Annotated in this window: 115 protein-coding genes and 1 pseudogene (1 of these 116 running past the window's edge); 73 read left to right on the top strand and 43 right to left on the bottom strand. The window is 70.7% G+C overall.

The window, feature by feature from the left end; all coding sequences use genetic code 11:
- Positions 1–664 carry the 5' portion of a leucyl aminopeptidase gene (locus GGQ83_RS09435; protein ID WP_184383512.1) on the bottom strand. Its footprint begins 809 nt before the window's first position, so only the first 664 of its 1,473 coding nucleotides appear in the window; its start codon is at positions 662–664; its stop codon lies off the left edge, out of view.
- Between the two features lie 87 nt (positions 665–751).
- On the opposite strand from GGQ83_RS09435, the gene GGQ83_RS09430 reads away from it, so the two are divergent.
- The 4 genes from GGQ83_RS09430 (at position 752) to GGQ83_RS09415 (ending at position 5,012) form a co-directional block, all read left to right on the top strand.
- Entirely contained in the window at positions 752–1,516 is a 765-nt protein-coding gene (locus tag GGQ83_RS09430) for a 3'(2'),5'-bisphosphate nucleotidase CysQ family protein (RefSeq protein WP_184383511.1), read from the top strand.
- 4 nt (positions 1,517–1,520) lie between these two features.
- Positions 1,521–2,486, top strand: a complete 966-nt coding sequence (locus GGQ83_RS09425) for an L-threonylcarbamoyladenylate synthase (protein ID WP_311727732.1) — start codon at positions 1,521–1,523, stop codon at positions 2,484–2,486.
- Between the two features lie 163 nt (positions 2,487–2,649).
- Positions 2,650–3,783: a bifunctional 2-methylcitrate synthase/citrate synthase gene (locus tag GGQ83_RS09420; RefSeq protein ID WP_184383509.1), complete on the top strand. Its 1,134-nt coding sequence runs from the start codon at positions 2,650–2,652 to the stop codon at positions 3,781–3,783.
- 539 nt (positions 3,784–4,322) lie between these two features.
- Positions 4,323–5,012 (top strand): hypothetical protein, encoded by a 690-nt coding sequence (locus GGQ83_RS09415; RefSeq protein WP_207017941.1) that lies wholly within the window; start codon positions 4,323–4,325, stop codon positions 5,010–5,012.
- 141 nt (positions 5,013–5,153) lie between these two features.
- On the opposite strand, the gene GGQ83_RS20310 is transcribed toward GGQ83_RS09415, so the two are convergent.
- Entirely contained in the window at positions 5,154–6,260 is a 1,107-nt protein-coding gene (locus GGQ83_RS20310; RefSeq protein WP_184383508.1) for a glycosyltransferase family 4 protein, read from the bottom strand.
- Between the two features lie 120 nt (positions 6,261–6,380).
- Between GGQ83_RS20310 and GGQ83_RS09405 the strand changes: the two genes are divergently transcribed.
- Together GGQ83_RS09405 and GGQ83_RS09400 are read left to right on the top strand one after the other, a co-directional pair.
- The gene (locus GGQ83_RS09405; RefSeq protein ID WP_184383507.1) at positions 6,381–6,791 is read left to right on the top strand and encodes an MCP four helix bundle domain-containing protein; all 411 of its coding nucleotides are present in this window, start codon (positions 6,381–6,383) and stop codon (positions 6,789–6,791) included.
- An 18-nt stretch (positions 6,792–6,809) separates the two neighbouring features.
- Positions 6,810–8,375 (top strand): methyl-accepting chemotaxis protein, encoded by a 1,566-nt coding sequence (locus tag GGQ83_RS09400; protein WP_184383506.1) that lies wholly within the window; start codon positions 6,810–6,812, stop codon positions 8,373–8,375.
- A 4-nt stretch (positions 8,376–8,379) separates the two neighbouring features.
- Here the strand turns inward: GGQ83_RS09400 and GGQ83_RS09395 are convergent, their stop codons facing one another.
- Positions 8,380–8,844, bottom strand: coding sequence for a nucleoside deaminase (locus GGQ83_RS09395; protein WP_242534908.1), 465 nt, complete (start codon positions 8,842–8,844; stop codon positions 8,380–8,382).
- Positions 8,845–8,874: 30 nt separating this feature from the next.
- On the opposite strand from GGQ83_RS09395, the gene GGQ83_RS09390 reads away from it, so the two are divergent.
- From GGQ83_RS09390 to radC, 4 genes are all read left to right on the top strand, one after another.
- Positions 8,875–9,903 carry an LLM class flavin-dependent oxidoreductase gene (locus GGQ83_RS09390; RefSeq protein ID WP_184383505.1) on the top strand — a complete coding sequence of 343 codons (1,029 nt, stop codon included), beginning with the start codon at positions 8,875–8,877 and terminating at the stop codon, positions 9,901–9,903.
- A gap of 80 nt (positions 9,904–9,983) precedes the next feature.
- Complete coding sequence (locus GGQ83_RS09385; RefSeq protein WP_184383504.1) at positions 9,984–11,012, top strand: YeiH family protein; 1,029 nt, start codon at positions 9,984–9,986, stop codon at positions 11,010–11,012.
- A 126-nt stretch (positions 11,013–11,138) separates the two neighbouring features.
- On the top strand, positions 11,139–11,948 hold the full coding sequence (map, locus tag GGQ83_RS09380) for a type I methionyl aminopeptidase (RefSeq protein WP_184383503.1): 810 nt from the start codon (positions 11,139–11,141) through the stop codon (positions 11,946–11,948).
- Entirely contained in the window at positions 11,948–12,700 is a 753-nt protein-coding gene (gene radC, locus GGQ83_RS09375; RefSeq protein WP_184383502.1) for a RadC family protein, read from the top strand. The genes map and radC overlap by 1 nt, the downstream gene beginning before the upstream one ends.
- A 59-nt stretch (positions 12,701–12,759) precedes the next feature.
- Here radC and GGQ83_RS09370 read toward each other — a convergent pair whose 3' ends face one another.
- Complete coding sequence (locus GGQ83_RS09370; protein WP_184383501.1) at positions 12,760–12,966, bottom strand: hypothetical protein; 207 nt, start codon at positions 12,964–12,966, stop codon at positions 12,760–12,762.
- A gap of 336 nt (positions 12,967–13,302) precedes the next feature.
- On the opposite strand from GGQ83_RS09370, the gene GGQ83_RS09365 reads away from it, so the two are divergent.
- Positions 13,303–13,617, top strand: a complete 315-nt coding sequence (locus tag GGQ83_RS09365) for a hypothetical protein (RefSeq protein WP_184383500.1) — start codon at positions 13,303–13,305, stop codon at positions 13,615–13,617.
- A gap of 23 nt (positions 13,618–13,640) precedes the next feature.
- Here the strand turns inward: GGQ83_RS09365 and GGQ83_RS09360 are convergent, their stop codons facing one another.
- The 3 genes and pseudogenes from GGQ83_RS09360 to GGQ83_RS09350 form a co-directional block, all read right to left on the bottom strand.
- Positions 13,641–15,044, bottom strand: a complete 1,404-nt coding sequence (locus GGQ83_RS09360) for an amidase (protein ID WP_184383499.1) — start codon at positions 15,042–15,044, stop codon at positions 13,641–13,643.
- 85 nt (positions 15,045–15,129) lie between these two features.
- Complete coding sequence (locus tag GGQ83_RS09355) at positions 15,130–15,744, bottom strand: hypothetical protein (protein ID WP_184383498.1); 615 nt, start codon at positions 15,742–15,744, stop codon at positions 15,130–15,132.
- A 262-nt stretch (positions 15,745–16,006) separates the two neighbouring features.
- Positions 16,007–16,597, bottom strand: a pseudogene (locus GGQ83_RS09350) (TerC family protein); the annotation flags it as partial.
- Positions 16,598–16,801: 204 nt separating this feature from the next.
- Here GGQ83_RS09350 and purB point away from each other — a divergent pair.
- The 17 genes from purB to GGQ83_RS09265 all read left to right on the top strand — a co-directional run bounded on the left by purB (position 16,802) and on the right by GGQ83_RS09265 (position 28,449).
- A complete protein-coding gene (gene purB, locus GGQ83_RS09345) occupies positions 16,802–18,139 on the top strand; it encodes an adenylosuccinate lyase (RefSeq protein WP_184383496.1) in 1,338 nt (445 codons plus the stop codon).
- A gap of 115 nt (positions 18,140–18,254) precedes the next feature.
- Positions 18,255–18,578 carry a hypothetical protein gene (locus GGQ83_RS09340; RefSeq protein WP_184383495.1) on the top strand — a complete coding sequence of 108 codons (324 nt, stop codon included), beginning with the start codon at positions 18,255–18,257 and terminating at the stop codon, positions 18,576–18,578.
- A gap of 94 nt (positions 18,579–18,672) precedes the next feature.
- Positions 18,673–19,485, top strand: a complete 813-nt coding sequence (locus GGQ83_RS09335) for an ABC transporter substrate-binding protein (protein WP_184383494.1) — start codon at positions 18,673–18,675, stop codon at positions 19,483–19,485.
- Between the two features lie 227 nt (positions 19,486–19,712).
- Positions 19,713–19,907, top strand: a complete 195-nt coding sequence (locus GGQ83_RS09330) for a hypothetical protein (RefSeq protein WP_184383493.1) — start codon at positions 19,713–19,715, stop codon at positions 19,905–19,907.
- 25 nt (positions 19,908–19,932) lie between these two features.
- Complete coding sequence (locus GGQ83_RS09325) at positions 19,933–20,226, top strand: hypothetical protein (protein WP_184383492.1); 294 nt, start codon at positions 19,933–19,935, stop codon at positions 20,224–20,226.
- A gap of 59 nt (positions 20,227–20,285) precedes the next feature.
- On the top strand, positions 20,286–21,026 hold the full coding sequence (locus tag GGQ83_RS09320) for an NRDE family protein (RefSeq protein ID WP_184383491.1): 741 nt from the start codon (positions 20,286–20,288) through the stop codon (positions 21,024–21,026).
- A gap of 47 nt (positions 21,027–21,073) precedes the next feature.
- Positions 21,074–21,838 carry a phosphoribosylaminoimidazolesuccinocarboxamide synthase gene (gene purC, locus GGQ83_RS09315; RefSeq protein ID WP_184383490.1) on the top strand — a complete coding sequence of 255 codons (765 nt, stop codon included), beginning with the start codon at positions 21,074–21,076 and terminating at the stop codon, positions 21,836–21,838.
- 158 nt (positions 21,839–21,996) lie between these two features.
- Positions 21,997–22,239: a phosphoribosylformylglycinamidine synthase subunit PurS gene (gene purS, locus GGQ83_RS09310; protein WP_184383489.1), complete on the top strand. Its 243-nt coding sequence runs from the start codon at positions 21,997–21,999 to the stop codon at positions 22,237–22,239.
- The gene (locus tag GGQ83_RS09305; RefSeq protein ID WP_184383488.1) at positions 22,236–22,493 is read left to right on the top strand and encodes a hypothetical protein; all 258 of its coding nucleotides are present in this window, start codon (positions 22,236–22,238) and stop codon (positions 22,491–22,493) included. Before purS ends, GGQ83_RS09305 begins: the two co-directional genes overlap by 4 nt.
- On the top strand, positions 22,487–22,714 hold the full coding sequence (locus tag GGQ83_RS09300) for a hypothetical protein (protein ID WP_184383487.1): 228 nt from the start codon (positions 22,487–22,489) through the stop codon (positions 22,712–22,714). Before GGQ83_RS09305 ends, GGQ83_RS09300 begins: the two co-directional genes overlap by 7 nt.
- Positions 22,715–22,721: 7 nt before the next feature.
- Entirely contained in the window at positions 22,722–23,393 is a 672-nt protein-coding gene (gene purQ / locus GGQ83_RS09295; protein ID WP_184383486.1) for a phosphoribosylformylglycinamidine synthase subunit PurQ, read from the top strand.
- Positions 23,394–23,525: 132 nt separating this feature from the next.
- Entirely contained in the window at positions 23,526–23,876 is a 351-nt protein-coding gene (locus GGQ83_RS09290) for a hypothetical protein (RefSeq protein WP_184383485.1), read from the top strand.
- A 180-nt stretch (positions 23,877–24,056) separates the two neighbouring features.
- Complete coding sequence (locus GGQ83_RS09285; protein WP_184383484.1) at positions 24,057–24,608, top strand: transposase; 552 nt, start codon at positions 24,057–24,059, stop codon at positions 24,606–24,608.
- Positions 24,609–24,700: 92 nt separating this feature from the next.
- Positions 24,701–26,893, top strand: a complete 2,193-nt coding sequence (gene purL / locus GGQ83_RS09280) for a phosphoribosylformylglycinamidine synthase subunit PurL (protein WP_184383483.1) — start codon at positions 24,701–24,703, stop codon at positions 26,891–26,893.
- A gap of 4 nt (positions 26,894–26,897) precedes the next feature.
- A complete protein-coding gene (locus GGQ83_RS09275; protein ID WP_184383482.1) occupies positions 26,898–27,131 on the top strand; it encodes a BolA family protein in 234 nt (77 codons plus the stop codon).
- Between the two features lie 28 nt (positions 27,132–27,159).
- Positions 27,160–27,495 (top strand): Grx4 family monothiol glutaredoxin, encoded by a 336-nt coding sequence (gene grxD, locus GGQ83_RS09270; RefSeq protein ID WP_184383481.1) that lies wholly within the window; start codon positions 27,160–27,162, stop codon positions 27,493–27,495.
- A 147-nt stretch (positions 27,496–27,642) separates the two neighbouring features.
- Positions 27,643–28,449: a sulfotransferase family 2 domain-containing protein gene (locus GGQ83_RS09265; protein ID WP_184383480.1), complete on the top strand. Its 807-nt coding sequence runs from the start codon at positions 27,643–27,645 to the stop codon at positions 28,447–28,449.
- Positions 28,450–28,501: 52 nt separating this feature from the next.
- Here the strand turns inward: GGQ83_RS09265 and GGQ83_RS09260 are convergent, their stop codons facing one another.
- Both GGQ83_RS09260 and rpsD read right to left on the bottom strand, forming a co-directional pair.
- Positions 28,502–29,416, bottom strand: coding sequence for a DUF1796 family putative cysteine peptidase (locus GGQ83_RS09260; protein ID WP_184383479.1), 915 nt, complete (start codon positions 29,414–29,416; stop codon positions 28,502–28,504).
- A gap of 87 nt (positions 29,417–29,503) precedes the next feature.
- A complete protein-coding gene (rpsD, locus tag GGQ83_RS09255) occupies positions 29,504–30,145 on the bottom strand; it encodes a 30S ribosomal protein S4 (RefSeq protein WP_184383668.1) in 642 nt (213 codons plus the stop codon).
- Between the two features lie 211 nt (positions 30,146–30,356).
- Between rpsD and GGQ83_RS09250 the strand changes: the two genes are divergently transcribed.
- The 3 genes from GGQ83_RS09250 to GGQ83_RS09240 all read left to right on the top strand — a co-directional run bounded on the left by GGQ83_RS09250 (position 30,357) and on the right by GGQ83_RS09240 (position 31,451).
- Complete coding sequence (locus GGQ83_RS09250; RefSeq protein WP_184383478.1) at positions 30,357–30,587, top strand: hypothetical protein; 231 nt, start codon at positions 30,357–30,359, stop codon at positions 30,585–30,587.
- A gap of 33 nt (positions 30,588–30,620) precedes the next feature.
- A complete protein-coding gene (grxC, locus tag GGQ83_RS09245) occupies positions 30,621–30,878 on the top strand; it encodes a glutaredoxin 3 (protein ID WP_184383477.1) in 258 nt (85 codons plus the stop codon).
- Positions 30,879–30,947: 69 nt separating this feature from the next.
- A complete protein-coding gene (locus GGQ83_RS09240; protein ID WP_184383476.1) occupies positions 30,948–31,451 on the top strand; it encodes a DUF1178 family protein in 504 nt (167 codons plus the stop codon).
- Positions 31,452–31,620: 169 nt separating this feature from the next.
- Here GGQ83_RS09240 and ubiG read toward each other — a convergent pair whose 3' ends face one another.
- Positions 31,621–32,364 carry a bifunctional 2-polyprenyl-6-hydroxyphenol methylase/3-demethylubiquinol 3-O-methyltransferase UbiG gene (gene ubiG, locus GGQ83_RS09235; RefSeq protein WP_184383475.1) on the bottom strand — a complete coding sequence of 248 codons (744 nt, stop codon included), beginning with the start codon at positions 32,362–32,364 and terminating at the stop codon, positions 31,621–31,623.
- A 69-nt stretch (positions 32,365–32,433) separates the two neighbouring features.
- On the opposite strand from ubiG, the gene GGQ83_RS09230 reads away from it, so the two are divergent.
- The 6 genes from GGQ83_RS09230 (at position 32,434) to hisS (ending at position 39,070) form a co-directional block, all read left to right on the top strand.
- Positions 32,434–33,651, top strand: coding sequence for an aspartate kinase (locus tag GGQ83_RS09230; protein WP_184383474.1), 1,218 nt, complete (start codon positions 32,434–32,436; stop codon positions 33,649–33,651).
- Between the two features lie 84 nt (positions 33,652–33,735).
- Positions 33,736–34,776, top strand: coding sequence for an NAD(P)H-dependent flavin oxidoreductase (locus GGQ83_RS09225; protein ID WP_242534909.1), 1,041 nt, complete (start codon positions 33,736–33,738; stop codon positions 34,774–34,776).
- A gap of 75 nt (positions 34,777–34,851) precedes the next feature.
- The gene (locus GGQ83_RS09220) at positions 34,852–35,802 is read left to right on the top strand and encodes a helix-turn-helix domain-containing protein (protein WP_184383473.1); all 951 of its coding nucleotides are present in this window, start codon (positions 34,852–34,854) and stop codon (positions 35,800–35,802) included.
- 131 nt (positions 35,803–35,933) lie between these two features.
- Positions 35,934–37,073 carry a flavodoxin-dependent (E)-4-hydroxy-3-methylbut-2-enyl-diphosphate synthase gene (ispG, locus tag GGQ83_RS09215; protein ID WP_184383472.1) on the top strand — a complete coding sequence of 380 codons (1,140 nt, stop codon included), beginning with the start codon at positions 35,934–35,936 and terminating at the stop codon, positions 37,071–37,073.
- Positions 37,074–37,077: 4 nt separating this feature from the next.
- Positions 37,078–37,734, top strand: coding sequence for a molybdate ABC transporter substrate-binding protein (locus tag GGQ83_RS09210; protein WP_184383471.1), 657 nt, complete (start codon positions 37,078–37,080; stop codon positions 37,732–37,734).
- Positions 37,735–37,819: 85 nt separating this feature from the next.
- Positions 37,820–39,070: a histidine--tRNA ligase gene (gene hisS / locus GGQ83_RS09205; RefSeq protein ID WP_184383470.1), complete on the top strand. Its 1,251-nt coding sequence runs from the start codon at positions 37,820–37,822 to the stop codon at positions 39,068–39,070.
- 70 nt (positions 39,071–39,140) lie between these two features.
- Here the strand turns inward: hisS and GGQ83_RS09200 are convergent, their stop codons facing one another.
- The 4 genes from GGQ83_RS09200 to hpnA form a co-directional block, all read right to left on the bottom strand.
- Positions 39,141–40,049 (bottom strand): DUF808 domain-containing protein, encoded by a 909-nt coding sequence (locus tag GGQ83_RS09200; RefSeq protein WP_184383469.1) that lies wholly within the window; start codon positions 40,047–40,049, stop codon positions 39,141–39,143.
- Between the two features lie 69 nt (positions 40,050–40,118).
- A complete protein-coding gene (gene shc / locus GGQ83_RS09195; RefSeq protein ID WP_375781514.1) occupies positions 40,119–42,149 on the bottom strand; it encodes a squalene--hopene cyclase in 2,031 nt (676 codons plus the stop codon).
- A 97-nt stretch (positions 42,150–42,246) separates the two neighbouring features.
- On the bottom strand, positions 42,247–43,368 hold the full coding sequence (locus GGQ83_RS09190) for a glycosyltransferase (protein ID WP_207017943.1): 1,122 nt from the start codon (positions 43,366–43,368) through the stop codon (positions 42,247–42,249).
- Positions 43,365–44,354, bottom strand: a complete 990-nt coding sequence (gene hpnA / locus GGQ83_RS09185; protein ID WP_184383468.1) for a hopanoid-associated sugar epimerase — start codon at positions 44,352–44,354, stop codon at positions 43,365–43,367. The genes GGQ83_RS09190 and hpnA overlap by 4 nt, the downstream gene beginning before the upstream one ends.
- A 62-nt stretch (positions 44,355–44,416) precedes the next feature.
- Here hpnA and GGQ83_RS09180 point away from each other — a divergent pair, with 62 nt between their 5' ends.
- Positions 44,417–45,010, top strand: a complete 594-nt coding sequence (locus GGQ83_RS09180; protein WP_184383467.1) for an ABC transporter substrate-binding protein — start codon at positions 44,417–44,419, stop codon at positions 45,008–45,010.
- 45 nt (positions 45,011–45,055) lie between these two features.
- Here the strand turns inward: GGQ83_RS09180 and GGQ83_RS09175 are convergent, their stop codons facing one another.
- Together GGQ83_RS09175 and GGQ83_RS09170 are read right to left on the bottom strand one after the other, a co-directional pair.
- Positions 45,056–46,036: a Bug family tripartite tricarboxylate transporter substrate binding protein gene (locus GGQ83_RS09175; protein WP_184383466.1), complete on the bottom strand. Its 981-nt coding sequence runs from the start codon at positions 46,034–46,036 to the stop codon at positions 45,056–45,058.
- Between the two features lie 327 nt (positions 46,037–46,363).
- The gene (locus GGQ83_RS09170) at positions 46,364–47,089 is read right to left on the bottom strand and encodes an MlaA family lipoprotein (RefSeq protein ID WP_184383465.1); all 726 of its coding nucleotides are present in this window, start codon (positions 47,087–47,089) and stop codon (positions 46,364–46,366) included.
- A gap of 51 nt (positions 47,090–47,140) precedes the next feature.
- On the opposite strand from GGQ83_RS09170, the gene hpnI reads away from it, so the two are divergent.
- From hpnI to GGQ83_RS09100, 14 genes are all read left to right on the top strand, one after another.
- Positions 47,141–48,295, top strand: coding sequence for a bacteriohopanetetrol glucosamine biosynthesis glycosyltransferase HpnI (hpnI, locus tag GGQ83_RS09165; protein ID WP_184383464.1), 1,155 nt, complete (start codon positions 47,141–47,143; stop codon positions 48,293–48,295).
- A 1-nt stretch (position 48,296) separates the two neighbouring features.
- On the top strand, positions 48,297–49,730 hold the full coding sequence (gene hpnJ / locus GGQ83_RS09160; RefSeq protein WP_207017951.1) for a hopanoid biosynthesis associated radical SAM protein HpnJ: 1,434 nt from the start codon (positions 48,297–48,299) through the stop codon (positions 49,728–49,730).
- 570 nt (positions 49,731–50,300) lie between these two features.
- Positions 50,301–50,633 carry a monooxygenase gene (locus GGQ83_RS09155; RefSeq protein WP_184383463.1) on the top strand — a complete coding sequence of 111 codons (333 nt, stop codon included), beginning with the start codon at positions 50,301–50,303 and terminating at the stop codon, positions 50,631–50,633.
- A 13-nt stretch (positions 50,634–50,646) separates the two neighbouring features.
- Entirely contained in the window at positions 50,647–51,504 is an 858-nt protein-coding gene (hpnK, locus tag GGQ83_RS09150; RefSeq protein WP_184383462.1) for a hopanoid biosynthesis-associated protein HpnK, read from the top strand.
- Entirely contained in the window at positions 51,501–52,469 is a 969-nt protein-coding gene (locus tag GGQ83_RS09145) for a lysylphosphatidylglycerol synthase domain-containing protein (RefSeq protein WP_184383461.1), read from the top strand. The genes hpnK and GGQ83_RS09145 overlap by 4 nt, the downstream gene beginning before the upstream one ends.
- 66 nt (positions 52,470–52,535) lie before the next feature.
- Positions 52,536–53,294 carry an SDR family oxidoreductase gene (locus tag GGQ83_RS09140; RefSeq protein ID WP_184383663.1) on the top strand — a complete coding sequence of 253 codons (759 nt, stop codon included), beginning with the start codon at positions 52,536–52,538 and terminating at the stop codon, positions 53,292–53,294.
- Positions 53,295–53,325: 31 nt separating this feature from the next.
- Positions 53,326–53,709 (top strand): dihydroneopterin aldolase, encoded by a 384-nt coding sequence (folB, locus tag GGQ83_RS09135; RefSeq protein ID WP_184383460.1) that lies wholly within the window; start codon positions 53,326–53,328, stop codon positions 53,707–53,709.
- 416 nt (positions 53,710–54,125) lie between these two features.
- Positions 54,126–56,012, top strand: coding sequence for an excinuclease ABC subunit UvrC (uvrC, locus tag GGQ83_RS09130; RefSeq protein ID WP_184383459.1), 1,887 nt, complete (start codon positions 54,126–54,128; stop codon positions 56,010–56,012).
- A gap of 121 nt (positions 56,013–56,133) precedes the next feature.
- On the top strand, positions 56,134–58,239 hold the full coding sequence (locus GGQ83_RS19940; protein ID WP_207017953.1) for a tetratricopeptide repeat protein: 2,106 nt from the start codon (positions 56,134–56,136) through the stop codon (positions 58,237–58,239).
- A 46-nt stretch (positions 58,240–58,285) separates the two neighbouring features.
- Entirely contained in the window at positions 58,286–58,888 is a 603-nt protein-coding gene (gene pgsA, locus GGQ83_RS09120) for a CDP-diacylglycerol--glycerol-3-phosphate 3-phosphatidyltransferase (RefSeq protein ID WP_184383458.1), read from the top strand.
- Complete coding sequence (locus GGQ83_RS09115) at positions 58,885–59,514, top strand: hypothetical protein (protein WP_184383457.1); 630 nt, start codon at positions 58,885–58,887, stop codon at positions 59,512–59,514. The genes pgsA and GGQ83_RS09115 overlap by 4 nt, the downstream gene beginning before the upstream one ends.
- Before the next feature lie 5 nt (positions 59,515–59,519).
- On the top strand, positions 59,520–59,771 hold the full coding sequence (gene moaD / locus GGQ83_RS09110) for a molybdopterin converting factor subunit 1 (RefSeq protein WP_184383456.1): 252 nt from the start codon (positions 59,520–59,522) through the stop codon (positions 59,769–59,771).
- Positions 59,734–60,219, top strand: a complete 486-nt coding sequence (locus tag GGQ83_RS09105; RefSeq protein ID WP_184383455.1) for a molybdenum cofactor biosynthesis protein MoaE — start codon at positions 59,734–59,736, stop codon at positions 60,217–60,219. The genes moaD and GGQ83_RS09105 overlap by 38 nt, the downstream gene beginning before the upstream one ends.
- Positions 60,213–61,631, top strand: a complete 1,419-nt coding sequence (locus tag GGQ83_RS09100; RefSeq protein ID WP_184383454.1) for a hypothetical protein — start codon at positions 60,213–60,215, stop codon at positions 61,629–61,631. The genes GGQ83_RS09105 and GGQ83_RS09100 overlap by 7 nt, the downstream gene beginning before the upstream one ends.
- Here the strand turns inward: GGQ83_RS09100 and GGQ83_RS09095 are convergent.
- Positions 61,576–62,361, bottom strand: a complete 786-nt coding sequence (locus GGQ83_RS09095) for a M23 family metallopeptidase (protein ID WP_184383453.1) — start codon at positions 62,359–62,361, stop codon at positions 61,576–61,578. The two genes, GGQ83_RS09100 and GGQ83_RS09095, sit on opposite strands and share 56 nt — an antisense overlap.
- Positions 62,358–63,791: an exodeoxyribonuclease VII large subunit gene (xseA, locus tag GGQ83_RS09090; RefSeq protein WP_184383452.1), complete on the bottom strand. Its 1,434-nt coding sequence runs from the start codon at positions 63,789–63,791 to the stop codon at positions 62,358–62,360. Before xseA ends, GGQ83_RS09095 begins: the two co-directional genes overlap by 4 nt.
- Before the next feature lie 44 nt (positions 63,792–63,835).
- Between xseA and purD the strand changes: the two genes are divergently transcribed.
- Complete coding sequence (gene purD, locus GGQ83_RS09085) at positions 63,836–65,104, top strand: phosphoribosylamine--glycine ligase (RefSeq protein ID WP_184383451.1); 1,269 nt, start codon at positions 63,836–63,838, stop codon at positions 65,102–65,104.
- Positions 65,105–65,310: 206 nt separating this feature from the next.
- Here the strand turns inward: purD and GGQ83_RS09080 are convergent, their stop codons facing one another.
- On the bottom strand, positions 65,311–66,102 hold the full coding sequence (locus GGQ83_RS09080; protein WP_184383450.1) for a carbon-nitrogen hydrolase family protein: 792 nt from the start codon (positions 66,100–66,102) through the stop codon (positions 65,311–65,313).
- A gap of 63 nt (positions 66,103–66,165) precedes the next feature.
- Positions 66,166–67,017 carry an NUDIX hydrolase gene (locus GGQ83_RS09075; RefSeq protein WP_184383449.1) on the bottom strand — a complete coding sequence of 284 codons (852 nt, stop codon included), beginning with the start codon at positions 67,015–67,017 and terminating at the stop codon, positions 66,166–66,168.
- A 62-nt stretch (positions 67,018–67,079) separates the two neighbouring features.
- On the opposite strand from GGQ83_RS09075, the gene GGQ83_RS09070 reads away from it, so the two are divergent.
- From GGQ83_RS09070 to GGQ83_RS09055, 4 genes are all read left to right on the top strand, one after another.
- On the top strand, positions 67,080–68,954 hold the full coding sequence (locus GGQ83_RS09070) for an ABCB family ABC transporter ATP-binding protein/permease (protein ID WP_184383448.1): 1,875 nt from the start codon (positions 67,080–67,082) through the stop codon (positions 68,952–68,954).
- A gap of 115 nt (positions 68,955–69,069) precedes the next feature.
- Entirely contained in the window at positions 69,070–69,312 is a 243-nt protein-coding gene (locus GGQ83_RS09065) for a hypothetical protein (RefSeq protein ID WP_184383447.1), read from the top strand.
- A gap of 149 nt (positions 69,313–69,461) precedes the next feature.
- Positions 69,462–69,758 (top strand): 50S ribosomal protein L28, encoded by a 297-nt coding sequence (gene rpmB / locus GGQ83_RS09060; protein ID WP_184383446.1) that lies wholly within the window; start codon positions 69,462–69,464, stop codon positions 69,756–69,758.
- 130 nt (positions 69,759–69,888) lie between these two features.
- A complete protein-coding gene (locus GGQ83_RS09055; protein WP_184383445.1) occupies positions 69,889–70,659 on the top strand; it encodes a sensor histidine kinase in 771 nt (256 codons plus the stop codon).
- 55 nt (positions 70,660–70,714) lie between these two features.
- Here the strand turns inward: GGQ83_RS09055 and GGQ83_RS09050 are convergent, their stop codons facing one another.
- From GGQ83_RS09050 to GGQ83_RS09025, 6 genes are all read right to left on the bottom strand, one after another.
- Positions 70,715–71,524, bottom strand: a complete 810-nt coding sequence (locus GGQ83_RS09050) for an esterase-like activity of phytase family protein (protein WP_184383444.1) — start codon at positions 71,522–71,524, stop codon at positions 70,715–70,717.
- Positions 71,525–71,684: 160 nt separating this feature from the next.
- Complete coding sequence (gene cobT, locus GGQ83_RS09045) at positions 71,685–73,550, bottom strand: cobaltochelatase subunit CobT (protein WP_184383443.1); 1,866 nt, start codon at positions 73,548–73,550, stop codon at positions 71,685–71,687.
- A 1-nt stretch (position 73,551) separates the two neighbouring features.
- The gene (locus GGQ83_RS09040) at positions 73,552–73,734 is read right to left on the bottom strand and encodes a hypothetical protein (RefSeq protein WP_184383442.1); all 183 of its coding nucleotides are present in this window, start codon (positions 73,732–73,734) and stop codon (positions 73,552–73,554) included.
- Positions 73,735–73,891: 157 nt separating this feature from the next.
- Positions 73,892–74,893: a cobaltochelatase subunit CobS gene (gene cobS, locus GGQ83_RS09035; RefSeq protein ID WP_184383441.1), complete on the bottom strand. Its 1,002-nt coding sequence runs from the start codon at positions 74,891–74,893 to the stop codon at positions 73,892–73,894.
- A gap of 164 nt (positions 74,894–75,057) precedes the next feature.
- A complete protein-coding gene (locus GGQ83_RS09030; RefSeq protein ID WP_184383440.1) occupies positions 75,058–75,738 on the bottom strand; it encodes a DUF2459 domain-containing protein in 681 nt (226 codons plus the stop codon).
- A complete protein-coding gene (locus tag GGQ83_RS09025; protein WP_184383439.1) occupies positions 75,738–76,322 on the bottom strand; it encodes a J domain-containing protein in 585 nt (194 codons plus the stop codon). Before GGQ83_RS09025 ends, GGQ83_RS09030 begins: the two co-directional genes overlap by 1 nt.
- Before the next feature lie 64 nt (positions 76,323–76,386).
- Between GGQ83_RS09025 and GGQ83_RS09020 the strand changes: the two genes are divergently transcribed.
- Positions 76,387–76,662, top strand: a complete 276-nt coding sequence (locus GGQ83_RS09020) for a BolA family protein (RefSeq protein ID WP_184383438.1) — start codon at positions 76,387–76,389, stop codon at positions 76,660–76,662.
- A gap of 108 nt (positions 76,663–76,770) precedes the next feature.
- Here GGQ83_RS09020 and GGQ83_RS09015 read toward each other — a convergent pair whose 3' ends face one another.
- Positions 76,771–77,361 (bottom strand): DUF2889 domain-containing protein, encoded by a 591-nt coding sequence (locus GGQ83_RS09015; protein WP_184383437.1) that lies wholly within the window; start codon positions 77,359–77,361, stop codon positions 76,771–76,773.
- A 244-nt stretch (positions 77,362–77,605) separates the two neighbouring features.
- Between GGQ83_RS09015 and secB the strand changes: the two genes are divergently transcribed.
- The 10 genes from secB (at position 77,606) to GGQ83_RS08965 (ending at position 89,508) form a co-directional block, all read left to right on the top strand.
- Positions 77,606–78,106, top strand: a complete 501-nt coding sequence (secB, locus tag GGQ83_RS09010; RefSeq protein ID WP_184383436.1) for a protein-export chaperone SecB — start codon at positions 77,606–77,608, stop codon at positions 78,104–78,106.
- A gap of 425 nt (positions 78,107–78,531) precedes the next feature.
- Positions 78,532–79,701 (top strand): DegT/DnrJ/EryC1/StrS family aminotransferase, encoded by a 1,170-nt coding sequence (locus GGQ83_RS09005; protein ID WP_184383435.1) that lies wholly within the window; start codon positions 78,532–78,534, stop codon positions 79,699–79,701.
- 6 nt (positions 79,702–79,707) lie between these two features.
- Complete coding sequence (locus tag GGQ83_RS09000) at positions 79,708–80,928, top strand: glycosyltransferase family 4 protein (protein WP_184383434.1); 1,221 nt, start codon at positions 79,708–79,710, stop codon at positions 80,926–80,928.
- Positions 80,925–82,031, top strand: a complete 1,107-nt coding sequence (locus GGQ83_RS08995; protein ID WP_184383433.1) for a glycosyltransferase — start codon at positions 80,925–80,927, stop codon at positions 82,029–82,031. Before GGQ83_RS09000 ends, GGQ83_RS08995 begins: the two co-directional genes overlap by 4 nt.
- A 23-nt stretch (positions 82,032–82,054) precedes the next feature.
- Positions 82,055–83,992: a polysaccharide biosynthesis protein gene (locus GGQ83_RS08990; protein WP_184383432.1), complete on the top strand. Its 1,938-nt coding sequence runs from the start codon at positions 82,055–82,057 to the stop codon at positions 83,990–83,992.
- Between the two features lie 101 nt (positions 83,993–84,093).
- The gene (locus GGQ83_RS08985) at positions 84,094–85,251 is read left to right on the top strand and encodes a DegT/DnrJ/EryC1/StrS family aminotransferase (protein ID WP_184383431.1); all 1,158 of its coding nucleotides are present in this window, start codon (positions 84,094–84,096) and stop codon (positions 85,249–85,251) included.
- A 138-nt stretch (positions 85,252–85,389) separates the two neighbouring features.
- Positions 85,390–85,965, top strand: coding sequence for a peroxiredoxin (locus tag GGQ83_RS08980; RefSeq protein ID WP_184383430.1), 576 nt, complete (start codon positions 85,390–85,392; stop codon positions 85,963–85,965).
- 157 nt (positions 85,966–86,122) lie between these two features.
- Positions 86,123–86,653, top strand: coding sequence for a carboxymuconolactone decarboxylase family protein (locus GGQ83_RS08975; RefSeq protein WP_184383429.1), 531 nt, complete (start codon positions 86,123–86,125; stop codon positions 86,651–86,653).
- A 46-nt stretch (positions 86,654–86,699) separates the two neighbouring features.
- Positions 86,700–88,355 carry an EAL domain-containing protein gene (locus GGQ83_RS08970; RefSeq protein ID WP_184383428.1) on the top strand — a complete coding sequence of 552 codons (1,656 nt, stop codon included), beginning with the start codon at positions 86,700–86,702 and terminating at the stop codon, positions 88,353–88,355.
- A 67-nt stretch (positions 88,356–88,422) separates the two neighbouring features.
- Positions 88,423–89,508 carry a methylated-DNA--[protein]-cysteine S-methyltransferase gene (locus GGQ83_RS08965; protein ID WP_184383427.1) on the top strand — a complete coding sequence of 362 codons (1,086 nt, stop codon included), beginning with the start codon at positions 88,423–88,425 and terminating at the stop codon, positions 89,506–89,508.
- A gap of 76 nt (positions 89,509–89,584) precedes the next feature.
- Here GGQ83_RS08965 and GGQ83_RS08960 read toward each other — a convergent pair whose 3' ends face one another.
- The 11 genes from GGQ83_RS08960 to GGQ83_RS08910 all read right to left on the bottom strand — a co-directional run bounded on the left by GGQ83_RS08960 (position 89,585) and on the right by GGQ83_RS08910 (position 98,940).
- Positions 89,585–90,751, bottom strand: coding sequence for an MFS transporter (locus GGQ83_RS08960; protein ID WP_184383426.1), 1,167 nt, complete (start codon positions 90,749–90,751; stop codon positions 89,585–89,587).
- Between the two features lie 35 nt (positions 90,752–90,786).
- Positions 90,787–91,728 (bottom strand): thiamine-phosphate kinase, encoded by a 942-nt coding sequence (gene thiL, locus GGQ83_RS08955; RefSeq protein WP_184383425.1) that lies wholly within the window; start codon positions 91,726–91,728, stop codon positions 90,787–90,789.
- Positions 91,725–92,231, bottom strand: a complete 507-nt coding sequence (gene nusB / locus GGQ83_RS08950; RefSeq protein ID WP_184383424.1) for a transcription antitermination factor NusB — start codon at positions 92,229–92,231, stop codon at positions 91,725–91,727. The genes thiL and nusB overlap by 4 nt, the downstream gene beginning before the upstream one ends.
- Positions 92,228–92,722 (bottom strand): 6,7-dimethyl-8-ribityllumazine synthase, encoded by a 495-nt coding sequence (gene ribH / locus GGQ83_RS08945; protein ID WP_184383423.1) that lies wholly within the window; start codon positions 92,720–92,722, stop codon positions 92,228–92,230. Before ribH ends, nusB begins: the two co-directional genes overlap by 4 nt.
- A gap of 28 nt (positions 92,723–92,750) precedes the next feature.
- Positions 92,751–93,878, bottom strand: coding sequence for a 3,4-dihydroxy-2-butanone-4-phosphate synthase (gene ribB / locus GGQ83_RS08940; protein ID WP_184383422.1), 1,128 nt, complete (start codon positions 93,876–93,878; stop codon positions 92,751–92,753).
- Positions 93,875–94,477: a riboflavin synthase gene (locus GGQ83_RS08935; protein WP_184383421.1), complete on the bottom strand. Its 603-nt coding sequence runs from the start codon at positions 94,475–94,477 to the stop codon at positions 93,875–93,877. The genes ribB and GGQ83_RS08935 overlap by 4 nt, the downstream gene beginning before the upstream one ends.
- A gap of 1 nt (position 94,478) precedes the next feature.
- Positions 94,479–95,585, bottom strand: coding sequence for a bifunctional diaminohydroxyphosphoribosylaminopyrimidine deaminase/5-amino-6-(5-phosphoribosylamino)uracil reductase RibD (gene ribD / locus GGQ83_RS08930; protein WP_311727686.1), 1,107 nt, complete (start codon positions 95,583–95,585; stop codon positions 94,479–94,481).
- A gap of 1 nt (position 95,586) precedes the next feature.
- Positions 95,587–96,039, bottom strand: a complete 453-nt coding sequence (gene nrdR, locus GGQ83_RS08925; protein ID WP_184383420.1) for a transcriptional regulator NrdR — start codon at positions 96,037–96,039, stop codon at positions 95,587–95,589.
- 154 nt (positions 96,040–96,193) lie between these two features.
- Positions 96,194–97,492, bottom strand: coding sequence for a serine hydroxymethyltransferase (glyA, locus tag GGQ83_RS08920; RefSeq protein WP_184383419.1), 1,299 nt, complete (start codon positions 97,490–97,492; stop codon positions 96,194–96,196).
- 77 nt (positions 97,493–97,569) lie between these two features.
- On the bottom strand, positions 97,570–98,019 hold the full coding sequence (gene rpiB / locus GGQ83_RS08915) for a ribose 5-phosphate isomerase B (protein WP_184383418.1): 450 nt from the start codon (positions 98,017–98,019) through the stop codon (positions 97,570–97,572).
- Between the two features lie 126 nt (positions 98,020–98,145).
- Positions 98,146–98,940, bottom strand: a complete 795-nt coding sequence (locus GGQ83_RS08910; RefSeq protein WP_184383417.1) for a dienelactone hydrolase family protein — start codon at positions 98,938–98,940, stop codon at positions 98,146–98,148.
- A 70-nt stretch (positions 98,941–99,010) separates the two neighbouring features.
- On the opposite strand from GGQ83_RS08910, the gene GGQ83_RS08905 reads away from it, so the two are divergent.
- Together GGQ83_RS08905 and GGQ83_RS08900 are read left to right on the top strand one after the other, a co-directional pair.
- A complete protein-coding gene (locus tag GGQ83_RS08905) occupies positions 99,011–100,012 on the top strand; it encodes an Acg family FMN-binding oxidoreductase (protein WP_184383416.1) in 1,002 nt (333 codons plus the stop codon).
- Positions 100,013–100,337: 325 nt separating this feature from the next.
- The gene (locus GGQ83_RS08900; protein ID WP_184383415.1) at positions 100,338–100,925 is read left to right on the top strand and encodes a 3'-5' exonuclease family protein; all 588 of its coding nucleotides are present in this window, start codon (positions 100,338–100,340) and stop codon (positions 100,923–100,925) included.
- Positions 100,926–101,153: 228 nt separating this feature from the next.
- Here the strand turns inward: GGQ83_RS08900 and GGQ83_RS08895 are convergent, their stop codons facing one another.
- The gene (locus GGQ83_RS08895) at positions 101,154–102,041 is read right to left on the bottom strand and encodes a 50S ribosomal protein L11 methyltransferase (protein ID WP_184383414.1); all 888 of its coding nucleotides are present in this window, start codon (positions 102,039–102,041) and stop codon (positions 101,154–101,156) included.
- Positions 102,038–104,236 (bottom strand): ATP-dependent helicase, encoded by a 2,199-nt coding sequence (locus GGQ83_RS08890; protein WP_311727684.1) that lies wholly within the window; start codon positions 104,234–104,236, stop codon positions 102,038–102,040. Before GGQ83_RS08890 ends, GGQ83_RS08895 begins: the two co-directional genes overlap by 4 nt.
- Before the next feature lie 83 nt (positions 104,237–104,319).
- On the opposite strand from GGQ83_RS08890, the gene GGQ83_RS08885 reads away from it, so the two are divergent.
- The 3 genes from GGQ83_RS08885 (at position 104,320) to GGQ83_RS08875 (ending at position 106,679) form a co-directional block, all read left to right on the top strand.
- Positions 104,320–105,234 carry a hypothetical protein gene (locus GGQ83_RS08885; protein ID WP_184383412.1) on the top strand — a complete coding sequence of 305 codons (915 nt, stop codon included), beginning with the start codon at positions 104,320–104,322 and terminating at the stop codon, positions 105,232–105,234.
- Positions 105,235–105,435: 201 nt separating this feature from the next.
- Positions 105,436–106,275, top strand: coding sequence for a Bug family tripartite tricarboxylate transporter substrate binding protein (locus GGQ83_RS08880; protein WP_184383411.1), 840 nt, complete (start codon positions 105,436–105,438; stop codon positions 106,273–106,275).
- A gap of 14 nt (positions 106,276–106,289) precedes the next feature.
- Positions 106,290–106,679, top strand: coding sequence for a RidA family protein (locus GGQ83_RS08875; protein WP_184383410.1), 390 nt, complete (start codon positions 106,290–106,292; stop codon positions 106,677–106,679).
- A 12-nt stretch (positions 106,680–106,691) separates the two neighbouring features.
- Here GGQ83_RS08875 and GGQ83_RS08870 read toward each other — a convergent pair whose 3' ends face one another.
- The 3 genes from GGQ83_RS08870 to metF form a co-directional block, all read right to left on the bottom strand.
- Complete coding sequence (locus GGQ83_RS08870; protein WP_184383409.1) at positions 106,692–107,579, bottom strand: ABC transporter substrate-binding protein; 888 nt, start codon at positions 107,577–107,579, stop codon at positions 106,692–106,694.
- Between the two features lie 3 nt (positions 107,580–107,582).
- The gene (locus tag GGQ83_RS08865) at positions 107,583–108,530 is read right to left on the bottom strand and encodes a tripartite tricarboxylate transporter substrate binding protein (RefSeq protein WP_184383408.1); all 948 of its coding nucleotides are present in this window, start codon (positions 108,528–108,530) and stop codon (positions 107,583–107,585) included.
- A gap of 129 nt (positions 108,531–108,659) precedes the next feature.
- Positions 108,660–109,604 (bottom strand): methylenetetrahydrofolate reductase [NAD(P)H], encoded by a 945-nt coding sequence (metF, locus tag GGQ83_RS08860; RefSeq protein WP_184383407.1) that lies wholly within the window; start codon positions 109,602–109,604, stop codon positions 108,660–108,662.
- Positions 109,605–109,665: the final 61 nt, after the last annotated feature.

Raw genomic sequence — 109,665 nt, 5'->3', positions numbered from 1 at the left:
CGCCCAGCAGCGCGCCCATGCCGAGCTTCCTCATCTCCTTCACGCCCAGCACGTCCACCTCCAGGCCGAGGGAGGACAGCGCCTCGCAGCGCTTCGCGAATTCGACCGGGTTCAGCACATTGGGCGGCTCGGAGACCAGGTCGCGCGCCAGGAACACGCCCTCCACCACGGCCTTCATCGGCGCCCAGGCCGCCTTGGCCGCCGTGCCTTCACCGGTGGCCACGGTCAGCTTGGACAGCTTCGGCTTGTCCTCGGCCTTCTCCGTGGTGCGGTAGCGGTCGAAGCGGTAGTGGCGCAGCGCGGCCCCCATCGCCACCGAAGCCGCCTCGGCCGCCGGCAGCCCGTCGGCGGCGATCATCGCCGTCACCTCGCCCGCCATGGCGGCGGCGGCGGACCCGCCCAGCTTCTCGGCCGCGGCGGCACCCCCTTCCTTGCCCATGCCCAGCACCAGCAGCTTGCCGATGCCCGGGGCGGGCGCCCAGAGGGTCGCGCTCTGCCCCTTGCGGCCCTTGAAGCCCGCGGCCTCCAGCGCGCGGACGAGGCCCCCTTCCATCGCGGCATCCAGCTGGGCCGCGAGGCCGGTGGGCGCGGCCTCCTCGGCCAGCAGCAGGACGAGGCCGCCCGCCTTGGGCAGCGCGGGCTTGGCGAAGGCGATGTCGAGCATGGGGGCTCCTGGCAAGGACATGAAGGCTGGAAGATAGGCCCTGGCGCCGATTGCGTCAGCCCATGGCGCGGGGATACACGGAAGGACATGGATCATTCCGCCCTCCTCGAACTCGCCGCCCGCCTCGCGCATGACGCGGGTCAGGCCATCGAAGCCATCCGCCGCGCCGGATTTGAAGTCGAGCGGAAGGGCGATGCCAGCCCCGTCACCGCGGCCGACCGCATCAGCGAGGGCATCATCACCGAGGGCCTGCGCGCGGCCGCGCCGGACATCCCCATCATCGCCGAGGAGGCGATGTCGGACGGCGTGATCCCGCCCGTGGCCCCGCGCTTCTGGCTGGTGGACCCGCTGGACGGCACCAAGGAATTCGCCGCCGGCATCCCCGAATACTGCACCTGCATCGCGCTGATCGAGAATGGCCGCGCCGTGCTGGGCGTGCTGGGCGCGCCGGCCGAGCCCGCCATCTATGCCGGCATCCTGGGCCAGGGTGCCTGGGTGGAGCGGGGCGGCGTGCGCAGGCCCATGAAGGCACGCCCCACACCCGCCACGGGCCTGGTGCTGATGGCCAGCCGCAGCCACCGCAAGGACACGGGCGAGGCGGGCTTCAGGCCCCCGGTGCCGGTGATCGAGACCATCCCCATGGGCTCCGCTCTCAAATACGCCCGCATCGCGGAGGGCGTGGCCGATGTGTGCCCGCGCCTCGATGGCCGCACCATGGAATGGGACACGGCGGCGGCGCAGGCGGTGCTGGAGGCGGCGGGCGGGCGCATGTTCGACCCGCACGGCCACACGCTGCGCTATGGCAAGGCCCAGTACCGCAACGAAGGCTTCATCGCCTGGGGCGCCGAATAACGCCGTGACCGCCCTGCTGGACGACCCGCTGGACGCGGCCGCGCTGCTGCGCGCCGGCGCCCTCGTCGCCTTGCCCACCGAGACGGTCTATGGCCTCGGCGCCGATGCGCGCAACGGCGCGGCGGTGGCGGCCATCTTCGAGGCGAAGGGCCGCCCGCACTTCAACCCGCTGATCTGCCACTTCCCCGATGCTGAGGCCGCCTTCGCGGAAGTGCGCGCCGACGGTCGCGCGCGCGCGCTGGCCGCCGCCTTCTGGCCGGGCCCGCTGACGCTGGTGCTGCCGCGCCGCGCCGATTGCCGCGTGGACCTGCTGGCGGGCGCGGGGCTCGACACGCTGGCGGTGCGCGTGCCCGACCATCCGCTGGCGCTGGCCGTGCTGCGCGCGGTGGGCACGCCTGTCGCGGCACCTTCGGCCAACCGCTCCGGCCGCGTCAGCCCCACCACGCCCGCGCATGTGCGCGAGGAGCTGGAAGGCCGCATCGCCGCCATCCTGGATGGCGGGGAATGCGCGGTGGGCGTGGAATCCACCGTGCTGGACCTCAGCGCGGGTGGCGCGGCGCTGCTGCGCCCGGGTGGCGTGCCGGTGGAGGCGATCGAGGCCGTGATCGGCCCCGTGGGCCGGCCCATCCCGCATGGCGCGGGCCCCGCGCCCACGCTGCGCAGCCCGGGCCTGCTGCTGTCGCATTACGCGCCCACGCTGCCGCTGCGCCTGGACGCCACCGATGTCGGCGCGGATGAGGCGCTGCTGGCCTATGGAACGCCGCTGGCGGGGGCCGCGCTGGTCGCGCAACTCTCAGAGGCGCGCGATGCGACGGAAGCCGCGCGCCACCTCTTCGGCGCGCTGCGCCATCTGGATGCCGAGGGGCAGCGCCTCAGCCTTCGTGGCATCGCCGCCATGCCCGTGCCGGGCGAGGGCCTGGCGCCCGCCATCCGCGACCGGCTGGCGCGCGCCGCGGCACCGAAAGCTTAACGCGGCCGATTCACGCCGCGGCCTTCGCCCGCGCCGATCGGACGCTGGGCCGCGCGGCCGATTCACGTCGCGGGCCGCGCCCGCGCCGATCGGACGCCCCCCCGCTTGTTTCGCCGCCATGCGCGCTTAAGCTGCGGTGCAACAAGAGAGAGGAAGTCACGCCATGTCCGAAGCCATTGATGTCCGCAAGGGACTGGTCGGCGTCTATGCCGATGAGTCCAGCGTCTCCAAGGTGATGCCGGAGACCAACAGCCTCACCTATCGCGGCTATGCCGTGCAGGATCTGTGCGAGGAGGCGAGCTTCGACGAGGTCGCCTACCTGCTGTGGAACGGCGAACTGCCCAACCCCCAGCAGCTCCGTGAATTCCAGGCCGCCGAGAAGGCCGAACGCGCCCTCAGCCCCGCCCTGCTGCGCGTGCTGCGCGACTTCCCGCGCGACGCGCACCCGATGGACGCCATCCGCACCGCGGTTTCCTTCATGGGCATGGAAGACCCGGAATGCGCCGACATCAGCGACGCCGCGCAGCGCCGCAAGGCCGTGCGCCTGCTGGCGCGCATCCCGACGGCGGTGGCGGCCACCAACCGCCTCAGCAAGGGGCTCGACCCCATCGCGCCCGATGCCTCGCTGCCCTTCTGCGAGAACTTCTTCCACATGGTCTTCGGGAAGGTGCCGGCGAAGGAGGTCATCAAGGCCTTTGACGTCTCGATGATCCTCTACGCCGAGCACACCTTCAACGCCTCCACCTTCGCCGCCCGTGTCGTCACCTCCACCATGGCCGACATCCATGGCGCCATCACGGCGGGCATCGCCGCACTCAAGGGCCCGCTGCACGGCGGCGCCAACGAGGCGGTGATGCACATGCTGAAGGAGATCCCCTCGCCCGAGGCCGCGGAAGCCTGGCTGCGCGAGCGTTTCGACCACAAGGCGCTGGTGATGGGCTTCGGCCACCGCGTCTACAAGAACGGCGACAGCCGCGTGCCCACCATGAAGAAATACGCCGAGATCATGGCGGAGGTGGTGGGCGACAAGCGCTGGATGAACACGTCCGCCGTGCTCGCGAAGGTGATGCTGGAGGAGAAGCGCATCCACCCCAACCTCGATTTCCCGGCCGGCCCCGCCTACTACCTGATGGGTTTCGACATCCCGATGTTCACGCCCATCTTCGTGTGCAGCCGCATCACCGGCTGGGCCGCGCATGTGCTGGAACAGGCGGCCGACAACCGCCTCATCCGCCCGCTGTCGCTCTACAACGGGCTTGAGCAGCGGCCGGTCGTGCCGCTCGCGCAGCGCGGTTAGCGCTGCGCGGGACGCGGCGCGCCAGGGACGCTTCGCCCATCGCGCAGCGCGGCTGACGGCATCGCGGCGCGACGGTCACGTCGCGCCGCGCATCATCTTCGCGCTGGGTTGCACGCGCGCGGCGAAGGATTTTGCGCGCGAAAAAGCAGATAGTGTTTGACACGCATCATGCGCGTTCCGATAGCGTTCCACACGCACGCATTGACGCGCGATTCGTCCCTTCCAACGCTCATCCGCGCGTGGCGCGAGAGCAAGGATCGGATGCCTGGAATCGCTGGACAGCGCGGGCGTCGTGCAGAGGAATCATTCGTGATTCGTGGTTCGGACTCCCCCGCGGGACATCTCCCGAAGGAAGAGGCGCAAGGGCAGGCGGCATGGCGCCGCTTCTCTCCGCGCGGCGCATCCGTGGCGCCGTCTCCGCATCGCCCTGCCTGCGTGCCGGGCCTGGCCTCTCGCGGCGTGCGCCGCGCGGGCCATGCCCACCCCGGTTGATTTGCCCTCAAAGGAAAACGCGCGCCCCGCGCGAAGGAGATGCCACAGTGACTGACAGCAACGAGACCAGCGACAGCAACCCACGCGCCATGGCGATGGCCGTGGCGCCCGGCGGCCGCCGCAGCGCCAAGCCCGCCAGCGCGCGCGCGCGCGTCGCGGCCAAGAAGCCGGCCGCGAAGAAGCCCGCGGCGAAGAAGGCCGCGCCCGCCAAGAAGGCCGCGCCTGCGAAGAAGGCCGCCGCCAAGAAGGCCGCGCCCGCGAAGAAGGCTGCCGCCAAGCCCGCCGCGAGGAAGGCCGCCCCCGTGAAGAAGGCCGCCGCGAAGAAGGCCGCGCCCGCGAAGAAGGCGGCGCCCGCGAAGAAGGCCGCGGCCAAGAAGGCGGCGCCCGCCAAGAAGGCCGCCGCCAAGCCCGCCGCGAAGAAGGCGGCGCCCGCCAAGAAGGCCGCTGCCAAGCCCGCCGCGAAGAAGGCGGCGCCCGCCAAGAAGGCCGCCGCCAAGCCCGCCGCGAAGAAGGCGGCCCCTGTGAAGAAGGCCGCCGCGAAGAAGGCGGCACCCGCGAAGAAGGCGGCTGCCAAGCCCGCTCCGAAGAAGGCCGCGAAGCCCGCCGCCGGGCCTGACCCGAAGCGCGTCGAGGCCGCCCGCAAGGCCGCCGCCACGCGCGCCGCGCGCAAGGCCGCCCAGACCGAGGCCCCCGCCGCACCCGCGCCGGAAGCCACCGGCGACACGCCGGCGAGCTGAGGCCGCGTGAACTCTCCGCCCCGGTGCCGCGCGCGCCGGGGCGGAACCTGCCAGAGCGGGCCGCGCTCACGCACCCTGCTCCAGCCATTGTTGACAGCGGGATTCAGCGTTTTCGGTGATTTCACCTCAACGCATCCCGCTCTACTGCGCGCGGGCCGCGCGCCACTCCTCGATTTCGGCCAGGATATGTTCGGCGACCCGCCGGCGATCCCCTTGCGCGCTGGCCTGGCGCTGCGCCGCCGCCGCCATGTCCCGCGCCGCCTCGGGCGCCTCCATCACCGCTCGGATCGCCGCCGCCAGCGCCCCCGCATCGCCGCGCGGCACCAACAGGCCCGTCTCGTTCGGTGTGATCTGCGCGCGAAACCCCGCCGCGTCGGACGCCACCACCGGCACGCCCAGCAGCATGGCCTGCGCCGCCACCAGGCCGAAGGGTTCGTCGCGCGAGGGGCAGGCGAAGATGTCCACGCCTGCGAAGAAGGCGGCGCGGTCCTCCACCCAGCCCAGGAACTCCACGCGATCCATGATGCCGCGGCGCGCGGCCTCGGCCTCCATCGCCGCGCGCGCCTCGCCCGTGCCGCCGATGCGCAGGCGCAGCTTCACGCCCTCGGCGACCAGCGAAGCCGCCGCCTCCACCAGCAGGTCCAGCCCCTTGACCGCGCGCAACTGACCGAGGAAGCCCACCACCACCTCGCCCCGCGCCGTGGCGCCCATGAGCCGCGAGGCCGGCGCGGGAAGGGGGTCCATGTCCGGCAGCACCGAGGGGTTGGGCAGCACCAGGATGCGCTTGCCCGCCGCGCGGGGGCCTAGGGCCGCGCGCACCCGCGCCTCCTGTTCCGCGTTCAGGCAGAGGATGATGTCCGCCCCCAGGCGCAGCCCGAAATTGGGCCCGTGGCAGACCGAGATCAGCGGCACGCCGCGCGGCGCGGCGAGCCGCAGCAGCGGATAGGCCTTGCCCGTGTGGATCAGCACGCCCCGCACCGCCTCGCGCCGCATCCGCCAGGCCAGGCGCAGCACGAGCCAGGGGTTCGCGGCCGAGAGCGTGGTGTCGAGCATCCCCACATGCACGACCGTGGCGCCGCTGTCGCGGTGCGCTTCCATGCGCGGCGCCGGCAGCTTGGCGAGCGTGGTGACGCGCGCGCCCATCTCGACCAGGCCGCGCGCGTGGAACAGCGCCACCTCCTCGATCGCGTCGCGGGTGCCGCCGCAGGCCACGGCCTGGAGCACATGTGGGGCGGGGGGCTTCGTCACGGGCGGACCTGCGCGGCTGATGCCCTGGTTTCTACAGGCGGAGGCGCCGCTTGCTAACCCGATCTTCATTATGACGGCGACATGAGGCGCGCCCGGCATTCTGCCCTGAGCTGCTCCCGCATGGCCTTGACCGTTACCGCACCCTCCACCGGTGCCGATGCCGCACGCCCGCGCGTCGGCATCGGCCGTCGTCTGATGCTGGGCTTCGGTGCGGTGCTGGCGCTGCTCGTGGCGCTGGCCGCCATCGCGGCGCACCAGGTGAACTCCATCAGCGAAAGCCTCGCGGTGGTGAACGACGTGAACGGGGTGAAGCAGCGCTTCGCCATCAATTTCCGCGGCAGCGTGCATGACCGCGCCATCAGCCTGCGCGACGTGGTGCTGGTCACGAATGAGAACGAGCGCGCCGAGGCCCTGCGCGAGATCACGCGGCTGGAGGAATTCTATGCCCGCAGCGCCACCTCGCTGGACGCGATGATGGCGACGGGTGCCGGTGTCACGCCGGACGAGCGCCGCATCCTCGCCTCCATCTAGGAGACCGAGGCGCGCACCATGCCCATGGTCCGCGCCGTCATCGCCGCGCGCGCGGCGGGTGAGGCGGCGCAGGCGCATTCTCTGCTGATGGAGCAGGCCCGCCCCGCCTTCGTCGAATGGCTGGCGCGCATCAACCAGTTCATTGACCTGCAGGAGGAGAAGAACCGCGTCGTGGCGCGCGAGACGCGCGCGGTGGCCGAGGGTTTCCAGACCCTCATGCTGGTCATGCTGGGGCTTGGGCTCGCGCTGGGCCTGGGCATCGCGCTCTGGGCCACCGCCGCGGCGCGGCCGCTGCGCGCGCTTTCCCAGACCATGCTGCGGATGGCGGAGGGTGACCTCTCGGTGGAGATCCCCGGCCAGGGCAGGCGTGACGAGGTGGGGCAGATGGCCGCCGCCGTCGCCGTCTTCCGCACCCAGGGCGAGGAGGCCCGCGCCGCCCGTGCCCGCCAGGAGGAGGATCGCGCCGCCGCCCAGGCCGCGCAAATCCAGGCGCTGCGCCACATGGCCGACCGCGTGGAAGGCGAGACCCTAGCGGCCATGACCCGCATCGCCGACCAGGCGCGGACGCTGGCCACCGGGGCGGAGGAGATGGCCGCGACCGCCGGCCGCGTCAGCGGCAATGCCGGCGCGGCGGGCGAGGCGGCGCGCGAATCGCTCGCCATGTCGGAGACGGTGGCCACGGCGGCCGAACAGCTCTCCGCCGCCATCCGCGCCATCACCCAGGAGGTGCGCGAGGCCGCCAATGTCAGCCGCGAGACCGCGGCCGACAGCAGCCGGACGGAGGAGGCGATCGTCTCCCTCTCCGGCGCGGTGGGGCAGATCGGCGATGTGACGCGCCTCATCAGCGAGATCGCGGGCAAGACCAATCTGCTGGCGCTGAACGCGACCATCGAGGCCGCGCGCGCCGGCGATGCCGGCAAGGGCTTCGCCGTGGTGGCGGGCGAGGTGAAGGAACTCGCCTCCCAGACGGCCCGCGCCACGCAGGAGATCAGCCAGCACATTGACGCCGTCAGCCGCCGCACCGAGGCCGCGGTGGAGACGGTGCGGCGCATCGCCCGTTCCGTCACGCGCATCGACCAGCTCGCGGCCAGCCTGGCCGAGGCGGTGGACCGGCAGGATGGCGCCACGCGCGAGATCGCGCGCAGCATCAGCGAGGCGACCCAGGCCACGCGCGCCGGTGCCGCGCGGATTTCGGACGTGCGCGACGACGCGGAGGAAAACGGCACCCGCACCGAACGCATGCAGGCCGACACCGCCGACCTCGCCGCCCGCGCCGCGGAGCTGACGCATCAGGTGGTGAGCATCGTCCGCGGCGCGGTGCCCGAGGTGGATCGCCGGCGCGAGGCGCGCCAGCCCGCCCATGGCCAGGCGCGGCTGATGCTGGACGGGCAGTCCTTCGAGGTGCGGTTGCTGGACACCTCGGCGGGCGGTGTGGGCGTGGCGGGCGTGCCGGAAGGGCTGCGGCCCGGGCAGCGCGGCACCCTGCACATGCCGCAGAAGGGCGCCGTCGAGGTCGAGCTGCGCCATGCGCGGGGCGACCGCGCGGGCCTCGCCTACCTGGCCCAGGGCGTCCGCGCGGCGTGAGGCGTCAGTAGGGCACCCGGTCGGGCTTCTCCGACCACAGGCGGAAGGCCTCGCGCGCCTCGGCCGCCATCAGGCGGCGGAGCGGCAGGGCGCGGTCCGTGATGGGCCGCGCCACCTCCTGATACAGCGCGTCATCGTCGAAGCCGATCGCGGCCGCATCCACCCGGTCATTGCCATAGACGATGGCGCCGATGCGCGACCACCAGATGGCGCCGAGGCACATTGGGCAGGGCTCGCAGCTCGTGTAGATGGTGGCGCCGGAGAGGTCATGGCTGCCCACGGCCTCGCAGGCGGCGCGGATGGCCACCACCTCGGCGTGCTGCGTGGGGTCGCGGCCGGGAACCACGTTGTTGCGGCCTTCGCCGATGATGCGGCCGTCGCGCACCACCACCGCGCCGAAGGGGCCGCCGCCCGCCGCCACACCCTCGGCGGCGAGGTCGAGGGCGCGGCGCATGAAGCTCTCTTCCATGGTGGGTCCCTGGGTCTGTAAGCTCGGGGAATGTTGCCCGCGCTCTCCATCCTCGACCAGTCCACCATCGTCTCCGGCCGCGACGCCGCCGACGCGATCCAGGAAACGCTGGCGGTGGCCCGCCTCGCGGACCGCCTCGGCTATGCGCGCTACTGGCTGGCCGAGCACCACAACAGCCAGAGCCATGCCGGCAGCGCGCCCGAAATCCTGATCAGCGCCATCGCCGCCACCACCAGGCGCATCCGCGTGGGCAGCGCGGGCGTCATGCTGCCGCATTATTCCGCGCTGAAGGTGGCCGAGCAGTTCCGCGCGCTGGAGGCCATCGCCCCCGGCCGCATTGACCTCGGCGTCGGCCGCGCGCCGGGCAGCGACGGGCGCACCGCCTTCGCGCTCAACCCCAACGCCGCCCAGGCCGCCGACAACTTCCCCGCGCAAATCCGTGACCTGCTGGGCTGGCTGGGCGAGGGCCTGCCGGAGAACCACCCCTTCCGCATGGTCCGCGCCTCGCCCGAGGTGGGGACCGTGCCGGAGGTCTGGGTGCTGGGCAGCAGCGACTACGGCGCGCAGGTGGCCGGCTTCTTCGGCCTGCCCTATTGCTTCGCGAGCTTCATCACGGACGGGCAGGGGGCCGAACAGGCGCTCTCCCTCTACCGCGAGACCTTCCAGGCCACCCGCGGCACCACGCCCAACGCCGCCGTCGCCGTCTATGCGCTGGCCGCCGACAGCCGCGCCGAGGCCGAGCGCCTCTTCGCGCCGCGCGCCCTGTGGCGCCTCTTCCGCGACCGCGGCAACTTCCCACCCTTCCCGACCGCCGAGGAAGCCGAAGCCCACCCCTACACCGAGGCCGAGCGCGCGCGCGTGGACCGCATGCGCGAACGTGCCATCATCGGCACCGGGGCGGAGGTGCGTGACCGGCTGGCCGCCATGGCCGCCGAACTGGGCGTGCAGGAGGTGGCGGTGCTGACCCCCTGCCACGACAAATTCGCCCGCGCCCACAGCATCACCCTGCTGGCCGAGGCCTTCGGGCTGCAACCCAGCCTCCCGCTTGCCGCGGAATAACGCCCGGCGGCCCGGGTTGACGCCCCCGCCGCGCGGGTGGACCGTGCCGCGCATCTCACGTTCCAGGCGAATTCAGACTGATGGCAGCCCCCACCACCGCGTCCCCCACCGGGCAATCCTTCCCGGACAAGCTTCGCAGCCTCGCCCCCGGCCTCGCCCTCTGCTTCGGCATCGCCATCATCGCCATCACCTTGCGGAACATGACGGGGGTGGCGGCACTCAATGCCGTGGTCGTGGCGCTGATCCTGGGCGTGGGGCTCGGCGCCGTCATCGGCCGCCCGGCCAGCCTCAAGCCTGGCATCGGCTATGCGGTGCGGCCCATCCTGCGCGCGGCCATCGTGCTGCTGGGGCTGCAGCTCACGCTCGGCATGCTCTGGGCGCTGGGGCCGGGGGCGCTGGTGCTGGCGCTGGTCGTGGTGGCCGCGACCCTGCCCTTCACCATCTGGCTCGGCCGCGTCATGGGCGTGGACCCGGGTCTGTCCATGCTGATCGGCACGGGCACGGCCATCTGCGGGGCGTCGGCCATCGTCGCCGCCAACCAGGTGGTGCGCGGGCGCGAGGAGGACGTGACCTATTCGCTGGCCGTCATCACCCTCTGCGGGACCGTGGCGCTGGTGGTGTTTCCCTATCTGGGCGAGCTGCTGGGGCTTTCCGCGCGCGTCTATGGCCTCTGGGCCGGGGCGGCCATCCATGAGGTGGTCCAGGCCGTGGGCGCAGCCGCGGCGGGCGGCGAGGAGGCTTCGCAAAGCGGCACCGTGATGAAGCTGGCCCGCGTCTTCCTGCTGGCGCCGGCCATCCTGGCACTCGGCTGGTGGGTGGCCCGCCGCCAGCACGCGGACGCGGCCAAGGTGAAGGCGCCGGTGCCCTGGTTCGCCTTCGGCTTCCTGGCGCTGGTGGCGCTGGGCAGCACGGGCCTCGTGCCGCAGTTCGCGGTGGATGCCAGCCGCTTCCTCGTGCCGCTGATGCTCGCCGCGAGCGTCGCGGCCCTTGGCCTGCAGACCGACCTGCGGGCGCTGCATGCGCGCGGCGCCGCCCCCCTGCTGCTGGGCATCGCCAGCACGCTCTTCATCACCACGCTGGCCCTGCTGGGGGTGCTGCTGATCGGGTAGCGCCGGTTTCCATCACGCCCCATGTTCCCAGCGGCGCCCAGGGCTTCGACGAATTCGGGTTGAAGCCGTGGCCCCGCGCGCGCATCTTGGCGGCTGGATTGGGAATGCGTTTGGTCGGAACCAGGTATGGACAAGCAGCGCGGCGAGGCTCGCCGGATCACTCTACACGCCCCGCAGGATTTCGACGGCGCGCGTCGGGCCGGGCGGCTGGCGGCGGAGTGCCTCGACATGATCGGCGCGCATGTGCGGCCGGGGGTGACGACGGGCGAACTGGACCGCCTGTGTCATGATTTCCTGGTGGAGCGCGGCGCCGTGCCGGCCACGCTGGGCTACCGCGGCTATGCGCATTCCTCCTGCATCTCGATCAACCATGTGGTCTGCCACGGCATTCCGGGCGAGCGGGTGCTGGCCGAGGGCGACATCCTCAACATCGACGTGACGGCGCTGCTCGATGGCTGGCATGGCGACAGCAGCCGCATGTATGCGGTGGGCCAGGTCAGCACCAAGGCGCGGCTGCTGATGGAGGTGACGCACGAGGCCATGATGCGCGGCATCGCCGCCGCGCGGCCCGGCAACACCTTCGGCGATATCGGCCACGCCATCCAGGCCTATGCCGAGAAGCACCGTTTCTCGATCGTGCGGGATTTCTGCGGCCATGGCATCGGCCGGCAGTTCCATGAACCGCCGAACGTGCTGCATTTCGGCCGCCCCGGCGAGGGCGCGCGGCTGGCGCCGGGCATGTTCTTCACCATCGAGCCCATGGTGAATGCCGGCCGGCCCGAGGTGAAGATCCTGGATGATGGCTGGACCGCCGTGACGCGCGACCGCAGCCTGTCGGCGCAGTTCGAGCACATGGTGGGCATCACCGAGACGGGCTGCGAGATCTTCACCCTTTCGCCCGCCGGGCTGCACAAGCCCGTCTTCCAGGCGGGCTGATGGCGCGCCGCCGGGGCATGGAGGAGGCGGGCGGGATGTTCCCGTCGCTTCCGCCCGCCCCGGTCCAGGCCAGCGTGGCCGTGCCCGGCGCGGAGGGCCACCGCGCGCGCATGCGCCAGAAGCTGATCGAGGCGGGGCCCACGGCGCTGCTGGACCATGAACTGATCGAGATGATCCTGTTCCTGGCCCTGCCGCGGCGGGACACCAAGCCCATCGCCCGCGCCCTGCTGGCGCGTTTCGGCAGCTTCGCCAATGCCGTGACGGCCCCGGTGGTGGAGTTGCGCCAGGTGGAGGGCCTGGGCGAGGCGGGCATCGCGGCGCTGCGCGTCGTGCAGGCGGGTGCCACGCGCCTGGCCGCGGCCGAAGTGCGGGACTTGCCGCTGCTGAACAACTGGTCGCGGCTGGAGGAATATCTCACCATCGTGCTGGCGCGCGAGCCGATCGAGCAGTTCCGCATCCTGTTTCTCGACAGCAAGAACCGCCTGATCGCCGACGAGGCCCAGGCGCGCGGCACGGTGAACCACACGCCCGTCTATCCGCGCGAGGTTGTGAAGCGCGCGCTGGAGCTGCACGCGACCGCGCTGATCCTGGTGCACAACCACCCGAGCGGCGATCCCACCCCCTCGCGCGCCGACATCGAGATGACGGCGGAGGTGAAGGGGGCCGCGGCCGCGCTGGGCATCACGGTGCATGATCATTTGATCGTGGGGCGGGGGGTGATCCTGTCCTTCCGGCGGGAGGGGCTGCTGTAGATGGGGGGCAGCGCCGTCCCGCAAGCCCTCTAAAACTTCAAGGACAATGCGGTCGGTCTCTATGGCCGCAGCCGAGCGCGTTCTTCTTCCACAACCTCCCGGATCATCTCGATCAGTTTCCGCCGGGAAAGCGCCGGTGGCTGCTGATCCGCCCATTGGCGCAGCTCCTGCTCCGCTCTGTCGAGAACCGCTGCTGGAACAGACGCGTCGGCCAGCTTTCGCCGCAAGGCTTCCCGCAGCGCGGCCATGAGATCTGGGTCGGACATCGTCTCGCCCCTTGTTGATGAGAGACAGGAACATTCATCTTCTAAAAATGCGCAGAACCTAGTCACAAAAAATTATCGTTTAAAAAAAGCCTTCTAGCCAAACGCTAAACATGTTTAGGAATGAAATTGAACGTAATAATAAAATTTCGTACAAAAAGATAATTTTTTGGATCCGCTATTTACTTTCTACGAAAATTTTGTCAGAGATCTATCACCGGTAGCGTACATAGCCTCTGGCAGGACGCGCGAGGTTACCGGGCCATATGTTGGTATCGAAACGTCGAGGTATCAGCGTTGGTTTCTCGTTACGGCGTTAAAATTTCGTGATGGCAAATAATGATCTCGGTGGAAGTGCAGAAAAGGGCACAAAAAATGGTCAAGCAGTCGCAAGGTAAGGATCAGCCACTGACGGACTGGGCCCCTTTCGCTGTGCCGGATGCGGAAGCCTGGCGTGAACTTCAGCGCCGGCGGCATCTCATTCGCCAAGTGGACAGTCTATCCCAGATTGCACGTGACGAAGGCTATTTTAGCTGCTATGATATCTTGTCGGGTGCGGCGGACAGGCTGCGCCAGCTTCTGATCCTGACGGCGCGCTTTGAGGAACCGATGCCGGCGCCACCCCGGGTCCGAAAGAGCCGTCGCGCCGCATGAGGGCCGCACCTGTTCCCCTCGCCTCACACGGCCACGGGCGTCAGCTTGCCCATCAGCCACCGCGCCACCCCCACCGCATCCGCGTCGCGCTGCTGGGCCCCCATCACCTGCAGCCCCACCGGCAGCCCGCCCACCGCCATCAGCGGCAGCGTCACCGCCGGGCAGAAGATGGCGCTGGCCGGCGCGTTGAAGGCGATGTCGCCGGTCGGGCGGGGGTTCAGCGGCTGACCGGGCACATCGCCCGACCACACCGGCGCGGGCCCGACCGAGGTGAGCGTCACCACCGCATCGGCCATGGTCATCACCGCGGCATAGGCGGCCTGGGCCTCGGCGCGTTCGCGCAGCGCGGCCTGGTAGTCGGCCACACGCATGGCCTCGGCCCCCGCCAGGACCTTCTTCAGCCGCTCGCTGACGCCATCGGGGTTCTTCTCCACCAGCGCCCGGTGCGCCATGCGGTTCTCCCATCGGGTGATGGCGTTGCCATAGGCCGAGGCGCCGTCCACCCGCCGCTCCAGCGTCTCGATCCAGGCGTGGTCGCGCCGGCGCAGCAGGGTGATGCCGGCGGCGGCCATCTGCTCCAGCAGCATCTCGAAGGCGGTGCGGCTCGCGTCATCCAGCCGCGCCCAGCCCTCGGTCTCCAGCACCACCAGGCGGCCGGGGCGGCGCGCCTCGGGGCAGGTGTCGGGGCCCATCAGGCCGGGGTGGCCGGGGTCGCCGCCCGCGCGCTTCGTGATCTCGATGGCGACCTGCCAGCAATCCTCCAGGGTCGCGGCATGCGGGCCGCTGGTGCTCTGGCTGGTGGCCTGGCGCTCGCCGCGGGTGATGGCGCCCTGGGTGGGCTTCAGGGCGAAATTCCCGCAGAAGCTGGCGGGCCGGAGAATGGAGCCGCCCACCTGCGTGCCGATGGCCGCCGGCACCATCCGCGCCCCCACCGCCGCCGCCGAGCCCGAGGAGGACCCGCCCGGCGTCCGCCCCGCGTCGAAGGGGTTGGTGGTGGGGCCGGGATGGGCCCCGCCCAGTTCCGCCGTGACCGTCTTGCCCAGGATGACGGCCCCCGCCTCGCGCAACGCCCAGACGGCGGCGTTGTCGCGCCCGGTGTGGTTCCCGCGATAGGCCTCGCAGCCCATCTCGGTCGGCATGTCGCGGGTTTCCAGCAGGTCTTTGATGCCGATGGGCATGCCATCGAGCGGCGAGAGCGCCTGGCCCGCCTTCCAGCGCGCCGTGCTGGCATCCGCCGCCGCACGCGCCCCCGCCTCGTTCACGGTGACGAAGGCGCGCACCACGGGTTCGCGCGCCGCCATCACCTCCAGGCAGCGTTCGAGATAGGCGCGGGGCGTGTCGCTGCCATTGGCGAAGCCGGGCAGGGCATCCAGCCAGCTCAGGCCGCGGAAATGGGCGGGGTGGTAGGTGTGGGCCTGCTGGTCCATGGCGCGCTCTCCCTCTGTTGTAAGGGGGAGCGTAACGCCGCTTCACGGGGCAGGGGAACCTCACCCCCTCTCAGGGCGTGCGCGTTCAGCGCGCGGGCAGGGACCGCGCCACCTGCAGCAGGAAGGCCCGCGCATCGGCCACGGGGGCGGCGTCGCGCATCATGGTCACGCGCAGGCGCAACACATGCCCGCCCGCCGTGCCCACGCAGAAGGTGCTCTGCACCGGCTGGCGGCCATAGCTGCCCTCCAGCGCGGCGCAGCGCAGCCCGGGGCCGGCGGGTTCGGTGAATTCCTGCACCACGTTCAGCCGCCGGCCCGGCCGCGCGCCGGTCGAGACCTCGTCCAGCCAGCGGGTGTATTCGCCGGCCGCCGCCGCCGGAGCGTCGCCCTGCGCCGGTCGCACCACCTGCACGAAGGCGGCACCGCGGCGGTTGGAGGTGGCGTAGTTCACCTCCAGCCCTTCCATGGGCTGGCGCACGGGCACGGTGGCGCCGCGGGTGAAGCTGTCGGCGCTGGCGGGCAGGGCGGCGGCCAGGGCCTCGGCCGTGGCGGGGCCGGCGCGCACCGCCGTGGGGGCGGGGGCCTGGCCCGCCTGTCGCGGCGCCTCGCAGCCCGCCAGAAGGAGGAGAAGCCCCGCTCCAGCCCAGGCAAGGCGAGAGGTGGCAAGGCGATGAGTGTGGTGGCGCGTCCCGTTCGACATGCCCCAGGGTCTAGAGCAGATCACGCCGGGAGGGGAAGCGCCCGGCGTGAAACCTTTCCGCGTGGGAAGGTTACTCCGCCGGCCGGTCCGCGCGCCGCCGCGCCCGCAGTACCGCATCGGCCATCAGCACCACCACCGCCGTCAGCACCAGCACCTGCAGCACCGTCGCCCCCGCCCAGATCCAGGCGGGAAACACACCCGGCAGCGCCAGGTAGCCCAGCGGCAGCATGAGGAAGGCGTAGGAGCCGGGAACGACCTCCGCCACCTCATTCGTGCCGGCATAGATCATGCTGCCCGCCACGTAGAGGATGATGAGAAGCCCCACCCAGGCGATCCAACGGTGCTTGTTCAGCAGGTTCGCGATGAAGGTGGCGGCGACACCCATCAGCACGACCGAGATGGCGAGGCCCACGATCAGCACATAGGGGTGGTCCTTCGCGGCACCCGCCACGGCCAGCACATTGTCGAGGCTCATGGAGATGTCGGCGATCAGGATCTGGGTGATGGCCTGGCGCATGCTCTTGCGCGGCGCCTCCTTCACCGTGACCGAGCCATCCTCGTTCACCACCTCGCCGTGGCCGCCCTCGCGCAGCTCCCGGTACATCTTCCAGCAGACCCACAGCAGCAGGACGCCGCCCGCCAGCGTCAGCCCCACGATGGCGAGAAGCTGCACCGTGATGCTCGCGAAGGCGATGCGCATCACGGTGGCGGCGACGATGCCCCAGAAGATGGCGGTGCGGCGCTGCGCGGCCGGCAGGCCGGCAGCCGCCATGCCGACGACGATCGCGTTGTCTCCCGCGAGGACGATGTCAATCGCGAGCACCTGGAGAAGTGGAACGACCCATTCCGGCATGGAAGCCTCAACCTTGCATTTTTGTCATCGCGGAAGGAGGCTCCGCGGAAAACACTACTCCCGCCCTGGGGTGGCTTCCAAGCGCCGGGGGCCTACAAGGGCCTGACCCAGCGGTTACATCTGCGCCATCCCCGGCGGCGGCTTGCCCATCCGCCCCCGCTGCGCGAAACCCTTGGCCGACGCACGCTTGCAGGATCAACGCCCATGGTTCCCCGCTATTCCCGCCCGCAGATGGCCGAGATCTGGTCGCCCGAGGCGCGCTATCGCATCTGGTTCGAGATCGAGGCGCTGGCCGCCGAGGCCATGGCGGCCCAGGGCACCATCCCCGAAGCCGCCGCCCGCACCATCCGCGAGAAGGGCGCGGCCCGCGTCGCCAACATCAGCGCCGCCGATGTGGAGCGCATTGACGAGATCGAGCGCGTGACGCGCCACGACGTCATCGCCTTCCTCACCTGGCTGGGCGAGGGCATGGGCGAGGATGCCCGCTTCATGCACCAGGGCATGACGAGTTCCGACGTGCTCGACACCACGCTCGCCGTGCAGATGACCCGCGCGGCCGACCTGCTGATCGCCGATGTGGACGCGGTGCTGGCGGCGCTCAAGGCGCGCGCGATCGAGCACAAGCACACGCCGAGCATCGGCCGCAGCCACGGCATCCATGCCGAGCCCACCACCTTCGGCCTCAAGCTCGCGGGCCACTACGCCGAGTTCGCCCGCAACCGCGCGCGCCTCGTGGCCGCGCGCGCAGAGGTCGCCACCTGTGCCATCTCCGGCCCCGTCGGCACCTTCGCCTCCGTGGACCCGGCCATCGAGACGCATGTGGCGAAGCACATGGGCCTCGCGGTGGAGCCCGTCTCCACCCAGGTCATCCCGCGCGACCGCCACGCGGCCTTCTTCGCCGCCCTGGCGGTCGTGGCGGGCGGCGTGGAGCGGCTGGCGACCGAGGTGCGCCACCTGCAGCGCAGCGAGGTGCGCGAGGCGGAGGAGTTTTTCCACGCCGGGCAGAAGGGCAGCAGCGCCATGCCCCACAAGCGCAACCCGGTGCTGAGCGAGAACCTGACGGGCCTCGCGCGGCTGGTGCGCGGCTATGCCATGCCGGCGCTGGAGAACATCACGCTGTGGCATGAGCGCGACATCAGCCATTCGAGCGTGGAGCGCGTGATCGCGCCCGATGCCACCATCGCGCTGGACTTCGCGCTGATGCGGCTGGCGGGCATGATGGAGAAGCTCACCATCTACCCCGAGCGCATGACGGAAAACCTGGAAAGCCTGGGCGGCGTCGTGCACTCGCAGAAGGTGCTGCTGGCGCTGACCCAGGCCGGCCTCTCGCGCGAGGGCGCCTATGCGGCGGTGCAGCGTGCCGCGATGGCGACCTGGACGAAGCTCGGCAAGGCGGATGGGCGCAACTTCCGCGACAACCTGCTGGCCGACCCCGAGGTGGCGCCCGTCATGGATGCCGCCGCACTGGATGCCGCCATGGACCCCATGCGCGATTTCCGCCACGTCGAGACGATTTTCGCGCGGGTCTTTGGAGCAACTTGATTTCGCCGCCTTTGCGCCATGACCAAATGGTCACATCTCATCTCTGACAGCGGCGGCGGCGGCGGGGTCAACCACTCCGCCCCTCGTGCGTTGCGGGAGGATGATGATGCGCAACATGACAAGGCTGGGGCTGGTGGCGGGGCTGGGACTGTTCCTGGCCGGCTGCGTGGATGACGGGTATCGCGGCGGCGGCGGCGGTTATTACCGTGGCGGTTATGCCGCGGGTCCGGTCTATCGCGCCCCCGCCTATCGCGGCCCCAGCTATTACGCGCCCCCGTCGCGCGGCTATTACCGACCTGACGATCGGCGCTACGACCGGCGCGATGACCGCCGCGCGCGGCCATCCCCCCCGCCGCCGCAGCGCCAGGGCCCGCCGCCCCAGCAGCGGCGCGACAACACGGGCGATGCCTTCCGCGACCTGATCAACCCGCGCCGCTGACCGGGCGCCCCTGATCCCGAGGCGGGGGGCGCAGATTGCCCGGGCGGGGCAGTCTGGGCATCCTGGGTGGATTACGAAAAGGGAAGAAACTCCAATGCATCTTCGTCGCCGTGGCCTCCTGGCCGCGCCCGCCCTGCTGGCCGCCGTCCCGCTCGCCGCCACCCCACTGCGGGCGCAAAGCCCCGCCGAGGTCGCGCGCATCATGGCGCCCTCCGGCACGCTTCGCGTCGCCATCAATTTCGGCAACCCGGTGCTGGCCCAGCGCGACCCCGCGGGCGGCGCGCCGCGCGGCCTGTCGGTGGAGCTGGCCCAGGAGATCGGCCGCCGCCTCAACCTGCCCATCGAGATGATCACCTACCCCGCCGCCGGGCGCGTGACCGAGGCGCTGCGCGAGGGCGCCTGGGACCTGTGCTTCCTGGCCATTGACCCTGTGCGCGCGCGCGGCATCACCTTCACCGCGCCCTATGTGGTGATCGAGGGCGCCTATCTGGTGCGGCAGGACAGCCCCATCCGCGACAATGCCGAGGTGGACCGCCCCGGCATCCGCGTGGCCGTGGGCCGTGGCAGCGCCTATGACCTGTTCCTGACGCGCGAGCTGCGCCACGCGACGCTGGTGCGCGCGCCGACCTCGCCCGCCTCGCTGGAACAGTTCCGCGCCGACAACCTGGAGGTGGCGGCCAACGTGAAGCAGCCGCTGGTGGCCTATGCGGCGGCGAACCCCGATGTGCGGGTGCTGCCCGGCCGCTTCATGGTGATCGAGCAGGCGGTGGGCATTCCGCAGGACCGTGAGGCCGCGATGCCCTGGCTGCGCGCCTTCGTGGAGGAGATGAAGGCCTCGGGCTTCGTGGCGCGTGGCCTGGCGGCGACCGGCCAGACCACAGCCGAGGTGGCGCCCCCCGCCTCATGAGGGAGCGGGGCGGCTGAAAGGGAAGGGTAACGTGATGCGTGTGCTGCTGTTGAGCGTGATGGGCCTGGTGCTGGCCGGCTGCGTGGCCCAGGGGCCCGTCTATCATGCGGGCCCTGGGCATTGGCGCGGGCCCGTGCATGCGGCGCCGGTGTATCGCGCACCTGTTCCCGTCTACCGTGGGCCCGTCTACCGGGCGCCCGTCTATCGCGCACCGGTGTATCGCGGCCATGGCTACCGGGGCCCCGTTCATCGCGGGCATTTCCATCGCGGGCCTGCCTACCGCGGGCCTGGGCATCGGCCGCGCGTGCATCATGCGCCGCGCCACCACCGGCCCCCGTCCCATCACCGCCGCCATCATCACGGACGGCACTGAAGGGGCGCAATCGCGCCACGCTTTGGCCATGCGGGGCGCGTGGAATTAGGAACATCGAAAGGGAGTTCCGCGCGATGCGAAAGCTGATCTTCGGCGCCGTCCTGGGCCTGCTGGGCCTCGGCATTGCCGCCCCCGCGCCGGCCAGCGCCCAGCCGGTGCTGGAGCTGCAGGTGGGTTGGGACCGCCGGGGCTGGCGCCCGCCGCCGCCCATCTACTACGCGCCGCCCCCACGGCCGCGATATTACGCGCCGCCGCCGCGCTATTATTACCCGCCGCCGCCGCCCGTCTATTACGCGCCACCGCCGCCGCGCTACTACGGCCCGCCGCCGCGCCATTGGGACCGGCCGCGCCACCACCGCCACTGGTAGGGCGTCACTGGTAGGGGCCGCCTTGTTCGCGGCGGCGCATCGGGGCCAGATGGGACCCGATGTGCACCGTGATCCTCTCGCGCCAGCCCGGCGCCGCCTGGCCGCTGCTGCTGGCCGCCAACCGCGATGAACGCCTGGACCGCCCCTGGGACCCGCCGGGGGCGCATTGGCCCGAGGCCCCGGGCCTGGTCGGCGGGCGGGACCGCACGGGCGGCGGCAGTTGGATGGCGGTGAGCGCGGCGGGCGTCGTCGCCACCGTGCTGAACCGCCCTGGCAGCCTCGGCCCCGCCGAGGGCAAGCGCTCGCGCGGCGAATTGCCCCTGCTGGCATTGGCGGCGCCCACGGCCGAGGCCGCCGCCGACGCTCTGTGCCGCCTCGATGCCGGCGCCTGGCGCCCCTTCAACGCCGTGGTGGCGGACGCCGACTCCGCCTGGTTCGTCGCCGGGCTCGGTGAGGGCCATGCGACCGCCACAGCCCTGCCGCCCGGCCTGCACATGGTGACGGCCCATCCGCCCAATGATCCGTCGAGCCCCCGCACCGCCCGCCACCTGCCGCGCTTCCAGGCCGCCCCCCGGCCCGCCTTGCCCGACTGGGGCGCCTGGCCCGCTTTGCTCGCGGATTCCGAGGGGGAAGCGGCCGAAATGCTGAACATTCCTCCACTCGGCGGGTTCGGGACGCTGTGCAGTTCGCTGCTGGCGCTGGGGCCGGGTGGCGCGCGGGAATGGATCTTCGCGCCCGGCCCGCCCGACCGCACGCCCTTCGCGCCGGTCAAGCCGGTGGCGGCCCGCGTGGCACGATAATTCTTTGCTGCTATACGGGCGCTGATTCGCCAGAAGGACTGCACGCCATGGCTCGCCGCCGCCAACTTTACGAAGGCAAGGCCAAGATCCTGTTCGAGGGGCCCGAGCCCGGCACCCTCGTCCAATACTTCAAGGATGACGCCACCGCCTTCAACGCCCAGAAGAAGGGCACGATCACCGGCAAGGGCGTGCTGAACAACCGCATCAGCGAGTACCTGATGCAGCGCCTGGGCGAGATCGGCATCCCCACCCACTTCATCCGCCGCCTGAACATGCGCGAGCAGCTGGTGCGCGAGGTGGAGATCATCCCCCTCGAGATCGTGGTCCGCAACGTGGCGGCAGGCTCCCTCGCCACGCGCCTGGGCATCCAGGAAGGCACGCGCCTGCCGCGCTCCATCATCGAATACTACTACAAGAACGACGCCCTGCAGGACCCGATGGTGAGCGAGGAGCACATCACCGCCTTCGGCTGGGCCTCCACGCACGACCTGGACGACATCGTCCAGCTCACCCTGCGGGTGAACGACTTCCTGACCGGCCTGCTGCTGGGCGTCGGCATCACGCTGGTGGACTTCAAGCTGGAATTCGGCCGCCTCTACGAGAATGACGAGATGCGCATCGTCCTGGCCGACGAGATCAGCCCCGACAATTGCCGCCTCTGGGACGCCAAGACCGGCGAGAAGATGGACAAGGACCGCTTCCGCCGCGACCTGGGAAAGGTCGAGGAGGGCTACCAGGAAGTGGCCCGCCGCCTCGGCATCCTGCCGGAAGCGGGTGTGCGCGACATGAAGGGTCCAGAAGTCATGCAATGACCCTCATGAAATCGCCTTCGGCGCTTTCATGAGGACCCCGTTCGGGGCGCTGCATTCTGTTGGGACGGCTCCGCCTCGTCGGGCAAAGCCCGCCGAGGACACCCGGCAAAGCCCGCCGAGGGCACCGGGGGGCCATTGGTATTGGGAAGGGTGTGTTGATGACCAAGCTTCGGGTCACTGTGTTCCCCAAGGCGGGCGTGCTGGACCCGCAGGGCAAGGCCATCGAACGCGCCCTCTCGGGCCTCGGCTTCGAGGGCGTGGGCGAGGTCCGCGTGGGCAAGGTCATGATCGTGGAGGTCAGCGAGACCGACCCCACCCGCGCCCGTGCCCAGGGCGAGGACATGGCCCGCAAGCTGCTCGCCAACACCGTCATCGAAAGCTTCACGGTGGAGCCCGCATGAGCGGGACGACGGCCCCCAACGCGCGCGAACGCTCGCTGCGCGTCTTCGTGGCCGTCTCCTTCGGCTTCGCGGCCTGGCGCGTGCTGCTGGCGCTGGCCTATCTCGCCTTCGGCCCGCCGCTCCCCGGCGACCTGCCGCTGACCGAGGCCTTCTTCCTGCTCTCCAAGGCCTTCCTGGGCGGGTTGTTCTGGCCCATCTCGCTGGCCATCGAGGGCTGGCGCAACCCGCTGGGCTGGATCTTCTACCCGTGGTGAAGACCTCCATCCTGATCCTCATCGTGCTGACGGTGCTGATCACGATGCTGCTGGGCTGGCGGGAACAGCGCCTCTCGGCCGGGCAGGCGCAGCCCCGCCTGGGCTGGTTCGCCCGCAAGAAGAACCTCATCAACCGCGTCTTCGCCGCCGCGGCCATCGCGGCCATCAGCACCATGCTGATCCTGGGCGGCATCCACTGGCTGCGCGTGGCGCAGGGATAGGGCACACATGAACGCCGCCATCATCACCTTCCCCGGCACCAACCGCGAGCGCGACATGGCGCTCGCGCTCCGCGCCGCCACCGGCCGCCGGCCCACCATGCTCTGGCACCGCGAGACGGCGCTGCCGAGCGGTCTGGACCTGGTCGTGCTGCCCGGCGGCTTCTCCTATGGCGACTACCTGCGCTGCGGCGCCATGGCCGCGCAATCGCCCATCATGGCCGCGGTGCGGGACTTCGCCGCGCGCGGCGGCCATGTGCTGGGCGTCTGCAACGGCTTCCAGATGCTGACCGAGGCCGGCCTGCTGCCCGGCGCCCTGCTGCGCAACGCGTCCCTGCGCTTCCTCGCCATGGATTGCGTGATGCGGGTGGAGCGCGCGGACACGCCCTACACCGCCCATTTCCAGCGCGGCGCCACCTTCCGCGCCACCATGGCCCATGGCGACGGCAACTATTTCTGCGACGCCGAGACGCTGGCCAGGCTGGAAGGCGAGGGGCGCGTCGTGTTCCGCTACGAAGGCGAGAACCGCAATGGCAGCATCGACGCCATCGCCGGCATCTGCTCGGCCAATGCGCGCGTGCTGGGGCTGATGCCCCACCCCGAGAACTGCGTGGACCCGCTGGTGGGCGGCACGGAAGGCCTGCCGATCTTCACTTCCATCGCGGCGCATGTGGCGGCCTGACACCGCCGTCACCGACCGATACCGCGCGCCCCTTCCTCGCCATCTTCGCAACGCATCCCGGACGGTTTGTGAACGTTACATCTCCCTCAAGCCCCGGAAGTCCCGGGCCGATGTGAGAGAGGGAGGCGTAGTATGAACCGCCGCAAATTCCTGTTCCTGGGTGCCGCCGTCGCCATGGGTGGCGTGGCCGCCAGCGTCCCCGAGGCCGAGGCCGCGCTGCCCCGCCCCATCACCCCCACCCTGCCCGAGGGCCCCACCACGCCGCAGACACTCGACCTGCCGGCCGATGACGCCGCGGAATTCGACGCGCTGCTGGAAGAGGTCCAGTGGGGCCCGCCGCCGCACCGTGGCCCGCCGCCCCGCCGCGGCCCCCCGCCGCGCCGCCGCCGCCGGCGCTGCTGGATCGAGAATGTCCGCGTGCGCTACACGGACCGCTTCGGCCGCCCGTCCTGGCGGATGGAGCAGCGGCGGGTGTGCCGCTGACACGAGTCGGGCGCGGCTGAGGCCGCGCCCGCCTTTCAGAACAGGGACAGCAAGAAGCCCCATATCCCGGCCAGCTTGCCGCCCCATCGCTCTTCCAGCGTTTCCTCGACCATATCCGGACCTTTCGCACCACCAGGGTTTTCCTTGCCACCGCAATGAGCGGGTGGCTATACAGGAAAAATGTCCTACGCGCCGCGCATCCCCATCCGTCCCCTGACCGACCTGGAGTGGCACGCCCTTCTTCCCTACGTCCTCCGCCGCTCTCCCCAGGGCCGCCAGATCGGGGATCTGCGCGCGCGGATGAACGCGCTGTTTCGCCTCACCGCCACCGACGCCCCTTGGAAGGACGCCGCCGCGCCGGGAATCGCGGCCGAGAGCCTGGCCCGCTACTACCGCCGCCTCACGCATGCCGGGTTGTGGGAACGCCTGCTCCAGGCCCTGCACGACGCGGCGCCGAACCATCCGCTGCGCGGCATCGAGGCCATGATCTGCCGCGCCGCCCGCCGCGCCCATCGTCTGCGGGGGTTGGGCCTGCTGGTCCTGGCCCGGCGCCTGGGCTTCCGCCGCGCCCTGAACGGCCCGCCCTGGCTGCTGCCCCACCCGGATTTGTCCGAAAACCTGCTGGAGGCCGGCCCGCCCGCGCCGCATTTGCGAAAACCCTGGCTGCGTGTGCTGAAGGCGCTGGTCGGGCGGCAATCCATCCCCCGCGCCGTGCGCCTGGCCTGGGTGTGAGGGGCCTGGGTATGAGGCACCTGGGCGTGCCGCGCCCCAGCCCAGCGAAGCCCGGTCTGGACAAGCGCCACGCCCCGCCCGACAAACCGGGCATGAGCCACGTCACGCCCCTCGACCCCGCGCGCGCCCGCCAGCTCGGCGCCGAATTCGGCCTCAAGCCCGATGAGTATGAGAGGGCGCTGGCCATCCTCGGCCGCACGCCCAGCCTCACGGAGCTAGGCATATTTTCCGTGATGTGGAGCGAGCATTGCTCCTACAAATCCTCCCGCGTCTGGCTGAAGCAGTTGCCCACCAAGGCGCCCTGGGTGCTGGTCGGGCCTGGTGAGAATGCGGGCGTGATCGAGATCGGTCAGGGCCTGGCCGCCGTCTTCAAGATGGAAAGCCACAACCATCCGAGTTTCATCGAGCCCTACAACGGCGCGGCCACCGGCGTGGGCGGCATCCTGCGCGATGTGTTCACCATGGGCGCGCGCCCCATCGCGAACCTGAACGCGCTGCGCTTCGGGGAACCCACGCACCCCCGCACCCGTCGCATCCTGGACGGGGTGGTGCGCGGCATCGGCGGCTATGGCAACTGCGTGGGCGTGCCGACCGTGGGCGGCGAGGTGAATTTCCACCCCGCCTACAATGGCAACCCGCTGGTGAACGCCATGACGGTGGGCATCCTGAAGGAGGACCGCATCTTCACCGCGGCCGCGACGGGGGTGGGCAATCCGGTGGTCTATGTGGGCTCCAAGACCGGGCGCGACGGCATCCATGGCGCCACCATGTCCAGCGCCGAATTCAACGCCGATGCCGAGGAAAAGCGCCCCACGGTCCAGATTGGCGACCCCTTCGCGGAAAAGCTGCTGATCGAGGCCTGCCTGGAATTGATGGAGACGGACGCCATCGTCGCCATCCAGGACATGGGGGCCGCGGGCCTGACCAGCAGCAGCGTCGAGATGGCCGGCAAGGGCGGCATGGGCATCGTGCTGGACATGGAAAAGGTGCCCCAACGCGAGACGGGCATGACCGCCTATGAGATGATGCTGAGCGAAAGCCAGGAGCGCATGCTCATGGTGCTCAAGCCCGGGCAGGAGCATGTGGCCGAGGCCATCTTCCACAAATGGGAGCTGGACTTCGCGGTCATCGGCCATCTGACCGACACGGGCCGCATCGAGATCCGCCACCACGGGGTGCTGGAAGCCGACATCCCGCTGGCGCCGCTGGAAAGCGAGGCGCCGCTCTACCACCGCCCCACGGAGGAGACGCCGAAGCAGCCCATGCTGGGCCCGGTGGCGGACCCGGTGGGGATCGCGGCCGCGCTGGAGAAGCTGGTGGCCAGCCCCGACCTGTGCAGCCGCCGCTGGATCTGGGACCAGTATGACGCCCAGGTGGGCGGGCAGACCAGCAAGCGCCCCGGCCAGGCCGATGCGGCGGTGGTCCGCGTCGAGGACCACAAGCTGGCGCTCGCCATGACCACCGACTGCACGCCGCGCTATGTGCTGGCGGACCCCGAGGAGGGGGGCAAGCAGGCGGTGGCCGAGGCCTGGCGCAACCTGACGGCGGTGGGCGCGCTGCCGCGCGCCATCACCGACAACATGAATTTCGGCAACCCGGAAAAGCCCCGCATCATGGGGCAGTTCGCAGGTGCCGTGCGCGGGATGGCCGCGGCCTGCACGGCGCTGGATTTCCCGGTGATCAGCGGGAATGTGAGCCTCTACAACGAGACCGAGGGCCGCGCGATCCTGCCCACGCCCGCCATCGGCGGGGTGGGCGTGCTGGAGGATGTGGCCCAGGCGGTGGGGCTGGCCATGCCCGCCGGCTGCGACATCGTGGTGGTGGGTGAGACCCGGGGCTGGCTCGGCCAGTCGCTCTGGCTGCGCGAGATCGCAGGAAGGGAGGAGGGGGCGCCGCCGCCCGTGGACCTCGCCGCCGAGCGCCGGAACGGGGATTTCGTGCGGGGGCAGATCCTGGCCGGTCGCGTGCGCGCCTGCCATGACGCCGCCGATGGCGGGATGCTGGTGGCACTGGCCGAGATGTGCATGGCCTCCGGGGTCGGTGCGGAGATCACCCGCCAAGGCGACCACGCCTTCTGGTTCGGCGAGGACCAGGGCCGCTACATCCTGGCCGTTGAGGATGGCGCGGCCCTGCTGGAGGCCGCGCGGGCGGCCGGTGTGCCCGCGGAACGATTGGGACAATCCTCAGGCCGCACCTTGGTTCTGCCGGGGGCGAATGCCATAGATATATCAAGGCTGGCCGCGGCGCATGAGGCGACGCTGCCGGCGCTGATGCAGGGGGTCTGACCACATGCCGATGCAACCCGTCGAGATCGAGGCCCTGATCAAATCGGCCCTGCCCGACGCCCAGGTCACCATCGAGGATTTGGCGGGCGACGGGGACCACTATGCGGCGCGCGTCGTCTCGGAATCCTTCCGGGGCCTGTCCCGCGTCAAGCAGCACCAGCTTGTCTATGCCGCCTTGCAGGGCCGTATGGGGGGTGTGCTGCACGCCCTCGCCCTGCAGACGAGCGCGCCCGAATGATCCGCCACCCCTTCCAAGGAACCTTTCCATGAGCGACGTGAACGCGCGTATCGAGGCCGAGCTGAAGGCCAACCCCGTTGTGCTCTACATGAAGGGCACGCCGGTCTTCCCGCAGTGCGGCTTCTCGGCCCGGGTGGTGCAGATCCTGAGCCACGTCGGCGTCCCCTTCAAGGGCGTGAACGTGCTGGAGGACATGGAAATCCGCGAGGGCATCAAGGCCTACACGAACTGGCCGACCATCCCGCAGCTCTACGTCCAGGGCGAGTTCGTGGGCGGCTGCGACATCGTGATGGAGATGTTCCAGTCGGGCGAGCTGCAGGCCATGCTGAAGGAAAAGGGCCTGCCGACCACGGAACAGGCGTGACGGCGGGGCGATCCGCCCTGTCCCGCGGCACGCCGCACCTCCTTTTCCCGACCCAGGCTTTGCGCGGGGGGATGTGCGGGGTGCGGCGCCTGCCTTTGAACCCGGATGCGGGTGCTTTGGCCTATTCCCCTCTGCTGGGTATGTTTGATGTCTGACGCCTTTATTGATCACGGACGGCTTATTTTTCTTCATATTCCCAAGACAGCCGGCACTTCGCTGCATGATGTCCTGACAGGGTATTTCCAAAGGAAAGAAATCTGCCCGGAACGGCGGCGTGACCTGTCCCATAAGCCAAAGGAATACTTCAAGCCCTACCGTTTCTTTTCTGGGCATTTCACCGCGGAATCGATCGCGAGGGTGCCGGGGAGGAAATTCGCGTTCACTGTCCTCCGCAATCCCTATGAGCGGATCATGTCGCTTTACTATTTTTGGCGGCGACATAGTGATTCAGTTATTCAAGCGAATAATTTGGCTGGCCCGCGATTGGCACGCCAAGTTAGTCTGAAGGAATTTTTATCTATTGATATGCCGATTCCGAGAAATTACATCAGAAATGAAATGGCTAGGGTGTTGGCTGGCGATGTATTCACCGAAAAAAATGATACATATTACGAAGTGAAGGATGGGAAGCGGATTTCCATCGAGAAATCTGAAATCATCAGGCGCGCAACGGCAACGCTAAACCAGATGGATTTCGTTTTCTTCGTCGAAACGCTGGGCCGAGACTTTCCCATACTGTGTAAAATGCTCGGCATAGATCCGGTGCCGGCGTTTCCGAGAAAGAACACGCGCGATGAGCTGCGGCCTGACCTGGAAACGGTGCAGGAAGAGGTGCTGGATGATGAACACCTCGACTTGCTGAAGCAGAACACGGAGCTGGACCGCATCATCTACAGCCTGGCGCAGGTGCGTCATGCGGAGGTGTTGCGCCGCCAACCGCCGGGCCCCGAATGATGAACGGCGCGGCCCGGCCCAGCCTGGCCGCGGGTCGCGCCGATGATGCGGCCTACAGTGCGATGCTGCCGAGCGCACCCCGCAGCATCACGACTTCGTCCAGCGGATCCAGGAAGGCGATGCCCTGCGCGCCGGCCAGCGGGCGGCAGCGCAGCAGGCGATGGGGGCCGAAGCTTTCGGCCAGTTCCATCTCGGGGAAGGGGCCTTCGGGCGGACCTTCCACCAGGGCAATGGTGACCATGGTGACACCCCGCGCGGAACGGTCCAGGAACTCGGCTGTTTCGGCGAAGACGTCCCGGGTGTTTTCGAACTCCTCCGTGACCTGCAGCAGCAGCTTGCCGTGCAGGCCCCGCAGGGCCTCACGCATGCGGATCACACCGCGTTGAAGGGCCGCATATCCTTCCTTGGTGGTCGGATCCTTCACGTGGAAGATGGTGGACCCATACAGTTCCGAGAAGCGCGTGTGCCGGCACAGATGCCCAGTGGCGCCCGGGGGGCGCACCGAGGCGGGGATGTGTTCATGCTCGTCCGGGGAGAGGAGCAGGTTGAAATCATCCACCAGGCAATCGCGCACGGCCTCGGGCGGGATGGTCATCCAATCGAAGGGGTTGGCCCAGCGGCGCAGTCCGGAGCGACGCAGCATCCCGGCCACGGAGGGTTCGCAGCCCAGGCCGATGCAGGACAGCGCCACGGGGCGCGCTTCCATGGCGGGGGTCATCACATATTCGGTGGGCTTGCCGATACCGGAGGTGAGCTGCTTCTTCTGCGCTTCCTCGGTGTTCGCGATCATGCGGATGAAGTCGCTGCTGACATCCGTCAGGCTGCGGTCCCGCAGGCGCTTCTCCAATTCCTGCGAGAACTTGGTCAGCCAGGTCGGATCCACATCCCGCTTGAGGAGCGCGAGATGGGAGCCGCGGATGATGGCTTCCACCACATCGCGGAGGGGAGTCGGGTCGGGGACGGGCATGGCCCCTGTGTCGCGCGCGGTGCGGCCGGCGTCAACGGAGGGCGGAAGGGTGGCCGCCCCGGCGCGAGGGCCGGGGCGGCGGTGTCATCAGCGCGAGTAGAACTCGACCACCAGGTTCGGTTCCATCTGCACCGGGTAGGGAACGTCCGCGAACTTCGGGGTGCGCAGGATGCGGCCCTTCATGGCGCGGTGGTCCACCTCGATGTATTCCGGCACGTCGCGGCCGGCCTCGTGGGTGGCGTCCAGCACCATGGTCAGCTGCTTGGACTTTTCCTTCACCTCGATCACGTCCGTGTCGCGGACGCTGTAGGAGGGAATGTTCAGCCGCTTGCCGTTCACCGTCACATGGCCATGGTTCACGAACTGGCGCGCCGCGAAGGGCGTCACCGCGAACTTCATGCGGTAGATGATGGTGTCCAGCCGGCGCTCCAGCAGGTCGATCAGGTTCTCCGAGGTGTCGCCCTTCCGGCGGACGGCTTCCTCGTAGTACTTGCGGAACTGCTTCTCGCCGATGTTGCCGTAGTAGCCCTTCAGCTTCTGCTTCGCCATGAGCTGCACGCCGAAATCCGTCGGCTTCTGCTTGCGGCGCTGGCCGTGCTGGCCGGGACCATAGGTGCGGGCACCCTGCTCGCCCTTGCGGGGCTTGGACACCGGCGACTTCGCGCGGCCCCAGAGGTTCTCACCCAGGCGGCGATTGATCTTGTACTTGCTGGCAAGGCGCTTCGTCATGCGCGGCACCCCATCGCCCTTGCGGGGATGGGCCTTCTTCTCGCGGCCACCCGTGCGGGGCATGGGCCGCTGGATTGTCCCGGTAGGCTCCTGCCGGATGGCAGATGCGGGCGCACGCCCCGAAGGCGTGTCCTCGTTCCCAGGAATGACGCGGGCTTAGGGGGTGGCGTGGGCCTTGTCAAACCGGCCGCCGCACCCTTACTCCCCACGCATGGTAACGCGCGCGGATATCCTGGTGCTTGGCCTCACGGCGGGCGTGGTCGGCTGCCTGGTGGGCGGCATGATGTTCGGCATCGGCATGGGCCTCGTGGTGCAGAGCGCGCATATCGGCTGGCTGCTGGTGCTGCCCTCCGCGCCCGTGGCCGGCATGCTGGGCTATGTGCTGGCGCGCAAGCTGGCCCGCAAGCTGGAACCAGCCGCGGGCGGCAGCCACACCCCTTGACGAGGCGGGGGGGCGGCCCCCTTCTATTTCGTCATGGCAAAAGTCGAGATCTACACCCAGCCCTTCTGCCCCTACTGCGCGCGCGCCGTGGGCCTGCTGACGCGCAAGGGCGCGGATTTCACCGAGATAGACGCACCCAATGGCAGCCAGGCCCGGAAGGACGCCATCGCGCGTTCGGGCGGCCGGACCACGGTGCCGCAGATCTTCATCAATGGCGAAGCCATCGGCGGCTCCGATGACCTGGCCGCGCTGGACCGCGCGGGCAAGCTGGACGCGCTGCTGGCCGTCTGACCTTCGCAAGCCGGGCGAATGCCTTACATATGTCATACGGCCGGGATGGACCGGCTTGGATAGACCGGGATGATCCGTTTTTCGCTCCGCTGCGCCGAGGCGCATGAATTCGAAAGCTGGTTCAAGGACGGCGCGGGTTTCGACCGCATGTCGGCCGCGGGGCTGGTGGAATGCCCCGTCTGTGGCGACACGCATGTGACCAAGGCGCTGATGGCGCCGGCCATCCGCAAGGTGCCTGGCGTGAAGGGCCGGGCGGAGGCCCCCGCCGACACGCCCCCCGCCAAGCCGCAGCCCACGCAGCCCGCCGCCATACCCGCAGCCCCTGGGGGCCGCGTCGCCGCCGGCCCGCTGCCCGCGCAGATGCTGGCCCTGCTGCAGCGCATGCGCGCCGAGGTCGAGAAGAATTGCGACTATGTGGGCCCCGACTTCGCGGAGGAGGCGCGCCGCATCCACCAGGGCGAGGCCGAGGCCCGCGGCATTTATGGCGAGGCGACCGAGGAGGAGACCGAGGCGCTGCGCGAGGAAGGCATCGAGGTGGCGCAACTGCCCTGGGTGCCGCCCAGCGACGGGTGAGTGTTTCCGCCCTCAGGCGCCGGGCGCCGCCTCAGCCGGATTTTCCCGCCCTCAAGCGCCGGGCGCCGCCTCCGGCGGCTTGGCTTCCGCGCCGCGACGGGTGCGCTGACGGGTCGGGTCCACTGGGCGCGCCGGCCGCCTTGCGGCCGGACCCAGGCCTGCGGGGTCGCTAAACCCGACGCCCCGCCATGATGTAGTTCACCCCCACATCCCGGCTGATGCGGAAGCCCTGGCGCAGGCTGGGCGTCAGCCCCGCCACCTCCGTCACCGCCACGCCCGCGCCGCGCATCAGGGCACCCAGTTCGGCCGGGCGGAGGAACAGCTTCCAGTCATGCGTGCCCACCGGCAGCCAGCGCAGCAGATATTCCGCGCCCAGTTTCGCCACCGCATAGGCACGCGGCGTGCGGTTCAGCGTGGACAGCACCACCCAGCCGCCCGGCTTCACCGCGCGGGCGAGCGCGGCGAGGAAGGCGGAACGCTCCTCCGGCGGCACGTGTTCGATCACTTCCAGCGCCAGGACGGCATCGAAGCCGGTCTCCTCCAGGGTCTCGGGGGTGCCCGTGCGGTATTCCACCGTGACACCCTCGGCCATCGCATGGGCGCGGGCGGCGTCCAGCGCCGCACCGGCGGCGTCCAGCCCCACCACGCGCGCCCCGCGCCGGGCCAGCCATTCCGAAGCGAGCCCCGCCCCACAGCCCACATCCAGCACGCGCTGGCCGGCCACATCGCCCAGCAGCCCCGCGATCCAGCCCATGCGGGCCGGGTTCATGGCGTGCAGCGGGGCCATGGGGCCGCGGGGGTTCCACCACTGATCGGCCAGGGCGTCGAACTTCGCCACCTCGCGCGCATCCGCACTGGACGGGGGCGCGCTGGAGGGATTTGCAGGGCTGCCCCTGTTGCCGGTCGGGTCCATGCCCGGTATCTGACGCGCGCTTGAGGCCCCCGCAAGGCCTGGTTGTATGGATTGGGGCCGGGAATTCCCATGGCACGTATTGTGATGAAGTTCGGCGGAACCTCGGTCGGCGACCTCGACCGGATCCGCAATGTGGCCGCCCGCGTGAAGCGCGAGGTGGACGCCGGCCACCAGGTGGCCGTGGTGGTCTCCGCCATGGCGGGCACCACGAACCAGCTGGTGAAATGGTGCCAGGACCTCTCGCCGCTGCATGACGCGCGGGAATATGACGTGGTGGTCGCGACGGGTGAGCAGGTGACGATCGGCCTGGTCGCCATCGCCTTGCAGGCCATCGGCGTCGAGGCACGCTCCTGGCAGGGCTGGCAGGTGCCCATCGTCACCGACAACGCCCATGGCAAGGCGCGCGTCGAGGGCATCGAGGGCGCCGAACTGATCCGCCGGATGGAGGAGGGCCAGGTGCCCGTCGTCGCCGGCTTCCAGGGCATCGAGACCACGCGCAACCGCGTGACGACGCTGGGTCGGGGCGGTTCGGACCTCTCGGCGGTGGCGCTGGCCGCGGCGTTGAAGGCCGATCGCTGCGACATCTATACCGATGTGGACGGGGTCTATACGACCGACCCGCGCATCGTGCCGCGGGCCAAGAAGCTCGAACGCATTTCCTATGAGGAGATGCTGGAACTGGCGAGCGTGGGGGCCAAGGTTCTCCAGACCCGCTCGGTCGAGCTGGCGATGAAGGAAGGCGTGCGGGTGCAGGTGCTGTCCAGCTTCGAGGACAAGCCTGGCTCATTGGTCGTGGATGAGGACGAGATCATGGAAAAGCCCATCGTGTCGGGCATCGCCTATTCGCGCGATGAGGCGAAGGTGACGCTGCGCCGCCTGCCGGACCGGCCGGGCGTGGCCGCCCGCGTGTTTGGCCCGCTGTCCGCCGCCAATGTGAACGTGGACATGATCGTGCAGAACATCGGCGCCGATGGCAGCACGGACATGACCTTCACGGTGGGCCGGGCCGACCTGCCGCGTGCCCAGGACATCCTGAACAAGGCCAAGGACGAGCTGGGCTTCGAGGCGCTGGTCTCGGACCCCGAGGTGGCCAAGATCAGCGTGGTCGGCATCGGCATGCGGACCCATGCCGGCGTCGCTTCCACCATGTTCAAGGCGCTGGCGGAGAAGGGCATCAACATCCAGGTGATCTCGACCAGCGAGATCAAGGTGAGCGTGCTGGTGGCCTCCGACTACACCGAGCTTGCGGTGCGCGCGTTGCACACCGCTTATGGGCTGGATGCCTGAGGCATCGCCTCCCGGCCGGAAAATGCTTGGGGCTGCGCGCCGGCGCGGCCAAACTCCCGTGATGGCAGCAGCAGGGCCCGACGCATGGACATGAACACCCCCGTCTCGCCCGCGGGTTTCGCGGCGGTGGACCGCCTGATGGCGCGCGGCGCCGCCTTCTTCGGTTCGCGCTATGCGCTGCTGGGGGGGGCGATGTCCTGGGTGAGCGAGCGCAACCTGGTCGCGGCACTCTCCAACGCGGGCGCCTTCGGGGTCATCGCCTGCGGGGCGATGGAGCCGCACCACCTGGATGCCGAGATCGCGGGCACGAAGGCGCTGACGGACAAGCCCTTCGGCGTGAACCTCATCACCATGCACCCCCGGCTGGAGCAGCTGGTGGACACCTGCCTGGCCCACAAGGTCACGCACATCGTCTTCGCGGGCGGCATTCCCCCCGGTTCGGCGCTGAAGCGGGCCAAGGAGGGCGGTGCCCGCGTGGTGTGCTTCGCGCCCGCGCTGGCCTTGGCCAAGAAGCTGGTGCGGTCGGGCGCCGATGCGCTGGTCATCGAGGGCAGCGAGGCGGGCGGGCATATCGGCCCGGTCAGCCTGAACGTGCTGGCGCAGGAAATCCTGCCCGTGATGGGGCCGGAGGTGCCGGTCTTCGTGGCGGGCGGCATCGGGCGCGGCGAGGCCATCCTCTCCTACCTGGAGATGGGCGCGGCGGGGGCGCAGCTCGGCACGCGCTTCGTCTGCGCCAGCGAATGCATCGCCCACCCCAACTTCAAGCGCGCCTTCATCCGGGGTGCGGCGCGTGATGCCCTGCCCACGGTGCAGCTCGACGAACGCTTCCCCGTGATTCCGGTGCGCGCCTTGCAGAACGAGGGCACCAAGCGCTTCATGGAGCACCAGGCCAAGGTGCTGGCCCGCTTCCAGGCGGGGGAGTTCACCAAGGAGGAAGCCCAGCTCGACATCGAGCATTTCTGGGCCGGCGCGCTGCGCCGCGCCGTCATTGACGGCGATGTGGAGAATGGCAGCCTGATGGCTGGGCAAAGCGTGGGCATGGTCTCGCGCGAACAGCCGGCCGCGGAGATCGTGGCCGAACTCATCGCGCAGGCGGCGGCGGCCCTGGCGGCGCGGACCGCGTGATGTTTTCCCCGTGTCACAGTTGCGCGCTGGGCGCGCGGCGCGGTTGGCGGTAACCATAGCCCCGTGTTCAACGACATGAAGCGCTTCCGGCCCTCCGAGGCCAATGCGGTGGACGCCACCCGGGTGGGCGAGGAGCTGCGCGACGCGCGGCTGGCGCTCGGCTGGGACATCCAGGACGTGGCGACGCAGCTTCGAATCCGCCGCGTGTACCTGGTGGCGCTGGAGGAGGGGCGGATCGGGGATTTGCCCTCGCCCGCCTACGCCATCGGCTTCATCCGCAACTACGCGGCGCTGCTGGGCCTCGATTCCAACGACATCGTCCGCCGTTTCCGCGACGCGGCGACGGGGGTGGTGGCCAGGCGCAGCGACCTCGTCTTCCCCGAGCCGGTGCCGGAACGCGGCTTCCCCACCGGCGTCGTGCTGCTGCTGGGCGCCGTGATCGCGGTGGGCAGCTACGTCGCCTGGTACAATTGGAGTGGTTCGGGCGAGCGGGTGGTGGATGCGGTGCCGCCCGTGCCCGGGCGGCTCGACCCCGCCGTGCGCGATGGCGAGGCGCTGCGCCCGCCGCGCGTGGCGGAGGCGCCGGCGCCCACGCCCCCTCCGGCGCCGACAGCCCAGCCGGCCCCCCAACCCGGCCCCCAAGCCGGATTGGGCCTGCCGCCCTTGCCGGTGCCGACCCCGGTGCCGGTGCAGGTGCCGCCCCCGCCGCCCGCCCCCGCCGCGCAGGCCCCCGCCACACCCGCGCCGCCCGCGGCCAACGCGCCCATCGTCCTGCGTTTCCGCGGCGATGCCTGGACGGAGGTGCGCGCGCCGGGCAACCGCGTGCTGCTCTCCCGCGTCATGCGCGCGGGCGAGAGCTGGGAGGTGCCCGCCGGCCAGACGGGGCTGACGCTTTCCACCGGCGCCGGGCAGAACATGGACATCGTGGTGGGCGGCCAGGTGGCGCCCTTCTCGACCGATCTGCGCGGGGTGCGGCGCAACATTCCGCTCGAACCCCGCGCGCTGATGGCGCTGTCTCCGCAGTAGCGCGTGATCGCCCATGGGCGGGATGCCCGGCGGCGTGAATCACGCGACAAGTTGACCTGTCACGCGCAAGCCCTCGCGGCATGGGGGGCGCTGCCCTATATTCGCGGCACACGCGCCGCCCGAGGACAAGCATGAGCTACCGGCCCTACCAGCAGATCACCCGCCGCAAGTCCCGCCAGATCCGAGTGGGGAAGGTGCTGGTGGGCGGCGATGCGCCCATCAGCGTGCAGACCATGACCAACACGCTGACTTCGGACGCCGCGGCCACCATTGCGCAGATCCGCAAGTCGGAGGTGGCGGGGGTGGACATCGTCCGCGTCTCCTGCCCGGACGAGGAGAGCACGGCGGCACTCGCCGAGATCGTGCGCGAGGTGAACGTGCCCATCGTGGCTGACATCCATTTCCACTATCGCCGCGCCATCGAGGCCGCGCAGGCCGGGGCCGCCTGCCTGCGCATCAATCCCGGCAATATCGGCAGCGCCGAGCGGGTGAAGGAAGTGATCAAGGCGGCCCGTGACCATGGCTGCTCCATCCGCATCGGCGTCAATGCCGGTTCGCTGGAAAAGCATCTGCTGGAGAAGTATGGGGAGCCCAACCCGGAGGCGCTGGTCGAGAGCGCCCTCTGGCACGCCGACCATCTGCTGCAAAACGACTTCCACGAGTTCAAGATCAGCGTGAAGGCGAGCGACGTCTTCATGGCCGTCGCCGCCTACACGCAGCTGGCCGAGGCCTGCGACCACCCGCTGCACATCGGCATCACGGAAGCGGGCGGCAAGCGCGCGGGCACGGTGAAGTCCGCGATCGGCCTGGGGAACCTGCTCTGGGCGGGCATTGGCGACACCATGCGCGTCTCGCTGAGCGCGGAGCCGGAGGAGGAGGTCTCGGTCGCCTGGGACATCCTGAAGTCCCTGCACCTGCGGCACCGGGGCGTGAAGATCATCTCCTGCCCCTCCTGCGCGCGGCAGGGCTTCGACGTGATCCGCACGGTGGAGAAGCTGGAGGAGAGGCTGGCCCACGTCACCCAGCCCATTTCCCTCTCCATCATCGGCTGCGTGGTGAACGGGCCGGGCGAGGCGCTGATGACGGATATCGGCCTGACCGGCGGCGGCGCGGGGCGGCACATGGTCTATTCCGCCGGCAAGCAGGACCACACCACCGACACCGACGCCATGATCAACCACCTGGTCGGCCTGGTGGAGGCGCGGGCGGCCGCGCTGGACGCCGAGGCGCGCGCCAAGAAGGAGGCCGAGGCGAAGGTCGCGGCGGAATAGGCGCTTGCGCCTCTTCTCCACGCTGGGCGTCGCCACCGTGTTGCGGCGCCTCGACCTGCCGGCCGAAATCCGCTTCGACCCGACGGCGCGGCTGCTTTCCGCCATTGCAGAAGGTGAGCGCGCGGACATCGCCATCCTGACCGATGCGGGCATCGAGGCGCTGACGGCGCAGGGCATCCTGGCCGCCGGCACGCGGCGGGATCTGGCGCATTCCTATGTGGGCCTGGCCGTGCCGCCCGGCGCGCCGCATCCGCGCTTCGGCACCGTCGCGGAGTGGCGCGAGACGCTGCTGGCCGCGCCCAGCCTGGCCTATTCGCGCGCGGGGGCCAGCGGCATCTTCTTCGCGGAATGGCTGGAAGCGCAGGGCATCGCGGCCGAGGTCAACGCCAAGGCCACCGTGATCCCCCACGGTTTCACCGCCGAGCTGGCGGCGCGGGGCGAGGTGGCGCTGGCCATCCAGCAGGTCAGCGAACTCATGGCCGTGGAGGGTGTGGAGGTCCTGGGAAAGCTGCCCGAGGGCGCCAATACCTGCGCGGTGTTCTCGGGCGCGCTCTTCGCGGGCGCCGACCCGGGCGCCAAGGCGCTGTTGGACGCCATCGCGGCGGCCATGACGCCCGAAGCCCTGCGCGCGGGCGGGCTGGAACCTCCCTACAGCGGCTGATTCACGGCTTCGGCGATTCACCGAAGCCGATCAGACGCGCAGCCACCTTGCCGCGCGGCCCTCGCGGCGCTACCGCCGCAACATCATGGCCAACATCAAGCTGCAACCGCCCCGCGGAACCCGTGACCTCATTGGCGAGGAATTCCGCCGGCACCACCACGTCATCGAGACGGCGCGGCGCATCGCCGCCCTCTATGGTTTTGAGGAATGGGCCACCCCCATCTTCGAGGACACGCGCGTCTTCGCCCGCGGCCTGGGCGAGACGAGCGATGTGGTCAGCAAGGAGATGTATGTCTTCCAGGACCGTGGCGGCGAATCGGTCACGCTGCGGCCGGAGAACACGGCGGGCGTGTGCCGCGCGCTGGTCTCGGGCGGGCTGACGCAGTCGCTGCCGCGCAAGGTCTTCTACGCCGGCCCCATGTTCCGCTATGAGCGGCCCCAGGCCGGGCGCTACCGGCAATTCCACCAGATCGGCGCCGAAATCCTGGGCGCGGCCGAACCGCTGGCCGATGCCGAGGTCATCGCCTGCGGCCACCACATCATCCGCGAACTGGGCCTGGATGAGGGCGTGGTGCTGGAGGTGAACACGCTGGGCGACGCCCCCAGCCGCGACGCCTACCGCGCGGCCCTCATCGCGCATTTCAGCGCCAACCGGGACAAGCTGTCCGAGGACAGCCAGCGCCGGCTGGAAAAGAACCCGCTGCGGATCATCGACAGCAAGGAGGCGCAGGACCGCGCCCTGGTGGCCGACGCGCCCACCATCGAGACCTTCCTGACCGACGCCGCCCGTGCCCATTGGGACGCGCTGCGCCGGCACCTGGACGGCTTCAAGCTGCCCTGGCGGGAGAACCCGCGCATCGTCCGCGGCCTCGACTACTACAGCCACACCGCCTTCGAGTTCGTGACCGACCGCCTGGGCGCGCAGGGCACCGTCATGGGCGGCGGCCGCTATGACGGGCTGGTCGAGGAAATGGGCGGCCCGCCCACCCCCAGCGTCGGCTGGGCGGCGGGGGTGGAGCGTCTGTCCATGCTGCTGGAGCGCGGGGGCCTGACGCCGGCCGCCCCGCGCCTCGTCACCGTCATCCCCGTGGGCGAGGCGGAGGAGGGCGCGGCGCTGGCGCTGCTGCAATCGCTGCGCGCGGCCGGCGTGGCGGCGGAGATGGGCTATCGTGGCAACCTCAAGCGCCGGATGGAGCGCGCCAACAAGCAGGGCGCGCGCGCCGCGCTGATCCTGGGCGAGGCCGAGGTGTCGCGCGGCGTGGCGCAACTGCGCGACCTCGATGCGGGGACGCAGGCGGAGGTGCCGCTGGCCGAGGTGGCGGCGCGCCTGGGCTGACCGGAGGGCAGGGGCGCCGGGTCCTTCGCCGGCCGCGGCTGAGGCGTGATCCGCCTCGGCGGGTCGGCCGCTACCGCCCCGCTGCCCGCTTCGCGCCCAGCACCACCGCGCCCAGCGCCAGGCCCAGAACGCCCGCGCCCGTGGCTTCCAGCAGCCAGCCCTGCACGCCGCCGCCGATGGCCACGGCCGCGGCATGCAGCGCATGCGCGGGCGCGGCCAGGCCGAATTCCTCCAGCCCGTGCAGCAGGATGCCGCCACCCACCCAGAGCATGGCGAGCGTCCCCACGACCGACAGCGCCTTCAGCACGCCCGGCATGCCGCGCACCAGGGCCCGGCCGAGCGGCGCCAGCACCGGCCGCCCGCCCGCCGCCAGCGCCACCCCGGCGTCATCGGCCTTCACGATGAGGGCCACGGCGCCATAGATCAGCACCGTGATGCCGATGGCCACCACGGCCAGCACCACCGCCTGTTCCACCAGGCCGCCGGCGGGGAGGGTGGAGAGGGCCAGCGCCATGATCTCGGCCGAGAGGATGAAGTCGGTGCGGATGGCGCCGGCCACGCGGGCATTCTCCTCCGCCACGGGGTCGGCGGCGACGGCCACGGGGGTGACATGGCCCTCCACCAGGCCCAGCGCCTCCAGCACCTTCTCGGCCCCCTCCAGGCACAGGTAGAGCCCGCCCAGCATGAGCAGCGGCGTGATCAGGAAGGGAGCAAAGGCGCCCAGCGCCAGCGCCGCCGGCAGCAGGAAGAGCAGCTTGTTCCTGAGCGACCCGCGGGCGATGCGCCAGACCATCGGCAATTCGCGGCTCGCGGCGAAGCCCACCATGTAGCGGGGCGTGACGGCGGCGTCGTCAATGGCCACGCCCGCCGCCTTGGCGCCGGCCTTGGCGGCCTTGGCCGCGATGTCGTCCAGCGAGGCGGCGGCGAGCTTGGCCAGCCCCGCGACATCGTCCAGCAGGGCCAGAAGGCCTGAACTCATGGGGCGCGCTCCGTCACCGCCCAGACACTCTGCGCCGGGGGGAGGGGGGCGGCAAGCTGGGGCTTGACCCTACAGGCCGAAGGCGACGCGCTTCGTGTTGCTGGCGCGCAAATTCCTCAGCCGCGCCAGGGCCCAGAGCGGGAAGATCCGCCGGTAGCCGTGGTAGCGCAGGTAGAAGACGCGCGGGAAACCGGTGCCCGTGTAGTCATCCTCGGGCCAGTCGCCATCGGCGGTCTGGTGTTCCATCAGCCATTCGGCGGCGCGCTGCACGGCGGGGTGCCCGGCCTCGCCGGCGGCCATCAGGGCCAGCATGCCCCAGGCCGTCTGGCTGGCCGAGGAGGGCGCGGCCTCACGCGCATCGGGGCGGGTGCCGCCGCGCGCGGGGTAGGACATGCCGTCCTCGCCCCAGCCGCCATCCTCGTTCTGCCGCTCCAGCAGCCAGCCGACCGCGCGGCGCATGGCGGGGTGGTTGTGCGGCAGGCCGGCGGCGTTCAACGCCGTCAGCGCCGACCAGGTACCATAGACGTAGTTCACGCCCCAGCGGCCATACCAGGAGCCATCGGCCTCCTGCTCGCGCAGCAGGTATTCGATGGCGGATTTGGCGGCGGCTTCGTCGCCCCGGCCGAGCTGCGCCATCATGGCCAGGCACCGGCCCGAGACATCCACCGTGGGCGGGTCCAGCAGCGCGCCATGGTCGGCGAAGGGGATGTGGTTCAGGTAGTGGAAGGTGTTGTCGGCGTCGAAGGCGCCCCAGCCGCCGCCGCGGGACTGCATGCCCACGGTCCAGTCGGTCGCGCGCTGGATGGCGCCGTCCATCTCGGCATCGGCGGCACCCGTGGCCCCGCGCCAGCGGTCCATGGCGAGCACGACCACGGCGGTGTCGTCCACGTCCGGGTAATGGGCGTTGGCGTACTGGAAGGCCCAGCCGCCGGGCTGGAGGTGCGGGCGCTTCCAGGCCCAGTCGCCCCGCACGTCGCGGATTTCGCGGCCGACCAGCCAGCGAAGCCCCTGGCCCGCCGCCTGCACCTGCGCCTCGCCGCCCGCTTCCAGCAGGGCGTGGGACACCAGCGCCGTGTCCCAGATGGGGGAGAGGCAGGGCTGGACGTAGGTCTCGTCCTCATCTTCCTGGCCGGCGCCGCCGGCGGGGCGATCCTCGACCAGCTTCTCGATGGCCGACCACGCCGTGACCACGCGCGGGTCATCGGCGGGCACGCCCAGGCAGTGATACATCAGGATGGCATTTGCCATGGCGGGGTAGATGGCGCCCAGCCCGTCCTCGCCGTTCAGGCGCTCGGTGACGAAGCGTTCGCAGGCGGCCTCGGCGCGGCTGCGGTGGCTGCTCGGGAAGATCTTGCGGGCGCGGTGCAGGGCGCCGTCGAGGCCCTTGAACAGGCTGGACCAGGGTTCGGCCTGGTGGGCGCCGCCGGGCCATTCGCGCACCTGCTCGGGCGGCGTGCGGAAGAGTTCGTTGATGGTGACGCCGCGCGGGTTGGCCGCCTGGGGGCGGCGTTCCATCACCACCGTCAGCGGCACCAGCACGGTGCGCGCCCAATAGCTGATCTTGCTGATGTGGAAGGGGAACCAGCGCGGCAGCAGCATGATCTCGGGCGGCATCACCGGCACCGCCCGCCAGGGGACGATGCCATAGAGCGCCAGCGAGGAACGGGTGAAGACGTTGCTGCGCTCGGCCCCGCCGGCGGCCAGGATGGCGTCGCGCGCCTGGATCATGTGCGGCGCGTCCGGCGCGTCGCCGATCAACCGCAGGGCGAGGTAGGCCTTGACCGAACAGGAGATGTCGAGCGGCCCGCCATGGAAAAGCGGCCAGCCGCCCCCCGTGTTGCCCGCCTGCTCGGCCTGCACGCGGCGGAGGTAGCGGCCGATGCGGGCTTCGCGCTCCGGTTCGATCTGGCCGAAGAAATGCTTGAGCATCAGGTATTCGGCGGGGATGGTGGCGTCCGCCTCCAGCTCGAAGACCCAGTGGCCGTCAGGGCGCTGGCGGGCCAGGAGATGCGCGGCCGCGCTCTCCACCGCGTGGTCGAGGGCGGAAGGATCGCTGTGCTGGGGAAGGGCCGCGCCGATGGGTTGCCGCAGGACGTTCAAACCAGGAATTCCTCGAAGAAAGCCGCACCTTGTGTCAACCAAGGTGCATAAGACGGAAAGGGTTGATTCCGGAAGGGTGTGGCCGGGAAGTTGCGAATTACTTGCGCGATAGGGATTCGCCTTTCCACAACCCGCCACGGCCCTGCCATTCAGCCCGGGCGGAATCGAGAGTGAACAGGAGATAGGCCGCCGCCACCAGCGGCAAGGCGAAGCCCCGCCACGCCGAAAGCCCGTAGAAGCGCAGCATGGGCGCATAGGCCACCACCATCGCCGCCCAGGCGAAGGCGCCGAGCCAGCCGGCCCACCCTGGCGCCAGCAGCGCGAGCAAGGGCGGCGCCAGGAAAACCAGCGCCAGCGCCGCCACCATGCCCAGCAGCAGGACCGGGTTGTAGAGCAGCTGGGCATAGGCGGTGCGGGCCACCATGGCGCGGATGTCGGCCATGTGGGGATAGGCGCGCAGCGACACGACGCGGCCCGTCAGCCCCACCCAGGTGGCGCGTCCGGGGCCCTTCACGAGGCCCGCCAGGGCGCAATCGTCAATGATGCGGTCATGGATGGGGGCGAGGCCGCCCACCGCCTCGAAGTCGCGCCGCCGCAGCAGCACGCAGCCGCCGGCCGCCGCCGCCGTGCGCGCGCGCGGGTCGTTGGACCAGGCGAAGGGGTAGAGCATCATGAAGAAGAAGACGAAGGCCGGGATCAGCCAGCGCTCGGCCCGGCTCTGGCAGCGCAGCCGCGCCATGAGCGACACGAGCGCGTAGCTCCCCGCCTCGGCCCGCTGCACCAGGCGGCGCAGGCTGTCGGGCGCGTGGGCGATGTCGGCATCGGTCAGCAGGATATGGGTGTGGGTGCCGGGGGCGAGCGCCTCCAGCCCCTGGCGCAGCGCGTTCAGCTTGCCCGACCAGCCGGGCGGACGGGTGCCGCCCGTGACCACGTTCGCGCCTGCCGCGCGGGCGATCTCGCCCGTGCCGTCCGTGCTGCGGTCATCCACCACCGTGATGGTGAAGCGGCCCGGATAGTCCTGGACGCGCAGGGCCGCCACCACCTGCCCGATGGTCTCGGCCTCGTTGCGGGCGGGGATGAGGATGGCGACCTCGGGCCATTCGGCGGGGTCGGGCAGGGTGTCGGCGTCCTCGTCCGTCACATCGGCGCGCCAGAAGAAGCCGCGGCCCAGCAGCAGCACCAGCCAGGCGATGGCGGCGGCGGCGGCGAGCCAGATCACAGCATGCGCTCCGCCTGGAACCAGGCGATGGCGTCCCGCACCCCCTCCTGCCAGGGGCGGGCCTGGTGGCCCAGCACGCGGGCCGCCTTGTCGGACGAGAAGAACATGGTCTGCGCCGACATCTTGAGCCCGTCGCGCGTCAGCATCGGTTCCTTCCCGGTGATCCGCGCCCAGGCCTCGCTGATATGGGCCATCGGCAACAATGGCGCGCGGGGCAGGCGGAAGGGCGGGCGGTGGCCGCATTCGGTGGCGATGAAGCCCAGCATCTCGGCGAGCGTCACGTCCTGGCCGCCCAATATGTGCCGCTCGCCGGGGGTGCCGTGATCCAGCGCGGCCACCACCCCCGCCGCGCAATCCTCGACATGGACGAGGTTCAGCCCCGTCTCGACATAGGCGGGCATCTTGCCGCGCGCCGCCTCCAGGATGATGCGGCCGGTGGGGGTGGGCCGGCTGTCGCGCGGGCCGATGGGGGTGGAGGGGTTCACGATCACCACCGGCAGGGCATGGGTGCGGACCATCTCCTCCACCAGCCGTTCCGCCGCCGTCTTGCTCTGCTTGTAGGGGCCGATGGCCTCCTCGGGCCTCGCCGCATCCGCCTCGGTCGCGACACCGCCGGGGCGGGGCTTGAGCGTCGCCACGGAGGAGACATGGACGATGCGCGGCACGCTGGCCTCCAGCGCGGCCGCCATCACATGCCCGGTGCCGGCCACGTTCACCTCGAACATGCGGGCGGGGTCGGGCACGAAGATGCGGTAATCGGCCGCGGCGTGGATCACGGCGCCCACGCCGGCCATGGCGTAGCGCAGGCTTTGCGCGTCGGTCAGGTCGCCCAGCGCGACCTCGACGGGCAGTCCGTCCAGCGTGCGCCGGACGGAATTCGGCCGCACGAAGGCCCGCACCGCATGGCCGCGCGCCAGCAGCACCCGCGCCAGCGAGGCCCCCAGGAAACCATTGGCGCCGGTGAGCAGGATGGTGGTGGGGGGCATGGCGCGGTTCTGACGGGTTCGGGGGCCATGGTCCAGCGGGCATCTGACGCTATATTGCGGGCATGACACGTCGCCAGATTCTCCTCGCCCTCCCGGTCACGCTCGCGCCCCTGCCGGCATTGGCCCAGTCCGATCCGGCCCAGGTCATCGAGGGCTTCCACGCCACGCTGATCAACCTGATGCGGCAGGCGCGGCAATTGGGTGTGCGGGGGCGCTACGCCCAGCTCGAACCCGTGATGGGCCGCGTCTTCGACCTGCCGGCCATGACGCGCATCGCGGTCGGGCCCCCCTGGACCGGCTTCTCGCCGGAGGACCAGGCCGCGCTGACCAACGCCTTCACCCGCTGGTCCATCGCCACCTACGCCAACCGCTTCGACGGCTATTCGGGCGAGACCTTCCAGACCCTGGGTAGCCAGGCGGTGAACAACGGCACCCTCGTCCGCACCCAGCTCAACCGCACCGGGGGGGAGGGGCCCGTGCTGCTGTCCTACCTGCTGCGGGGCACGCCCCCGCGCGTGGTGGACATCTACCTGACCGGCACCATCAGCGAACTGGCCTCGCGCCGGGCGGAATTCACGAGCCTGATCCGCGAGGGCGGCGCCACGCGGGTCACCCGCGAACTGGAGGCACGGACGGACCGGCTGCTCCGGGCGTGAGCCGTGGCCGCCAGGGAGGGCATTGCCCCTCCCTGGCGCTTGCTTTTAGCCATCCACCCGCACATTGGCCGAGCGGATGACGTTCGCCCAGCGCGTGACCTCCGCACGCAGGAACGCATCCGTGTCCGCGGAGGAGCGGCCCTCGACCACGAAGCCCAGCTCCTGCAGGCGCCGCGCCATCTCGGGTTCGCGCACGATGCGCCCAACCTCGGCGGCGAGGCGGTCCACCAGGGGCTGCGGCGTGCGGGGAGGAGCGAGCAACATGCACCACGAACTCGCGGCGAAATCCTCGACGCCACTTTCGACGACCGTGGGCAGTTCGGACGCGAAGCTGGGCCGGGTGGGGGTGGCGATGCCGAGCGGGCGGATGGTGCCGGCCTCGAAATGCGGCTTCAGCGTCGAATAGGTGTCGAACATCATGCCGATATGGCCGGCCATGAGGTCTGCCAGCGCGGGCTGGGTGCCGCGATAGGGGACATGCACCATCCGCACGCCGGTCCGGAGCTGCAGGTCCTCCATGGCGAGATGCGCGGTGGCGCCGATTCCGCTCGAACCGTAGTTCATCTGTCCGGGGCGCGCGCGGGCCACCTCCAGGTATTCGCGCAGGTTCTGCGCCGACACATGGCGGCTGCCCGCCAGCACGAGCGGCGCCTGGACCACGAGCGAGACGGGCGCGAAGCCCAGCGGGTCGAACGGCATGCGCCCGGCCTGGAGCGTGGCATTGGCGGCGTGGGCCGGGAGGACCATCACCATCGTGTGGCCATCCGGCGCGCTGGTCGCGGCGGCGCCGACGCCGATGATGCTGTTCGCGCCAGGGCGGTTCTCGACCACCACGGGCTGGCCCAGGGCGCGGGACAGCGGCTCCGCGACCAGGCGCGTTGCAATATCGGTCGTGCCACCCGGCGTGTACGGAACAATGATACGCAGCGGCCTGTTGGGAAAATCGGAAGTCTGTGCGCCGGCCGCGGAAATCGTCAGCGCGGTACCGGCAAGCGCCAATGCCGCGCGGCGATGAATGAATTGCATGACTATGTTCCTCGAAACTTCATTTTTATGCGCCAGCATTCTCGGGCGCAGGATTTATTATGCGGGGTTGCTGGCGGAAGTGTCGAGGGGGTGGCTCGCGGCTTCGTCCTGAGAGACCGTTTGAGAACGCTGACGGGTCTGCTGTGCGGGTCTTTTCCGCCCCTGATGCGTTGCCGGCCTTGCCGATGCCACCAGCATCGGCCGCGCCCGGCGCCTTTCAGGGACGAAAAATTCCTCGCGCATCCTCCGCCGCCAGCGTTCCCAAACGGTCTCTGAAGCCTGTGCGCGAAACGCGGTTCCGTGGCGGGGCCTCCAGCGGCGCGGCTTTCAGCCCCCGGGGTCGTCCAGCGTCATGAGCCCTTCGCCGCCCTCGGTCGTGCGGCCGAGCTGGGCGTCGCGGCGCTGCTGCATGATGGAGCGCAGGCGGGCGTAGTAGTCGAGGCTGTCGGCGCGCAGCGCGTCCAGGTTCTCGATGTTCTCGGCGCGCAGGTCGATGCCCTGGATGACGCCGCGGCCGATGCCCACGCCGGTGGCGGCGGTGCGGGGCAGGGCGTATCCGATGGCGTAGCCCACGGGGTCGATGAACGAATCGACGCCGCCGCCGATCGCGTCCCGGACGTTGGAGGGGCCGAGCAGGGGCAGCATCAGGAAGGGCCCGTCGCCGATGCCGGCGGCGTAGAGGGTCTGCCCGAAATCGCCCATGCGCTGGGGGTGGCCGGCTTGGGTGGCCACGTCCATCACGCCCAGCACGCCCACCGTGGTGTTCATCGAGAAGCGCAGCAGGGTGGTGCCGGCATCGGCCAGGCGGAACTGCAGCACGTTGTTGATGAAGACGACCGGTTCCTGAAGGTTGTTCAGGGCGTTGCGGATGCCCCGCCGCGCGGGTTCCGGCACCGTGGCCCGCCAGGATTCGGCGGCGGGCCGGATGATGCCGGCATCCATCGCGTCGTTGAATTCGAAGATGTGGCGGTTGATCCGCTCGAAGGGGTCGCGGTTGTCCGCGGTGGCGCAGGCGCCGAGCAGGAGGCATGTCGAAAGGGCAAGGGCGCGCATCACTTTCCCACTCTATCGCAGGCCGCGCGGCTGTGCGATGGGGCAAGGGCGATGAACCTTGCGGCGATCATCCTGGGGCTTTTGGCGGTGGCGGGCCTGGCGCAGGCGCTGGCCGCGCGACGGGCCTTGGGCCGCATGTTCGGTCGCGTGCCGCCCTCGGGCCCGGCCCTGCCGGCCAGCGTGCTGAAGCCGCTGCACGGGAATGAGCCGGGGCTGGAATTGCATCTTTCCCAGGCTTTGGCGCAGCAACATGCAGCGCCATACGAAGTCCTCTTCGCCGTGGCCAACCCCGCCGACCCGGCGCGGGCGGTGGCCGAGGCCGCCATGGCGCGCAGCCCCACCCCCTCGCGCATGCTGGCCGGGGGCGAGGTGCTGGGCGCCAACCGCAAGGTGAGCCAGCAGGTCCACATGGCCCGCGTGGCGCAATACCCCGTGCTGGTGGCCGCCGATTCCGACATGGCCTGCCCGCCGCACTGGCTGACTACGGTGACGGCGCCGCTGGCCGACCCCGAGGTTGGCCTCGTCACCTGCCTCTATGCCGGGCTGCCGGCCGATGACGGGCCCTGGTCCGAGCTGGCCGCGCTTTCCATCAACTGGCACTTCCTGCCCAATGCGGCGCTGGGCGAGAGCCTGGGCGCGGCCGATGGCGCCTATGGCGCGACGCTGGCGCTGCGGGCCGACACCCTGGCGCGCATCGGCGGTTATGAACGCCTGCTGCCCCTGCTGGCCGATGACCACGCGCTGGGCGAGGCGGTGCGCGAACTGGGGCTGAAGGTGGTGGTGCCGCCCATCCTGCCCGGCCATGTCATGCACGAGCCGAGCTTCCAGGCCCTCTGGGCGCATGAGCTGCGCTGGGCGCGGACCACGCGGCTGGTGCACCCCTGGGGGCATGTGGGGCTGGTTTTCACCCACCCGCTGCCCTTCGCGCTGATGGCGCTGGCGGCCGCCCCGGGCGCCTGGACACTGGCCCTGTTGGGGGCCGTGCTGCTGGCGCGCGGCGCCCTGGCGCGCCGGGCGGATGTGCTGACGGGGCGGCCCTGCTGGCGCCGCATGCTGTGGCTCCCTATTCGGGACTTGCTTTCCTTCGCCGTCTGGGCCACGGCTCTGCACAAGGGCCGCGTCACCTGGCAAGGGAGGCGCTTCACCCTCGGCGCCGGCGGACGCATGGCCGAGGCGCCCGAACCCACCCGAGAGGCCGTTTCCTGAGATGATGCGCACCCTGTTCCTCCAGGCTCCCTCCTTCGACGGGTTCGACGGCGGCGCCGGCGCCCGCTACCAGGCGCGGCGCGAGATCAAGAGCTACTGGTTCCCCACCTGGCTGGCGCAGCCGGCGGCCCTCGTGCCCGGCTCGAAGCTGGTGGACGCGCCGCCGCACAACCAGACCCTGGCCGATGTGGCCGGCATGGCGCGGGACTATGATCTGTGCGTGATGCACACCTCCACGCCCAGCTTCGCCTCCGACATCAAGGTGGCGGAGCGGCTGAAGGCCGAGAACCCGAACCTCAAGGTGGGCCTCATCGGCGCCAAGGTGGCGGTGCAGGCGATGGAGAGCCTGCGCGACGCGCCCGTGGTGGACTGGGTGGCGCGCAACGAGTTCGACTTCACGGTGAAGGAGGCCGCCGAGGGGCGGGACCTCTCCTCCATCAAGGGGCTGAGCTTCCGCAACGGCGAAGGCGTGATCGTCCACAATGACGACCGGCCGATGCTGGAAAACATGGACGACCTGCCCTTCGTGAGCGAGGTCTACAAGCGCGACCTCGACCACAAGAAGTATTTCATCGGCTACCTGAAGCACCCCTATATCAGCTTCTACACCGGCCGCGGCTGCAAGAGCCGCTGCACCTTCTGCCTCTGGCCGCAGACCGTGGGCGGGCACCGCTACCGCACGCGCAGCGTGGGCCATGTGCTGGAGGAGATCGCCTTCATCAAGCAGGCCTACCCGGACGTGAAGGAGATCTTCTTCGACGACGACACCTTCACCGACAACCTGCCCCGCGCGGAGGAGATCGCGCGCGGGCTGGGCCGGATGGGTGTCACGTGGTCCTGCAATGCCAAGGCGAACGTGCCGCGCGACAGCCTCAAGATCATGCGCGACAACGGGCTGCGCCTGCTGCTGGTCGGATACGAGAGCGGCAACCAGCAGATCCTGCACAACATCAAGAAGGGCATGCGGATCGAGGTCGCGAAGCAGTTCACCAAGGACTGCCACGAGCTTGGCATCGCCATCCATGGCACCTTCATCCTGGGCCTGCCCGGCGAGACGAAGGAAACCATCGAGGAGACCATCCGCTTCGCCATCGAGACCAACCCGCACACCCTGCAGGTGAGCCTGGCCGCCCCCTATCCCGGCACCTTCCTCTATGAGCAGGCGGCGCGCGAGGGCTGGCTGGACACGGCGAACACCGACTACGTGGACGCGCATGGCGTGCAGATCGCGCCCCTGGCCTATGAGCATCTGAGCCACACGGAAATCTTCAACAGCGTCGAGACCTTCTACAAGCGCTTCTACTTCCGTGCGCCCAAGATCGCCTCCATCTGCGGCGAGATGATCCGTGACCGGCAGATGCTGGTGCGGCGCCTGCGGGAAGGGGTGGAGTTCTTCGGTTTTCTCCGCGAGCGGGCGAAGGCGCGGGCCGCTTGAATTACGCTACGCTAAGGCGGCCCGTTTTCGAGACAGCTTTATTTGATGTATCCCATGCAACAACCTCGACCCGTGCAGTAGAATTTGGGCCCCAGTGATAGTAATGTGGCAAATCGATTATGACGGCTGGTTTGATGGGGTCTCCAGGATACCTTACCCAGACCGCAAGTTTAAAGGTGGCTGATCTGCCTGGTAATATTGTGACGTTAACGGTCTCTTTTCTCCCGTAGAGGGCTAGTTGAGTGGGGTTTGGTATCCAATTGCTACTAATTCTTCCGCAATCTTCTAATCTCCAGTCAGAAATCGCGACCTTAACGTCATTTGCCACAGTTTTTCCCGTATTTTGAATTTTGACACCAAATACTCTTTGGTGGGTCCAGTTACCATCCTCTAGCTGGATACTATTGTCGTCAATCATGGCAATGTATTCGATGCTGATATTCGGTCGTTTCAGCCACCGCCACAAGTCGCCTATTTTTGCAAGAACAAAGCCGAGGATTACTCCAGCGATCGGACTATCGAAAGATGACATTCGTGCCTCTTGCCCCCACCACAAGTAGAGGTTGGCACATGATCCTCGCTGTCGTCACCTTCCGACTGCCTGCCTCCACAACCCGCGAGGACGCCGCCGCCATGTTCCGGCAGACGGCGCCGCTCTACGCCAAGCTGCCGGGGCTGGTGCGCAAGCAATACCTCTACCGCGCGCTGGACACCCATGTGGAAGCGGGCGGCGCCTACACCTGGGAAAGCCGCGCGGCGGCCGAGGCCGGGCATGGCGCCGAATGGCTGGCCCGCGTCACCGCCAAGTATGGCGCGCCACCGGAGGTGCGGTTCTTCGACACCCCCGTCTCGGTGGACAACACCGGGGCCTCGGCCGTGATTGCCGAACACGCCCCCGCCTGACACAAGGCCGCGCATGACGCGCCGCCTCATCTTCAACGCCGACGACCTCGGCCTGCATGCCGCCGTGAACGAGGGCATCGAGCGCGCCCACCGCGACGGCGTGCTGTCCGCCGCCAGCCTCATGGTGGGCGAGCCTGGCTTCGAGGAGGGCGTTCGCATCGCTCGCGCCAATCCGGGACTGGCGGTGGGCTTGCACCTCACGCTGACCGATGGCCGCCCCGTGCTGCCCCCCGCGCAGATCCCGAGCCTGACCCAGGCCAACGGCCTCTTCCGCGACGACATGGACCGGATGGGCGCGCGCATCGCGCTGTCCCGCGCCGCGCAGGACGAGCTGGCGGCGGAGGTGGCCGCGCAGATGGCCCGCTTCCGTGAAACCGGCCTCCCCTGCGACCACGTCAACGCCCACAAGCATTTCCACAACCACCCCTGGATTGCCGGCGCCCTGATCCGCGCGGCGGCGGAAGCCGGGGTGCGCGCCATCCGCGTGCCCTGGGAACCCCAGCGCCTGATCCGCGCGGCCGAGGCCATCAGTGGTGAGGGAAGGGGCGATGACGTGGGCGAATGGGCGCTGCGCCCCGCCGGCCGTGTTCTGCGCGCCCGCGCCGCCCGTCGCGGCCTGCGCGCGCCGGACCTGATGGTGGGCCATTCCTGGTCCGGCCATTTCACCCCGGCCCGGCTGCGCGCCGTGCTGCCCCTGCTGCCCGAGGGGGTGACGGAACTCTACTTCCACCCCGCCGCGCGCGACGGCTTCGGCCGTGGCGGGCCGGGCTACCGCCACGAGGCGGAACTGGCGGCGCTGACCGACCCGGCCGTGATCGAGGCCGTCGCCACCCTGCCGCGCGGCGGCTGCACGCCCATGCTGTTCCCGTGAATCGTCTTGGACTTGTCCTGGCCCTGCTGGGCCTGGTGGTGGGCGTGTGGCTCATCGCCATGCAGGACCTGGACGCGCTGGCGGGGCTTTTCGCCACCGCGGGCTTCGGGCTGCTGCTGCTGCTGCCGGCGCATCTGCCCTTCATGGCGGCCAATGCCTGGGCCTGGGCCATGCTGATGCCGCGGTACCAGCGCCCGAATGCCGTGGCCATGATGGAACTCATCTGGATCCGCGAGAGCATCAACACCCTGCTGCCGGTGGGCCGGGTGGGCGGCGAACTTGCCTGCTACCGGCTGATGCGGCGGCAGGGCGTGGGCTCGGGCGCCGCGGCGGGGGGGCTGCTGATGGACATGGGCCTGTCCGTCCTGTCGCAGATGGCTTTCGCGCTGCTGGGGTTGGCGCTGCTGCTGGCCAGCGGGCAGGAGGTGGGGCTGGCCGTCATCCTGGGGGTGACACTCGGTGGCATCGTGCTGGCGGCCCCCTTCATCGCCATCCAGAACGCCCGCGTGTTCGGCCGCGTCTCGGCCTGGCTGAACCGCATCACGGCCGGGAAGATCGCGGGGCTGGCCGAGGAGAGCCGCCGCATAGACGCCTTCCTGCGCCGCGCCTGGCGGCTGCCGAAGCTGCTGATCTGGTGCTTCGCCTGGCAGCTTTTCGCCAACATCCTGGGCGCCTTGCAGATTTGGGTGGCGCTGTGGCTGATGGGCATGCCCATCACCTTCCTGGAGGCCGTGATCATCGAGGCGCTGGTCCAGGCCGTGGTCGCCTTCGGCTTCGCCGTGCCCGGCGGCCTGGGCGTGCTGGAGGCGGGCTTCATCGGCGTGGGCGCCCTGATGGGGCTGGACGCCACCACCAGCGTGGCACTCGCCCTCATGCGGCGCTTCCGCGAGGTGGTGCTGTACCTGCCCGGCCTCGCCGCCTGGGCATGGGTGGAGCGAAGACCCCCGGTTGCGCGCCCGGCCTGACGCCCCAATTGAGCGCGGCCATGACCGCAAGGAGCTTCCGTGACCGGCTTTCCCATCGCCCCCGCCATGCCCCGCCATGCCCTCGTCACCGGGGGGGCGAAGCGGCTGGGTGCCGCCATGGCGCGGGCGCTGGCGGGCGCGGGCTTCGACGTGACGCTGCACGCGAACCAGTCGCGCGCCGAGGCCGAGGCGCTGGCCGACGAGATCCGGGCCATGGGCCGCCTCGCCCATGTGCTGCAGGCCGATCTGGGCCGGGAGGGCGAGGTGGCGCACCTGGTGGCGGACGCCACGGCCGCACTCGGGCCGCTCGGCGTGCTGGTCAACAATGCCTCCGTCTTCGAGCGTGACGAGTGGGAGGACGCGACCCGCGAAAGCTGGGACGCGCATCTGGAGCCCAACCTGCGTGCGCCCTTCAAGCTGACCCAGGATTTCGCCCGCGCCCTGCCGCCCGGCGCCGAGGGGGTCGTGGTGAACATGCTGGACCAGCGCGTGCTGTCGCTCACGCCGCATTTCGTCTCCTACACCGTCTCCAAGGCCGGGCTCTGGGCGCTGACGCAGCAGATGGCACTCGCCCTGGCGCCGCGAATCCGGGTGGCGGCCATCGGGCCGGGGCCGGCGCTGCCCAGCCCCCGCCAGAGCCAGGCGCAGTTCGACCGGCAATGCGCTTCCGTGCCCCTGCGCCGCGGCACCAGCCCGGAGGAGGTGGGGCACGCTTTGCTCGCCATCCTGGCCATGCCGAGCTTCACGGGGCAGGTGATGTGCCTCGATGGCGGCCAGCACCTGCAATGGGCCCCGGTGGCGATGGGGGCGGCGCCGGAGGAATGACCACCGGCGCGACTCATGCTAAGCGCCGGCGATGACGGAAATCCCCTCGCCGCGCCTGCGCCGCGTCTTTATCCGCGGCCTGGAACTGCAGGCGCGCCTGGGCGTCCATGCGCATGAGAAGGTGGGGCCGCAGCGCATCGTGGTGCATGTGGAGCTGGACGTGCGCGATGACGGGCCCGATGTGGGCGCCGATGACCTGGCGCGTGTCGTGGACTATGAGCAGGTGGTGATCGCCGCCCGCCAGGCGGTCGCGGGCGGGCATGTGCTGCTGGTGGAGACGCTGGCCGAGCAGGTGGCCGCGCTGGCGCTGCGCGATGCGCGGGTGCTGCGCGCCCGGGTCTCCATCGAGAAGCCGGACGCCTTCTCGGACGTGGCGGCGGTGGGCGTCACGGTGGAGCGCGCCCGCGCCGGTTGAGGCGCTACTTTCGCGTGCGCGGCCGGAGCGGGTTGACCTGTCCGGGAAGCCAGCGGAAGGGCCAAGTCAATCCCCAAATTGGGTGGGCCGTGGATTTCATCCACCGCCCAGACATGCACGCCAAGGGGTTCGCAAAGCACCACATATGCGTAACCGCGCTGCCACAAGCCTTAATCTCTTCGTGCTAATGTCTATAAAAATCAATTACTTACAATTTTGCCGAGTTTCTGGGCAATCTCTTGCAAGTCCAGTCCAAAGGCCGAACACAGGAATGCGGGCCCATTGTCGCCCACAGGGTTATCCACAGCTTCCGGGGATAGTTTGCGAAGTCGCGCCGGAGGGGGGAAAAACAGGCCGCGCGCCCCTGCCCGGTGTCACGGCGCGGGGCCGGCACAGCCACAGGTTGCCAAAGCGTTATGTCCACTGACGAAGTTTCCGGGGCCATTCCAGAGGCGCCGCCGCCCTCGGGCCTGGCGGTGCTGGAGGGGGCGCTGCCCAACCTGCCGCTGTCGCCGGGCGTGTATCGGATGCTCGATGGCAAGGGGGATGTGCTCTATGTCGGCAAGGCGCGGGCCATCCGCAAACGGGTCGCGCAATACACCCAGACCGCCCGCCTGCCGGAGCGGCTGCGGCGCATGGTGTTCGAGACGCGGCGGGTGGAGGTCATCACCACCGCCAGCGAGGCCGAGGCGCTGCTGCTGGAAGCCAACCTCATCAAGAAGCTGCGGCCGCGCTTCAACATCGTCCTGCGCGACGACAAATCCTACCCCTGGCTGATGGTGAGCGACGACCACCCCCACCCGCAGATCGCCAAGCACCGGGGCGAGCGGCGGAAGGGCGCCAGCTATTACGGCCCCTTCGCCAGCGTCTGGGCGGTGAACCAGACCATCACGGCCTTGCAGCGGGTGTTCCTGCTGCGGACCTGCCGCGACACGGTGTTCGAATGCCGCGACCGGCCCTGCCTGCTGTATCAAATCAAGCGCTGCTCGGCCCCCTGCGTGGACCGCATCAGCCAGCCGGACTACGCCGCGCTGGTGGCCGAGGCCAAGCAGTTCCTGGCCGGCGAGGTGCCGACCATCCAGAAGCGCCTGGCCGCCGAGATGGAGGCCGCCGCCGAAGCCCTGGAATTCGAGCGCGCGGCCAGCCTGCGCGACCGCATCCGCGGCCTGACCCATGTGCAGGGCAGCAGCCGCATCAACCTCGACGGCGTGGGCGATGCCGATGTGGTGGCGCTGCACATGGCCGCCGGGCAGTCCTGCGTGCAGGTCTTCTTCTTCCGGGGTGGGCGGAACAACGGCAACCGCCCCTATTTCCTGACCCATTCCAAGGCCGACATCACGCCCGAGGAGGTCATGGGCAGCTTCCTGGCCCAGCTCTATGACGACCTGCCCCCGCCGCCTTTGGTGCTGCTGAGCCACGACGCGCCCGAGGCGCCGCTGGTGGCCGAGGCACTGGCGCTCAAGGCCGGGCGGCGCGTGGAGCTGCACCGCCCCCAGCGTGGCGACAAGCGCGCCGTGGTGGAGCACGCCGAGACCAATGCGCGCGAGGCGCTGGAACGGCGCCTGGCCGAATCCACCGCCCAGGGGCAGTTGCTGGAGGGGGTGCAGCGCCTGCTCGACCTGCCCGACAGGCCGGAGCGGATCGAGGTCTATGACAACAGCCATATCATGGGCACCAATGCTTACGGCGCCATGATCGTGGGCGGGCCTTCGGGGTTCCTGAAATCCGCCTACCGCAAGTTCGGCATCAAGGAAGCGAAGGCCGGCGACGATTTCGGCATGATGCGCGAGATGCTGGAACGCCGCTTCGGCCGTGCCCTGAAGGAGGACCCCTCGCGCACCGGCGAGGGCTGGCCGGATCTGGTGGTCATTGATGGCGGGCAGGGGCAGTTGTCGGCGGCGGCGGCGGTCATGGAGGAACTCGGCCTGCATGACATCCCGCTGCTGGCCATGGCCAAGGGACCTGACCGGGACGCCGGCCGCGAATGGTTCTTCATGGCCGGGCGCGAGCCCTTCCAGCTGCCGCCACGTGACCCCGTGCTGTATTATCTGCAACGTCTGCGTGACGAGGCGCACCGTTTCGTCATCGGCAGCCACCGGGCGGGACGGGCCAAGGCGCTGACGAAGTCGGAGCTGGATGACATTCCGGGCGTGGGGCCCGCGGTGAAGCGCCGTTTGCTGAACCATTTCGGCTCGGCGCGGGGGGTGAAGCAGGCGGGGGAGACGGACCTCGCCAATTGCCCCGGCGTGGGGCCCTCATTGGCGAAACGCATTCATCAGCATTTCCACCCGGTGGGGGGGTGAGGACAGGGAAGGGAGCTTGGACTTCTCCCCGGACCCCCTAGATCATCTCGCTTGAAAATACTTGGCGTTGAGGCAAGCTTGCCGGGCTCTGCAGGAGAGGACGGCAGTGGCGCTCGGGCTCATGAAGGTCGCCCTCGGCGGGGCTTTGGGCGGCGTCGGCGATGTCGGGGGCAAGCTGGCCGGGGAGGCGGTCGAGAGGCTTCTTGGCCGGGCTTGGGAAGAAGCGCGGCTTCACGCCGTGGCCTATCTTGACAGGCCGTTGAATCACGACCTGGAACGCAGCCTGCGTTTCTCCATGCTCGTGGCATGCTTGGCCGTGGTGAATGACGAAGCGGTGGCGGAGCAAGGCGCGAAGTTCGACGACCGCGGCGCGCCGCCCGATACATTCACGCCCGACGCGCGCGCCTGGCTGCACGGACGGCTCGGCGCGCTGGATGAACTGCCGAAGGGGGCGCATGGGGCGGAGATCGAGGCCTTCCGCGCCACGCTCGACACCGCCTTGCCGCCGCGACATGACCCGCGCGACACGGCTGAGGCTTGGCGGCTACGCCAGGCGGCCGAGTTGGCCATGTGGGTGGAACTGACCCAGGCGTTGCCCGGCGCGGCGATCCCACCTGGGTTTCAGGAGCGCTTCGCGAGCAATGATGCCAACAGCCCCGGCTGGTTCGCCTATGCCATCGCCTTCCTGCGGGCGAGCCTGAAGGACAAGCCCGGCGCCCGGAACGCCTTCTTCGTGGCTGGGCTGTCGGCGTTGAAGGGCGCGGTAAGGCGCATCGAGGAAGCGCAGACTGAGGAGGCGGAGCGCGCGCGGGGGGCGGACGCTAACACCCACACGAAGCTTGACGAATTGCCCCATGCCATCACCGCCCAACTGATGGCTGCGCTCCGGCAAAGCGGCGTTCTGTCAAGCGCCGCGGCGGAGGGTCTGGCAGAGCGCACGGTTCTCGCCCTGGCGCAGCGCCTGAACCCTGCCACGGCTGCGAATCTTGAGCAGGCTGTGCGCGAGGTGGAGCATGCGGTGGAGATCGCGCTCACCACCATCCGCCGTGGCGAACGTCCCGCCTCCAACGAGGATGCCTTCGTGGATGCCGTGCTGGCCGAGGTGGCGCGGCGGACCCGTTCGGGCAAGCTGGATGACGCGGCGCAGGCCGTGGATGACGGCTTGGCGGAGCTGGAAATCCGCGCGGCTGAGCAGCGCGATGCTATGCGGCGCGCGCGTGCGACGTTGCTGGAAGCCGGCATCAACCAGGACCTGCTGCGCCGCGATGCGGAGGCGGTGGCGAAACGGGTGGAGGCCCTGGTGGCACTGGACCAGCCGGTGCGGGCCGCTTGGGCGCCTGCACTCCGTACGCGCTGGGACGCATTCCACAAGGAAGGGCGCGACAAGGGCCTGAATTTGTCACTCGAAATTGCCATTGCCATGGCGCGCCGCATGCTCGCCACGGCAGCGACGGCGGATGAGCGGGGCGTGGCGAACAACCTGTTCGGCATCGCACTCCATACGCTTGGCGCGCGCGAGAGCGGCACGGCGCGTGTGGAGGAGGCTGTCGCGACCTATCGCGCAGCGCTGGAGGAATACCGGCGTGAGCGTGTACCTCTGGACTGGGCGCTGACGCAGAACAACCTAGGCATGGCACTCCATACGCTTGGCACGCGGGAGATCGGCACGGTGCGCCTGGAGCAGGCGGTGGCGGCCAATCGCGCGGCGCTGGAAGAACGCACTCGTGAGCGGGGGCCACTGGAGTGGGCGCAGACGCAGAACAACCTTGGTAACGCGCTCAAGGCACTTGGCGACCGCGAGAGCGGCACGGCGCGCCTGGAAGACGCGGTGGCGGCCTATCGCGCCGCGCTGGAGGAACGCACTCGTGAGCGGGGGCCGCTGGACTGGGCACTGACGCAGAACAACCTTGGTGCCGCGCTTGAGGCACTTGGCGCGCGCGAAAGCAGCACGACGCGTCTGGAGGATGCAATGGCGACATATCACGCGGTGCTGGAGGAGTGGACTCGTGACCGGGTACCCTTCCCCTGGGCGCTAACCATGGAAAACCTCGCCATTGTCGAAGCAACGTGGGGCAACCAAACCAAGGACCCCGCCCGCTGGCGCGCCGCCCTACAGCATGTCGAGGCCGCCCTGGAGGAATACCGCCGCGCCAACGCCGAGTACCATATCGAAAAGGCCACCCGCCTCCGCGACTCCCTCCTCGCCAAACTCCCCCCCACCCCCTGAATCACCGCCATTCCCACCCACCCCCCGGGCAAGCTACATAACCCCCGTGCCCACCGATCTTCCCAACCTGCTCACCATCTCCCGCATCCTCGCCATTCCGGTGATGGTGCTCCTGGTTGCCATCCAGGCGCCCTGGGCGGACATGGCGGCCTGCGCGGTCTTTGCCGTCGCCGGCATCACCGATTATTTCGACGGCAAGATCGCGCGCGACCGGCAGATCACCTCCGACTTCGGCCGCATGCTGGACCCCATCGCGGACAAGCTGCTGGTGGGCGCCGCGCTGATGCTGCTGGCCGGCTTCGACCGCCTGGGCGAATTCGGCCTGCTGCCCGCCATCGTCATCCTCCTGCGCGAGATCCTGGTCTCGGGCCTGCGCGAGTATCTGGCGGGGCTGAAGGTGGGGCTGCCGGTGACGAAGCTCGCCAAGTGGAAAACCGGTTTCCAGATGGGCGCGCTCGGCGTGCTGCTGGCCGGCGATACGGGGGCGGCGGTGATCGGCCTCGGCTTCCTGCCCATCTCCATCATCGGCGAGGCCATGCTCTGGACGGCGGCCGCGCTCACCCTCATGACAGGGTGGGACTACTGGGTGGCCGGGCTGCGCCACGCCGCCCGCCCCCCCGGCGCGGCCCCCGAGGCCGACCGCCGATGACCGAACAATCCCTGCCCGGCGCCCTGCGCGCCGCGACAGGCCCCGGCGCTTCGCGCGCCGCGATAGGACCCGGCGCGGGACGCGCCGCGATAGGAAAGGTGCTGGACGTGGCCAAGCCTGTGATCCCCGGTGGAAATTTCGCCGCCCTCGCCCTGGCCGGGCTGCTGCTCTCGGCCTGTGGCGGCGCGGGCGGGATGCGCGTGCCGGGCATGTCGCCCTCCTTCTCGGCCGGCGGGGTGGAGTTTCCGACGGACAGCATGACCATCCAGCGTATCCGCCGCGCACCGGTGGCCGAGCCCAGCATTCTGACGGTCGAACCCGGCAATGTCTGGCCGGAGCAGGAAGGCCAGCGCGCCACCATGGCCGACCCTGACGCCGCCCTGCGCGGCCTGCCGCGTGCCACCTTCCCCGAGGCGCCCCGCCAGCCGCCCATGCAGCGCATCGCGCCCCGCGCCGATGGGCGCATCATCAACACGCCCGATGGCGCGGCCGTGACCACCGGCGGCAATGACCGGGTGCAGGGCACGCTCTCGCCGCGCGGCTCGGGCGTGGCGATTCGCGATGGCGGGACCGTCACCATCATCGAGCCCGGCTCGCCGCCCCGACTCGTGCCCGCGCCCCGCTGAGCGGCATGAAGATCCTGTATTTCGCCTGGCTGCGCGAAAAACTCGGCGTGGCCGAGGAGGAGATCACGCCCCCCGCGGGTGTCGTCACCGTCCGCGACCTCATCGCGCACATGGCCGCGCGCAGCCCCGCCCATGCCGAGGCCTTCGCCGCCGGCAAGGGGGTGCGCTGCGCGGTCAACCTCGACTTCGCGACCCCCGATGACCCGGTGAAGCCCGGCGATGAGGTGGCCTTCTTCCCGCCCGTCACGGGGGGCTGAGCCGGTGCCTCGTGTCCTGGTCCAGGAAGCCCCCTTCGACGTGGCGGCCGAGATGGCGCGCCTCACCGAATCGCGCCACGACATCGGCGCGCTGGCCAGCTTCACGGGGCTCTGCCGCGCCGATGACGGCCTGGCGGCCATGGTGCTGGAACACTACCCGGCCATGACCGAACGCGCGCTGACGCGCATCGCGGAGCAGGCCATGGAGCGCTGGCCGCTGACCGGCTGCACCATCATCCATCGCGTGGGGCGCCTCACGCCCGGCGAGCCCATCGTGCTGGTGCTGGCCGCCAGCGCCCACCGGGCCGCGGCGCTGGAGGCCTGCGCCTTCCTCATGGACTGGCTCAAGACCCGCGCGCCCTTCTGGAAGCGCGAGGAACCGCGCGAGGGCGCGCCGCGCTGGGTCGAGGCCCGCGCCGAGGATGACGCGGCGGCCGCGCGTTGGTAGCCCCGCCGAAGCCCATCCCCGCGCCCCCTCCCGTCAAGAGGGCGGCGGCGCTGGTCGCCATACTGGGCGGGGCGCTGCTGTTGCTCTGGCCCGCGGTGCTGAACGGCTATCCCGTCATCTTCAGCGACACGGGGGCCTTCATCTCCCAGACCGTCGTGCCGCTGATGATCTGGGACAAGCCCTGGATCTACGGGCCCTTCGCCTGGGTGTTCCACCAGCATGTGTCGCTGTGGTTCACCATCATCGCGCATGCCCTCATCGTCTCGCACATGGTCTGGCTGCTGGGGCGCGTGGTGGGCTGGGGCTCGCCCCGGCGGCATGTGGCGCTGTGCCTGGCATTGGCGGCGCTGACGGCGCTGCCCTGGTCTGTCTCCATCGTCATGCCCGATGTGCTGACGCCGGTCGCCATCCTGGGGACGGCGCTGCTGGCCTGGGGCTGGCCGGCGCTGAGCCGGGCGGAGCGCGCCTGGCTGCTGGTGCTGACGCCCATCGCCGTCGCCTCGCATCTCTCGAACCTGCCCGTGATCTTCGCGGTGCTGGTGCTGGCCCTGCTGCTGCGGGCGGGCTGGGGCGTGGTGATGCGGGCGGCGGTGCCGCTGGTGGGCGCCATTGCCCTGCTGCTGGTGACGAATGTGGTGGGGCATGGGCGCCTCTCCATCTCGCCCTATGGCAGCACCTTCCTGCTGGCGCGGATGATCGCGGACGGGCCGGCGCAGCGCACCATCGCCGCACTCTGCCCGGAGCGCGGCTGGTATCTCTGCGCCTTCGTGGGGCGATTGCCGGATGACGCGGATGAGTTCCTCTGGAACCAGACCAGCGCGATGAACCGCCGCCCCGACGGCACTGCCATCTTCCTCGGCGGGCGGGAGATCGCGCCCGAGGCGCGTGAGATCGTGATGGAGACGCTGCGGCGCGAGCCCGGCACGGTGGTGATGCTGGGGCTGGGCAATTTCCTGACGCAGATGACGCGCTCCGGGCTCGGCGACACCACGCGCCGGCGGGATGTGGGCTATGGCGTCATCCCGCATCTGCGCAACGGCTTTCCGGCCGCCGAGGAGGCCCGCTTCCAGTCCGCCCTGCAGCAGCGCGACGAGCTGAACGCCTGGGCCCTGGCCGTGGCGCGGGTCTTCCCCCTGGTGCTGATCCTGGCCGCGCCCTTCGCGCTGCTCGGCTGGGCACGGGCCCATGCGGCGCGGGATGCGCGGGCGCTGGGGCTGCTGCTGGCGCTGCTGGTGGGAATGACGGGCAATGCGCTGGCGGTGGGCGCGCTGTCGGGGCCGCATCCGCGCTACCAGGCGCGCATCGCCTGGTTCCTGCCACTGGCGGCCGTGGTGTTCTGGCGCCCGCGGCCGGGGGTCATCCCGGCAGCAGCGGTTCCGGATCCAGCCAGGTCGCATACCAGCCCAGGCTGAAATGGAGATGCGGGCCGGTGACGCGGCCCGTGGCGCCCATGTCGGCGATGCGGGCGCCTTGGTTCACCTCGGCGCCCTCGGCCACATGGATGTCGTTCAGGTGGGCGTAGAGGCTGTGGACCCCGTGGCCATGGTCCAGCACCACCAGCTTGCCGAAGAAGAAGAAATCCGCGGCCAAGGTCACGCGGCCGGGCAGGGTGGCGGCGATGGGCGTGCCGGTAGGCTCCGCGATGTCCAACCCATAATGCGGCGCGCGGGGCTGGCCGTTCAGCACGCGCTGGCTGCCGAACACGCCGCTGATGCGCCCGCGCGCCGGCCAGGCCAGGTCGCCCGTGAAATCCGTGCGGGGCGTGTCGGTGGCGCGCGCCTGGGCGAGGCGCGTGCGCTCCGCGCCGATGCGGCGCAGCGCCTCGGCATCGGGCGTCACCTGGGCGGGCGGCAGGCCGGTGATGTGCTGGATGCGCCAGTCGCGCGGGGCGACCTCCAGCACGCGCGTTTCCTGACCCACGCGCAGCGTGGCGCGCGGGCCGTGGTCGCGGCCGAAGCCCAGGGCGAAGCGGCCCTCGGGCGAGACGCGCACGGCGCGCCCGTCGAGGGTGACGCTGCGGCCCATGGCCCCTTCGCCGCGCAGCAGACCGCCCTGTTCGGCGCGGCCTTGCAAGGTGAAGGCGGCGGCCGGCCGGGCCAAAACGAGCGCGGGCAGGGCGAGGGCGAGGCGGCGGGCGATCATAGCAGCGTCCCTTGCTTGTCCTCGGCGCTGGGCGTGCGGGCGGATTGGGCCTCCACCTGCCCATCCCGGAAGGTGAGCCGCAGCTTTTGGCCCGGCCGAACCGTGGCGGCGCTGGTCACGGCGGCCCCCTTGGCGTCCTGCACCAGGGCAAAGCCCCGCGCCAGGACGGCGTGGTAGCTGACGGCCTCCAGCCGCGCCGACAGCCCGGCCAGTTGCGCCGCGCGTTCGCGGATCAGCCCGGCGACGGGGGCGGAGGAAAGGCGGCTCAGCGCCGGCGCGGCCGAGCGGCGCTGCTGCGCGCGCGCCCAGGCGGCATCGGCGCGCTGGGCCAGGGAAGCGAGGCCGGCGCGGGCGGCCGCCAGGATTTCGCGCGGGTGGCGCAGCCCCGCCTCGGCGCGCACCAATTGCCCGCGCTTCACCTGCACCAAAGCGGGCAGGGCGCCCGTGAGCCTTTCGCCGCGGTCGTCCAGGCGCTGGCGGGCCTGGGCCAGCAGGGCGGGCGCATCGGGCAGGAAGCGCTCGGCGCGGGTCAGGTTCAGGTGGGCGGCGCGCAGCCTGGCCTGCACGGCCTGGTCCAGCCGCGCGGATTTCTGCGCGATGTCGGCCGCGATCTCGACGCGGGAGGGCACGGCCAGTTCCGCCGCCGCGGTCGGCGTGGGCGCGCGCCGGTCCGAGGCGAAATCTATCAGCGTGGTGTCGGTCTCATGCCCCACGGCGCTGATGAGGGGGATGGTGCAGGTGGCGGCGGCGCGGACCACCTCCTCCTCGTTGAAGGCCATGAGGTCTTCGAGGGAACCGCCGCCGCGCGCCACGATGATGACGTCGGGGCGCGGGATGGCGCCACCCTCGGGCAGGGCCGAGAACCCATTGATGGCGGCCGCGATCTGCGCGGCGGCACCCTCGCCCTGCACGGCCACGGGCCACAGGATGACATGGCGCGGGAAGCGGCGGGCGAGCGTGGTGCGGATGTCCTGGATGACGGCGCCGCGCTCGCTCGTCACCACGCCGATGACGCGGGGCAGCAGGGGCAGGGGCCGCTTGCGCTCGAACAGGCCTTGCTTGAGCAGGGCCACGCGCAGGCGTTCGATGCGCGCCAGCAGCGCGCCCTCGCCGGCATATTCCAGCTTGTCGATGATGAGCTGGTATTTGGAACGGTCCGCATAGGTGGAGAGGCGGCCGGTCGCGATCACCTCCACGCCGTTCTCTGGCTTGAGGCCGAGGTTCCGCACGGCGCTCTTCCACACCACGCTCTCGATCTTGGCGTCCTGGTCCTTGAGCGAGAGGTAGATGTGGCCGGATGGGTAGGGCTTCACCTCGGTGAGTTCGCCGCGCACGCGCACGCGCGCGAAACTCCCTTCCAGGGTGCGCTTGATGGCGCCCGCCAATTCGCCGACACCGTATTCCGGGATGTTGGAGATGGTTCCGTCCATCGGGGCCTTATACGGATCGTTTCAGGTTTTGCGGAGGCAGGGTGATGCGGGTTCTCGTGGTGGGTGGCGGCGGGCGGGAACATGCGCTGTGCTGGGCCATCGCGGCATCGCCCCTGTTGAGCAAGCTGTGGTGCGCGCCGGGCAACCCGGGCATCGCGGAGGTGGCGGAATGCGTGGGCGTAGGCGCCACCGACATCGAAGCCCTGGTGGGGTTTGCGAAGTCTGAACGCGCGGACCTGGTGGTGGTTGGCCCGGAGGCGCCATTGACGCTGGGCCTCGCCGATGCCTGCGCGGCGGCGGGCATTCCCTGCTTCGGGCCGAGTGCGGCCGCGGCGCGACTCGAGGGCAGCAAGGCCTTCTTCAAGGAGGTGGCGGTGGCCGCCGGCGCCCCCACCGCACACTACGCCGTCTTCACCGAGGCCGATGCCGCGCGCGCCCATATCGCCTCGCGCGGCGCCCCCATCGTGGTGAAGGCCGATGGGCTGGCCGCCGGCAAGGGCGTGGTGGTCGCCATGACGGAGGCGGAGGCGCTGGAGGCCGTCACCGACATGATGGAGGCGGGCATCCATGGCGCGGCCGGCGCGCGCGTGGTCATCGAGGAATGCCTGGTGGGCGAGGAGATCAGCTTCTTCGCCTTGTGCGATGGCACCACCGCCATCCCCTTCGGCGCCGCGCAGGACCACAAGCGCGCCCATGACGGCGATACGGGGCCCAACACCGGCGGCATGGGCGCCTATTCGCCCCCGCCCGCCTTCACGCCCGCGCTGCAGGAGGAGGTGATGGCCACCTGCATCCGCCCCGTGCTGGCCGAGATGGCGCGGCGTGGCGCGCCCTTCCGGGGGGTGCTCTTCGCCGGGCTGATGCTGACGGAGGCGGGGCCGAAGCTGCTGGAATTCAACACCCGCTTCGGCGACCCCGAATGCCAGGCGCTGATGCTGCGCCTGAAGAGCGACCTGCTGCCCGCCCTGCTGGCCGCGACCCAGGGCGAGCTTGCCCATTTCGACCTGCGGTGGGAGGGGCTGTCCTCCATCGTGGTGGTCATGGCCGCCGAGGGTTATCCGGTGGCCCCCGTCACGGGCAGCGAGATCCGCGCGCTGGAGGCGGCGGCGCAGGTGCCGGATGTGACCATCTTCCACGCCGGCACGGCCCGGCGGGAGGATGGCGCGCTGGTCGCCGCCGGCGGGCGCGTGCTGGGGGTGGCGGCGGTGGGGGCCAGCCTGCGCGAAGCCCGCGGTTCAGCCTATGCGGCGGTGGATGTGGTGGATTGGCCGGGCGGATTCTGCCGGCGGGATATCGGCACGCGGGGGCTCTGACGCCGCTCGCTTCCAGCCAGGCGAAGGCCTGGGCGTTTCTTCGCCTGGTTGGGCGAAGGAATTCACGGCATGGCATCGTTCAAGGACGAGCTGGAAAGGTGCAGGTAGCGGGATGCCGCCCAAGGCGGATGTCGTGCAGGCGGCCTTGGCCGATGGCACGGCTCTCACTCTGTCTCTTGGGCGGAGCCTACTCCTTGTTCATGCGCTCAGATGGTCAGTGAATAGGTCATCACCATGCCGCCGTTCACCTGTGCGCCCGAGATGCCGTCTGGCGGCAGGGCATGCGCGGTGGTGTAGGGGCCGCCGGCGGGATAGACGCCCGCGCTGACGCTGTTGCCGTTCATGTCGGTGTGAATGGCGAAGCCGCCGTTGCGCACCACCATGTTCGCGGGCAGGAAGCGGCTGCCGTCCGAGATGAGGATCTGCAAGTCCACCGTGCGGTTCGCATTGGCGTTCCAGGTCGCCAGCCGCCCGTGCTCACCGCAGATCTCAAGCCCTACGCCCACGCCGTCCACCTCGAAGAAGGGGTCGCTGTCCTTGACGTCATAGCCGAAGCGGCCGGCATTCTTGCCCGCCGCACCGTCGTCGAACTCCTTGTACTGCTTCAGCAGGAAGCTCCCGCGCCGCAGCACGGGGCAGACATTGTAAGCGAGCGCGCGGGTCTGACCGGGCTTGTGGTAGAAGATGGAGCCCGCGACCAGCACGAGCGAGCCCGCGCGCTTTGAGATCTTCTTCAGTCCGCCATAGATGCGGTGCTTGTCGTCGCGGTCCATGGCGATGGGGCCGAGGACGGGCACAGTCCGGCCGATGACCCCGTAGCCAGACCAGAAATACTCCGGGGCCACCAGCATCCGCAGGTCCGGCGCGCCGCCGAACTTCGCGCGCAGCAACGTATCGGCCTGGGAGACGGTCAGGGCGAACTCGTCCATGCGCCCCGCAGGGTCGGCGGGGAAGTTGTGCTTGCTGACCTTCAGCAAGCCGAGGGCGAGGCGAGGCATGAGCATCTCCACAACTTCTGCGGGAAACTATGCCGAACCTGGGACCCCCCGTGCAAGCAGCCGTCACGCCCCCTGGTCGAGCAGCGGCGCCAGGTTCGCGGCTTCTGCCTCCGGCAGCAGGCCCTCGCGCAGAAAGAGATGGATCAGCACCAGGTTCACGTTGAACTTCACGCTGTCCGTCTCGCGCACCGCCTCCAGCAGGCGGGTGGCGGGCCAGAGCTCGAAGCGCTCCACCTCGTCGTCATGCGGCGTGGGGGTGAAACCCTCGGGCAGGTCCAGGTCATAGATGTGCAGCACGTCGCGCCGGAGGCCCTCGGGCAGCGTCAGGATGTAGGAGACGCGGCCGGCGTGGCGGGCCTGCGCCACCAATTCGGGTGGGATGGAGGCCTCCTCGGCCGCCTCCTTCACCAGCGTCTCGGCCGGCGTCAGTCCCGCGGGCACCCCGCCGCCCACCAGGTTGTCGAGCTGCCCCGGGGCCACCGCCTTGTCGCGCGCCCGCACCCCCACCCAGACATGCAGCCCATCGGCGCGCCGCACCAGGCCATTGAGGTGAACCCCATGGCCGATGACGCCGAAGGCGGGGATGGCGCCCCGGTCCAGCGTGCCCAGCACCGGCCCCTCGAAGCCCGTGCGGATGTCGAAATTCTCGCCCCGGATGCGGAGATAGCCCTGGCGCGCCAGGTCGCGGCAGGCGGCGGCCAGCGCGTCGGAGCGCGCGCCGGCGCTGCGCAGCCGCCCGGCCATGGCGACCCCGTCCCCGTCGAAATGGAAGCTCTGCGGCAGGAAGGTCAGCGCCTGGGCCAGCTCCTTCGACACCCAGCCCACCTGCGGCCCCCCGAAGCGGAAGGGCAGCAGGTGCGCGGGGGAGGGCGTGTTGTTGCAGGCCAGGATGTGGCGCATCAGCGTGGAGGACATGTCATCCATCTAACACCGGGCCCGCGCTTTCCAACCTGCGCGTTCCGCGCCATGTGGCTGCGATGCAACCGAAGCCCCCCGGAAACCACCGCAGCGCCCTGATCTCCATCCTCCCCTATCTCTGGCCACGCGGCGAGACGGAGATGAAGGTCCGGGTGGTGGTGGCGGTGATCTGCCTCATCCTCGCCAAGGCCGCGGGCGTGCTGGTGCCCATCGCCTATGCCCGCGCGGTGGACGCGCTGGCCCCGCGCGAGGGGGTGGGGGCCATGCTCGCCATCCCCATCGCGCTCATCCTGGGCTACGGGCTGCTGCGGGTGGTGAGCGCGGGGCTGGCGGAGCTTCGCAACGCCGTCTTCGCCAAGGTGCAGGCGCGCGCCGCGCGCTGGGTGGCGCTGCGGGTGTTCCGCCACATGCACGCGCTGTCCATGCGCTTCCACATGGACCGCGCCACGGGTGGACTGTCGCGCGTGATCGAGCGCGGCACGCGCGGCATCGCCATCGCGCTGAACTTCCTGCTGTTCAACATCATCCCGACCATCGTGGAAATCTTCCTGGTGGCGGGCATCCTGTGGTGGATGTTCGACGTCAGCTTCGCGTTGACGGTCATCGTCACCATCGTCGGCTACATCGCCTTCACGCTGATCTTCACCAATTGGCGGCTGCGCTTCCGTCGCGCGATGAACGCGATGGACGAGGAGGCCAACACCAAGGCCATCGACAGCCTGCTGAACTACGAGACGGTGAAGTACTTCAACAACGAACGCCACGAGGCCGCGCGCTACGACGAAAGCCTGAAGCGCTACGAGGTGGCCTACACCCGCAGCGAGACCACCCTGAACATGCTCAATGCCGGCCAGGCGCTGATCATGTCGGCGGGGCTGACGGTGGTGATGCTGCTGGCCGGCGGCGGCATCGGCAATGGCACGATGAGCGTGGGCGACTTCGTGATGGTGAATACCTACCTCATCCAGCTCTATCTGCCGCTGAACATCCTGGGCTTCGCCTATCGCGAAATCCGCCAGGGGCTGACGGACATGGAGCAGATGTTTTCCCTGCTCGATGTCCCGCGCGAGGTCGAGGACGCGCCCGGAGCCCCCGAGCTGAGCGTGCCGGAGGGGCGCGTGGTCTTCGACGACGTCCGCTTCCACTACCGCCCCGACCGGGAGATCCTGAAGGGCGTCAGCTTCGAGGTGCCGCCGGGGCGCATGCTGGCCATCGTCGGGCCCACGGGGGCGGGGAAGTCCACCATCTCGCGCCTGCTGTTCCGCTTCTACGATGCCACCGGCGGCCGTGTGCTGGTGGATGGGCAGGATGTGCGCGGCGTGACGCAGGACAGCCTGCGCCACGCCATCGGCGTGGTGCCGCAGGACACGGTGCTGTTCAACGACACCATCGCCTACAACATCGGCTATGGGCGGCCGGGGGCGAGCGAGGCCGAGATCATCGAGGCCGCGAAGCTCGCCCAGGTGCATGACTTCGTGATGAAACTGCCCGATGGCTACAGGACGCGGGTGGGCGAGCGGGGCCTCAAGCTCTCGGGTGGCGAGAAGCAGCGCGTCGCCATCGCGCGCACCATCCTGAAGAACCCCCGCGTGCTGATCCTGGACGAGGCGACCAGCGCGCTCGACACCGCGACGGAACAGGAGATCCAGTCCGCGCTGCGGCAGGTGGCGACGGGGCGCACCACGCTGGTCATCGCGCACCGGCTTTCCACGGTGGTGGAGGCGGACGAGATCATCGTGCTGCAGGATGGGCGCATCGCGGAGCGTGGCACCCATGCGGCGCTGATCGCGGAGGGCGGGCTCTACGCGCAGATGTGGCAGCGTCAGGCCGATGCGGTGGCGGCGGCCGAGGCGGCGGCGCGGGCGGAGGCCGAGGCACGGTTTGGCGAGGGGCTCAGCGCAAGGCAGCAGGGCGAGCATCGCCCCGGCGCCTGATCCGCGCAGGCGCGGTGAATCAGTTGTCCATACATGAAGCAGCCGTAAGCTTTGCCCCCTTCCGTCGCGGCACCGCCTGCCCCATGTCGGGGCCAGCGTATGTAACCGGGAAAGAATGAGCATGGAGCAACAGACGCCCGAGGATCTGAGCCACGCGGGCTCGGTCGTGGACAAGGCGATCGAATACATGCTGGAGCAGAACATCGCCCCGGTCTCGGCGGCCTCGGCCCTGTTGGGCGGGGCGCTGGGGCTGCTCTCGCGCAGCATGGATGACCGCTCCATCGCGGGCGTGCTGCGCCAGGCGCTGGCGAGCGTGGAGGCGGGGGAGCTGCGCCAGCTTCCCACCCTGCCGCGCTGACCTCCCAAAGGGGTGGACCAGGGGGAGGACCAGGGGGGGTTGGAATCGGCCGCGCGCGCTTGACTTCGCGCGCCGGCTGACGCAAACAACCCCACGCATTGACACCGCGCGCGGCACGCCGTGCGCGCTTTTCGTTTGGGATCACGATCATGGCTCGCCGCTGCGGCATCACCGGCAAGACGGTTCAGTCTGGCAACAACGTCAGCCACGCGAACAACAAGACGCGCCGGCGCTTCCTGCCCAACCTGCAGCACCAGTCCTTCTGGTCGGACGTGCTGGGCACCTCCATCCAGATCCGCCTGACGACGCACGGCATCCGCACCATCGAGCACAATGGCGGCCTCGACGCCTTCCTGCTCACCACGCCGGACCGTCGCCTGCCGGCCGAGGCCATCACCCTGAAGCGCCGCGTCGAGCGCGCCCAGGCGAAGAAGGCCGCGGCCTGACAGCACGGACGGGCGCAAGCCCCGGGAAACGCGCCGTGCCCGCAAGGGCCGGCGCGTTTTCGTTTTCGCCGAGTCTCGCGGAGTGAGACGGTCCAGGGTTTGTTAACCCTCGCAAGTTATCTTCCGCGTCATGTCGAGCGGTTCCATCCTCTTCTGCCTCTCCTTCCTGGTCCTCGCGGCGGGCCTGGTCGTGGTGTCCCTCTTCCGGCAGCGCCAGCTGATGGCGCGCCTGACCGCCGCGGAGGCACGCGCCACCCGCGGCGGCCGCGCCCTCGACCTCATGGCGCGGGAGGTGCACGGGCTGGGCCTGGGCCTGCTCGGCCGCGCCCAGGTGCTGGGCGGCGAGGCGGGGGCCGGCTTCGAGGCCGAGGCGCGGCGCATCCTCTCCCTCGCCGATGCGGTGGTGGAGGCGCATGGCGTGGTCAGCGCCGCGCGCGCCCTGCGCGATGAGCGCTTCGCCCTGGGCCCCGTCCTGGCCGATTCGGTGGAAGCCGCGCAGCGCCAACTCGGCCCCGGGCTGCGCCATTGGCGCCTGGACCCCCTGCTCGAATCGCTCGTGGTGCGGGCCGATGCCCGGGCGCTGCGGGGCGCGCTGGTGCAGGTGCTCTGCCGCGCCGCCCGCGCGACGGGCGAGGGCGATTTCATTGACATCCGCGCCGTGCAGACCCCCCAGGGCGTCACCATCGTGGTGGAGGATGAGGGGCTGGGCCTCGCCGTGGATGATCTCTCGCCCACCTTGCATTGCGGTGAGGAGCCGCGCACGCGCGGCCTGGTGCTGGGCCTTTCGCTCGCCCGTGCCCTGCTGCGCGCCCATGGCGGGGAACTGGTGATGGAGGCCGCACCCGGCGTGGGGGCGCGTGCCTTCCTCTCCCTGCCCGCGAACCGGGTGGTGGTGAACTGACGCGCGCCCCTCAGGCCATCTCCCCTCAGGCCATCTCCCCTCAGGGCATCTCCCCTCAGGGCATCTCGTAAAGCAGGATCATGCTGCGCTGGGCGGCGCGTTCATTGTCGTCGGAGATGAGGGCGACCAGGGTGCGCCCGGCGCGACGGGCCACGGCCACGCCTTCCCAATTGTCGGCCGGGCCGTCGCCGGGCAGGCGCAGCAGCGTCTCACCGCGCAGCGGGGCGTGGCCCGCAAAGGCCTGGGGCGGCAGATGCGCCAGCCGGCACCGGAAGCCACTGAACAGCGAAAAATCCCGTTCGACCACCAGCGCACCGCCATCGGGCAGGCCGGCCGCGCCGGTCGGCACCATGGGGGTGGCCGGGGCATAGTCGCGCGGGGTCCAGGCCACGCGGCGGCCCTCGATGGTGCCGAGCCACGCGCGGGTGGTGCCGGGGGCGGTGCCGCGCAACTGTTCGGCCAGGGCCAGCAGCCGGCCATCGGCCAGCAGGGTCAGCCCCTCCAACCCCCCATTGGAGGGCGCGTCCGTCAGGCCCGGCGGGGTGGGGAAGGGTGCGCCAGGCCCTTCCAGTTGGCGGTGGCGCTGAATGCGGTGGCGGCGCTCGAAGCCCACCAGCCAGTCGCCATCGGGCAGGCGGGTCAGCGCTTCGGCATCGCCATGGGTGATGCCCCGCAGGGGCGCGCCGGTGGCATCGCGCAGCGGGCCGTGCCGCACGCCGGAGATGCTGCGTGGCGCGCCCGCCGCGTCCAGCTCCAGCCGCGCCCGCCACCAGCGGCCGCGGTCGCTGACGGCGGTCAGGGTGAGGTCGGACGTCATGTGCAAGCCGGAAAACCCGCCGAAGCGCCAGGCGCTGGTGTCCAGCACCAGCCCGCCCAGAGGGCGCAGGCCGGGTGTCGCAGGCTCGGGCAGTGGGAAGGCGCCGGCGCGCGGCAGCGGGTCGCCCTGCGCCGCGCAGGCGGGCAGGGCGAGGGGGAGGGCGAGGAAGGCGCGCCTTGGTGTCAGATCACCGCCGGGGCGCGCTGCATCAGATGACCGCCGGCGCGCGTTCGGAGGCGGCCCGTTGCCATGCCTCGGCGGCGTCCTCGTCAAAGAGTTCGGCCAGCTTCTTCATCATGGTGCCGCCGAGCTCCTCGGCGTCCACGATCGTCACGGCGCGGCGGTAGTAGCGCGTCACGTCGTGGCCGATGCCGATGGCGATCAGCTCCACCTGGTTGCGCGTCTCGATGGTCTTGATCACGTCGCGCAGATGGCGTTCCAGGTAGTTGCCCGGGTTCACCGAGAGGGTGCTGTCATCCACCGGCGCGCCGTCGCTGATCACCATCAGGATGCGGCGATGCTCGCTGCGGGTCAGCAGGCGCTTGTAGGCCCAGTCCAGCGCCTCGCCATCAATGTTCTCCTTCAGCAGCCCCTCGCGCAGCATGAGGCCGATGGCGCGGCGCGAACGGCGCCAGGGCGCGTCGGCGGCCTTGTAGACGATGTGCCGCAGGTCGTTCAGGCGGCCGGGGTTGCGCGGCTTGCCCTCCTGCACCCAGCGCTCGCGCGATTGGCCGCCCTTCCAGGCGCGGGTGGTGAAGCCCAGGATCTCGGTCTTGACCGCGCATCGTTCCAGCGTGCGCGCCAGGATGTCGGCGCACATGGCCGCGACCGTGATGGGCCGGCCGCGCATGGAGCCGGAATTGTCGATCAGCAGCGTGACCACCGTGTCGCGGAAATCCGCGTCGCGCTCCCGCTTGTAGGAGAGCGAGAGGGTGGGGTTGGCCACCACGCGCGCGAGCCGCGCCACGTCCAGGATGCCTTCCTCCAGGTCAAAGTCCCAGGCGCGCTGCTGCTGCGCCATCAGGCGGCGCTGCAGGCGGTTGGCAAGCTTGGAGACGACGCCTTGCAGATGCTGCAGCTGCTGGTCGAGCTGCTGGCGCAGGCGCGTCAGCTCGTCGGGGTCGCAGAGGTCATCGGCCTCCACCACCTCGTCGAACTGGGTGGAGAAGGCGCGGTAGCGGCTGGCATCGTCGGTGACGGGAACCTCGCGGCGGGCCTGGGGGCCGCCGGGCTTCTCGTCGCCCTCGGCGGCGGCGCCTTCCTCCTCGGATTCCTGCGCCTCCTCGTCGGCGGCGTCGCCCTCCATGGTCTCGGGCTCGGCGCCCTGCATGGATTCCTGGTCCTGCGACTGCGCCTCGCCGGCCGAGGACTGGTCCTGCTGGCTGGCTTCCTCGGCGCCCTCGTCGCCTTCCTGGTCGTCGCTGGATTCCGATTCCAGCTCCGCCTCGGCCAGGTCCATGGCGGCGAGCAGCTTGCGCGCGGCGCGGGCGAAGCCCTCCTGGTCGTCGGTGGCCGTGCAGAGCTCGTCCATCGCGGCGCTGGCTTTGTCGTCCAGGCTGTCGCGCCACATGTCCAGCACGCGCTGGGCCGCGGGCGGCACGGCCTCGCCCGAGATGCGTTCGCGCGCCATCAGGGCCAGGGCCGAATGCAGCGGCAACTGGTCCTTGCGGGTCATGCGGTCATAGCCCTCCGCCTCGCACTCCTCCGAGAGGCGCGCGCGGAGGTTGGCGGCGACACCGGCCATGTGGCGGCTGCCCACGGCCTGCACGCGCACATCCTCCAGCGCGTCGAAGACCTCGCGCGCCTCCTTGCGGGCGGGGGCGCGGGCGGCGTGGGTCGCCTCGTCGTGGTGGCGCAGCTTGAGGGCCACGGCATCGGCCGCGCCGCGCAGCTTGGCCATCTCGGCGGGGGGAAGGGAGCGGGTGGGCAGCGGCAGGCGGGCGCGCTTGCCCGAGACGCCGGCGGGGCCGGGCTGGAAGGCGACCTGGACTTCCGTCTGCTGGGCGATGGCGCGCACGGCGCCGGCGGTGGCCCGCTTGAACTCTTCCTGCCGCGTGAGGTCCTGTTTGCTCATGTCATGCCTGCCTTGCGAGCCAGATCCAGCACGCGCCGCGCGCGAGCAGGCCGGTGGCGATCGAGGCGCCCAATGCTTGCACAAAGGATGCCTGGACGAGATTGGAAGTGACGCCCGCGCCCGCCCAGCTGTCGTAGGACTGGGTCAGCGAGAGGATGAGGCCGGCCAGCGCGCCCGCCACCATCCAGCGGGTGAAGGTGGCGGCGCGCTCCTGCGCGGGGGTCTGGACGGGGCGGGGCTGGGCCGTGGCGGCCTGCGCCTTGGGCGCGCGCCGACGCGGCCCCAGCCGCTGCCGGGCGCTGCGTGGAATGGCCTGTGCCGCCCGGCGCCCCACCCTCGCCTCAGCCCGCCTTCTTGTAGAGGCCGGTCGAGATCTCCTCGTTGAAGCAGCGCTGGTAGTATTCCGCCACCGTCGAACGCTCGGCCTCGTCGCACTTGTTGAGGAAGGTCAGGCGGAAGGCGAAGCCCACATCGCCGAAGATGCGCGCGTTGTCCGCCCAGGTGATGACCGTGCGCGGCGACATGACGGTGCTGATGTCGCCCGCGATGAAGCCGGCGCGCGTCAGGTCGGCCAGCGCCACCATGGCCTCGACCTGCTTCTTCATCTTGGGGTCGGTGGTGCCGATCTTGGCCATGACGATCTCGGTCTCCTGCGCGTGCGGCAGGTAGTTCAGGGTCGCCACGATGTTCCAGCGGTCCATCTGGCCCTGGTTGATCTGCTGCGTGCCGTGATAGAGGCCGGTCGTGTCGCCCAGGCCCACCGTGTTGGCGGTGGCGAACAGCCGGAACATCGGGTGCGGGCGGATCACGCGGTTCTGGTCGAGCAGGGTCAGCTTGCCCTCGACCTCCAGCACGCGCTGGATCACGAACATCACGTCCGGACGACCCGCGTCATACTCGTCGAACACCAGCGCGCAGGGGTGCTGGAGTGCCCAGGGGAGGATGCCCTCGCGGAACTCCGTGATCTGCTTGCCATCCTTCAGGACGATGGCGTCCTTGCCGATGAGATCAATTCGGCTGATGTGGCTGTCCAGGTTCACGCGGATGCAGGGCCAGTTGAGGCGCGCGGCCACCTGCTCGACATGGGTAGACTTGCCCGTGCCGTGGTAGCCCTGGATCATCACGCGGCGGTTGTGCGCGAAGCCGGCGAGGATGGCGAGCGTCGTCTCGCGGTCGAAGCGGTAGGCGGGGTCGGGCTCCGGCACGTGTTCGGTGCGGACGGAGAAGGCCGGCACTTCCATGTCGATATCGAGGCCGAAGACCTCGCGCGCGTTCACCGTCACATCCGGCATGTTGATCGCGCTGGTCGGGCGCACTTCACCGATCGGGGCCACTTGGTTCATCACGCTTCCGCTTCGCTGCAAGGGAGAGTTTCGGGATGTTAGGGCAGTCGTTCCCGGGCGTCACCCCGGGGCGATGGCTAGAGTATACTGCGTTCACATGCGTTCACGCCGCCTGCTCCAGCCATCGATGAGAGCGGGATTCAGCGTTTTCGGTGATTCCACCTCTACGCATCCCGCTCTAGCAAGGCATGGTGACGCGGCGCGCGGGCGCAAGCCCGTTCCAGCGCGCGTGCCTGGCGCATCACCGCATCGGGCCAGGTCACGCCCGTGGGGCTGAAGGGCAGGCCCGCGCTGGCCAGCGCCCGCGCCGTCCAGGCATTGCAGTTGTTTTCCAGCGTATAGGTCTCGCGCGCTTCGAAGAAGAAGTTTCGCGGCAAGGCGTCCACTCGGATGGGAATGGGCGCCTCGCCCGCGAAGGCATCGGCCAGGAAGGCGGCCAGCCGCGCGCGGGCGGCGGGCGCAATGGGCAGCGCCGCCACCTTGCGCCCCGGCACCGCCTGTTCAGGGCGCGCGCGCAGCGGCGTCACCTGAAGGGCGGCCGGGCCGGGCAGGGGGCCGCGCAGCCATTCCGCCAGCGAGGGCTCGGGCGAGGTGATGAAGCTGCGCTTGCCGAAGCCGAACATGACCGTGTGCGCGCCGGGCAGGCGGGACGCCACCGCGCCCAGCACGGGGCCTTGCAGCGCGTCCATCGGCAGGACCAGGTCGCTGTGCCAGGAGATGGCGACCACCCAGGCCGGCAGCCCGCCCGGATCGAGCGCGCAGGAGGTCACCTGCGGCTGGTGCAGGCTGGCGCAGCCCGGCAGCAGCGCGGCGGCCAGCAGGGGCCGGCGGGCGAAACCCGCCATCAGCCCGCCGCGGCCGCGGGCTCGGCCTGGGTGCCCACGCGGCGGCGCAGCAGGGAATAGGCGCGGTTGATGTCCTTCAGCCGCTCCTCCGCGCTGCGGTCGCCGCCATTGGCGTCGGGGTGGTAGCGCTTGGCCAGTTCCTTGTAGCGCGCCTTCAGCGTGGCGGCTTCGAGTGGCCAGGAGAGTTCCAGCAAGCCGAGCGCGGCGCGCAACTCGGGCGGGGCCTCGCGCCTGGGTTCGACGCGGCGCTTCTCGTGCAGGGCGGTGTCGCGCAGGATGCCCAGCGGGTCCGCCACGCGCTCGGGGTCCAGCCGCGCGCCGAGGCGGCCCAGCGGCCAGGTGGGACGCTGCCAGCCGGTGTCGGAGCGGATGGCGTGCTCGATGTCGTTGGGACCCATGCCGCGGTAGAAATCCCAGCCCTTGTTGTATTCGCGCACATGCTCCAGGCAAAACCAGAGATATTCGCTGAGGCGGCGGTCCTTGGGCGCACGGAATTCACCGGCCTCGGCGCAGCCGGGCGCGGCGCAGCCACGGGGCGGGGCCTTCGGGTCGGTCTGGGGCTGGAAGCTCGTGCGCCGGGCCATCGGGCGGTTATGGGTTCGGGGTGCGGGCTTGGCAACATCGCGGCGTTGGGCAAGTTTCGATCGCATGTCCCATCGCGCCACCCGCATCCGCACCGCGCTTGAAGCGCAATTCCAGCCGCTTCGCCTCGAGGTGGTGGACGACAGCCACATGCATGCCGGCCATGCCGGCGCGCGGCCGGAGGGCGAGACGCATTACAGCGTGCTGCTGGTGTGCCCGAGCTTCACGGGCATGTCGCGGGTGAACCGTTCGCGCGCCGTGCATGCCGCGCTGGCGGCGGAATTCGCCAATGGGCTGCACGCACTGGCGCTGACGCTGCGCGCGCCCGAGGAAGTGGGTTAGCCTTGCTGAGCGACTGATTCACCGCGCCGGCGATTCCGCCTCCGCGGATCAGGCGCTATCGCGCGACTGATTCACCGCTTCGGCGATCCCGCCTCCTCGGATCAGGCGCTATTCGGCCTTGGCGGGTTCGGGCGGCTGGTCGCTCCATTCCGGCCATTTCTTCCGGACGACCGGGCTGGACGGCGCATAGGCATGGCAGGTGCCGAGCAGCATGGGGCGCTTGCGCGGCGCGCCCTGCGCCTCGGCCGCGCGCTGGGCGGCCATGCGGCGGCTGCGGATGGGCCACATGGTCTGGAAGGCGACGGTGGCCATCTGCGCCAGCAATTCCCGCAGATGGGTGCAGCCCTCGACGCCGCCCACGCGCTCATTCACGGCGCGGTTGAAGCCGGGGCCGATGGACAGGCCCGCCAGCCGCGCGAAATTGGCCGTGGCGCCGGGGCAGACGGCGAAGGGCGTGTGGTCGGAGGCGGCCTCGCAGGCGGTGATGACCATGTCCTCGTTCACCGTCAGGCGGATCCACATGCCATGGATGGGGTCGCCGGGGTTCACCTGGCCGCGGTGCTCGGAGGGGAAGCCGTAGGTCTTGGTGTCGGTGAGGTGCGCCTCCACGTCCACCAGCCCATCCTCCCGCAGGTAGCCGCGCAGCGAGATGTCGCGCAGGTGTTCGAGCTTGCGGGGGGTGGGGGCGGGGAGGGGCATGTCCGGACAATAGGCGGATTGCTGCGTCGCCGCAAAGCGGCGCGGGAGAGAGGTACCGCAAAGCGGCGCGGGGCGTGTCGCCGCAAAGCGGCGCGGGAGGGAGGTACCGCAAAGCGGCGCGGGAGAGAGGCACCGCAAAGCGGCGCGGGGAAGAGGCACCGCGAAGCGGCGCGGGCTTCCGGCCCGGCGGGGGGCGTGGTAGCGCGCCCCACCTGTTCCAGAGCCAGAGAAGGGGCCACCCCCGATGTCCGACCAGCCCAACCCCACCCAGAATGGCGACGCCAACGGCAATCCGCCGCCGCCGCTCATCGTCGAGATCCAGTATGCGAAGGACATCTCCTTCGAGGTGCCCGGCGCGCCCGCCATCTTCACCACGCTCCGCGCCCAGCCCCAGGTGAACCTGGACGCGGACCTGGAGGTGAAGCAGCTCCAGGAAGGCGCCAATGTCTTCGAGGTGGCGCTGATGCTGCGCGTGGAGGCCCGCGCGCAGGAGGCGGTGTGCTACATCGTCGAGGTCACCTATTGCGGCGTCTTCACGCTGAACCTGCCGGCCGAGCATGCGGACCAGGTGCTGCACGTGGATTGCCCGCGGCTGCTCTATCCCTATGCGCGGACGATGGTGTCCGAACTCAGCGCCCAGGGCGGCTTCCCCACGCTGATGCTGCCGCCGATCGACGTGGCACAGCTTCTGCACGCCAAGCGCCAGCAGCAGGCGGGTGCCTCGCCGGCCGTCGGCCACGCCTGACCCGGCGCCGGGCCGCGCGCCCGGCGACCGTTCTTGCGGGGGCGGGATGCAGGGATTCAGGTGATTTGGCCTGGACGCATCCCGCCCTTGTTTCGCCGCCCGGGCCCTGGCCCGCCGACCCGGCATGCCAGGCATGCGGCGCTCTTTTTGTCCGCGCGGGGCGCGGAAACCCGCCATTCCCTTGCCACCTTGTTATCCCCGGGCCATCGCCCGGCGCGATCAACCTTCGATGGGTTGGCCGGAGTGCCCTCAAATCAGGGTGATACGCCGAATCGCCACCCAGGGAACATGTCAACCTTCACGCATGACGTTAACGGAAATTTTACTTAACCCGCGCTTGCATGCAAACAATATTTCGTTCTAGTTAAAATTCCTCATTCGGGTTGTCGCAAAAAGTGCAACTTCACCCAATATCCAAGACGCCGGTGGCGTCCATCCTGCGCTTCCCCCGTGAAGCGCGGGTCGGGCAGCGGCCCATCCTCCTCTCGCCGCCCGAGCTTTCGGGCAACGAGCTGGACGAGGTGGCGCAGACCCTGCGCAGCGGCTGGCTCGCCCCCGCCGGCCCCACCCTGGCGGCCTTCGAACAGGCCGTGGCCGCCAGCATGCAGGCGCCCGAGGCGCTGGCGCTGAACTCCGGCACGGCGGCGCTGCACCTGGCCTATCGCGTGCTGGGCGTGGCGCCGGGCGACGAGGTCTGGACCACCACGCTCACCTTCATCGCGACCATCGCCCCCGCCGTGCAGATGGGCGCCACGCCGCGCTTCCTCGATGTCTGCCCGCAGAGCTGGACGCTCGACCCCGCGCGGCTGCGGCGCGAACTCGCGGCCGCGGCGCGGCGGGGCCGTCTGCCGCGGGTGGTGGTGCCGGCGGACCTCTTCGGCCAGCCCTCCGACATGCCCGCCATCCGCGCCGCCTGCGCGCGCTGGGGCGTGCCCGTGCTGTCGGACAGCGCCTGCGCCATGGGGGGCCTCCAGCACGGCCGGCCGGCCGGCGCGGGGGCCGACATGTCGGTGGTCAGCTTCAACGGCAACAAGATCATCACCACCGGCGGCGGCGGCGCCCTGCTGGGCGACCCCGCCCTGCTGGCCCGCGCCCGGCACCTGGCGCACCAGGCGCGGGAGGTCGCGGCGCACTACCAGCACGAGACGACCGGCCACAACTACGCCATGGGCAGCGTCACCGCCGCCATCGGCCTCGCGCAATTGCCGGAGCTGGAGCGCCGGGTCATCGCGCGCCGCGCCATCTTCCGCCGCTACCAGGAGGCGCTGGGCCACCTGCCCGGCATCACCTTCATGCCGGAGCCGGGCTGGGCGCGGTCCTCGCGCTGGCTCACCGCCATGGTGGTGGATCCGCAGCGCTTCGGCGCCGACCGCGAGCTGATCCGCATGGCGCTGGCCGCCCAGGGCATCGAGAGCCGCCCGGTCTGGAAGCCCATGCACCTGCAGCCGGCCTTCCGCGACGCGCCGCGCTCGGGCGGGGCCTTCGCGGCGGGGCTCTTCGAGGACGGGCTCTGCCTGCCCTCCGGCAGTGGGCTTGAGGCGGCCGAGCAGGGGCGCGTCATCGACGCGATCCTCGGGGTGGCGCGGCGGGGTTGAGGCCGGATGGCGCGCCTTCTCTACCTGCACCAGCACTTCTCCACGCCCGCCGGCAGCACGGCCACGCGCAGCCATGCCCAGGCGCGGGCGCTGGTGCGCGCCGGCCATGCGGTGACGCTGGCCACCGGCCGCTTCGAGGGCGCGGTGACGGGCCTCGACACCCCCCTCCGGCGGGGACGGCGCGAGGGGCTGGTGGATGGCATCCGCGTGGTGGAGTTCGCCATCCCCTACGGAAACGCGATGGGCCTCGCCGCGCGCAGCCTGGCCTTCTTGCGCTATGCGGCGCGCGCCACGCGGCTGGCGGCGGCGGAGCCCTGGGATGCGGTGATCGCCTCCTCCACGCCGCTCACGGTGGCGCTGCCGGCGCTGGAGGCGCGGCGGCGGCATGGCACGCCCTTCCTGTTTGAGATGCGCGACCCCTGGCCCGAGCTGCCCGCCGCATTGGGCCTGCGCGCGCGGCCCGTGCTGGCGGCGATGGGCGCGCTGGCCGATGCCGCCTGCCGCCGCGCGCGGCGCGTGGTGGCGCTGAGCGAGGGCATGGCGGCCATCGCCCGCGGTCGCGGTGCGGCGGAGGTGGCGGTCATTCCCCAGGGGGCCGACCTCGACCTCTTCGGCCCGCAGGTGGCGCCCTGGCGGCCGGAGGGGGTGGGCAGCCATGAAATCCTGGCCGTCTATGCCGGGGCGCATGGGGCGGCGAACGGGCTCGGCCTGCTGCTGGAGGCCGCGCGCCTGCTGGCCGCCCGGCCTCCAGCAGCGGGGGGCGAGCGGCGGGTCCGGCTGGTGCTGGTGGGCGAGGGGGCGGCGAAGCCCGCCCTGGTCCGGCAGGCGGAGGGCCTGCCCAACCTCACCTTCCTCGACCCCCTGCCCAAGCGCCAGTTGGCGGGGCTGCTGGCGGGCGCGCAGGTGGGGCTGCTCTGCCTCGCCCCCGTGCCGGAATTCGCGGGGCATGTGGCGCCCAACAAGCTGGTGGACGTGCTGGCGGCGGGCCTGCCCGTGCTGTCCAACCTGCCCGGCGAGACGGCCGAATTGCTGGCCGCCCATGGCGCGGGCGAGACGGTGGGCCCGCGCGACGCCGCGGGCCTCGCGGATGCGCTGACGCGCCTGGCCGACGACCCCGCCCGCCGCCGCGCCATGGGCGAGGCCGCCCGCGCGCTGGCCATGCGCCGCTTCGACCGGCGCCTGCTCACGGCCCGCTTCGTGGCCGAGGTGGAGGCCTGCCTGCCATGATCCTGATGCTCTCCGTCGCCCATCCGGCCGATGACATGCGCGTGGTTCGCAAGGAGGGTGCCGCGCTGGCGGCGGCGGGGTGGGAGGTGACGCATCTCTGCCCCGGGCCGGGCGGCGCGCTGCCCCCGGTGGCCGGCGTGGCCATCGAGACGGTGGCCGGGCGCGGGCGGCTTGCTCGACTGCCGGCGCTGTATCGGCGCGCCATGGCGCTGCGGCCGCGGGCCATCCATGCCTCCGAGCCCGATGCCTGGGCCGTGGCGCGGCTGGCCGGCGCGCGGCTGGGCTGCCCGGTGGTGCTGGATGTGCATGAGCATTACCCCTCGCGCCTCGATGCGCGCCTGCCCGCTGCCCTGCGCCCGCCGGCGCGGGCGGTGCTGCGCCGCGTGCTGGGAGGCCTGGCGCGCGGCTCCGACGCGGTGGTGCTGGCCAAGGAGGGGCTGGCGGCCGACTACCCTGCGGCACCCCGCGCGGTGGAGGTCCGCAACCACGCCCTGGCCCCCGAGGGCATCGCGCCGCGCCGCCACGGGCCGGGGCCGCTGACCCTGCTGCATCTGGGGGCCATCGGCGTCGCGCGGGGCTGGCCGCAGATGCTGGACGCGCTGGCGCTCGCCCCGCCCGACACGCGCCTGCTCGTGATCGGCCGCTTCACCGACGGCAGCGAGGAGGGTTTCCGTGCGCGGGCCGAGGCGCTCGGCCTCACCCCGCGCATCACGCTGGCGGGCTGGATGCCGGCCGAGGCGGCGCTGGCGCGCGCGGCGGCGGAGGCGGATGTGAACCTCATCCTCTTCCAGCCCGGCGAGGAGAACCACCGCCTCGCCCTGCCGCACAAGCTGTTCGACGGGATGGCGATGGGCCTGCCCGTCATCGCGCCCGGCTTCGCGGAGCCGGTGGCCACCATATTGGAGGACACGGGCTGCGGCCTGCTGGTGGATGTGACGCGGCCAGAGGCCATCGCGGAGGCCGTTTCGGCCCTGGCCGACCCCGCACGCCGGGCGGCGATGGGGGCGGCCGGGCGCGAAGCGGCCGCCACACGCTGGGGTTGGCCTGAGGAGGCGGCCCGCCTTGTGGGATTGTATCATGCGCTCTTGGGTGGAGAAGCGTGAACCAGTGAGTTAAGGAGGGCGCCATGAACAAGCTTGCCTCGGCCCGCGTCCTGCTGAATTTCGCGCTGGATGCGGTCCTCGCGGTGCTGGCCCTTCCGCTGGCGCTCTGGCTGGCGGGGCCGGGAAGCTGGCCGCCCGGCTCCGGTTGGTGGGGCATGGGCTTCACCCTGGCGGCGCTGACGGTGCTGCTTCCGGCCTGGGCCTTCGGCCTGCACAACCAGTATTGGCGCTTCGCCGGGCTGCGCGACCTGCTGGCGGTGATGGCCGCCTCCCTCATGGCCGCGCTGTTCTTCTGGCTGGTGGGCGCGGCCCTGGGGGCCTGGCGGCCCGCCAATCCCGCTTTTCCGGTGCTGCACGCCATGGTGCTGGCCGGCCTGCTGGGGGTTCCACGGCTGGTCAGCCGGCTGCAGGCGTTGCGCCGCGTGTGGGAGCAGCAGGGGCTGCCGCCCATCCTGGTGGCGGGCTCGGCCGACCAGGTGGACATCTTCATCCATGCCATGGGGCGGGAGAAGCGCCCCAGCTACCGCGTGCTGGGCGTGCTGACGCGCCGCACCCGCCAGACGGGAAGGCGCCTGCACGGCCAGCCCATCCTGGGCGCCATCGAGGAGGTGGAGGCGGTGCTGGACCGCCTGCGCGCCGAAGGCCGCCTGCCCGCCCTGCTGGTGCTGGCCGCGCCCGAGACGCGCGGGCCCGCGCTGGAGACGCTGCTCGACGCCGCCGACCGCCACGGCATCCCGGTGCGCGCCGCCCCCCTGCCCACGGCGCTGAGCCATGCCGCGCGGTCCTCGGGCGAAGGGCCGCGCATGGATCTGCGCCCCGTCTCCATCGAGGAATTGCTCGACCGCCCCCAGGTGCCGCTGGACCGCGAGGGGATGGCGCGCCTCGTGCAGGGGCGGCGTGTGCTGATCACGGGTGCCGGCGGCACCATCGGCGGCGAGCTGGCGCGGCAGGTGGCGGCCCTGGGTCCCGCCATGCTGACGCTGCTCGATCACGGGGAATACGCGCTCTATGAGATCAACCTCGAACTGAGCGAGCGCCATCCGGGCGTGCCCCGCCGCGCCATCCTGGCCGATATCCGCGACGAGGCGCGCATCCGCCGCCTGATGGAGGAGGCGCGGCCCGAACTGCTGTTCCACGCCGCCGCGCTCAAGCACGTCCCCATGGTCGAGAACGACCCGCTGGAAGGCATGCTGACCAACGCCCATGGCACCCGCGTGGTGGCCGAGGCCGCGCGCGCTTCGGGCTGCGGGCTGATGGTGTTCATCTCGACCGACAAGGCGGTGAACCCGACCTCGGTCATGGGCGCCACCAAGCGCCTGGCCGAGATGTTCTGCCAGGCGCTGGACAAGCAGGCGCGGGCGGGCGAGGGCCAGATGCGCTGCATCACCGTGCGCTTCGGCAATGTGCTGGGCAGCACGGGCAGCGTGGTGCCGCTGTTCCGCCGGCAGCTCGAACGCGGCGGGCCGCTGACTGTCACCCACCCCGACATGCGCCGCTATTTCATGACGGTGCGCGAGGCGGTGGGCCTCGTGCTCCAGGCCGCGGTGGTGGGGGCCGCCGACCGCGAGGACACGCCGCCCGAATTGCGCGACGGCGGCATCTTCGTGCTCGACATGGGCAACCCCGTGAAGATCGTGGACCTGGCGCGGCGCATGATCCGCCTCGCCGGCCTGCGCCCGGACGAGGATGTGGAAATCCGCTTCACCGGCCTGCGCCCCGGCGAGAAGCTGTTCGAGGAGATGTTCCACGGGCAGGAGCCGCCGCGGCCCACGCGCTTTCCGGGCCTGCTGGTGGCCACGCCGCGCACGGCCGACCCGGCCCTGGTCGGCCGCGCGCTGGAGGAGATCGCGGCCACGGCGCGGGCCGGGCAGGCGCGGCTCGCGCTCGCGCAGCTCTCGCGGCTGGTTCCGGAATTCGAGCATGAGGCGAACCCCGGCCAAAGCGGCAGTGCGGCGGGCTGAAGCCGCCTGGCCGTGCTTTGTCACATGGGGACATGAAACGGGACCGCCCCAAGGGGGGGAGGGGGCTTGATCCTTCCCGCGCGGCGTTGGACGAGGCCATCATGAACGCTAGCCCCACGCCCATCGCCCTCTTCGACATGCAGGCGCAGCAGGCGCTGATCCGCGAGGCGCTGGATGCGCGCATCGCCTCGGTCCTCTCCTCCGGCCGCTTCATCAACGGACCCGAGGTGGCGGAGCTGGAAGGCCAGCTCGCCGCCTTCGCGGGGGTGGCCCATGCCGTCGGCGTCTCCTCCGGGACGGATGCCCTGCAGATCGCCATGATGGCCGAGGGGATCGGCCGGGGCGACGCGGTCTTCCTGCCCGCCTTCACCTACACCGCCACCGCCGAGGTGCCGCTGGTGCTGGGCGCCACGCCCATCTTCGTGGATGTGGACCCCGATAGCTTCAACATGGACATGGCGGACCTCACGGCCCGCGTGGAGCAGGTGGCGCGCGAGGGCCGGCTGCGCCCCCGCGCCGTGGTCGGCGTGGACCTCTTCGGCCTGCCGGCGGACTGGCCCGCCATCCGTGGCCTTTGCGCGCGGCATGGCATGTTCACCCTGGACGACGCGGCCCAGGCCTTCGGCGCGCGGCTGCATGGCAGCCCGCTGGGGGGCCATGCCGAGGCGACGGCGCTGAGCTTCTACCCGACCAAGACGCTGGGCTGCTACGGCGATGGCGGCGCGCTGCTGACCAACAGCGCCGAGCGGGCGGAGCTGTATCGGTCACTCCGCACCCATGGCGAGGGCGGGTCGCGCTACGAGGTGCTGCGGACGGGCATGAACGGCCGGCTGGACACGCTCCAGGCGGCCATCCTGCTGTGCAAGATGACGCTGTTCCCCGGCGAGATCGCCGCCCGCGCCCGCGTGGCCGGCTGGTATCACGCGCGGCTTTCGGGGCAGGTGGCGCTCCAGGCCCAGCCGGCGGGCTGCGAGAGCGCCTGGGGCCTCTACACCATCCGCTGCGCCGATGCGGCCGAGCGCGGGCGGGTGCAGGCCTCGCTCAAGGCCCAGGGCATTCCCTTCGGCGTCTATTACCCCAAGCCCCTGCACCACCAGCCGGCCTACCAGGCGGCTCATGCGGCGGGTTTCGCGGGTGCCCCGCCGCCGCTGCCGGTCAGCGAGAGCCTGTGCGACCAGGTGCTCTCCCTGCCCATGCACCCCTATCTGACCGAGGCGGATGTGGAGCGCGTCTGCGCCGCCGTCAGCGCGGGGCTTTGATCGGGAATCTCGATCAGGCCGTTGAAAACTCTTCATTGGCCAAATCATGCTGCGCTGCGATATGTGAACGCGCAGCCGGAACGAACCGGCGCATCTGAACCGGCGCCGCGCCCCGCGCGGCACCACAGGAGAAGCCGCATGCTGACCGTTGGCGACAAGTTCCCCGCCTTCAAGCTCACCGCCGTCAAGGGTGGCCCGGATGGCCTGGCCGGCCCCGGCAAGTCCTTCGAGGAGATCTCGTCGGACAGCAATGCCGGCAAGTGGAAGATCGTCTTCTTCTGGCCGAAGGACTTCACCTTCATCTGCCCGACCGAGATCGCGGCCTTCGGCAAGCTCAACACCGAGTTCGCCGACCGTGACGCCGTGGTCTATGGCGTGTCCACCGACAGCGAGTTCGTCCACCTGAACTGGCGCGTCTACAACGAGGACATCAAGACGCTGCCCTTCCCCATGCTGGCGGATGTGAAGCGCGAGCTGTCCACGGCGCTGGGCGTTCTGGACAAGGAAGCCGGCGTGCCGCTGCGCGTCACCTTCATCGTGGACCCGGACAACACCATCCAGCACGTGACGGTGAACGGGCTGAATGTGGGCCGCAACCCGCAGGAGACGCTGCGCGTGCTCGACGCGCTGCAGACCGACGAGCTGTGCCCCTGCAACTGGACCAAGGGCGAAGAGGCCCTGAAGCCGCAGGAACTGTTTGAAAAGGCCGCCTGAGGCGGCCCTCTGTCGCCGGCAGCGGTAGCCGCCACACCAACCCTACCGCCGCCGGCGAAAGGGGGGCAGCCAGCCCCCCTTAGACCCCCCGCTTTCGGCCGCCTGTGCGGCCGAAAGGTTGGTGTGTTCCCCTTGTCACCTGTTGTTGGAGCCCGCCATGTCGCTGGAAGCGCTGCGCAATGCCCTGCCCGAATACGCCAAGGACCAGAAGCTGAACCTGGGTTCCCTGTCCACCGAACCCGTGCTGACCGCGCAGCAGCGCGCGGGCTGCTTCATCGTCTCCGCACTCGCCAGCCGCAACGCCATGGTCTCGAAGCACATCGTGGCGGAGTTCGGCCCGCAGCTTTCCGCCGAGGCGCTGAACGCCGCCAAGGCCGCGGCCTCCATCATGGGCATGAACAACATCTACTACCGCTTCACGCACCTGGTGCATGGCGACTATGCAACGATGCCGGCCAAGCTGCGGATGAACATCATGGCCAAGCCCGGCGTGGAGAAGATGGACTTCGAGCTGTGGTCGCTCGCCGTCTCGGCCATCAATGGCTGCGGCATGTGCATGGAAAGCCATGAGAAAATCCTGCTTCAGCACGGCGTGAGCAAGGAACAGGTCCAGGCCGCCGTCCGCATCGCCGCGGTGGTCCATGCCACCGCCGCCACGCTGGACGCCGAGGCCGCGCTCGCCGCCTGAGACGGGCCTTCACCCGCCGTTAACCGCGCCATGCGCATAAAGGCGCATGGACCTACCGCGCCACCAGGCCGACCGAGAGCGCTTCATCGCCTTCGCCTTCGCCGCCGCCGAGCTTCTGGTGGAGGTGGGGGCGGATGGCAGGGTCGTCTTCGCCGCCGGCGCCTTTCGCCAGCGCCTGGGGCGCGAACCCGAAAGCCTGGTGGGGCGTCTTCCCAGCGAAATCCTCGCCCCCGAGGACCGTGACGCCTTCGCCGCCGCCATGGCCCTGCTGCCCACCCGCGGCCGCCTGCCGCCCAGCGCCTATGCGCTGAATGACGGCGAGCGCACCCCCTTCGCCGTGGCGGGCCTCTCCATGCCCCATGCCTGCGGCACCTCCCGCTTCTGCCTGACCTTCGCGCCGCTGCCCCAGGGCAGCGCGCATGCCGCCACCAAGACCAGCCCCAGCCTTCTCACCCGCGCGGCCGAGCAACGCCTGCGGGAGGGGGAGCGGGCGCGCCTCGCCCTCATCGAGGTGGCGGGCGTGCCGGAAGCCGAGGCGGACGCGCTGCGCGGGATGCTCGCCTCCGGCCGGGGGGGCGGCCTGTCCTTCTGCCATGACCCCACGGCGCCGGGCGCGGTTCCGGACCACCCCATCCGCGCACGGATGCAGGACGTGGAATCGCTCCGCAACATCCTGACGCGGGAGACGGGCGGCGCCCTGGTCGCGCGCCTCGCCCCCGGCCGCTACGGCGTGTTGCAGGAACCCGACGCCACGCCGGACCTCGCCGCCATCGCCCGCGCGGTGGAGGCGGTGCTGGGTGACCAGGCCGAGGTCTCGGTGAACCTTGCCGCGCAAATCGATCTCGCCCCCGGCGCGCTCTCGCCCATCCAGGCCGCGCGCGCGCTGCGCCACGGGCTGTCGGTCTTCGCGCGGCTGGGGGCGGAGGGGCTGAAGGAGGCCGGCTTCGAGAACGGGCTGGAGGGTGTCGTCTCGCGCATCGCGGCCCGGGCGGGCGCGTTGCGCCTCGCGGTGGCCGAACGCCGCTTCCGGCTGGAATTCCAGCCCATCGCGACGCTCGCCACCCGCCAGATCCACCATTACGAGGCCCTGCTGCGGCCCCACCCCGAGGTGCTGAAGCCCGGCGAGGGCCCGCAGGACTTCATCACCCTGGCCGAGACGGTGGGGCTGACGGAGGAGCTGGACCTGGCCGTGGCCTCGCTCGCCATCGCCTCCATTCCCGCCCTGCCCCCGGGGCGACACCTGGCCTTCAACATTTCGGGCCTGTCGGCGCAGTCGAAATCCTTCCGCACGCGGCTGCTGGCCCTGGTGGACCGTGATCGCCGCGCCGCCGCCCGGCTGATGGTGGAGCTGACCGAGAGCGCCGAGATCGAGAACCAGGCCAGCGCTGCCCTCACCCTCTCCCAGCTGCGGGAGCGCGGGGTGCGGGTCTGCCTCGATGATTTCGGCGCGGGGGCCGCCTCCTTCCGCTACCTGCGCGCATTCCCGGTGGACTACGTGAAGGTGGATGGCAGCTATGTCGTCGCCGCCCTGACCAGCGAGCGGGACCGCAGCTTCGTGCAGGCCATGGTGGACCTCTCCCAGGCCGTGGGTGCCGCCGTGGTGGCCGAGCATATCGAGACCGAGGAATGCGCCGCCCTGATGCAGGAGCTGGGCGTGAAGTTCGGCCAGGGCTGGCTGTTCGGGAAGGCGGGGCCGCTGTAGCGATCCCGCGATAGCGGGGCAACGCGCGGATGGCGCGGGCGGGCCTTGCCGCGCCACACTCGCCCGCATGGACAGCATCGCCCCTCCCCTCGACGATCTCCGCTGGCAGGCGGTGCTGGGGCGGGACGCCGCGCCCGCCTGCGGGGATTTCCTCTATGCCGTCACCACGCAGGGCGTCTTTTGCCGGCCGGGCTGCCCGGCGCGGCCGCCCTTGCGGCGCAACACCCGGTTCTTCGCCTGCATCGCCACCGCCGAGGCGGCGGGCTTCCGCGCCTGCAAGCGCTGCGACCCCAAGGGGGAACGCGCCGCTTTGCACCGCGACGCGGTCGCCGCTGCCTGCGCGTTGATCGAGGCATCGGAGACCATCCCGAGCCTGGCCACGCTCGCCGCCCGCGCGGGCTATGCGCGCCACCATTTCCTGCGGATGTTCCGCGAGGTGACGGGCGTCACACCGCGTTCCTTCGCCGAATCCGTGCGCGGGCGGCGCTTGCAGTCGGCCTTGGCGGGGGGTGCCAGGGTGGCCGATGCGGTGGCCGAGGCGGGGTTCGGCAGCGAAAGCCGCGTCTATGGCCGGCCCGCGCTGGGCATGACGCCGGGCGCGGCACGCCGGGGCGCGCGGGGCGAGGTGATCTCCATCGCCCGCGCGGAGTCGGTCATGGGGCCGCTGCTGGTGGGCGCGACCGCGCGCGGCGTCTGCTTCATCGGCTTCGCGGAACCGTTTGACGCGCTGGAGGGCGATTTGCGCCGCCGCTTCCCCCACGCCACCCTGCAGGAGGACCCCGCACTGGCGGAGACGGTGGCCGCCATCGCGGCCCATCTGCGCGAACCCGCGGCGGCGCTGCACCTTCCATTGGACATCCGCGGCACCGCCTTCCAGCGGCGGGTGTGGGAGGCGTTGCAGGCCATCCCCTCCGGCGAGACGCGCAGCTATGCGGGGCTGGCCGCCCAGATGGGCGCACCCGCCGCCACCCGCGCCGTGGCCCGGGCCTGCGCGCAGAACCCGCTGGCGCCGATCATTCCCTGCCACCGGGTGGTGGCGAAGGATGGGAATCTGACGGGCTATCGCTGGGGGTTGGCGGCGAAGAAGAGGCTACTGGCGGGGGAGGGGGTGGATCGCGTCCGATCCGCGGAGGCGGTCACGCCGGAGCGGTGAATCGGCCGCGTATGGTGCGTCCGATCCGCGGAGGCGGTCACGCCGGAGCGGTGAATCGGCCGCCGGCCACCGCTCTTCAGGCCGCGGCCACCCGCCGCGCCCGCGTCCTCTGCCAGGCCAAGAGGGCGAGCGCCGCCACCAGCGGCGGCAACAGGGTCAGGTTCAGCACCGACCAGCCGAAGCGGGCATGGAGGAAGCCCGAAAGGAAGGCCGTGCAGGCCACCGTGCCGAAGACGATGAAGTCGTTCGCCGCCTGGGCGCGCACCCGCTCCGCCGGCGCGTAGCTGGTGGCGAGCAGGGTGGTGGCGCCCACGAACATGAAGTTCCACCCCACCCCCAGCAGCGCGAGCCCGGCCGAGAAATGCCAGAAGCTCTGCCCCGTGAGCGCCACGGCCACGCTGGCCGCCGTCAGCCCCGCGCCGATCGTGATGATCCGCATCACCCCGAAGCGCGCGATGAGGTGGCCGGTGACGAAGCCCGGCGCGAACATGGCGACCGCATGGGCCTGGATGACGGTGGCCGAGGCACTGACCGAGAAGCCGCAGAGCATCATCTCCAGCGGGGTCGCCGTCATGGCGAGGTTCATGGTGCCATAGGCCACGAGGCCGGCCACGGCGGCGGCCACGAAGGCGGGGCGGCGAGTGATCTCGCCCACCGGCGTCGCCACCTTGGGCTTGGGCGGCGGCGGCGGCAGGCGCAGCCCCGCCAGCAGCACCATGCAGGCGAGCGGCAGCAGCGCCATGACCATGTAGGTGCCCAGGAACATGTAGGGCAGGAAAAGCTGGTTGGTGTGCTTCACGATCTCGGGGCCGAAGATCGCGGACAGGACGGGCCCGGCCATGACCAGCGCGATGGCGCGGGGGCGATAGGCGGGGGTGGCGGCCTCGGCGGCGGCGAAGCGGTAGTGCTGGGCGATGCCGAAGCCCGCGCCGGCGAAGACCGCGCCCGCGCAATAGACCACGAAATCCTGCACCAGCAACCCGGTGGCGAAGGTGACCGAGCCCAGGATGGACAGCACCGCGCCCAGGAAGAAGCCCGTCCGCCGGCCATAGCGGCTGAAGACGATGGAGGCCGGGATGGAGATGGCCATCACCGCCGTCATCTGCACCGCCATGGGCAGGGTGGCGAGCGCGGCGTCGCCCGAGAGGGAATGGCCGATCAACGCGCCCATGGCCACCTGGCCGATCATGGTGGCGTTCATCAGCGCCTGGCAGAAGAAGAGCCGCCACACGGTGGCCTTCATGGCCCGATCGGCTTGGGCTCCGTCTTCTGCTTCGCTCACAGGTGGCTCCAGCCCAGGGTCGCGGGCGTGATGTCCTGGCCCGCCGCGTCGCGCAGCGTCACATGGGGTTCGCCTTGGGTGAAGCGACCCAGGCGCATGACGGGCGTGCGGGCGGCGGCGGCGGCGGCCTCGATGCGGGCGCGGTCCTGGGCGGCGGCGGCGAAGAGCAGTTCGTAGTCATCGCCGCCTGTCACCAGGGCCGCGATGGGTGCCGTGGTGTCGGAGACGGGCACGCGTGCGGCCTCGACTTCGGCCGCCACGCCGCCCGCGCGGCAGAGATGCGACAGGTCCTGCAACAGCCCGTCCGAGACATCCATGGCGGCATGGGCAAGGCCCCGGAGCGCGCGCCCCAGGGCGAGGCGTGGTTCAGGCAGGCGGTAGCGGCGGGCCAACGCGCCGTCCGGGTCCGGGCGTTCGCCCCGCGCCGCGCGCAGGCCGAGCCAGCCATCGCCGATGCGCCCGCTCACCCAGATGTCATCGCCCGCCCGCGCGCCCTCGCGCCGCAGCGCCTGCCCGCGCGGGACCGTGCCCAGGATGGTCAGCGACAAGGTGAGCGGCCCGGGGGTGGAGACCGTGTCGCCCCCCAGCACCGAGAGGCCGAATTCCCGCTGGTCCTCCAGCAACCCGGCCGCGAAACCCGCCACCCATTCATCGGGCGTCCCGCGGGGCAGGGCCACGGTCATCAGGTAGCCCAGCGGGTCGGCGCCCATGGCGGCCAGGTCGGACAGGTTCACCCGCAGCAGCTTGCGCCCGATGGTCTGGGCCGGGTCGTCGGGCAGGAAATGCACGCCGGCCACCATGGCATCGGCCGCCAGCACCAGTTCCTGGCCGGCGGGCGGCGTCAGCAGCGCCGCGTCATCGGCGAGGTCCAGCGCCCCTTCCCCCGCCAGCGGCCGGAAGTGCCGGCCGATGAGGGAGAACTCCGGGGGCAAACTCACTGCCGGGCGAACTCCTCCGCGCGGAAGCTGCGGGCCATGGCGTCCAGCACGCCGTTGCAGAAGCGCGGTTCCTCGCCGCCGAAGAAGCCATGGGCGATGTCCATGTACTCCTTGATGACGACGCGGGCGGGCGGGCCGCCCATGTCGCGCATCTCGCCGCCGGCGGCGCGCAGGATGGCGCGCAGCACGGGGTCGAGGCGGTTCAGTGCCCAGCCCTGGGCCAGGTGCTGGGTGATGACCTGGTCCAGGTCATCGGGGTTGGTGGCGGCGCCGCGCAGCACGCGCGCGAAGAGCGAGACATCGGCGGCCTCCACGCGCCCATCCTCGAAGCCCTCCTGGCCCGGAAGGGAGCCCAGGCGGTGGCGGACGAACTGGTCCAGCACCGTCTCCACGCTCTCGCCCGACTGCTCGGCCTGGAACAGCGCCTGCACGGCGGCCACGCGCGCGCCCGTGCGGGGGCGGGCGGGGTTTCCCGTGGGGCGGGGCTGGGGGCGCGGCTTCACGCCAGCCCCCAGCGGCGGCGCAGGCCCAGCTGCATCAGCGCGGCCTGCGCGGCCTCGGCGCCCTTGTTGTGGTGGTCGTCGCGCGAGCGGGCGATGGCCTGGTCCTCGGTGTGGACGGTCAGCAGGCCACAGCCGATGGCGGCGCCGGTTTCGGCCGAGATCTGCATCACGCCCGACATCGCCTCGCGGCAGATGTGGTCGTAATGGTCCGTCTCGCCGCGGATGACGCAGCCCAGCAGCACGAAGGCATCCCAGCGGGGGGCGGGGTTGGGGGGCGCGTTCAGCGCCATGCGGAGGGTGGCGGGCAATTCATAGGCGCCGGCCACGTCCACGATGTCCAGGCTCGCGCCGGCCTCGGCGGCCACGCGCTCCACGCCGGCGCGCATGCCGCCCACGATCTCGGCGTAATAGGGCGCCTGGATCAGCAGCAGGCGGGGGGCGGGGCCATCGAGGCGGATGGTCTCGCGGGCGGGGGCGTCGGCGGTGCTCATGGGCGCGTTCCGGGGATCGTGGGGAACATCACCGTTGCTTCTCCCCGGCGAGAGGACGGGTCTCGACCACGCGCAGCCCCCAGCCTTCCAGCCCCACCAGCGGGCGCGGGTGGTTGGACAGGCGGATGATGTCGGTGACACCCAGGTCGGCCAGGATCTGCGCGCCGATGCCATAGTCGCGCAGCATGGGCTGGCCCGAAGGCAGGCGCTCGGCGCGGAGCTGGCTGGACAGCCCATCGCGCCGCCAGTCGCGCAGGATGACGACCACGCCGCGCCCCTCGGCCGCGATGGCCTCCATGGCCGCGTGCAGCTCGAAGATCGAGCGCCCCACCACCATGTCGTTCAGCAGGTTGCCGGCGTGCATCCGGGCCAGGACCGGCTCCGGCCCGGTGATGTCGCCCTTCACCAGGGCGATGTGCTCGCCCCGCTCCAGGCCGGATTCATAGACATAGAGCTTCCATTCGCCGCCGATGGCGTTGCGGATGGTGCCCTCCTCCACGCGCTTGGCCATGCGCTCGGTGCGGCGGCGATGGGCGATCAGGTCCGCGATGGTGCCGAGCTTCAGGCCATGGTGCTGCGCGAAGGCCACCAGGTCCGGCAGGCGGGCCATGGTGCCGTCATCGTTCATGATCTCGCAGATCACGCCCGAGGGGTTGAGGCCCGCCAGCCGCGCGAAATCCACCGCGGCTTCGGTGTGGCCGGCGCGGACCAGCGTGCCGCCCTCGCGCGCCACGAGCGGGAAGACATGGCCCGGGGTCACGATGTGCTCGCGCCCCAGTTCGGGGTTGATTGCGACGGCCACGGTGCGCGCGCGGTCGGCGGCGCTGATGCCCGTGGTCACGCCGTCGCGCGCCTCGATGGAGACGGTGAAGGCCGTCTGATGCCGCGTGCCGTTGGACTGCGCCATCAGTGGCAGGCCCAGCTGCTCCACCCGCTGCCGCGTCATGGCGAGGCAGATCAGCCCGCGCGCGTGGCGGGCCATGAAGTTGATGGCATCGGGGGTCGCGAACTGGGCGGGAATGACGAGGTCGCCCTCATTCTCGCGGTCCTCGTCATCCACCAGGATGAACATGCGGCCGCGCCGCGCCTCCTCGAGCAGCTCCTCGGTGGGGGTGATGAATTCATGGAGGCTGGTGGTGGTGGTCTGGACGCTCACGCGCGGAACTCCATCAGGCGGGCCACGTAGCGCGCCAGCGTGTCGATTTCGAGGTTCACCGCATCGCCGGGCTGCAGCGTGCCGAAGCTGGTCACGGCGGCGGTGTGGGGGATGATGTTCACCCCGAATTCCAGCCCGTCAACCTCATTGACCGTCAGCGAGACGCCATCGATGGCGATGCTGCCCTTCACCGCGATGTGCGGCGCCACATGGGCCGGCGCGCGGAAGCGCCAACGCACCGAGGCGTTCTCGGGCGTCGCGGCCACCACCTCGCCCACCCCGTCCACATGGCCGGACATGAGGTGCCCGCCCAGCTCGTCGCCGAGCTTCAGGGACCGCTCCAGGTTGATGCGCCGCCCGGGCTTCCAGGCGCCGAGCGTGGTCTTGGAGAGCGTCTCCGCGCTGGCATTGGCGGAAAAACTGTCGGCGTAGAGGTCCACCGCCGTGAGGCAGGCGCCCGAGCAGGCGATGGAACAGCCCACCACCGCGCCGGCCAGGAATTCCGGCTCCACGCCGATGACCAGGCGCATGTCGTGCCCGCCGCCGATGGGCTGCACCTCGCGCAGGCTGCCCAGCGCCGTGACGATCCCCGTGAACATCTCAGCCAGGCTCCTTTTCGAACTCGGTCATCACATCCTCGCCCACCGCCGCGACCGACACACGCCGGAAGCGGGGCATGCGCGCCAGCGGCGCGACGTGCAAGGGGCCGGCGCTCGGCCAGCCCTCGGCACCCATCACGCCCGGAGCGTGGAACCAGACCAGCCGGTCCACCAGCCCCGCCGCGAGCAGCCCGGCGGCGAGCCCCGCGCCGCCCTCCACCAGCACGCGGGTGACGCCGCGCGTGCCCAATGCGGACAGCATGGCCTTGGGCAGCAGACCCCCACCCGGCGCGCGGCGGATCGCGATGACCTGCACGCCCGCGCGGATATAGGGCGAAAGCACGGAAGGGCGATGCCCCGAACCCGTCAGCAGCCATGTGGGGTGGGCGGGGGCGTCGCGCACCAGGCGCGCGCCGGGGGGCGTGCGCAGCCGCGCATCGGCCACCACGCGCAGCATGGGCACGGGATCGAGCCCCGCGATGCGGCAGGTCAGGTCCGGGTCATCCGCGATCACGGTGCCGCTGCCCACCATCACCGCGTCATGCCGGGCGCGGAGGGCATGGACCGCGCGGCGCGCCTCGGCGCCCGTGATCCAGCGGCTTTCGCCGGTGGCGGTGGCGATGCGCCCGTCCAGCGTGGCGGCGAGCTTGAGCGTCACCAAAGGCCGCCCCTGGGTGATGCGGTTCACGAAGCCCGCGTTCAGCCGCGCGGCCTCGGCGCCGAAGAGGCCCTCCTCGACCGCGATGCCCGCCTCGCGCAGCCGCACGAAGCCGCGGCCATCCACCCGCGCATCGGGGTCGCGCATGGCGACCACCACGCGCGCGACGCCGGCGCGGATCAGCGCATCGCAGCAGGGGGGCGTGCGGCCGTAATGGGAACAGGGTTCGAGGGTGACATAGGCGGTGGCGCCGCGGGCGGCCTCGCCGGCGCGGGTCAGCGCCTCCACCTCCGCATGGGGGCGGCCGCCGGGCTGGGTCCAGCCGCGGCCCACCACCTGGCCGTCACGCACCAGCACGCAGCCGACCGCGGGGTTGGGCCAGGTGTTGCCAAGGCCCCGCGCCGCGAGCCGGAGTGCGGCGCGCATATGGGCCTCGTCCTCCGCCGCCACGTCAGGGCTTCTCGAGGTCGCTGAGGAAGGCGCCGAAATCCTTGGCCTCGGAGAAATTCTGGTAGACGGAGGCGAAGCGCACATAGGCCACCTCGTCCACGCCGCGCAGTGCCTCCATCACCATCTCGCCGATGCGTCGGGAGGGGATTTCGGCCTCGGTCTCCATCTCCAGGCGGCGCTGGATGCCGTTCACGACGCGCTCGATCCGTTCATCGTCCACGGGGCGCTTGCGGCAGGCGATGCGGATGGACTTCGCCATCTTGTCGCGGTCGAAGGGCACGCGGCGGCCATCGGACTTGGTGACGACGAGTTCCTTGAGCTGCACCCGCTCGAAGGTGGTGAAGCGGTTGCCGCAGGCCGGGCAGAAGCGGCGGCGGCGGATGGAGGAGCCGTCCTCGGAGGGGCGGCTGTCCTTCACCTGGGTGTCGTCGTTACCACAGTAGGGGCAGCGCATTGTTTATGCCCTCAAGCGCCGGGCGCGCGCTTCGCGCGCTTGGCTTCGCCGCGCTGCGGGTGCGCCAAGCTGCGCGGTCAGTTGGGCGGCGCCGGCCGCGTTGCGGCCGGAGCGTGGGGAAGGACCGCTGGTTTTGCGGCGTGGCGCCATCTGCTCAGTAGATCGGGAAGCGCTGGCACAGCGCCTTCACATCCTTCGCCACCGCCTGTTCCACCGCGCTGTTCGCCTCGGGGTCGTTGGCCTGGGCCAGCCCGTCCAGCACGCGCACGATCATGCGGCCCACTTCGCGGAATTCGGCTTCGGTGAAGCCGCGCGTGGTGCCGGCGGGCGTGCCGAGGCGCACGCCGCTCGTCACCATGGGCTTGGCCGGGTCGAAGGGGATGGCGTTCTTGTTGCAGGTCAGGTGCGCACGGCCCAACGCGGCTTCCGCCGCCTTGCCGGTCAGGTTCTTCGGCCGCAGGTCCACCAGCATCAGGTGGCTGTCCGTGCCGCCCGAGACGATGGCCAGCCCGCCCTTCACCAGTTCATCGGCGAGCGCCCGGGCATTGGCCACCACCTGCTTCGCATAGGCGCGGAATTCGGGGCGGAGCGCCTCGCCAAAGGCCACGGCCTTGGCGGCGATGACATGCATCAGCGGCCCGCCCTGGAGCCCTGGGAACATCGCGGAATTGATCTTCTTCGAGATGGCCTCGTCATTGGTCAGCACCAGGCCACCACGCGGCCCGCGCAGGGTCTTGTGGGTGGTGGTGGTCGTCACATGCGCGTGCGGCACGGGCGAAGGATAGGCACCCGCCGCCACCAGCCCCGCGTAATGGGCCATGTCCACCATCAGGATGGCGCCGATCTCATCGGCCACGGCGCGGAAGCGGGCGAAATCGATCTCGCGCGAATAGGCGGAACCGCCGGCGATGATCAGCTTGGGCCTGTGCTCGCGCGCCAGGCGCTCCATCGTCTCGTAGTCCAGCAGGCCATCGGCCTCGCGCACGCCATAGGCGATGGGCTTGAACCACTTGCCGGAGAAGTTCACCGGGGCGCCATGCGTCAGGTGCCCACCGGCGGCCAGGTCCATCGCCAGGAAGCTGTCGCCGGGCTGGAGCAGGGCGAAGAACACGGCCAGGTTCGCGCTGGCGCCGCTATGCGGCTGCACATTGGCAAACGCGGCGCCGAAGAGCTGCTTCGCGCGCTCGATGGCCAGCGTCTCGGCCACGTCCACATATTCGCAGCCGCCATAGTAGCGGCGGCCGGGATAACCCTCGGCATATTTGTTGGTCAGCACCGAGCCCTGCGCCTCCAGCACGGCGCGGCTGACGATGTTCTCCGAGGCGATCAGCTCGATGCCGTCCTGCTGGCGCACCAGCTCCTGGCCGATGGCGGCGGCGATCTCGGGGTCGCTCTCGGCGACGGGCGCCTGGAAGAAGCGGGCGGGGAGGAAGCGGGCGGTGCTCTCGTTCATCGGCCTGGCCTTTTCTCGGGCGGAATCGCTGGCTGCCCCGGCATTACCACAGGGCGCGACGCAAGGGATATGGGCGCTCAGCCGGCCATGGCGAGCGTGGAGGGCGCGAGCTTGGCCAGGCGGTTGTCATGCCGCCCGCCCTCGTAACCCGTGGCGAGAAAGGCGGCCAGCGCGTCCAGCGCCACCTCCACCCCCGTGGTGCGGGCGCCGAAGCAGGCGATGTTCGCGTCATTGTGGGCGCGGGTCAGCCGCGCCTCGGTGGCATCATGCAGGACGGCGGCGCGGATGCCGGGGTGCCGGTTGGCCGCGATCGCCATGCCGATGCCGCTGCCGCAGACTAGCACGCCGAAGCGCGCGCAGCCCGCGGCCACCTGGCGCGACACCGCATGGGCGAAGTCCGGATAGTCCACGCTGTCGGGGCCATGGGTCCCGGCGTCGAGCACCGAATGGCCCTGGGCCTCCAGCGCGGTCTTGAGGGCCTGCTTCAGCGGCAGGCCGGCATGGTCGGAGCCGATGGCGATGATCATGCCTGGTCGCTTACCAATTCCGTGGCCCGGCATGAAGCGCGCAACCGGCATGGCGCAATCGCGCCCCAAGCAGGTTAGGGCCGCGCGTTCCGCGTGCCCTCTACTGCCGCGCGTGCCGCACGCCCTCTACTGCCGCGCGTTCCGCGCGAGGAACTCCATCACCGCCGCGCGGGACGCCACCCGCGCCGCCGGATCGGGGCCGGCCGTCACCTGGCGGCCATCGTGCAGGGTCACGCGGCGCAGCGCCACCGTGTCCGGCGCGTCGAAGGCGTGATGGGCGCCGGCGTAGAGGTCATAGGCCATGCGGCCCCCGGCGCGGGACGCCAGTTCCACGCAGCGGAAGGCGGGCGTCCAATCATCGGCGTCGCCCAGTTGCATCAGCAGGGGCGCGGTGCCGCGGGGCTGCCAGCCGCGCCCCATGGGGCCCGGCCCGCAGCCGGGGTAGAAGGCGATGGCCGCCGAAAGCGCCCCGGGCTCGGCCCGCGCCCAGGCATGGAGCGTGGTGCTGCCGCCATGCGACCAGCCCAGCAGCACCGGCGCGCCGCGGTTCCACGGCTGCGCCGCCGCCCAGTCGCGCGCGGCCAGGGCATCGCCGGCGCGCAAGGAAGGCGGGGCGGGGTGGTCGGCGCGGCCGCAGGCGGGGCCGAGGTCGCGGCTGCCGAAGCTGTCGGGAAAGACCACCGGATGCCCCGCCGCCACCAGCAGCGCCACCCATTCGCGCTCCCGTGCCGAAAGCCGGGGCGGGCGCGCGGCCCCACCCAGCCCGCCGCAGCCATGCAGGGCTATGATGGTCGGGCGCGTGGCCTCGGCGGGGCGTTCCAGGATGGCGCGCAGCGGGGCCCCCTCAGGGCCGGGAAGGGCGATGACCTCGGCCCGCGCGGGCAGCGCGAGCAGCAGGAGAAGGGCAGCCAAGCGTCGCATGGCGGCAGCCTCCCGCAGGGCTTGCGCCGGCGCAAGGGCATGCGCCGGCACATGTTCCATACTGCCGGGCATGACCGACCCCTGGACCCTCTCCGCCGATGGTTTCGCCGGCCTCGCCACGCCGCGGGCCCGGCTGCTTGTGCTGGCGGGCCATGCCATCCTGGCTCCCTCCTCGCACAACACCCAGCCCTGGCGGTTCCGCCTGGGCGCCGATCGGCTGGACCTGCTGGCCGACCGCAGCCGCGCCCTGCCGGTGGTGGACCCTGAGGACCGGGCGCTGGTCATCTCCTGCGGCGCGGCACTCGGCCATCTGCGCGTGGCGGCCGAGGCGCTGGGGCAGGGGCTGGACGTCACCCTCCTGCCCGAGCCGGCGGAGCCTGACCTGCTGGCGCGCATTCTGCCCGGCCCTGTCCGCGCGCCCATGCGGGCCGAATTGCTGGCCGCCATCCATGCCCGCCGCACCACCCGCGCCGCCTTCACCACCGAAGCTTTGGCGCAGCCGCTCCCCTTGGCCGAGGCACCGGGCGTCACCCTGCATTGGCGCACCGCGCCGGCCGAGCGCCACGCCATCGCGGAGCTCGTGGCGGAAGGGGATCGCGCGCAGATGGCCGACCCTGGCTTCCGGGGCGAACTCGCCGCCTGGGTGCGGTCCCGCCACGCCGCCTCGCGCGATGGCATGTCGGGTGCCGCCTTCGGCATGCCGGACCTGCTCAGCTTCATGGGCGCCATGGCCATCCGCCGCTTCGACATGGGCGCGGGGCAGGCGGCGCACGACATGGCGCTGGCCGAGAATTCCCCCGCGCTGGGCGTCCTCACCACGCCGGGCGACACCCCGCGCGACTGGCTGCGGGCCGGCGAGGCGCTGAGCCGCGCCACCCTGGCGCTGACCGCCGCCGGGCTGAAGCATTCCTACCTGAACCAGCCCATCGAGGTGCCGGCGCTGCGCCTGAAGCTCGCCGCGCTGCTGGGCACGCGCGAATTCCCGCAAATCCTGCTGCGCGCCGGGTATGGGCCGGACATCAGCCCCTCCGTCCGCCGCCCGCTGGAGGAGGTTCTGGTGGAGGCCGGATAGCGTCTGATCGCCTTCGGTGGAATCACCGAAGGCGTGAATCAGTCGCTCAGCCATACAGCGTCTGATCGGCTTCGGTGGACTCGCCGAAGGCGTGAATCAGCCGCGCAGCCATACAGCGTCTGATCGGCTTCGGTGGAATCACCGAAGGCGTGAATCAGCCGCTCAGCCATACAGCGTCTGATCGGCTTCGGTGGAATCACCGAAGGCGTGAATCAGCCGCTCAGCCATTACGAAAGCATGATCAACGAAGGTTGATCATGCTGTAGCCGCCCCTTCCAGCCACACCGCTGTCCCGGCACTGTGGCGCTTTGCCGGAGGTGCGCGCGTGCTGATCCATGTGGTGACGGATATCGAGACGGATGGGCCCGATCCCGGCATCCATTCCATGATCAGCCTGGCCGCCGTCGCCTGCGATGAAACAGGGGCGCGCCTGTCCCACCTGGCCCTCAACCTCGAACCCATCCCCGGCCATGCCGCCGACCCGGGCACGATGGACTGGTGGAACACCGAACCCGAAGCCTGGACCGCGACCCTCTCCAACCGCCTGCCCCCCGCCGAGGCCATCGCCCGCTACGTCGCCTGGGTGCGCGGCCTGGGCGGCACGCCGGTCTTCACGGCCTACCCCCTCATCTTCGACGGGGCCTGGGTGGACTGGTACCTGCGCCGCTACGCCAGCCTGCGCCTGCTGACCGCGCCGCGCAGCACGGAGACCCTTTTCCTGGGCGGAGGCCTCGACATCGCCTCCTTCGCCCTGGGCCGCACCGGCCTCGACTACGACAGCCTGACCCACAAGACCTTCCCGGAGAGCTGGCTGGGCGGACACCCCCATTCCCATGTCGCCCTCGACGACGCCGAAGGCTACGCCCACCTCCTGGGCACACTGCTGCGCGGCGAAGGGGAAGAGCGGCGCTGAGGGCGCTGGCGGGGGCTGCCGCCCCCGAACCCCCGCCAGGGGCCATGGGCCCCTGACCCCGCGTGTGATGGCCATTTGCAGGGAGGGGCGTGGCGTGTTCGTGATCACAGGCGCGCCCGTGACGCCCCTCCCTGCAAATGGCCATGAGACGGGTTCCGAGGGCCTGGGCCCTCGGCGGGAGGGGTCTGGGGAGGGCGGCGCCCTCCCCAGCGGCGCCCAGTGCCGCTCTTATCCCCTCCGCCGCAGCACCAGGGTCGCCCAGGGGGAGAGCGAAATCCGGCGTTCCAGGACCAGGCCTTGGCGGCGGTGGGCGGCGAGGACCATCTGGACCTGGCTGTCGAGCAGCCCGGCCAGGATGGCGCGGCCGCCCGGGGCGAGGTGTTGGGCCAGGTCCTTGGCCATGGCGCACAGGGGGCGCGCCAGGATGTTGGCGAAGACGAGGTCATAGGGCGCGCGGGCGTGGATCTCGCGGTGGTTCCAGCCGAGCGCGAGCACCGCGCGGATGCGCCCGCGCAGCCCGTTGGCGACGGCGTTCTCCTCGGCCACGCGCACCGACCAGGGGTCGAGGTCGCTGGCCAGCACGCGCACATGGGCGAGCTTGGCCGCCCCCATGGCGAGGATGCCGCTGCCCGCGCCCAGGTCCAGCACGCGGGCATTGGGCGGCAGGCGCAGGGCTTCGAGGGCGGTGAGGCAGCCACGGGTGGAGGAATGCTCGCCCGAGCCGAAAGCGAGGCCCGCATCCAGCGTCAGCACGTGGCGCCCCCAGACGCGCCGCTGCTCGGCATGGGAGGGGCGCACGAGGAAGCGGGTGGCGATGGGCTGTTCGGGAAAGGCCTCGACGGTGCGGGCGAGCCAGCCCTCGGCCTCGGTGGGATTGCGGGCGAGGGTCGCGTCATGGCCGGTGAGGCCGGCGGCGAGCGCCAGCGCGGCGGACAGCGCATCCTGGTCGGCCGTCGCCTCGCGCACCGCCTCGATGCGCCAGGTGTCGGTGGCCTCGTCGCGGAAGAGGGCGACCGTGGCGCTGACGGCCTGGAGCGCGGCCTCATAGGCCGGCACCGCCTCGTCCGGAAGCTGGTCGAGGATGAGGGTTTCGAGGGGTTGGATGTGGCGTTTCATGCGGGATCCACGAAGCGGTCGAGGACGCGCTTTTGGCCCGCCTTCTCGAATGCGATGTCGAGCTTGTCATCCTCGACGGCGATGACGCGGCCATAGCCGAATTTCTGGTGGAAGACGCGCTGGCCCGCGGCGAAGCCGCCCTCGCGCGCGGGACGGGCCGCGACCTCCCAGGCGCCGGCCTCGATCAGCCGCGGGCGGCGCTGGCTGGACAGCGGCCCCGCGCCGAAGACGGAGCTGGGGATGTGGCGGACGGGCTCCGCGCCCTCCCGCACCACCTCGTCCGGCGGCAACTCGTCGAGAAAGCGCGAGGGGATGGTGCTGGTCCAGTTGCCATAGATGCGCCGGTTGGCGGCATGGCTGATGATGCAGTGCCGCCGCGCGCGGGTGATGCCGACATAGGCGAGGCGGCGTTCCTCCTCCAGGCTCTTGTTGCCGCCCTCATCCAGGCTGCGCTGGCTGGGGAAGAGGCCCTCCTCCCAGCCCGGCAGGAAGACCATGTCGAATTCCAGCCCCTTGGCCGCGTGCAGCGTCATCAGCGACACGCGCGCCCCCTCCGCGTTCTGGTCGTTCTCCATGACGAGGGCGATGTGTTCCAGGAAGGCGGCCATGGTGCCGAAATCGCCCATGGCGCAGAGCAGTTCCTTGAGGTTGTCGAGGCGGCCGGGCGCCTCCGGCGTGCGGTCCAGCTTCCACATCTCGATATAGCCGCTCTCCTCCAGGATCTGGGAGGCGACGACGACGTGGCCGAGGGATTCCAGGCCCGCATGCCAGCGCGCGAAGCCCTCCAGCAATTCGCGGAGCGCGGCGCGGGGGCGGGGACGGAGCGCGTCTGTCTGGATCAATCCACCCGCCGCGATCCGCAGCGGCACGCCCTGTTCGCGCGCGGCGCGGTGCAGCGTGGCCAGCGCCGTGTCACCCAGGCCGCGCTTGGGGGTGTTCACGATGCGCTCGAAGGCCAGGTCATCGGCCGGGTTCACCATGGCGCGGAAATAGGCGATGGCGTCGCGAATTTCCTGGCGTTCGTAGAACTTGGCGCCGCCATAGACGCGATAGGGAATGCCCTGCGTGACCAGGCGTTCCTCGAAGCTGCGCGTCTGGAAGCCCGCACGCACGAGGATGGCGATTTCGCTCAGGTCCTGGCCCGCGCGCTGCGCCTCCTCGATGCGGCCGCCCACCATGCGCGCCTCCTCCTCGCTGTCCCACAGCGAGACGACGCGGACCTTCTCACCCGAGGCATCGGCGCGGCCGGGGCGGAGCGTCTTGCCCAGCCGGCCCTCGTTCTTCGCGATGAGGCCCGAGGCGGCGGCGAGGATGGGGCGGGAGGAACGGTAGTTGGCCTCCAGCCGCACGATGACGGCGCCCGGGAAATCCTTCTCGAAGCGCAGGATGTTCTCGATCTCGGCGCCGCGCCAGGAATAGATGGACTGGTCGTCATCGCCCACGCAGCAGATGTTCCTGTGCCCCTGCGCGAGCAGCCGCAGCCAGAGATACTGGACGAGGTTCGTGTCCTGGTATTCGTCCACCAGGATGTAGCGGAACAGGCGGTGGTAGCGTTCCAGCACCTCGGGGTTGGTGCGGAGAATCTCGGTCACATGCAGCAGCAGGTCGCCGAAATCGGCGGCGTTGAGCGCGACCAGCCGCGCCTGGTAGGCGGCGTAGAGGGCTTCGGCGCGGTTGTTCGCGTAGTCCGAGGTCTCGGCCACGGGAATGCGGCCGGGTGTCAGCCCGCGGTCCTTCCAGCGCTGGATGATGCCCATGAGGCCGGCCACGGGCCAGCGCTTCATGTCCACGCCGCCGGCTTCCATCACCTGCTTGAGCAGCCGCGTCTGGTCGTCGGGGTCGAGGATGGTGAAGTCGGATTTCAGCCCCACCAGCTCCGCATGGCGGCGCAGCATGCGGGCGGCGAGCGCATGGAAGGTGCCGAGCCACAGCCCCTCCACCGGGCGGCCGATGATGGCGCCGACCCGCTCGCGCATCTCGCGCGCGGCCTTGTTGGTGAAAGTGACGGAGAGCACCTGGTGCGGCTGGGCACGCCCCGTCATCAGCAGATGGGCGAAGCGCGTGGTCAGTACGCGGGTCTTGCCCGTGCCGGCGCCCGCCAGCACCAGCAGCGGCCCGTCGAGGGTTTCGACGGCGGCGCGCTGCTCCGGGTTCAGGCGGGACAGGTATTCGGAGGGGGACGGTGTTGCGGACACCGGGGGGGTATAGAACACTGCCCCTGGCCCACCAACCGCGCGGAGGAACGCCCCTGATCCGGACCTTCCTCGAAGGCTGCGCCATGCGCGGCGCGCAGCTCCTGGCGGCCGCGATCTTCGTGGGGCTCTTCGTGCCCCCGCTGGCCGCCCTGTTCCGCGACGCGATCACGGCCGTGGTCTTCTTCCTGATGGTGCTGGTGCTGCTGCGCGTGGACCCGGCGCAGGTGCTGGCCTATTTGCGCCGGCCGGTGCTGGTGGGGGCCATGCTGCTGTTCCTGCTGGTGGCCTGTCCGGTGCTGGCCTGGGCGGTGGTGAGCGCCATGGGGTTCAGCGGCGGGCTGGCCGCGGGGCTGGTGGTGGTGGCCACGGGGTGCGCCGCCACCTCCTCGCCCGCCTTCGCGCGGCTGGTGGGGCTGGATGGGGAGATCGCGCTGGTCGTGTCCCTGCTCTCCACCCTGCTGGTGCCCTTCACCGCGCCGCCGCTGGCCTTGGGCCTGATGGGCATAGACCTCGCCATTTCCTTGCAGGGGTTGATGCTGCGGCTGGCCTTGCTGGTGGGGCTGCCGCTGGTGATCTCCATCATCCTGCGGCGCATGATGGGGCCGGTGCGGCTGGGCTATTGGGGCCGGTCGGTGGACGGGGCCGTGGTGCTGCTGGTGGTGTTCTACGGCTTCGGCGTGATGGATGGCGTGCTGGCGCTATTGCTGGCCGACCCCGTGCTGGTGCTGGGCGGCATCGCGCTGGCCTTCGCGGGGATGCTGGGGCTGAACCTGATCACGGCGCTGGCCTTTAGGGGGGCGGGGCTGCGGCTGGGGCTGTCGGCGGGGCTTCTCTCGGGGAACCGGAACATGGCGCTCTACCTGGCCGTGCTGCCGGCGGCGACGGACCCGCTGGTGCTGCTGTTCCTGGTGCTCTGCCAGTTTCCCCTGTTTCTCAGCCCCTTCCTGTTGCGGCCCATTTATGCACGTCTTCTGGGCAAAGGCGCGATTGTGACCTGAGGACTGCTTGACGCACTGGCAGGGTGCCCACAGGCTTGTCATCTCCATCGAGGGATTTCGGGCATGGGTTTCTCCCGCCGGGCCGGTTTGCTGGCCTCCCCCTTCCTCCTGCCGGGCCTGGCCAGTGCCCAAGGGGGAGGGGCTGGATGGGCACCGACCCAGCCACTTCGCGTCATCATCCCCTTTCCGCCGGGCGGCACCATGGACCCCGTTGTGCGCCTCGCGCAGGACATCCTGGCGGCCGATCTGGGGCGGCCCGTGGTGGTGGAGCACCGGCCGGGCGGAGCGACCGTGGTGGGCACCATCGAATTGCAGCGCGCGGCCCCCGATGGCCACACCATGCTGATGATCGCGAACAGCTTTTCCGCGAACGTCACGCTGCGGCCCAACACCCCCTACCAGGGGCTTCGTGACTTCGCGCCGCTGGTGATGGCGACCGTGGTGCCGCATGTGCTGGCCGTTCACCCCTCGGTCGCGCGCGACTTCGCGGGCTTTCTGGAGGCGGCGCGCCGGCCGGGGCAGGGGATGAGCTTCGGCTCCTACGGCATCGGCACCTCCAACCATCTGGGCGGCGAGCAGTTCCGCGAGCTGGCGGGGCTCAACGCCACCCATGTGCCCTATAGCGGCTCCAGCCAGGCCAATACGGACCTCATCGGCGGGCGGCTGCAATTCATGTTCGCGAACCTGCCGGACATGATCCCGCTGGTGCAGTCGGGGCGCGTCGTGGCGGTGGGCATCTCCAACGAGACCCGCGCGCGCGAATTGCCCGACGTGCCCACCATGGCGGAGCTCGGCTTCCCGCTGGTGCTGTCGGATTCCTGGTTCGGCCTCATCACCCGCGCCGAGGTGCCCGCCCCCGCCCGCGCCCGGCTTGAGGCCGCCTGGGTGGCCGCCCTGGCCCGACCCGAGGTGAAGGCGCGGCTGGAGGAACAGGGCTTCACCGTGCTGGCGCGGCCCTCCGCGCAGTTCGGCACGGAAATCCGCCGCTATGCCGAGACCTATGCGCAGGTGATCCGCGCCAACAACATCACCGTGAACTGAGGAAGGAACGCCACATGACGCCGCTGGAACACATCTTCCCCGAGGGCGAGTTCAAGGTCTCGGCCCCGCTCTCGCCCGCCGTGCGCTGCGGCAACCAGCTCTGGATCTCTGGCATCCCGGCCTATGACGCGGAGGGCAAGCTGGCGGTGGGCGATTTCACCGCGCAGATGAACCAGGTGATGGCCATCATCACCAAGATCCTGAAGGAGGCCGGCGCGGGCTGGGACCGGGTGGTGAAGGTGAACGTCTTCCTCACGCGCCGCGAGGATTTCGAGGAGATGAACCGCATCTACGCGGCCCATTTCCCGGACGGGAAATACCCCGCCCGCACCACCTGCATCGTCTATTCCCTGCCGCGCCCCAATTTCCTGCTGGAGATCGAGTGCACGGCGGTGCTGGACTGACCCTCCAGCCCTTCAATCAAAACGGCTGTCGATGCAGGCCGCATAGCCGGGGTGGTGGCTCATCGCCCCGGCGCCGATCATGGAGACGGCCAGCCGGTCCAGCGCCGCTTCCGGCAGGCGCGTCGTGCCCTCCCACAGGCCCAGCGATTTGTAGCGCCGCACGGCCGCCAGCAGGTGTGCGGGCTGCGTGTCCGCGAAGCGGGGCGCCAGCAGTTCGGCGATGGCCTCGGGCGTGCTGGCGGCGATCCATTCCAGCGCCTCGCCGAGTGCGGCCACCGCGCCACGGAAGGCCGCCTCCTTCTCGGCGATGCGCGGCGTGATGGCATAGAGCGCGCTATAGGCCGTGGGGCCGCGGCTCGCCGCCGCATACCACAGCGCGGCGCCCTGTTCTTCCAGCGCGGAGGCGAAGGGCTCGAACAGCAGCACCGTGTCCACCTCGCCGGCGAGCAGGGCCTTGGCGCCATCCCCCATGGGCATGAAGCGGATGCCCGGCATGGCGGCCGGGTCCACGCCCGCGTCGCGCAGATCCTGTTGCAGGCACCACCAGGGGGTGGGCACCTCGGAAGGGATGGCGACGCGCATCGAAGCCAGCTCCGCCATGGCGAAGCCGGGGCGCGCGCCCATGCCCATCAGCAGGAAGGGGTCGCGCATGATGGCCGCGCCGAAGCTGCGCAGCGGGCTCGCGTCGTTGCGGCTGCGCTCCAGCATGGGGCGCATGGGGCCGGACCAGGCCAGGTCCGCGCTGCCATCCAGCAGGCGCCCGGCCGCGGCGTCCGGCGTGCCGGCCGTCTCGATGCGGATGTCGGCGCCATGGGCGGCGAAGAGGCCACGGTCCAGCGCCACGTAGTAGGGGGTGTAGAAGACGGCCCGGAAGGGCTCCATCAGCAGAAGCTGCGCCATGGCTCAGGCCCTCCGCAGGATGGGAAGCCAGCGCGCGCCCTCTTCGCGGATGGTGCGGGCCAGGGCGGCGGCGTCGCCGTTCAACACCTCGATGCCGCGCTCGGTGAAGCGGGCGCGCACGGCCGGGTCGTCCAGCACCTTCTTCATGGCGGCGCCCAGCGTGGCCAGGATGGGCGCGGGGGTCGCGGCCGGCGCCAGCATCATCTGGAGCGAGGAGGTCTGGTAGCCCGAAACCCCCGCCTCCGCGATGGTCGGCAGGTCGGGCAGCATGGCGGAGCGCCGCGCGGTCGTGACCGCGATGCCCTTCACCCGCCCGTCGCGGATCATGGGCGCCAGCAGGGTCTGGCTGTCGATCATCATGTCCACGCGGCCGGCCAGGAAGTCGGTCACGGCGGCGGGCGTGCCGCGGTAGGAGACGAAGGTGAAGTTCACGCCCCCCATGTTCTTCAGCAACTCACCCGCCAGATGCGAAGCCGCGCCGATGCCGGTGGTGGAGAAGGTCGCATCCCCGCCGCGTGTCCGCAGCCAGGCCAGCAGTTCGGGCAGGGTGCTGGCCGGCACGCCCGGATGGACGCAGAGCACGAAGGGCTGTTCGGAAATCAGCGAGATCGGCGCGAAATCCGCGACATTGTCGAAGCCCGCATCGGGGAACAGCGCGGGGATGACGCTGTGCGCCGCCCCCGTCACCATGATGGTGTGCCCATCGGGCGTGGCGCGGGCCACCTGGCGCGCGCCGATGGTGGTGCCGGCGCCGCCCATGTTCTCGACCACGACGGTCTGGCCGAGTTCCTGGCCCAGCGGTTCCTGGATCAGCCGCGCGGTGACGTCGATCAGGCCCCCCGCATTGAAGGGCACGATGATGCGCACAGGGCGGTCCGGGTAGCGCGGCTGGGCGAGGGCGGCGGCGGGCAGCAGAAGCGGCGCGGCAAGGAGGGAACGGCGGGTGGCCATGGCATGTCTCCGGCGGATGTCGCGCGGAGGAGACCGCCTCCGCCCCGGCTTGTCAAAAGCGGGGCGGCGAAAAAATGGGCAAACATGCGGGATTCAACGGGTGAATCCGCATGTTTGCCCGGAAAATACTCAGGCGGCAGCGGTGACGCCGGCCGGGCGCGCGCCCAGGATATGCGCGATGGCATAGGTCAGGTCCGGGCGGTTCAGCGTGTAGAAGTGGAACTCGTCCACGCCATTGGCCTGCAGGATGCGGACCTGCTCGGCGGCCACGGTCGCGGCCACCATGCGGCGGGTGCTCTCATCCTCGTCCAGGCCCTCGAACAGCTTGCCCAGCCAATCCGGCACCGAGGCGCCGCACATGGCCGAGAACCGCTTCACGCTGGCGAAGTTGGTCACCGGCATGATGCCGGGGACGATCGGCACCGTGATCCCCGCCGCGTGGCAGCGATCGAGGAAGCGCAGGTAGATGTCGGTGTCGAAGAAATACTGCGTGATGGCGCGGTTGGCGCCCGCGTCGATCTTGCGCTTCAGGAAGTCGAGATCGGCGTCGGCGTTCAGCGCCGCCGGATGCGTCTCCGGATAGGCGCCCACGCTGATGTCGAAATCGCCGATTCGGCGCAGGCCGCGCACGAGGTCCTCGGCCTGGGCATAGCCTCCCGGGTGGGGTTCGTAGCGCGAGGCACCCGTCGGCGGGTCGCCGCGCAGGGCCACGATGTGACGCACGCCGGCCGCCAGGTATTCGCGGGCCACCTCGTTCACCTCGTCCTGGGTTGCGCCCACGCAGGTGAGGTGCGCGGCCGGCGTCAGCGAGGTTTCGCGGGCGAGGCGCGCCACCGTGTCATGGGTGCGGCTGCGGGTGGAGCCGCCCGCGCCATAGGTGACGGAGACGAAGCGCGGCCCCAGCGGCTCCAGCCGGCGGATGCAGGCCCAGAGGTCGGCCTCCAGCTTCTCGTTCTTCGGCGGGAAGAACTCGAAGGAGAGCTTCGGGGCCGGCATGGCGGCGGGGGCGGGCAGGGTGCCGACGCGCGGCCCGGTGAGCCAGCGTTCCAGCGTGTTCGGGGGCGCGGTGTCCATGCGGTCGGAATGGGGGCTTGTCGGAGTTTGCGCAAGGGGTTTGCCGAGGCCGCTGATACAA

Origin of the sequence: Roseococcus suduntuyensis (genome assembly GCF_014196305.1) — a bacterium.
Taxonomy (GTDB): domain Bacteria; phylum Pseudomonadota; class Alphaproteobacteria; order Acetobacterales; family Acetobacteraceae; genus Roseococcus; species Roseococcus suduntuyensis.
Note: the sequence above shows the minus strand (reverse complement) of the source record. Positions and strands in the feature narration are given on the sequence as shown.

Excerpts from the sequence above, each read along its gene's own strand:
- GGQ83_RS09430 (WP_184383511.1), top strand. The coding sequence starts at position 752 with ATGGATCATTCCGCCCTCCTCGAACTCGCCGCCCGCCTCGCGCATGAC.
- GGQ83_RS09420 (WP_184383509.1), top strand. The coding sequence starts at position 2,650 with ATGTCCGAAGCCATTGATGTCCGCAAGGGACTGGTCGGCGTCTATGCC.
- GGQ83_RS09405 (WP_184383507.1), top strand. The coding sequence starts at position 6,381 with ATGGCCTTGACCGTTACCGCACCCTCCACCGGTGCCGATGCCGCACGC.
- GGQ83_RS09400 (WP_184383506.1), top strand. The coding sequence starts at position 6,810 with ATGCCCATGGTCCGCGCCGTCATCGCCGCGCGCGCGGCGGGTGAGGCG.
- GGQ83_RS09395 (WP_242534908.1), bottom strand. The coding sequence starts at position 8,844 with ATGGAAGAGAGCTTCATGCGCCGCGCCCTCGACCTCGCCGCCGAGGGT.
- GGQ83_RS09390 (WP_184383505.1), top strand. The coding sequence starts at position 8,875 with ATGTTGCCCGCGCTCTCCATCCTCGACCAGTCCACCATCGTCTCCGGC.
- GGQ83_RS09385 (WP_184383504.1), top strand. The coding sequence starts at position 9,984 with ATGGCAGCCCCCACCACCGCGTCCCCCACCGGGCAATCCTTCCCGGAC.
- map (WP_184383503.1), top strand. The coding sequence starts at position 11,139 with ATGGACAAGCAGCGCGGCGAGGCTCGCCGGATCACTCTACACGCCCCG.
- radC (WP_184383502.1), top strand. The coding sequence starts at position 11,948 with ATGGCGCGCCGCCGGGGCATGGAGGAGGCGGGCGGGATGTTCCCGTCG.
- GGQ83_RS09370 (WP_184383501.1), bottom strand. The coding sequence starts at position 12,966 with ATGTCCGACCCAGATCTCATGGCCGCGCTGCGGGAAGCCTTGCGGCGA.
- GGQ83_RS09365 (WP_184383500.1), top strand. The coding sequence starts at position 13,303 with ATGATCTCGGTGGAAGTGCAGAAAAGGGCACAAAAAATGGTCAAGCAG.
- GGQ83_RS09360 (WP_184383499.1), bottom strand. The coding sequence starts at position 15,044 with ATGGACCAGCAGGCCCACACCTACCACCCCGCCCATTTCCGCGGCCTG.
- GGQ83_RS09355 (WP_184383498.1), bottom strand. The coding sequence starts at position 15,744 with ATGTCGAACGGGACGCGCCACCACACTCATCGCCTTGCCACCTCTCGC.
- purB (WP_184383496.1), top strand. The coding sequence starts at position 16,802 with ATGGTTCCCCGCTATTCCCGCCCGCAGATGGCCGAGATCTGGTCGCCC.
- GGQ83_RS09340 (WP_184383495.1), top strand. The coding sequence starts at position 18,255 with ATGACAAGGCTGGGGCTGGTGGCGGGGCTGGGACTGTTCCTGGCCGGC.
- GGQ83_RS09335 (WP_184383494.1), top strand. The coding sequence starts at position 18,673 with ATGCATCTTCGTCGCCGTGGCCTCCTGGCCGCGCCCGCCCTGCTGGCC.
- GGQ83_RS09330 (WP_184383493.1), top strand. The coding sequence starts at position 19,713 with ATGGCTACCGGGGCCCCGTTCATCGCGGGCATTTCCATCGCGGGCCTG.
- GGQ83_RS09325 (WP_184383492.1), top strand. The coding sequence starts at position 19,933 with ATGCGAAAGCTGATCTTCGGCGCCGTCCTGGGCCTGCTGGGCCTCGGC.
- GGQ83_RS09320 (WP_184383491.1), top strand. The coding sequence starts at position 20,286 with ATGTGCACCGTGATCCTCTCGCGCCAGCCCGGCGCCGCCTGGCCGCTG.
- purC (WP_184383490.1), top strand. The coding sequence starts at position 21,074 with ATGGCTCGCCGCCGCCAACTTTACGAAGGCAAGGCCAAGATCCTGTTC.
- purS (WP_184383489.1), top strand. The coding sequence starts at position 21,997 with ATGACCAAGCTTCGGGTCACTGTGTTCCCCAAGGCGGGCGTGCTGGAC.
- GGQ83_RS09305 (WP_184383488.1), top strand. The coding sequence starts at position 22,236 with ATGAGCGGGACGACGGCCCCCAACGCGCGCGAACGCTCGCTGCGCGTC.
- purQ (WP_184383486.1), top strand. The coding sequence starts at position 22,722 with ATGAACGCCGCCATCATCACCTTCCCCGGCACCAACCGCGAGCGCGAC.
- GGQ83_RS09290 (WP_184383485.1), top strand. The coding sequence starts at position 23,526 with ATGAACCGCCGCAAATTCCTGTTCCTGGGTGCCGCCGTCGCCATGGGT.
- GGQ83_RS09285 (WP_184383484.1), top strand. The coding sequence starts at position 24,057 with ATGTCCTACGCGCCGCGCATCCCCATCCGTCCCCTGACCGACCTGGAG.
- purL (WP_184383483.1), top strand. The coding sequence starts at position 24,701 with ATGAGCCACGTCACGCCCCTCGACCCCGCGCGCGCCCGCCAGCTCGGC.
- GGQ83_RS09275 (WP_184383482.1), top strand. The coding sequence starts at position 26,898 with ATGCCGATGCAACCCGTCGAGATCGAGGCCCTGATCAAATCGGCCCTG.
- grxD (WP_184383481.1), top strand. The coding sequence starts at position 27,160 with ATGAGCGACGTGAACGCGCGTATCGAGGCCGAGCTGAAGGCCAACCCC.
- GGQ83_RS09265 (WP_184383480.1), top strand. The coding sequence starts at position 27,643 with ATGTCTGACGCCTTTATTGATCACGGACGGCTTATTTTTCTTCATATT.
- GGQ83_RS09260 (WP_184383479.1), bottom strand. The coding sequence starts at position 29,416 with ATGCCCGTCCCCGACCCGACTCCCCTCCGCGATGTGGTGGAAGCCATC.
- rpsD (WP_184383668.1), bottom strand. The coding sequence starts at position 30,145 with ATGACGAAGCGCCTTGCCAGCAAGTACAAGATCAATCGCCGCCTGGGT.
- GGQ83_RS09250 (WP_184383478.1), top strand. The coding sequence starts at position 30,357 with ATGGTAACGCGCGCGGATATCCTGGTGCTTGGCCTCACGGCGGGCGTG.
- grxC (WP_184383477.1), top strand. The coding sequence starts at position 30,621 with ATGGCAAAAGTCGAGATCTACACCCAGCCCTTCTGCCCCTACTGCGCG.
- GGQ83_RS09240 (WP_184383476.1), top strand. The coding sequence starts at position 30,948 with ATGATCCGTTTTTCGCTCCGCTGCGCCGAGGCGCATGAATTCGAAAGC.
- ubiG (WP_184383475.1), bottom strand. The coding sequence starts at position 32,364 with ATGGACCCGACCGGCAACAGGGGCAGCCCTGCAAATCCCTCCAGCGCG.
- GGQ83_RS09230 (WP_184383474.1), top strand. The coding sequence starts at position 32,434 with ATGGCACGTATTGTGATGAAGTTCGGCGGAACCTCGGTCGGCGACCTC.
- GGQ83_RS09225 (WP_242534909.1), top strand. The coding sequence starts at position 33,736 with ATGGACATGAACACCCCCGTCTCGCCCGCGGGTTTCGCGGCGGTGGAC.
- GGQ83_RS09220 (WP_184383473.1), top strand. The coding sequence starts at position 34,852 with ATGAAGCGCTTCCGGCCCTCCGAGGCCAATGCGGTGGACGCCACCCGG.
- ispG (WP_184383472.1), top strand. The coding sequence starts at position 35,934 with ATGAGCTACCGGCCCTACCAGCAGATCACCCGCCGCAAGTCCCGCCAG.
- hisS (WP_184383470.1), top strand. The coding sequence starts at position 37,820 with ATGGCCAACATCAAGCTGCAACCGCCCCGCGGAACCCGTGACCTCATT.
- GGQ83_RS09200 (WP_184383469.1), bottom strand. The coding sequence starts at position 40,049 with ATGAGTTCAGGCCTTCTGGCCCTGCTGGACGATGTCGCGGGGCTGGCC.
- hpnA (WP_184383468.1), bottom strand. The coding sequence starts at position 44,354 with ATGCCCCCCACCACCATCCTGCTCACCGGCGCCAATGGTTTCCTGGGG.
- GGQ83_RS09180 (WP_184383467.1), top strand. The coding sequence starts at position 44,417 with ATGACACGTCGCCAGATTCTCCTCGCCCTCCCGGTCACGCTCGCGCCC.
- GGQ83_RS09175 (WP_184383466.1), bottom strand. The coding sequence starts at position 46,036 with ATGCAATTCATTCATCGCCGCGCGGCATTGGCGCTTGCCGGTACCGCG.
- GGQ83_RS09170 (WP_184383465.1), bottom strand. The coding sequence starts at position 47,089 with ATGCGCGCCCTTGCCCTTTCGACATGCCTCCTGCTCGGCGCCTGCGCC.
- hpnI (WP_184383464.1), top strand. The coding sequence starts at position 47,141 with ATGAACCTTGCGGCGATCATCCTGGGGCTTTTGGCGGTGGCGGGCCTG.
- hpnJ (WP_207017951.1), top strand. The coding sequence starts at position 48,297 with ATGATGCGCACCCTGTTCCTCCAGGCTCCCTCCTTCGACGGGTTCGAC.
- GGQ83_RS09155 (WP_184383463.1), top strand. The coding sequence starts at position 50,301 with ATGATCCTCGCTGTCGTCACCTTCCGACTGCCTGCCTCCACAACCCGC.
- hpnK (WP_184383462.1), top strand. The coding sequence starts at position 50,647 with ATGACGCGCCGCCTCATCTTCAACGCCGACGACCTCGGCCTGCATGCC.
- GGQ83_RS09140 (WP_184383663.1), top strand. The coding sequence starts at position 52,536 with ATGCCCCGCCATGCCCTCGTCACCGGGGGGGCGAAGCGGCTGGGTGCC.
- folB (WP_184383460.1), top strand. The coding sequence starts at position 53,326 with ATGACGGAAATCCCCTCGCCGCGCCTGCGCCGCGTCTTTATCCGCGGC.
- uvrC (WP_184383459.1), top strand. The coding sequence starts at position 54,126 with ATGTCCACTGACGAAGTTTCCGGGGCCATTCCAGAGGCGCCGCCGCCC.
- GGQ83_RS19940 (WP_207017953.1), top strand. The coding sequence starts at position 56,134 with ATGAAGGTCGCCCTCGGCGGGGCTTTGGGCGGCGTCGGCGATGTCGGG.
- GGQ83_RS09115 (WP_184383457.1), top strand. The coding sequence starts at position 58,885 with ATGACCGAACAATCCCTGCCCGGCGCCCTGCGCGCCGCGACAGGCCCC.
- moaD (WP_184383456.1), top strand. The coding sequence starts at position 59,520 with ATGAAGATCCTGTATTTCGCCTGGCTGCGCGAAAAACTCGGCGTGGCC.
- GGQ83_RS09105 (WP_184383455.1), top strand. The coding sequence starts at position 59,734 with ATGAGGTGGCCTTCTTCCCGCCCGTCACGGGGGGCTGAGCCGGTGCCT.
- GGQ83_RS09095 (WP_184383453.1), bottom strand. The coding sequence starts at position 62,361 with ATGATCGCCCGCCGCCTCGCCCTCGCCCTGCCCGCGCTCGTTTTGGCC.
- xseA (WP_184383452.1), bottom strand. The coding sequence starts at position 63,791 with ATGGACGGAACCATCTCCAACATCCCGGAATACGGTGTCGGCGAATTG.
- purD (WP_184383451.1), top strand. The coding sequence starts at position 63,836 with ATGCGGGTTCTCGTGGTGGGTGGCGGCGGGCGGGAACATGCGCTGTGC.
- GGQ83_RS09080 (WP_184383450.1), bottom strand. The coding sequence starts at position 66,102 with ATGCCTCGCCTCGCCCTCGGCTTGCTGAAGGTCAGCAAGCACAACTTC.
- GGQ83_RS09075 (WP_184383449.1), bottom strand. The coding sequence starts at position 67,017 with ATGTCCTCCACGCTGATGCGCCACATCCTGGCCTGCAACAACACGCCC.
- GGQ83_RS09070 (WP_184383448.1), top strand. The coding sequence starts at position 67,080 with ATGCAACCGAAGCCCCCCGGAAACCACCGCAGCGCCCTGATCTCCATC.
- GGQ83_RS09065 (WP_184383447.1), top strand. The coding sequence starts at position 69,070 with ATGAGCATGGAGCAACAGACGCCCGAGGATCTGAGCCACGCGGGCTCG.
- rpmB (WP_184383446.1), top strand. The coding sequence starts at position 69,462 with ATGGCTCGCCGCTGCGGCATCACCGGCAAGACGGTTCAGTCTGGCAAC.
- GGQ83_RS09055 (WP_184383445.1), top strand. The coding sequence starts at position 69,889 with ATGTCGAGCGGTTCCATCCTCTTCTGCCTCTCCTTCCTGGTCCTCGCG.
- cobT (WP_184383443.1), bottom strand. The coding sequence starts at position 73,550 with ATGAGCAAACAGGACCTCACGCGGCAGGAAGAGTTCAAGCGGGCCACC.
- GGQ83_RS09040 (WP_184383442.1), bottom strand. The coding sequence starts at position 73,734 with ATGGTGGCGGGCGCGCTGGCCGGCCTCATCCTCTCGCTGACCCAGTCC.
- cobS (WP_184383441.1), bottom strand. The coding sequence starts at position 74,893 with ATGAACCAAGTGGCCCCGATCGGTGAAGTGCGCCCGACCAGCGCGATC.
- GGQ83_RS09030 (WP_184383440.1), bottom strand. The coding sequence starts at position 75,738 with ATGGCGGGTTTCGCCCGCCGGCCCCTGCTGGCCGCCGCGCTGCTGCCG.
- GGQ83_RS09025 (WP_184383439.1), bottom strand. The coding sequence starts at position 76,322 with ATGGCCCGGCGCACGAGCTTCCAGCCCCAGACCGACCCGAAGGCCCCG.
- GGQ83_RS09020 (WP_184383438.1), top strand. The coding sequence starts at position 76,387 with ATGTCCCATCGCGCCACCCGCATCCGCACCGCGCTTGAAGCGCAATTC.
- GGQ83_RS09015 (WP_184383437.1), bottom strand. The coding sequence starts at position 77,361 with ATGCCCCTCCCCGCCCCCACCCCCCGCAAGCTCGAACACCTGCGCGAC.
- secB (WP_184383436.1), top strand. The coding sequence starts at position 77,606 with ATGTCCGACCAGCCCAACCCCACCCAGAATGGCGACGCCAACGGCAAT.
- GGQ83_RS09000 (WP_184383434.1), top strand. The coding sequence starts at position 79,708 with ATGGCGCGCCTTCTCTACCTGCACCAGCACTTCTCCACGCCCGCCGGC.
- GGQ83_RS08995 (WP_184383433.1), top strand. The coding sequence starts at position 80,925 with ATGATCCTGATGCTCTCCGTCGCCCATCCGGCCGATGACATGCGCGTG.
- GGQ83_RS08990 (WP_184383432.1), top strand. The coding sequence starts at position 82,055 with ATGAACAAGCTTGCCTCGGCCCGCGTCCTGCTGAATTTCGCGCTGGAT.
- GGQ83_RS08985 (WP_184383431.1), top strand. The coding sequence starts at position 84,094 with ATGAACGCTAGCCCCACGCCCATCGCCCTCTTCGACATGCAGGCGCAG.
- GGQ83_RS08980 (WP_184383430.1), top strand. The coding sequence starts at position 85,390 with ATGCTGACCGTTGGCGACAAGTTCCCCGCCTTCAAGCTCACCGCCGTC.
- GGQ83_RS08975 (WP_184383429.1), top strand. The coding sequence starts at position 86,123 with ATGTCGCTGGAAGCGCTGCGCAATGCCCTGCCCGAATACGCCAAGGAC.
- GGQ83_RS08970 (WP_184383428.1), top strand. The coding sequence starts at position 86,700 with ATGGACCTACCGCGCCACCAGGCCGACCGAGAGCGCTTCATCGCCTTC.
- GGQ83_RS08965 (WP_184383427.1), top strand. The coding sequence starts at position 88,423 with ATGGACAGCATCGCCCCTCCCCTCGACGATCTCCGCTGGCAGGCGGTG.
- GGQ83_RS08960 (WP_184383426.1), bottom strand. The coding sequence starts at position 90,751 with ATGAAGGCCACCGTGTGGCGGCTCTTCTTCTGCCAGGCGCTGATGAAC.
- ribH (WP_184383423.1), bottom strand. The coding sequence starts at position 92,722 with ATGAGCACCGCCGACGCCCCCGCCCGCGAGACCATCCGCCTCGATGGC.
- GGQ83_RS08935 (WP_184383421.1), bottom strand. The coding sequence starts at position 94,477 with ATGTTCACGGGGATCGTCACGGCGCTGGGCAGCCTGCGCGAGGTGCAG.
- nrdR (WP_184383420.1), bottom strand. The coding sequence starts at position 96,039 with ATGCGCTGCCCCTACTGTGGTAACGACGACACCCAGGTGAAGGACAGC.
- glyA (WP_184383419.1), bottom strand. The coding sequence starts at position 97,492 with ATGAACGAGAGCACCGCCCGCTTCCTCCCCGCCCGCTTCTTCCAGGCG.
- rpiB (WP_184383418.1), bottom strand. The coding sequence starts at position 98,019 with ATGATCATCGCCATCGGCTCCGACCATGCCGGCCTGCCGCTGAAGCAG.
- GGQ83_RS08910 (WP_184383417.1), bottom strand. The coding sequence starts at position 98,940 with ATGCGACGCTTGGCTGCCCTTCTCCTGCTGCTCGCGCTGCCCGCGCGG.
- GGQ83_RS08905 (WP_184383416.1), top strand. The coding sequence starts at position 99,011 with ATGACCGACCCCTGGACCCTCTCCGCCGATGGTTTCGCCGGCCTCGCC.
- GGQ83_RS08895 (WP_184383414.1), bottom strand. The coding sequence starts at position 102,041 with ATGAAACGCCACATCCAACCCCTCGAAACCCTCATCCTCGACCAGCTT.
- GGQ83_RS08885 (WP_184383412.1), top strand. The coding sequence starts at position 104,320 with ATGCGCGGCGCGCAGCTCCTGGCGGCCGCGATCTTCGTGGGGCTCTTC.
- GGQ83_RS08880 (WP_184383411.1), top strand. The coding sequence starts at position 105,436 with ATGGACCCCGTTGTGCGCCTCGCGCAGGACATCCTGGCGGCCGATCTG.
- GGQ83_RS08875 (WP_184383410.1), top strand. The coding sequence starts at position 106,290 with ATGACGCCGCTGGAACACATCTTCCCCGAGGGCGAGTTCAAGGTCTCG.
- GGQ83_RS08870 (WP_184383409.1), bottom strand. The coding sequence starts at position 107,579 with ATGGCGCAGCTTCTGCTGATGGAGCCCTTCCGGGCCGTCTTCTACACC.
- GGQ83_RS08865 (WP_184383408.1), bottom strand. The coding sequence starts at position 108,530 with ATGGCCACCCGCCGTTCCCTCCTTGCCGCGCCGCTTCTGCTGCCCGCC.
- metF (WP_184383407.1), bottom strand. The coding sequence starts at position 109,604 with ATGGACACCGCGCCCCCGAACACGCTGGAACGCTGGCTCACCGGGCCG.